99 protein-coding genes, 1 pseudogene and 1 riboswitch (2 of these 101 running past the window's edge) are annotated in these 115,343 nt (G+C 35.7%); of the genes and pseudogenes, 35 read left to right on the forward strand and 65 right to left on the reverse strand.

What is annotated here, in order from left to right; translation table 11 throughout:
* On the forward strand, positions 1-552 hold the 3' portion of the coding sequence (locus ACWPWS_RS23110; RefSeq protein WP_034691558.1) for a superoxide dismutase. Its footprint begins 45 nt before the window's first position; 552 of the gene's 597 nt are visible here — the last part of the coding sequence; the start codon falls outside the window, past its left edge; its stop codon occupies positions 550-552.
* Between the two features lie 70 nt (positions 553-622).
* Here the strand turns inward: ACWPWS_RS23110 and ACWPWS_RS23115 are convergent, their stop codons facing one another.
* Positions 623-1,042: a DUF6146 family protein gene (locus ACWPWS_RS23115; protein WP_454048053.1), complete on the reverse strand. Its 420-nt coding sequence runs from the start codon at positions 1,040-1,042 to the stop codon at positions 623-625.
* A gap of 52 nt (positions 1,043-1,094) precedes the next feature.
* Positions 1,095-2,285 (reverse strand): endonuclease/exonuclease/phosphatase family protein, encoded by a 1,191-nt coding sequence (locus tag ACWPWS_RS23120; protein WP_454048054.1) that lies wholly within the window; start codon positions 2,283-2,285, stop codon positions 1,095-1,097.
* A 247-nt stretch (positions 2,286-2,532) separates the two neighbouring features.
* On the opposite strand from ACWPWS_RS23120, the gene ACWPWS_RS23125 reads away from it, so the two are divergent.
* The 3 genes from ACWPWS_RS23125 (at position 2,533) to ACWPWS_RS23135 (ending at position 7,493) form a co-directional block, all read left to right on the forward strand.
* Positions 2,533-5,406 carry a carboxypeptidase regulatory-like domain-containing protein gene (locus ACWPWS_RS23125; protein WP_454048055.1) on the forward strand — a complete coding sequence of 958 codons (2,874 nt, stop codon included), beginning with the start codon at positions 2,533-2,535 and terminating at the stop codon, positions 5,404-5,406.
* 26 nt (positions 5,407-5,432) lie between these two features.
* Positions 5,433-6,839, forward strand: coding sequence for a DUF5689 domain-containing protein (locus ACWPWS_RS23130; RefSeq protein WP_454048056.1), 1,407 nt, complete (start codon positions 5,433-5,435; stop codon positions 6,837-6,839).
* Positions 6,840-6,986: 147 nt separating this feature from the next.
* Positions 6,987-7,493 (forward strand): DUF7336 domain-containing protein, encoded by a 507-nt coding sequence (locus ACWPWS_RS23135; RefSeq protein ID WP_454048057.1) that lies wholly within the window; start codon positions 6,987-6,989, stop codon positions 7,491-7,493.
* Positions 7,494-7,536: 43 nt separating this feature from the next.
* On the opposite strand, the gene ACWPWS_RS23140 is transcribed toward ACWPWS_RS23135, so the two are convergent.
* The 6 genes from ACWPWS_RS23140 to ACWPWS_RS23165 form a co-directional block, all read right to left on the reverse strand.
* Positions 7,537-8,088, reverse strand: coding sequence for an inclusion body family protein (locus ACWPWS_RS23140; protein ID WP_454048058.1), 552 nt, complete (start codon positions 8,086-8,088; stop codon positions 7,537-7,539).
* Positions 8,089-8,365: 277 nt separating this feature from the next.
* Positions 8,366-8,836, reverse strand: a complete 471-nt coding sequence (locus ACWPWS_RS23145; RefSeq protein ID WP_228377469.1) for a DUF6702 family protein — start codon at positions 8,834-8,836, stop codon at positions 8,366-8,368.
* 58 nt (positions 8,837-8,894) lie between these two features.
* A complete protein-coding gene (locus ACWPWS_RS23150) occupies positions 8,895-9,647 on the reverse strand; it encodes an LOG family protein (RefSeq protein ID WP_114819820.1) in 753 nt (250 codons plus the stop codon).
* A gap of 8 nt (positions 9,648-9,655) precedes the next feature.
* On the reverse strand, positions 9,656-10,369 hold the full coding sequence (locus ACWPWS_RS23155; RefSeq protein ID WP_209786281.1) for a nucleotidyltransferase family protein: 714 nt from the start codon (positions 10,367-10,369) through the stop codon (positions 9,656-9,658).
* A 90-nt stretch (positions 10,370-10,459) separates the two neighbouring features.
* On the reverse strand, positions 10,460-10,867 hold the full coding sequence (locus ACWPWS_RS23160; protein ID WP_454048059.1) for a RapZ C-terminal domain-containing protein: 408 nt from the start codon (positions 10,865-10,867) through the stop codon (positions 10,460-10,462).
* Positions 10,868-10,969: 102 nt separating this feature from the next.
* Positions 10,970-11,989, reverse strand: a complete 1,020-nt coding sequence (locus ACWPWS_RS23165) for an aminoglycoside phosphotransferase family protein (protein WP_454048060.1) — start codon at positions 11,987-11,989, stop codon at positions 10,970-10,972.
* 228 nt (positions 11,990-12,217) lie between these two features.
* On the opposite strand from ACWPWS_RS23165, the gene xrtF reads away from it, so the two are divergent.
* Positions 12,218-12,748, forward strand: coding sequence for an exosortase family protein XrtF (gene xrtF / locus ACWPWS_RS23170; RefSeq protein ID WP_454048061.1), 531 nt, complete (start codon positions 12,218-12,220; stop codon positions 12,746-12,748).
* The gene (locus ACWPWS_RS23175; protein ID WP_454048062.1) at positions 12,735-13,181 is read left to right on the forward strand and encodes an exosortase F system-associated membrane protein; all 447 of its coding nucleotides are present in this window, start codon (positions 12,735-12,737) and stop codon (positions 13,179-13,181) included. Before xrtF ends, ACWPWS_RS23175 begins: the two co-directional genes overlap by 14 nt.
* 38 nt (positions 13,182-13,219) lie before the next feature.
* Here the strand turns inward: ACWPWS_RS23175 and ACWPWS_RS23180 are convergent, their stop codons facing one another.
* The 19 genes from ACWPWS_RS23180 to ACWPWS_RS23270 all read right to left on the reverse strand — a co-directional run bounded on the left by ACWPWS_RS23180 (position 13,220) and on the right by ACWPWS_RS23270 (position 38,674).
* Entirely contained in the window at positions 13,220-14,218 is a 999-nt protein-coding gene (locus ACWPWS_RS23180) for a cation diffusion facilitator family transporter (protein WP_454048063.1), read from the reverse strand.
* Between the two features lie 56 nt (positions 14,219-14,274).
* Positions 14,275-15,267: an aspartate-semialdehyde dehydrogenase gene (locus ACWPWS_RS23185; RefSeq protein WP_454048064.1), complete on the reverse strand. Its 993-nt coding sequence runs from the start codon at positions 15,265-15,267 to the stop codon at positions 14,275-14,277.
* 67 nt (positions 15,268-15,334) lie between these two features.
* Positions 15,335-15,766, reverse strand: coding sequence for a hypothetical protein (locus ACWPWS_RS23190; protein WP_089692819.1), 432 nt, complete (start codon positions 15,764-15,766; stop codon positions 15,335-15,337).
* Positions 15,767-15,852: 86 nt separating this feature from the next.
* Complete coding sequence (locus ACWPWS_RS23195) at positions 15,853-18,435, reverse strand: TonB-dependent receptor (RefSeq protein WP_454048065.1); 2,583 nt, start codon at positions 18,433-18,435, stop codon at positions 15,853-15,855.
* 208 nt (positions 18,436-18,643) lie between these two features.
* Positions 18,644-19,504: a carboxylating nicotinate-nucleotide diphosphorylase gene (nadC, locus tag ACWPWS_RS23200; protein WP_454048066.1), complete on the reverse strand. Its 861-nt coding sequence runs from the start codon at positions 19,502-19,504 to the stop codon at positions 18,644-18,646.
* Positions 19,505-19,517: 13 nt separating this feature from the next.
* Entirely contained in the window at positions 19,518-21,089 is a 1,572-nt protein-coding gene (gene nadB, locus ACWPWS_RS23205) for an L-aspartate oxidase (RefSeq protein ID WP_209786273.1), read from the reverse strand.
* A gap of 31 nt (positions 21,090-21,120) precedes the next feature.
* Entirely contained in the window at positions 21,121-21,747 is a 627-nt protein-coding gene (locus ACWPWS_RS23210; protein ID WP_105683209.1) for an NAD(P)H-dependent oxidoreductase, read from the reverse strand.
* A 121-nt stretch (positions 21,748-21,868) separates the two neighbouring features.
* Entirely contained in the window at positions 21,869-24,127 is a 2,259-nt protein-coding gene (locus tag ACWPWS_RS23215; RefSeq protein ID WP_454048067.1) for a T9SS type B sorting domain-containing protein, read from the reverse strand.
* 164 nt (positions 24,128-24,291) lie between these two features.
* Positions 24,292-26,550, reverse strand: coding sequence for a T9SS type B sorting domain-containing protein (locus ACWPWS_RS23220; protein WP_454048068.1), 2,259 nt, complete (start codon positions 26,548-26,550; stop codon positions 24,292-24,294).
* A gap of 164 nt (positions 26,551-26,714) precedes the next feature.
* Complete coding sequence (gene rnhA / locus ACWPWS_RS23225) at positions 26,715-27,191, reverse strand: ribonuclease HI (protein ID WP_454048069.1); 477 nt, start codon at positions 27,189-27,191, stop codon at positions 26,715-26,717.
* Positions 27,192-27,259: 68 nt separating this feature from the next.
* Entirely contained in the window at positions 27,260-28,846 is a 1,587-nt protein-coding gene (dnaB, locus tag ACWPWS_RS23230; RefSeq protein WP_047380329.1) for a replicative DNA helicase, read from the reverse strand.
* A 162-nt stretch (positions 28,847-29,008) separates the two neighbouring features.
* Positions 29,009-31,156 carry a T9SS type B sorting domain-containing protein gene (locus tag ACWPWS_RS23235; RefSeq protein WP_209786269.1) on the reverse strand — a complete coding sequence of 716 codons (2,148 nt, stop codon included), beginning with the start codon at positions 31,154-31,156 and terminating at the stop codon, positions 29,009-29,011.
* A 99-nt stretch (positions 31,157-31,255) separates the two neighbouring features.
* The gene (locus ACWPWS_RS23240) at positions 31,256-33,328 is read right to left on the reverse strand and encodes a T9SS type B sorting domain-containing protein (protein WP_454048070.1); all 2,073 of its coding nucleotides are present in this window, start codon (positions 33,326-33,328) and stop codon (positions 31,256-31,258) included.
* Positions 33,329-33,496: 168 nt separating this feature from the next.
* Positions 33,497-34,102: a tetratricopeptide repeat protein gene (locus ACWPWS_RS23245; RefSeq protein WP_209786267.1), complete on the reverse strand. Its 606-nt coding sequence runs from the start codon at positions 34,100-34,102 to the stop codon at positions 33,497-33,499.
* A 303-nt stretch (positions 34,103-34,405) separates the two neighbouring features.
* Positions 34,406-35,641 (reverse strand): MFS transporter, encoded by a 1,236-nt coding sequence (locus ACWPWS_RS23250; RefSeq protein WP_454048071.1) that lies wholly within the window; start codon positions 35,639-35,641, stop codon positions 34,406-34,408.
* Between the two features lie 92 nt (positions 35,642-35,733).
* The gene (locus tag ACWPWS_RS23255) at positions 35,734-36,096 is read right to left on the reverse strand and encodes a hypothetical protein (RefSeq protein ID WP_034691515.1); all 363 of its coding nucleotides are present in this window, start codon (positions 36,094-36,096) and stop codon (positions 35,734-35,736) included.
* A gap of 69 nt (positions 36,097-36,165) precedes the next feature.
* Positions 36,166-37,665 (reverse strand): GH3 auxin-responsive promoter family protein, encoded by a 1,500-nt coding sequence (locus ACWPWS_RS23260; RefSeq protein ID WP_454048072.1) that lies wholly within the window; start codon positions 37,663-37,665, stop codon positions 36,166-36,168.
* Between the two features lie 135 nt (positions 37,666-37,800).
* On the reverse strand, positions 37,801-38,097 hold the full coding sequence (locus tag ACWPWS_RS23265; protein ID WP_454048073.1) for a hypothetical protein: 297 nt from the start codon (positions 38,095-38,097) through the stop codon (positions 37,801-37,803).
* A gap of 181 nt (positions 38,098-38,278) precedes the next feature.
* Positions 38,279-38,674, reverse strand: coding sequence for a hypothetical protein (locus tag ACWPWS_RS23270; protein ID WP_105683220.1), 396 nt, complete (start codon positions 38,672-38,674; stop codon positions 38,279-38,281).
* Positions 38,675-38,924: 250 nt separating this feature from the next.
* Between ACWPWS_RS23270 and mfd the strand changes: the two genes are divergently transcribed.
* From mfd to ACWPWS_RS23310, 8 genes are all read left to right on the forward strand, one after another.
* The gene (gene mfd / locus ACWPWS_RS23275; RefSeq protein WP_454048074.1) at positions 38,925-42,293 is read left to right on the forward strand and encodes a transcription-repair coupling factor; all 3,369 of its coding nucleotides are present in this window, start codon (positions 38,925-38,927) and stop codon (positions 42,291-42,293) included.
* 372 nt (positions 42,294-42,665) lie between these two features.
* Positions 42,666-43,484 carry a hypothetical protein gene (locus tag ACWPWS_RS23280; RefSeq protein WP_454048075.1) on the forward strand — a complete coding sequence of 273 codons (819 nt, stop codon included), beginning with the start codon at positions 42,666-42,668 and terminating at the stop codon, positions 43,482-43,484.
* 3 nt (positions 43,485-43,487) lie between these two features.
* Positions 43,488-44,309, forward strand: coding sequence for a hypothetical protein (locus tag ACWPWS_RS23285; protein WP_454048076.1), 822 nt, complete (start codon positions 43,488-43,490; stop codon positions 44,307-44,309).
* 7 nt (positions 44,310-44,316) lie between these two features.
* A complete protein-coding gene (locus tag ACWPWS_RS23290; RefSeq protein ID WP_209786260.1) occupies positions 44,317-45,054 on the forward strand; it encodes a hypothetical protein in 738 nt (245 codons plus the stop codon).
* A 152-nt stretch (positions 45,055-45,206) separates the two neighbouring features.
* On the forward strand, positions 45,207-46,082 hold the full coding sequence (locus ACWPWS_RS23295; protein ID WP_454048077.1) for a hypothetical protein: 876 nt from the start codon (positions 45,207-45,209) through the stop codon (positions 46,080-46,082).
* Positions 46,083-46,181: 99 nt separating this feature from the next.
* The gene (locus ACWPWS_RS23300; protein WP_209786258.1) at positions 46,182-47,114 is read left to right on the forward strand and encodes a hypothetical protein; all 933 of its coding nucleotides are present in this window, start codon (positions 46,182-46,184) and stop codon (positions 47,112-47,114) included.
* Positions 47,115-47,201: 87 nt separating this feature from the next.
* A complete protein-coding gene (pth, locus tag ACWPWS_RS23305; RefSeq protein ID WP_209786257.1) occupies positions 47,202-47,765 on the forward strand; it encodes an aminoacyl-tRNA hydrolase in 564 nt (187 codons plus the stop codon).
* A gap of 341 nt (positions 47,766-48,106) precedes the next feature.
* Positions 48,107-48,826, forward strand: coding sequence for a vWA domain-containing protein (locus ACWPWS_RS23310; protein ID WP_454048078.1), 720 nt, complete (start codon positions 48,107-48,109; stop codon positions 48,824-48,826).
* Positions 48,827-48,935: 109 nt separating this feature from the next.
* On the opposite strand, the gene ACWPWS_RS23315 is transcribed toward ACWPWS_RS23310, so the two are convergent.
* The 4 genes from ACWPWS_RS23315 to ACWPWS_RS23330 form a co-directional block, all read right to left on the reverse strand.
* Positions 48,936-49,571: a carbonic anhydrase gene (locus ACWPWS_RS23315; RefSeq protein ID WP_209786255.1), complete on the reverse strand. Its 636-nt coding sequence runs from the start codon at positions 49,569-49,571 to the stop codon at positions 48,936-48,938.
* Positions 49,572-49,622: 51 nt separating this feature from the next.
* The gene (locus ACWPWS_RS23320) at positions 49,623-51,215 is read right to left on the reverse strand and encodes a SulP family inorganic anion transporter (RefSeq protein ID WP_209786254.1); all 1,593 of its coding nucleotides are present in this window, start codon (positions 51,213-51,215) and stop codon (positions 49,623-49,625) included.
* A 145-nt stretch (positions 51,216-51,360) separates the two neighbouring features.
* Positions 51,361-51,660: a hypothetical protein gene (locus ACWPWS_RS23325; RefSeq protein ID WP_105683231.1), complete on the reverse strand. Its 300-nt coding sequence runs from the start codon at positions 51,658-51,660 to the stop codon at positions 51,361-51,363.
* A gap of 21 nt (positions 51,661-51,681) precedes the next feature.
* Positions 51,682-52,350, reverse strand: a complete 669-nt coding sequence (locus tag ACWPWS_RS23330; protein WP_209786253.1) for a carbonic anhydrase — start codon at positions 52,348-52,350, stop codon at positions 51,682-51,684.
* Between the two features lie 384 nt (positions 52,351-52,734).
* Between ACWPWS_RS23330 and ACWPWS_RS23335 the strand changes: the two genes are divergently transcribed.
* Together ACWPWS_RS23335 and ACWPWS_RS23340 are read left to right on the forward strand one after the other, a co-directional pair.
* Complete coding sequence (locus ACWPWS_RS23335) at positions 52,735-53,862, forward strand: helix-turn-helix domain-containing protein (RefSeq protein ID WP_454048079.1); 1,128 nt, start codon at positions 52,735-52,737, stop codon at positions 53,860-53,862.
* Positions 53,863-53,997: 135 nt separating this feature from the next.
* Positions 53,998-54,609: a DUF2306 domain-containing protein gene (locus ACWPWS_RS23340; RefSeq protein ID WP_454048080.1), complete on the forward strand. Its 612-nt coding sequence runs from the start codon at positions 53,998-54,000 to the stop codon at positions 54,607-54,609.
* Positions 54,610-54,617: 8 nt separating this feature from the next.
* On the opposite strand, the gene ACWPWS_RS23345 is transcribed toward ACWPWS_RS23340, so the two are convergent.
* The 4 genes from ACWPWS_RS23345 to ACWPWS_RS23360 all read right to left on the reverse strand — a co-directional run bounded on the left by ACWPWS_RS23345 (position 54,618) and on the right by ACWPWS_RS23360 (position 58,831).
* Positions 54,618-56,111, reverse strand: a complete 1,494-nt coding sequence (locus ACWPWS_RS23345; RefSeq protein WP_454048081.1) for a phosphoethanolamine transferase — start codon at positions 56,109-56,111, stop codon at positions 54,618-54,620.
* Between the two features lie 489 nt (positions 56,112-56,600).
* On the reverse strand, positions 56,601-57,155 hold the full coding sequence (locus ACWPWS_RS23350; protein WP_309511708.1) for a serine O-acetyltransferase: 555 nt from the start codon (positions 57,153-57,155) through the stop codon (positions 56,601-56,603).
* An 11-nt stretch (positions 57,156-57,166) separates the two neighbouring features.
* Positions 57,167-58,315 (reverse strand): glycosyltransferase, encoded by a 1,149-nt coding sequence (locus ACWPWS_RS23355; protein ID WP_309511707.1) that lies wholly within the window; start codon positions 58,313-58,315, stop codon positions 57,167-57,169.
* 39 nt (positions 58,316-58,354) lie between these two features.
* A complete protein-coding gene (locus tag ACWPWS_RS23360) occupies positions 58,355-58,831 on the reverse strand; it encodes an acyltransferase (RefSeq protein WP_245169794.1) in 477 nt (158 codons plus the stop codon).
* 146 nt (positions 58,832-58,977) lie between these two features.
* Between ACWPWS_RS23360 and ACWPWS_RS23365 the strand changes: the two genes are divergently transcribed.
* From ACWPWS_RS23365 to ACWPWS_RS23375, 3 genes are read left to right on the forward strand one after another with little or no spacing between them, the layout of a single operon-like run.
* Positions 58,978-59,949, forward strand: coding sequence for a 3-oxoacyl-ACP synthase III family protein (locus tag ACWPWS_RS23365; RefSeq protein ID WP_209786247.1), 972 nt, complete (start codon positions 58,978-58,980; stop codon positions 59,947-59,949).
* A gap of 28 nt (positions 59,950-59,977) precedes the next feature.
* The gene (locus ACWPWS_RS23370) at positions 59,978-60,211 is read left to right on the forward strand and encodes a phosphopantetheine-binding protein (protein ID WP_047380387.1); all 234 of its coding nucleotides are present in this window, start codon (positions 59,978-59,980) and stop codon (positions 60,209-60,211) included.
* Positions 60,211-60,969, forward strand: a complete 759-nt coding sequence (locus ACWPWS_RS23375) for an SDR family NAD(P)-dependent oxidoreductase (RefSeq protein WP_454048082.1) — start codon at positions 60,211-60,213, stop codon at positions 60,967-60,969. The genes ACWPWS_RS23370 and ACWPWS_RS23375 overlap by 1 nt, the downstream gene beginning before the upstream one ends.
* Position 60,970: 1 nt before the next feature.
* Here the strand turns inward: ACWPWS_RS23375 and ACWPWS_RS23380 are convergent, their stop codons facing one another.
* From ACWPWS_RS23380 to ACWPWS_RS23390, 3 genes are read right to left on the reverse strand one after another with little or no spacing between them, the layout of a single operon-like run.
* The gene (locus ACWPWS_RS23380) at positions 60,971-62,125 is read right to left on the reverse strand and encodes a glycosyltransferase (protein WP_454048083.1); all 1,155 of its coding nucleotides are present in this window, start codon (positions 62,123-62,125) and stop codon (positions 60,971-60,973) included.
* Complete coding sequence (locus tag ACWPWS_RS23385) at positions 62,125-62,964, reverse strand: glycosyltransferase family 2 protein (protein WP_454048084.1); 840 nt, start codon at positions 62,962-62,964, stop codon at positions 62,125-62,127. Before ACWPWS_RS23385 ends, ACWPWS_RS23380 begins: the two co-directional genes overlap by 1 nt.
* Positions 62,964-63,524 (reverse strand): acyltransferase, encoded by a 561-nt coding sequence (locus tag ACWPWS_RS23390; protein WP_454048085.1) that lies wholly within the window; start codon positions 63,522-63,524, stop codon positions 62,964-62,966. The genes ACWPWS_RS23385 and ACWPWS_RS23390 overlap by 1 nt, the downstream gene beginning before the upstream one ends.
* 147 nt (positions 63,525-63,671) lie before the next feature.
* On the opposite strand from ACWPWS_RS23390, the gene ACWPWS_RS23395 reads away from it, so the two are divergent.
* Entirely contained in the window at positions 63,672-64,706 is a 1,035-nt protein-coding gene (locus tag ACWPWS_RS23395) for an acyltransferase family protein (RefSeq protein ID WP_454048086.1), read from the forward strand.
* 46 nt (positions 64,707-64,752) lie between these two features.
* Here the strand turns inward: ACWPWS_RS23395 and ACWPWS_RS23400 are convergent, their stop codons facing one another.
* From ACWPWS_RS23400 to ACWPWS_RS23510, 23 genes and pseudogenes are all read right to left on the reverse strand, one after another.
* Positions 64,753-65,691 carry a glycosyltransferase family 2 protein gene (locus tag ACWPWS_RS23400; protein ID WP_454048087.1) on the reverse strand — a complete coding sequence of 313 codons (939 nt, stop codon included), beginning with the start codon at positions 65,689-65,691 and terminating at the stop codon, positions 64,753-64,755.
* An 8-nt stretch (positions 65,692-65,699) separates the two neighbouring features.
* Positions 65,700-66,698: pseudogene (locus ACWPWS_RS23405) on the reverse strand (acyltransferase family protein).
* A 35-nt stretch (positions 66,699-66,733) separates the two neighbouring features.
* Positions 66,734-67,558, reverse strand: a complete 825-nt coding sequence (locus tag ACWPWS_RS23410) for a glycosyltransferase family 2 protein (protein WP_454048088.1) — start codon at positions 67,556-67,558, stop codon at positions 66,734-66,736.
* An 84-nt stretch (positions 67,559-67,642) separates the two neighbouring features.
* The gene (gene gmd, locus ACWPWS_RS23415) at positions 67,643-68,716 is read right to left on the reverse strand and encodes a GDP-mannose 4,6-dehydratase (RefSeq protein ID WP_454048209.1); all 1,074 of its coding nucleotides are present in this window, start codon (positions 68,714-68,716) and stop codon (positions 67,643-67,645) included.
* Entirely contained in the window at positions 68,716-69,642 is a 927-nt protein-coding gene (locus ACWPWS_RS23420) for a GDP-L-fucose synthase family protein (RefSeq protein ID WP_209786239.1), read from the reverse strand. The genes gmd and ACWPWS_RS23420 overlap by 1 nt, the downstream gene beginning before the upstream one ends.
* Positions 69,626-70,657: a hypothetical protein gene (locus tag ACWPWS_RS23425; RefSeq protein WP_454048089.1), complete on the reverse strand. Its 1,032-nt coding sequence runs from the start codon at positions 70,655-70,657 to the stop codon at positions 69,626-69,628. The genes ACWPWS_RS23420 and ACWPWS_RS23425 overlap by 17 nt, the downstream gene beginning before the upstream one ends.
* A gap of 126 nt (positions 70,658-70,783) precedes the next feature.
* The gene (locus tag ACWPWS_RS23430) at positions 70,784-71,692 is read right to left on the reverse strand and encodes a glycosyltransferase family 2 protein (protein WP_454048090.1); all 909 of its coding nucleotides are present in this window, start codon (positions 71,690-71,692) and stop codon (positions 70,784-70,786) included.
* Positions 71,693-71,894: 202 nt separating this feature from the next.
* Complete coding sequence (locus tag ACWPWS_RS23435) at positions 71,895-72,563, reverse strand: NAD-dependent epimerase/dehydratase family protein (protein ID WP_454048091.1); 669 nt, start codon at positions 72,561-72,563, stop codon at positions 71,895-71,897.
* Positions 72,564-72,592: 29 nt separating this feature from the next.
* Complete coding sequence (locus tag ACWPWS_RS23440; protein WP_454048092.1) at positions 72,593-73,438, reverse strand: glycosyltransferase family 2 protein; 846 nt, start codon at positions 73,436-73,438, stop codon at positions 72,593-72,595.
* Entirely contained in the window at positions 73,431-74,555 is a 1,125-nt protein-coding gene (locus tag ACWPWS_RS23445) for a glycosyltransferase WbsX family protein (protein ID WP_454048093.1), read from the reverse strand. Before ACWPWS_RS23445 ends, ACWPWS_RS23440 begins: the two co-directional genes overlap by 8 nt.
* A complete protein-coding gene (locus ACWPWS_RS23450; protein WP_454048094.1) occupies positions 74,555-75,658 on the reverse strand; it encodes a glycosyltransferase WbsX family protein in 1,104 nt (367 codons plus the stop codon). Before ACWPWS_RS23450 ends, ACWPWS_RS23445 begins: the two co-directional genes overlap by 1 nt.
* Before the next feature lie 15 nt (positions 75,659-75,673).
* A complete protein-coding gene (locus ACWPWS_RS23455) occupies positions 75,674-77,179 on the reverse strand; it encodes a hypothetical protein (RefSeq protein ID WP_454048095.1) in 1,506 nt (501 codons plus the stop codon).
* A 3-nt stretch (positions 77,180-77,182) separates the two neighbouring features.
* Positions 77,183-78,283, reverse strand: coding sequence for a DegT/DnrJ/EryC1/StrS family aminotransferase (locus tag ACWPWS_RS23460; protein WP_454048096.1), 1,101 nt, complete (start codon positions 78,281-78,283; stop codon positions 77,183-77,185).
* Between the two features lie 3 nt (positions 78,284-78,286).
* Positions 78,287-79,219 (reverse strand): GNAT family N-acetyltransferase, encoded by a 933-nt coding sequence (locus ACWPWS_RS23465; protein WP_454048097.1) that lies wholly within the window; start codon positions 79,217-79,219, stop codon positions 78,287-78,289.
* Positions 79,209-79,694 carry an acyltransferase gene (locus tag ACWPWS_RS23470; RefSeq protein WP_454048098.1) on the reverse strand — a complete coding sequence of 162 codons (486 nt, stop codon included), beginning with the start codon at positions 79,692-79,694 and terminating at the stop codon, positions 79,209-79,211. The genes ACWPWS_RS23465 and ACWPWS_RS23470 overlap by 11 nt, the downstream gene beginning before the upstream one ends.
* Positions 79,681-80,610 (reverse strand): DegT/DnrJ/EryC1/StrS family aminotransferase, encoded by a 930-nt coding sequence (locus ACWPWS_RS23475; protein ID WP_454048099.1) that lies wholly within the window; start codon positions 80,608-80,610, stop codon positions 79,681-79,683. Before ACWPWS_RS23475 ends, ACWPWS_RS23470 begins: the two co-directional genes overlap by 14 nt.
* Complete coding sequence (locus ACWPWS_RS23480; protein ID WP_454048100.1) at positions 80,597-81,007, reverse strand: sugar 3,4-ketoisomerase; 411 nt, start codon at positions 81,005-81,007, stop codon at positions 80,597-80,599. Before ACWPWS_RS23480 ends, ACWPWS_RS23475 begins: the two co-directional genes overlap by 14 nt.
* Positions 81,008-81,050: 43 nt before the next feature.
* Entirely contained in the window at positions 81,051-82,310 is a 1,260-nt protein-coding gene (locus ACWPWS_RS23485; RefSeq protein ID WP_454048101.1) for an ABC transporter ATP-binding protein, read from the reverse strand.
* Between the two features lie 44 nt (positions 82,311-82,354).
* Complete coding sequence (locus ACWPWS_RS23490; RefSeq protein ID WP_209786227.1) at positions 82,355-83,203, reverse strand: ABC transporter permease; 849 nt, start codon at positions 83,201-83,203, stop codon at positions 82,355-82,357.
* A gap of 173 nt (positions 83,204-83,376) precedes the next feature.
* The gene (rfbA, locus tag ACWPWS_RS23495; RefSeq protein ID WP_309511699.1) at positions 83,377-84,240 is read right to left on the reverse strand and encodes a glucose-1-phosphate thymidylyltransferase RfbA; all 864 of its coding nucleotides are present in this window, start codon (positions 84,238-84,240) and stop codon (positions 83,377-83,379) included.
* 1 nt (position 84,241) lies between these two features.
* Entirely contained in the window at positions 84,242-84,703 is a 462-nt protein-coding gene (locus ACWPWS_RS23500) for a hypothetical protein (protein ID WP_454048102.1), read from the reverse strand.
* Position 84,704: 1 nt separating this feature from the next.
* Positions 84,705-85,784, reverse strand: a complete 1,080-nt coding sequence (gene rfbB, locus ACWPWS_RS23505; RefSeq protein ID WP_454048103.1) for a dTDP-glucose 4,6-dehydratase — start codon at positions 85,782-85,784, stop codon at positions 84,705-84,707.
* A gap of 4 nt (positions 85,785-85,788) precedes the next feature.
* Positions 85,789-87,102, reverse strand: coding sequence for a UDP-glucose dehydrogenase family protein (locus tag ACWPWS_RS23510; RefSeq protein ID WP_454048104.1), 1,314 nt, complete (start codon positions 87,100-87,102; stop codon positions 85,789-85,791).
* Between the two features lie 214 nt (positions 87,103-87,316).
* On the opposite strand from ACWPWS_RS23510, the gene rimP reads away from it, so the two are divergent.
* From rimP to pckA, 11 genes are all read left to right on the forward strand, one after another.
* On the forward strand, positions 87,317-87,784 hold the full coding sequence (gene rimP / locus ACWPWS_RS23515) for a ribosome assembly cofactor RimP (RefSeq protein ID WP_105683264.1): 468 nt from the start codon (positions 87,317-87,319) through the stop codon (positions 87,782-87,784).
* Between the two features lie 16 nt (positions 87,785-87,800).
* A complete protein-coding gene (gene nusA / locus ACWPWS_RS23520; RefSeq protein ID WP_105683265.1) occupies positions 87,801-89,036 on the forward strand; it encodes a transcription termination factor NusA in 1,236 nt (411 codons plus the stop codon).
* Between the two features lie 76 nt (positions 89,037-89,112).
* Positions 89,113-92,091 carry a translation initiation factor IF-2 gene (gene infB / locus ACWPWS_RS23525; RefSeq protein WP_454048105.1) on the forward strand — a complete coding sequence of 993 codons (2,979 nt, stop codon included), beginning with the start codon at positions 89,113-89,115 and terminating at the stop codon, positions 92,089-92,091.
* Positions 92,092-92,679: 588 nt separating this feature from the next.
* Positions 92,680-95,475, forward strand: coding sequence for a SusC/RagA family TonB-linked outer membrane protein (locus ACWPWS_RS23530; RefSeq protein WP_105683267.1), 2,796 nt, complete (start codon positions 92,680-92,682; stop codon positions 95,473-95,475).
* 12 nt (positions 95,476-95,487) lie between these two features.
* Positions 95,488-96,927, forward strand: a complete 1,440-nt coding sequence (locus ACWPWS_RS23535; protein WP_454048106.1) for a RagB/SusD family nutrient uptake outer membrane protein — start codon at positions 95,488-95,490, stop codon at positions 96,925-96,927.
* Between the two features lie 92 nt (positions 96,928-97,019).
* Complete coding sequence (locus tag ACWPWS_RS23540) at positions 97,020-98,957, forward strand: putative porin (protein WP_454048107.1); 1,938 nt, start codon at positions 97,020-97,022, stop codon at positions 98,955-98,957.
* A 12-nt stretch (positions 98,958-98,969) separates the two neighbouring features.
* Complete coding sequence (bshC, locus tag ACWPWS_RS23545; protein WP_454048108.1) at positions 98,970-100,556, forward strand: bacillithiol biosynthesis cysteine-adding enzyme BshC; 1,587 nt, start codon at positions 98,970-98,972, stop codon at positions 100,554-100,556.
* A 38-nt stretch (positions 100,557-100,594) separates the two neighbouring features.
* Positions 100,595-102,565, forward strand: coding sequence for a LysM peptidoglycan-binding domain-containing protein (locus ACWPWS_RS23550; RefSeq protein ID WP_454048109.1), 1,971 nt, complete (start codon positions 100,595-100,597; stop codon positions 102,563-102,565).
* 70 nt (positions 102,566-102,635) lie between these two features.
* Positions 102,636-103,511, forward strand: coding sequence for an ACP S-malonyltransferase (fabD, locus tag ACWPWS_RS23555; protein WP_209786217.1), 876 nt, complete (start codon positions 102,636-102,638; stop codon positions 103,509-103,511).
* A gap of 10 nt (positions 103,512-103,521) precedes the next feature.
* Positions 103,522-104,427 carry a GYDIA family GHMP kinase gene (locus ACWPWS_RS23560; protein ID WP_454048110.1) on the forward strand — a complete coding sequence of 302 codons (906 nt, stop codon included), beginning with the start codon at positions 103,522-103,524 and terminating at the stop codon, positions 104,425-104,427.
* A gap of 127 nt (positions 104,428-104,554) precedes the next feature.
* Complete coding sequence (pckA, locus tag ACWPWS_RS23565; protein WP_454048111.1) at positions 104,555-106,171, forward strand: phosphoenolpyruvate carboxykinase (ATP); 1,617 nt, start codon at positions 104,555-104,557, stop codon at positions 106,169-106,171.
* Positions 106,172-106,222: 51 nt separating this feature from the next.
* Here the strand turns inward: pckA and ACWPWS_RS23570 are convergent, their stop codons facing one another.
* Both ACWPWS_RS23570 and ACWPWS_RS23575 read right to left on the reverse strand, forming a co-directional pair.
* The gene (locus tag ACWPWS_RS23570; protein ID WP_454048112.1) at positions 106,223-106,660 is read right to left on the reverse strand and encodes a hypothetical protein; all 438 of its coding nucleotides are present in this window, start codon (positions 106,658-106,660) and stop codon (positions 106,223-106,225) included.
* A 71-nt stretch (positions 106,661-106,731) separates the two neighbouring features.
* The gene (locus ACWPWS_RS23575) at positions 106,732-107,139 is read right to left on the reverse strand and encodes a type II 3-dehydroquinate dehydratase (RefSeq protein WP_180565022.1); all 408 of its coding nucleotides are present in this window, start codon (positions 107,137-107,139) and stop codon (positions 106,732-106,734) included.
* 245 nt (positions 107,140-107,384) lie between these two features.
* A riboswitch (SAM riboswitch) is annotated at positions 107,385-107,483 on the forward strand.
* A gap of 83 nt (positions 107,484-107,566) precedes the next feature.
* Here ACWPWS_RS23575 and ACWPWS_RS23580 point away from each other — a divergent pair.
* Together ACWPWS_RS23580 and ACWPWS_RS23585 are read left to right on the forward strand one after the other, a co-directional pair.
* Positions 107,567-110,500 (forward strand): SusC/RagA family TonB-linked outer membrane protein, encoded by a 2,934-nt coding sequence (locus ACWPWS_RS23580; RefSeq protein ID WP_454048113.1) that lies wholly within the window; start codon positions 107,567-107,569, stop codon positions 110,498-110,500.
* A gap of 17 nt (positions 110,501-110,517) precedes the next feature.
* A complete protein-coding gene (locus ACWPWS_RS23585) occupies positions 110,518-112,011 on the forward strand; it encodes a RagB/SusD family nutrient uptake outer membrane protein (protein ID WP_454048114.1) in 1,494 nt (497 codons plus the stop codon).
* 194 nt (positions 112,012-112,205) lie between these two features.
* Here the strand turns inward: ACWPWS_RS23585 and ACWPWS_RS23590 are convergent, their stop codons facing one another.
* Both ACWPWS_RS23590 and ACWPWS_RS23595 read right to left on the reverse strand, forming a co-directional pair.
* On the reverse strand, positions 112,206-112,508 hold the full coding sequence (locus ACWPWS_RS23590; protein ID WP_454048115.1) for a hypothetical protein: 303 nt from the start codon (positions 112,506-112,508) through the stop codon (positions 112,206-112,208).
* 115 nt (positions 112,509-112,623) lie between these two features.
* Complete coding sequence (locus tag ACWPWS_RS23595) at positions 112,624-113,019, reverse strand: hypothetical protein (protein ID WP_454048116.1); 396 nt, start codon at positions 113,017-113,019, stop codon at positions 112,624-112,626.
* Between the two features lie 234 nt (positions 113,020-113,253).
* Between ACWPWS_RS23595 and ACWPWS_RS23600 the strand changes: the two genes are divergently transcribed.
* Positions 113,254-113,577, forward strand: coding sequence for a DUF6660 family protein (locus ACWPWS_RS23600; protein WP_454048117.1), 324 nt, complete (start codon positions 113,254-113,256; stop codon positions 113,575-113,577).
* A 146-nt stretch (positions 113,578-113,723) separates the two neighbouring features.
* Positions 113,724-115,343, forward strand: partial view of a CusA/CzcA family heavy metal efflux RND transporter gene (locus tag ACWPWS_RS23605; RefSeq protein ID WP_454048118.1) — the 5' portion only. Its footprint extends 2,742 nt past the window's final position; 1,620 of the gene's 4,362 nt are visible here — the first part of the coding sequence; its start codon is at positions 113,724-113,726; its stop codon lies beyond the right edge, outside the window.

A 115,343-nucleotide genomic window follows, 5' to 3' on the forward strand; every position in this document is an offset into this window, starting at 1 on the left:
GAGCCAACGATCGATGCAAGAACTATGGAAATCCACCATACAAAACACCACCAGGCATATATTGACAATTTAAATAAAGCAATTGAAGGAACTGAACTAGCAGGAAAAACGATTGAAGAAATCTGCCAGACAGGAACTGACAAACCAGCAGTAAGAAACAATGGTGGAGGTCACTTCAACCACTCTTTATTCTGGGAAATTTTAACTCCAGGAGGAAGCAAAGAGCCAGTAGGAAATGTAAAAGCTGCTATTGAAAACTATGGTGGTCTTGACAAATTCAAAACTGATTTTTCTGATGCTGCTAAAACAAGATTTGGTTCAGGATGGGCTTGGTTAGTAAAAAATGCTGACGGTTCTGTATCGGTTTCTTCTACACCTAATCAGGATAACCCATTAATGCCTGTAGCAGACGTTAAAGGAACACCTGTTTTAGGATTAGATGTTTGGGAGCATGCTTATTATTTAAACTACCAAAACAGAAGACCTGACTATGTTTCTGCATTTTTCGATGTAGTAAACTGGGATAAAGTAGAGGAATTATTCAATAAATAATTTTCAGCTATTATAAAAATGAAAAGGTTCAGAATTACTCTGAACCTTTTTTATTGGGAATTATGTATACTTACCTTAGGGCGTCACTTCCGGTTAACCCGTTCAACCTTAGTTTGTATTTCCAGTTGACATACACGAAAACCTGGTATAATTTATATTCAAACTTGATCCCGTAGTTTTCCTGAGGATCATAATCTATCCCGGATTCTATAATATTTCTATATCTGCCGGAATTATAATAGCCGTTCCATTCGTTGACCAAAAATGTATTTTTTGTCTTCAGATAAGATTCTGTATACTGACTGATGGGCTTAGCCACAGCGTTCAGAAAATAATCAAACTGAGTATCAATGACCGTAAGATCCCATTCACCGTCTTCGTTTTTAGAAGGCTTCATTTCATGTTGCTCTTTATCTTTCTTAGGGGTTTCCTGAGAAAAACAGCTGAAAGGGATCCACGCAATCATTATTAATAAAATAATATTTTTCATGATGTAGGTATTTACATAAAAAAAGCACTCCAATAAGAGTGCCTAACTTTTTTTATGGTTCTTTCTGAAGAACTACAAATGCCGGAAAGTGGTCACTGTAGCCTCCTGTAAACTGGTCTCCATTCCAGGATCTGAAAGGATATCCTTTATAATTTCCTTCTTTATTCACTAAATAAGCGGGTGCAAAAATCTCTGCCTTATATACAGAATATTCTTTTGTCACCTGATCTGAAATTACGTTTTTAGAAACGATGATCTGGTCAAACAGGTTAGGAGCATCCTGATACGCAAGAGAAGCAACTCCCTTTTTATATAAAGGATACATCAGGTTAAGATAAGGTGTTTCTTCACTTAAATCTTTAGGGCTTGCCTGAGCTTTCAGGTGGTTTTTTAAACTTGGGCTTACAGGATCATCATTAAAGTCACCCATCGCAAAAAGCTTTGTGGTTGGGTCTGCAGCTCTTACACTGTCCATCTGTTGTTTTAACAATGCAGCGGCTGCATTTCTTTTAGGTAAAGAAATCGCTTCACCACCTCTTCTTGAAGGCCAGTGGTTCATGAAAAATGCTACTTTTTCATTATCTAAAAACCCTGTTACTACAAGGATGTCTCTGGTATATTCTCTTTTTCCGTTGTCACCGTAAATTACCAGTTCTTTTTTTAATGAATTGGTAGGGGTGAACCTTCTTTTCTGGTAAATCAATGCCACATCAATTCCTCTGTAGTCGTAAGAATTGTAATGAATAATTCCGTAGTCATATTTCTTTAAAGCAGGTTCGTTCACAAGATCCTGAATGACCTGTCTGTTTTCAACCTCTATTAAGCCAACTACTGCCGGAGCTGTTTTGGTATATTGTGATCCCATTTCAGAAATCACCTTAGCTTCGTTAGCCAGTTTCGCTTTGTAAATTTTAGTTCCGTAGTTCTTGGCACTTTTCGGGGTAAATTCTTCAGATCCACTTTGTATTCTTACTGCTTTTTTACCTTTTAATGCACCATCGCTCCATGGCCCGTCATATTTTTCAGCTTCCAGAAACTGGATTGAATCCATAGGAATACTTCTGTGGAAAGCAGGGTTTTTTATGTCTTTGGTTCCGTCAATATAATCTGCTGAACGGATCGTGTCCCAAAGGTTTTCTACGTTTAAAAAACCTACGGTAGCTACTTTTCTCAGTTTTCCCTGTTGTTGTGAGAATGCCACGATCGAAATAAGAATGGCAAACAGACTCGAAAATCTCTTCATCTCTTTAGAGTTTTATTATTCTATTAATTACAAATTTACTTTTTTTTAATTCACTGCGTTTTAAATATTTGTAAATTTAAAAGCAGTAATTCGAACCTCTCTTTTATAATGATTCTTAAAAGATTGCAATGTTATGAAAAAATAATGTTAAAAAAGTTCTGAATTACAAAATTTGATTAAATTTGTGCCCCCAACTTTTAAACTGTTGAAAATTAACAAGAAAAGTATTTAAAAAATAAATATACTCATGATTAAAAAATTATCATTGATCTCTTTATTTACTTTGCTGCCTGCTTCATATTATTATGCGCAGACAACTGTGTTTGCGTATCTTAAGGATGCAGACGGTAAACCTGTTGAGCAAGCAAGTGTAGATTTAAAAGGAGCAGGAAATGATGCAAAGGCAGACAAAATCGGATATTTCCAATTTAAAGATTTGATGCCTGGACATTATCAGATTATGGTTACAAAACCCAATTTTGAAACTAAAATTTTTGAATTTGATGTAACCAGTGATGAGAAAAGAAAAGATCTTGGAGTAATTACTCTTTATTCTGCATTGAATGGTGCAGATCAAGGATTGGCTATCGTAGAAGATTCTGGAGAAAGTGATGGTGGTGGTGCTCAGCAAACCGCAACTGTAGGTTTGCTACAGTCTTCTCAGGATGTTTTCAACAGAATTGCAAGTTTCGATTTAGGACCATACTGGTTCCGCCCAAGAGGAATTGATAGCAGAACAGGGGAGAATATGATCAACGGGATTTCTATGGCCGCAGCAGATAATGGAGATGTAGACTTCAGTACCTGGGGAGGGTTGAACGAAATAACCCGTTACCCGGAAATTGCAGTGAACCATGCACCTTCAGAATATGCTTTCGGAGGAACTACCGGAGTATTTTATAAGAATACAAAAGCCAGTGAGTACAGAAAAGGAAGTCAGCTGACGTACTCTCTGACCAACAGAAACTATACCAACAGATTGTCTTACAGATTCTCTTCCGGAATGAATAAGAACGGATGGGCATTTACAGGAATGATTGCAAGAAGATGGGCACAGGAAGGGATTCAGGATGGTACCGCTTATGATGCATATAGTGGATATATTGGTATTGAGAAGAAATTCAGTGACAGCCATACCATGACTTTAAATGCCATTGGTTCTAAATATGCAAGAAGTTCTTCAAGTCCAAGTACTCAGGAAGTATATGACTTCAGAGGAGTTCATTACAATTCTTACTGGGGATGGCAAAACGGAGATAAAAGAAATGAAAGAGTAAAAAGAGGTTTCCAGCCCATGATCCAATTACAGGATTTCTGGAAAATTAATAAAAACTCTCAGCTATGGACATCTGTTTCTTATCAGTTTGGGAAAGAATACAGTTCGAGATTGGATTGGTACAGAGCGAATAACCCGTCTCCAACCTATTACCGTAATCTACCAAGTTATTGGTTAAATTATAAAGATCCGTCTCCGGAGCAGAGTGCCAACATCGGAATTACAAGAGACTGGTGGACGAATGATGACCAGTCACACACACAGATCAACTGGGATAATCTTTATAATGCCAACAGAAACGTAGAGTACAATGCGTTACTTGGCGGAAGAAGAGCTGCATATTATCTTGTAGATGATGTTAAAGATGACAAAGTATGGAATGTATCTACTCACTATACGTATAACTTCACCGATACTTCCCGTTTTATCTTAAACTTATCGTACCAGAACTACAGATCTGAACAGTACAGAGAAGTAAACGATCTTTTAGGTGCTGATTTTGCCCTGAATATGGATCCTTTTGCATCCAATACCACTGCAGGAAGTGTTTGGGGGAAATTCAATACAAGAGAAAGCGACACTGATGTTGCCAAAAGAGAAGGTGATAAAATCGGATACAGCTATATTTTCAGAAGACAGGAATTCAAAATAAACCCAGCTTTCAAATTCTCAACAGGAAAATTTGATGTTTTTATTTCCGGATTATTCGGGTATACAACAAACAGCAGAGAAGGATTGTTCCAGCATTATCTGTATGAGTCATCTTATGGAAAAGGAGCAGATCAAAACTTCTGGAATGCAGGTGTTAAAGGTCAGGTTACCTATAAAATTAACGGGAGAAACTTCCTGGTTTATAACGGAGCTTACTTCTCACAGTCTCCTTTCTTAAATGATATTTATTTTAATACAAGAGTAAGTGGTGTTACAACTCCTGGGATCAAAAATGTTGTTGTTGATGCCAACGATTTGAGTTATGTTATCTCTACTCCGATTGTTAAACTTAGACTGACAGGTTACCTTGTTAATACTCAAAACGAAACAAGTGTACAACGGTATTTCGCACAGGGAGTTAAACTCACAAACCTTACTGAGAGTGGTGATCAGGCTCCAATTCAGGATGGTGCTTTCATTACACAGGTATTGGCTGGAGCCAATAAGAGAAATATGGGTATTGAACTTGGTGCACAGGTGAAAGTAACTCCTACTTTAACTGCCAGTGGATTATTAAGTTTAGGACAATATACGTATACCAATAACCCTACTGTTTATTTTGCATCTGACGCGGTTGGAACATTCAGAGAGCTTGACGGAAACGGAAATATCGTGTCAAGATCTTATACCAACATGGGTGAAGCAACGCTTAAAAACTACAGACAAGGAGGTACACCTCAGGAGGCATATACGCTAGGTCTTCGTTACAGCCCTAATTACTGGTGGATAGGAGCAACATGGAACTATTTCGGGCACTCGTTCCTGGATCCGTCTCCAGTAACCAGAACAACAAGATTCTATACCAATCCTAATACACCGGGAGTACCTTATGACCAGGTAAACGATGAAGAACTTGCAAGAGTTCTTACGCCTACAAAACTGCCTTCAGCATTCTTCTTCAATGTAAACGCAGGGAAGTCATGGGTGATTGGTAAATATTATGTATTGGTATCTGCATCTGTTAATAACATCCTTAATAACAGAAATTATATTACTGGAGGATTTGAGCAGACCAGAAACGTTAACTATCTTGATTATGCAAGTGATTATGACAGCGGAAACATGGTATTCGCACCAAAGTATTGGTATAATCAAGGGAGATCTTATTTTGTTAACCTTCAATTCAGATTCTAAAAAACTAAAATTAAAAATCGAAAACAATGAAAAATATATATTTTAAAGCGGCGATCTTTAGTGCTATTTCAATGCTGTCATTCTCGTCTTGTGTAAAAACTGATGATTATGAGGTGCCGGAAATTAAATGTACCAACAAATTTGCAGCAGCTAATCACCCGTTAACTGATCTTGCTACTATTGCAAAAGCAAAACCAACGGAAGCCGATATCATTAAAGAAGATTATATCGTTGAAGCCTATGTTTCTTCAAGTGATGAATCAGGAAACATCTATAAAATGATGTTCCTTCAGGATAAGCCTGAAAACCCGACACAAGGGATTGAAATTGACATCGATGGTGGAAATCAGTATCTTGATTATCCTACCGGATCTTTAGTAAGAATTAACCTGAAAGGATTGATTGTTCAAGGTATTAACGGGAACATTAAAGTAGGTTCTTTTGATCCTAACTATCCTATCGGTAGAATCAACCCTAATAAAGTATCCAATTATATTGCAAGAGTTTGTGACGGACAAAAGGCTGTAGTAACTGCAATAAAGCCATTAGAGTTTAATTCTATCGCTGATGCTCTTAAAAATGGTGCTCACATCAATCAGCTTGTGAAAATTAAAAATGTTCAGTTCGAAGAACCTGAATTGACAAAAACTTTTGCTGATGAATCTGCTACAGGTGACCGTTATATTACTGATAAAAAAGCAGGTAGATTAGATCTTCGTTTCAGTAACTATGCAACTTTTGCGAAATCTCCGATCTCTCCTAAATATGCAAGAAGTGGTGAAATCGTTCTTCTTCTGAGCCGTTTTACCAGTTCAAGTAATGCAACAATTTTCACAGATCAGGCGTATATCAGAAATCTTGATGATATTAATTTCCCTAATGACAGATTCAATCCAGGTGAACCAGATGCTCCTTCTGCTTCTGCTGTAAACCTTTTCGCAGGTTCAGACTTTGAAAACTGGACAACTTTCTTATCAAGTGTAAATACTTTCGGTCTTAAGCCTTACGCTACACAAGGTGTGGGTCTGGGATATAACGGTACAAATTCACTTCAGATCAAAGGAACTCCTACAGCTAACGATTATGTATTTACCTCTGTGGCTGCTACAGGAATCCCAGCTGTACCAAAAAGAATTACAATGTATATCAAAGGTACTGCAACAGGAAAAACTCTTTCTTTCAACGTGTACAAAGCAGGTGGAGGTTTCTATGTGTTTAACTTAGGTACATTCTCTACAGGGGCTACTTTGGGAGTGGAAAGTGCTAACTCTTACACAGGATCTATCAATACAAGCGGACAGTGGAGATTAGTGGAGCTTACCCTTACAGGTATTACGGATATTAACACTACAGCCGGAAAAGATATGTTTGCGATCAAAACTGGAAATGGTGGAATCTATGATGTTCAGATTGATAACATCAAAATTGAGTAATACATTAGGATACAATATATTCTAATACATTTTATAAAAATCGGGTGGCTTCTAAAGTTGTCTGATTTTATTTTAATTTTAATAGTGATATTAAATCAATTAAGAATTTAATACTTTTATCTCTAAAAACAGAAACCATATTCAAAAATGGAATATTTCATTTACGCATTAAATCATACTTACACTGATGAAACCCATACAAATACCAAATTTCTGGGCGTTTCAAATTGCCTTGAGGATTTGGAGAAGTTAAAAGCAAAAGCCGTTCTTATGGCTGGATTCAGAGATTATCCCGATTGTTTTGTTACAGATTGCTATATTATAGATAAAATACATTGGAATGATGGGTTTGAGGAGGTAATTGGTGAAATAGGACGTGACTATATTGAAAAAGGTGATGAGATAGATGAGAACTGTATTTCAGTCAAAGAATTAGGTTTAAATGCTGTTTTCAGTGTCAGCCATTCCTATACAATCCATACTTTTTTAGATGATGAAAGATATATCGGAGTATTTTCAACGTTAGAAAAGGTGGAGAAAGCTATTGAAGAACTCAAAAATAAACCAGGTTTTAAAGATCATCAAGATGATTTTATTATCTGTGAACTGGATCTTGCAACCCTTTTATGGAGTAGCGGATTTGGTGGCGTTTAAAAAACAAAAACCACTGCTGATGCAGTGGTTTTTTTATTTCCTTTTATTTAACTGTAATTGTTGGATCCCAGTAAAAGTAGCCGAACAGAATCTGTTTGTTACTGTCATTCGGATCTAAAATATAAAGTCCAAACTGTACATAGAAATTCTCTTTTCCTGTAGCTTTCACTTTAGAGTCGATACTGGCAAAAGTAATATCAGCAGCAGCGGCAGGAAGACCATTTTGAGAATTCAAATTAGGTACTGCAGCTTGTCTTCTTTCAACAGAATTGTAGATAAAGCTGTTAAAAACCTGATCTCCGGACCAGTACTTAATATTGTAGATGATAACAGCATCGTCAGAATTCTGATAGATGGAAGTTCCTCTGAAGGAAACTGTATCTCCGGCTCTTGCGCTGAAATTCAGATCGGCAGAACCTTGTCCGGAAATTGCGTTGGCATTGGAAACAATCATATGCTGGCTGTTATGATCAATTCCTGTAGGACTATTAGGGTCTTTACTTGGGTTGGGATAAGTAGCTCTTACATAATCCGTGTCTATTACAATCAGGACATCTATTTCCTGACTGGATGATTTTTGTTGTACATCGTCCATGATATTTCGTTTTTAGTTTGGTGTTTTCTTACTCATGTGGCTTTTCAGATTTCGCCCCGTTATTTATGTGATTCCGGCTTCACCTTGGTGGTTGTAATTACAATACAAATGTACATTGTTGAAAATGAAAATATTAGAGTGGAAATGCTGAAATTTAAGATTAAGTATTTGTACTTAATTAATCTCCCCGAAGTGATTTTTTATGATACAAAAAAATACCCTGAAAAGTTCAACTTCTCAGGGTACCCATTTTATAATGGTTAAATCTAATTTTTGTTTAAAAAGAAACCTCGTTCACTTCTTTTCCTCTTTGGAAGTTCATTGTTTTCTGGCTGCCTTTATAGGCAATGTTCACCAGATTGATCTGCTTAGGAAAAGCGCTCAAAAGGATCGTATTTTTAATCTTTAAGGTATTGATATCTGAAACGCCTCCGGTTTCAAAATATACCCATACAGTTTCTCCGCTGACCTGACTTCCTGTGAAGGTAATCGTTTTAGGAGCTCCATTGACAAATACATCAAAATTATTGTTCACATATTTTTTTACCTCTGCTTCAAATCCTGCCGTATTTGGGTTGATTTTAATCGCGTCAGAGATATGGCTTGTATTCATTTTTGTGGTAAACTTCAATGTCTTGCTTCCATCAATATAGTCCACTTTGGTCATTGAAGAGAAAAAGTCTACATACATAAAACTCATTAACACAAAAAATGTTAAAATTCCTGATATATATAAAAGTTTTTTCATCTTAATTAATAGATTTACAATCATACTTGTTCATTATAAGTCACAAATAATATGCCAATTAAAAATTTACATTCACAGAATATTTATCATAAAAGGCTTTTATATGTGCTACGGCCTCATCAGCAGTGTCTACCACACGATAAAGATCAAGATCATCTTCAGCAATCATTCCTTCTTTTAACAGGGTTGCTTTAAACCAATCCAGTAATCCTCCCCAGAATTCACTTCCTACCAAAACGATTGGGAATTTTCCAATTTTGTTGGTTTGAATCAGGGTCATTGCTTCAGTCAGCTCATCCAGTGTCCCGAATCCTCCGGGCATTACTACGAAACCTTGAGAGTATTTTACAAACATTACTTTTCTCACGAAAAAGTAATCAAAATTCATGGAATAGGATTTATTAATATAAGGATTAAAGTGCTGTTCAAAAGGAAGATCAATATTAAGTCCGATAGATTTTCCTTTCGCATTGAAAGCTCCTTTATTTCCTGCCTCCATGATCCCCGGGCCGCCTCCGGTAATAATTCCGAAACCTAGTTTGGTGATCTTTTCAGCAATATCTACAGCCATTTCATAATATTTGTTCTCCGGTTTCAATCGGGCAGACCCAAATATAGAAACGCAAGGACCAATTTTAGCCAGTTTTTCATAGCCGTCAACAAATTCAGCCATGACCTTGAATACCATCCAACTGTCTTTGGTGATTGTTTCGTCCCAGGTTTTTTGTCTGAAACTGTTATGTAGTTTTGTTTCGTTACTATCAAGTTCTGGATTTACTAAACTTTCATCCCTAGTTCCATCAATTTCCATTGTAAAATTTATTTAAAATGTTTCTCGGCCTCTATTACGGAAGACGGTCTTCCAACATCAATAAGAATACTGTCATGTACAAAACCGTGTATATGTTCGGTCTGCATGAGGTCAAGATATTCTTCCATAACAGAAAATTTGCCTGTTCTTTTTATTTTTTTGAAGATGACAGGATTGATACAATGAATTCCACTGAAAGCAAGAGCCTTAAAACCTTTATTGAATTCTGCCAGCCTCTGTTCTCCGGTTTGTACATTCAGCCAGCCTCTCAAAACCATATCATCATTGAAAAGGAGTTTTCTCGAACTTTCCCTGTCCGAAACCGCTAAAGTAGCAAAATCTTTTATCTTTTTGTGGTATTCTACCAATGCATTGATATTCAGGTCTGTTAGAATATCAGCATTCAGGATTAAAAAATCTTCTCCGTGATCAAGGAATTTTCTTGCAAAAATCAAGCCGCCACCTGTTTCCAGAAGTTCATTGGTTTCATCAGAGATTTCAATCTTACATCCGAAATTATTGTTTTTATTTAAAAAATCAACAATCTGATCTCCAAAATGATGAATATTAATCACAAAGTCAGTGATTCCATAGCTTTTCAGGTATTTGATATTTCTTTCCAGAAGCGGAACTTCATTTACTTTTGCCAAAGCTTTCGGATGGTGATCTGTAAACGGTTTAAGTCTGGTGCCTTTTCCAGCTGCGAAGATTAGAGCTTTCATTTTTTATAATTATAAATGATAGTGGATGAATGATAAAACCTTACAATTAATAAATGACAATTAAATCATTTATCAATCATCGCTTACCATTTATTTATTCAGTTGGGGTTGTTCGTCATGATGAAGGGTTACCTGAGTTCCTTCAGGATATTTTTCTTTGATAAATTCGGCGATTTTTATAGCAGAATATACCGATCTGTGCTGCCCGCCAGTACACCCGAAATTGATCTGCAGGTGTTCAAAACCTCTTGCAAGATAGTCGTCGATATTGATGGAAACAAGAGATTTTATCAGTTCTAAAAACCTGGGCATTTCTGTTTTCGTTTCCAGATATTCCTGAACTCCAATGTCATTTCCGGTCTGGATTTTATATTCTTCAATTCTTCCGGGATTTAAAATTCCACGGCAGTCAAAAGCGAAACCTCCGCCATTTCCTGAATTGTCTTTAGGAATTCCTCCTTTCTTGTAAGAAAAACTGTGTATCTCGATGTTTAGCATATTTTTTATTTTTAAACCATTAAGGCTTATTTAGTTATGTTGAAGTCGCTTTGTGCTTTGCTCAAATATTTTCAATCTGTCAGTCTGAGCGGAGCCGAAGACTTATTTATTTATTATTTCTTCAATTTTTTGCTTTGCCTTCTCTGATGTCAGTTGCTGAATTACTTTTTGCAGTTCCGGATAATTGTTCATCTGTTCCCATGAGTCTGCAAACTGTGTTATATTCTGAATCCCTTTTTCAAGGCTGGCTATGAAATGGGGTTTTCTTTGAATCAGTCCTCTGAACCCGTAGGCTCCTAAAACCTGTAAAAATCTCATCATCTGAATCGGCATCACTGCATTTTTCAGCTGGATTCTTGTTTCAGGATCTTCGAACTGCTGAATATAAAATTCCAGCATTTCCTGTTTGAAATCTTCAGGAAAATTAGCTTTAGCCTGAAAAAGAAAAGAGATCACATCATACATTAACGGGCCTTTCATGGCTGACTGGTAATCGATGAAAGAGACTTGGCCCATTTCATTTACCATGATATTTCGTGCCTGGAAATCGCGGATCATAATTCCTTTAGGCTCAAGATTCTCAATGAGAACTGCAATTCTTTTGAATTCTTTCAGAAGAGCAGATTTGCTGTATTCAAGCTCCAGGAAATCGGCCACAAAGTTTTTAAAATAATAAAGATCATGAATCACGGGAAGTTCATCATAACTTTCATATTCAAAGGTTTTTGAAAAGTCAATTTTTCCCTGGGTCTGTACCTGCATTTTGAAAAGCTTTTCTAAAGTCTGCTGAACCAGGGATCTTACCGAAGAAGCTGTTTTTTCTTTTGCAATGATCTCAGAAAGCGTTTGCTGTCCCAGGAATTCCTGGATGTACATTTTTCTGTCATCAGAAATAGCAAGAATGGATGGGGTATTAAGTTTCAGGCCTGAGAATACTTCGGAATAATAAAGAAAACTTTCATTTTCCGGGATATTTTCATTGTACGTGATGATGTATTTTTCAGTACCGGCAGTGGCCAGAAAATTTACCCTCGCAGAGCCGCTTTGAGCTAATGTGACGAATTCGGAAGATTTTTTACCTAAATGGTTTTCAAAAAATCGTTTTGCGTTTTCAGAAGTCATAATATGGAAACAAATATACTAAATTAACATGAGTTGGAAATTATAGTTTAAAGAAGTGATGGATGAAAGCTGAAGAGTATGGGAGTGAAGCTTTAGAATGTTGATATTATTGAATGGTTTTGCGAAAAATTTTAAGTATTATATCCTAAATCCGTTGGGTTTTACTCCTGATTTTAACTTTCTTTATTCAAATTCAGGATATTACATGCTAATTTTTATCTTTGCAGTATGCTGAAAGACTTTAAACCTGTTTTAGGTATTTTATTGCGTTTTATTATTATTTACCTGGTGTTGCTTATCACCTATCAGTTCTACCTGAACAGTGGTAAAGATTCCGGGCTGGATTCTTTTTCAAGGATGATTGCCAATCAGGTGACTTCTCTGCAGAACGTTATTGGTTATCCCACGGAGCTTTATGATGATGTAAAGAACGAGCAGGTTTGGTTTTATGTAAAACACAATTATGTAACGAGAATGGTGGAGGGTTGTAATGCGATCTCTGTCATCATTTTATTTGTGTCTTTTGTTTTTGCTTTTTACAAAGGGGTGAAAACTTTTGTTTTTGTGGGAGTAGGATTAGTATTGTTATATATTATAAACCTTTTGAGAATTGTAGGATTAAATATCGTTATGTCTGATCATAAGGAATACGGAAAGATGTTTCATGATTTTATTTTCCCTGCTATTATTTACGGAAGTGTGGTAGTTCTTTGGTTGATCTGGATTAAATTTTTTGCTTTAAAACATGAAAATTCTTAGTTGGTTTCTGGTGATCGCAGGAGTTTGCGGATTGATAAGTGTAAGAGTTCTTGAGAATGCGGTTTTTTATGACCCGTTTTTAGGCTACTTTCATGAAGCCAATAAAAATATCGAATTCCCAGGATTTGAATGGGGAAGGCTTATTGCCGGACATGTGTTCAGGTTTATTTTAAACCTTCTTTTTTCCTGCCTGATTATCTATGGTTTATTTAAAAATAAGGAATGGACTTTACAGGGAGCGATCATGATCCTTGTGGTATTTGTTATTACACTGCCAATTTATCTGTACTGTATTTATGATAAGTTCGAAATAGGTTATCTTTTTTCTTTTTATATGAGAAGATTTGTGATCCAGCCTTTGATTATCCTGTTGATTGTTCCGATGTTTTATTACAGGAAACAAATGATCAGTAAAGAAACTGAAAATAGATAAGAAGGCGAAAAGTCATCGGTATTTCTTTATTTTCCCAGTTATTCTGTAGTATGTTTATCCACGCTGGTGATATTTTCCGGAGTCCATTCCACCCGTTTAATGAAATCTTTCTCCCGCACAGGACAGTCTTTGATCTGGCATACCGGGCATGAAATCGGTTTGCAATCATCCATATGAAAATTGAACTCAATACTGCGTTTCATGTTTTTAGCGAGAAGGATGATTACTTTTTCCATTTCGCCATGGGCATCACGCAGATCATAATACCATGGAAGGGTTATATGGGCATCAATATGCAGGGAAGATCCGAATTGTTGAATTTTCATATTGTGTACATCAATCCATTCTATTTGTCGATTCTCTTCAAGGATTCTAATGACCTGATTTAATATTTCAGGATCCTGTTCGTCCATAATACCGCTTAATGATTTTCGGACGATTTTGTAGCCTACAAATATGATATAAAGTCCAAAACTTAAGGCCACTACTGAATCGAGCCAATAGATTTTGGTGAAGTAAACAATAATTAAGCTGGCAACCACTCCAAGCGTTGTAATGGTGTCAGACTGAAGGTGTTTACCGGATGAAATGAGAACCAGAGAGTTTTCTTTTTCCCCTTTTTTAATAGAAATATATCCCAGGAGATAATTAATGACTGCAGTGGCTGCAATAATCCAGATTCCGAGATCAATTTTACTCAGCGTTTTTCCTACGATAAGACTGTGAATTCCTTCGTAGATAATCATAACACCGGCTATGGCAATCAAAGCTCCTTCAATTCCGGAAGTCACGAATTCTACTTTCCCATGGCCATACGGATGGTCATCATCTTTAGGTTTGGCTGCAAGATGAAGAGAATAAAGTCCCATGAATGCACTGATGACATTGACAATACTTTCCATAGCATCGGAAAAAACAGCGTCGGAATTGGTGAGTTTCCATGCTATAATTTTTCCGACAAAAAGGATGATTCCAAATGTAGCAATAAGCTTCTGGAATCCTATTTTCTCTTTATGGGTATTTTTCTGGGTATTCATACTGTGTTTGATAAAAAAAAGAATCTCAATTCTGAGACTCTTTTTATTTTGTTAGTTTATACTAAGTTGTTTGCTACAAGGTATTCTGCAATTTGTACAGCGTTTGTTGCTGCTCCTTTCCTCAGATTGTCTGCAACGATCCAGAGGTTGAGCGTTTTGGGCTGCGAAAGATCTCTTCTGATTCTTCCCACAAAGACCTCATCTTTTCCTTCTGAATACAGAGGCATAGGGTAGTGGTTGTTTTTTACATCATCCATTACAATGACTCCCGGAGTTTCAGCTAAGATTTTTCTTACTTCGTCCAGTTCAAATTCATTTTCGAATTCAATATTTACACTTTCAGAATGTCCTCCCTGAACCGGAACTCTTACAGCGGTTGCTGTCAGATTGAAGGTATCATCACCTAAAATTTTCTTAGGTTCCTTCATCAGTTTGATCTCTTCTTTGGTGTAATCATCATCAGCAAATACATCACAGTGTGGTAATGCATTTTTGAAAATCTGATAAGGATAGACTTTTTCAGTAGCATCATCTCCATTGATTTCACCGTTTAACTGGTCTACAGCAGCTTTACCTGTTCCTGTTACAGACTGGTAAGTAGAAACAATTACTCTTTTTAAATCAAATTTTTTGTTCAACGGCCCAAGAACCATTACCAATTGAATGGTAGAACAATTCGGATTTGCGATGATTTTATCTTCTTTTGTTAGCACATCAGCATTGATTTCCGGAACCACTAATTTTTTATCAGGATCCATTCTCCATGCAGAAGAATTGTCAATGACTGTTGTTCCAGCTTCTGCAAATAAAGGAGCGAATTCAAGAGAAGTAGAACCTCCAGCAGAGAAGATGGCAATATCCGGTTTGGCAGCTATAGCGTCCTTCATGCTTACAATCGTAAATTCCTTCTGTTTATACTTCACCTTCTTGCCTACAGATCTTTCGGATGCTACCGGGATTAATTCTGTTACAGGGAAGTTTCTCTCCTCCAAAACTTTAAGCATAACTTGTCCAACCATTCCTGTTGAACCTACTACAGCTACTTTCATTGATTTAATTAAAAATTTAAGATTAAACTATTTATAAATTATAACGCATATAATTTCTTTGTCTGTTTTAAGCCCCGAAGACTCTTGTCCAAGGGAATGCAAATGCAAATAAACCTACTGCAATCAGTCCCATAATCACTACTCCTAAAGAAATAGTATCATTTGATTTTACTTTTTTGTTGACGATCGTCATCAAAACTGCTGCAATAAGCATAGAGAATGGATGTTCAACATATTGGAATCTCAATGCTGCATTTTTCATTACTTCTCCCATGTTTAAACCTTTGCTAAAAGTTGTGATCAACATAATGATTCCCAATAAAAACTGAACGTGGAAGAAAATCATCGTGAAAAGAGTTGTTTTCTTCAGAAATTTGTTCACTTTTCCACTGAAACCAAACATGGTAGCTAAAAGTGCAATGATAAATAATGTTACCAAAAGAATTTCAAGATACCCGAAACCTTTGTGGGCATTAAGTAAAATGTTGTAAAAATCCATAATCCTATTTTTTTGTACACAAAGATAACAAAAATCCCGGCTCAAAGCCGGGATTGATATTTATAAAATCTAATATTGTGATATTATTAGAAGTTGAATGATAATGTTGCTGCCCAAGTAGTTCCGAAACCGAAATAAGCACGGTTACCAGTTGCAATACCATTGTACATTCTACCAGCTTCTTCATAAGTTTTCCCTTTGTCAGGATCATTGTTTGCTGTAATTTTATCTGTTCCGAAGATACTTGTTGCAGAATCAGAAATATAAATTTTATCAAACAAGTTATAAACGTTAGCTCCGATTGTGAAGTACTGAGCTTCGTTTTGTAATCTGATTTTGTAAGAGAAACCTACATCAAATAAGTTGAAATCAGGTAATTTCAATACTCCTCTGTCCTGAGCTGCAATATTGGTAAATGTTCCAGCGTCAATTGTAGAATAAAGTTTACCTACATATCTCCATGTTCCGAAGATGTTAAGATCTTTTACCGGTTTTACAGTAAGTCCTAATGATGCAGTCATCTGAGGGATACTGTTGTTACTTGAACCACCTACTTTTACTTTATCTAAGTATAATTCGTTTCCTGCTGATCCAGCTAAAGTAACAGGGTTGTTGTTGTCATCAAAAGAAGCTACACTAGCATTTCCTTTGTAATAGTAATCTCCCCAAGAGAACATTCCTTGAATTTCTAAGAAACGGTTTGGTTTGTATACTCCATCAAATTCTACACCTTGGTGAATTTCAGTGATACCATTGATTTCAGAATAACCTGTAGTCGTTGTACCGTCTGCTAAATTGAAAGTCTGACCTGTTTTTCTTAACCATCTGTCTTTCCACTGTGTTCTGTATACGTTAACATTTGCAGTGAATTTTGCAGATCTGAACCCATAACCAACTTCCGCAGAAGAAATCTTCTCGTTAGTTAGATAAGGATTAATAAGTTGCTGGTTACTTGGGTAAACAGTATTAAGGAATGGTTGTTTGCTGTAATAACCTAAGTTAGCAAAAACGTTATGTTGCTCATTAATGTTATAGTTAGCACCCCCTTTAATATTATATCCGAAAATATTTTTGAATCCTGTTTTCGTGTTGACGGTTTGACCTCTTAATGTGCTTCCGTCTACTACGTAGTTATCAATTCTCTGATACCCTTGGTTAGATACGGAACCTTGTAAGAATGCAGATAATTTATCTTTGGTATATTCTACCTGTGCAAATCCACTGTACCAAATAACTTCACCATCGTTGCTGTATCCTATCTGATCTTCAGCTGGAGCTAATTTTCCTCCGAAAGGATTCCAAGAAAGTTTTTTATAGTCATAAAGTGCATTTACGATTCTAGGTGCTGTGATGTTTTTGTTAGCTGCGTCTTTGTATCCTTTAGCTCCATAAAGATCTGTAAGAACCTGATAGTGGTAACCATAGTAATATCTGTCATCGGTACCGATTGAGAAATTCCAGTTATCGTTAACTTTGTGTTGGAAGTTTGCTAAGATACCATACCAGTTGTGAGAGTTGATATTTGATCTACGAACTAAAGTACTTCCTGCACCTGCAGTATTTAAGTTAACGGCTGCGTTAGCTGCAAAAATAGCATCATAGTTGAAGTGACCTGCTGTATCATAGAAATCGGTCATCCCTTTTCCTCCTACTTTACCTAAGTCTCCAGTTCCACCACCTCTACCGTTAGACATATATGCAACTGTACTTAACTTCGACTTTTCGCTCATCGTCCAGTCCCAGTTTAACATCATTACCGGCTTAGAATAGTAGTTTGCTCTGTTTGCTAAAGCAACTTTGTTTCCATTTTCATCAGTATAATATCCAAAATCTGAATTATATCTTCTATTAGGAGTTCCGTCATGATCTGGATTATAGTTGATATAATTTTGGATTGTTGGAGCAAAAGTTCTTTGATCGTGCCACTGAGGAGCAGAAGTGATTGAGAACTGTAAGTTATGTTTTTTATTGATCTCATAACCTAATGCAAAGAAATATGCATAAGATTCGTAATCCGTATTTTCAATATAAGTACCACCAGCTTGTCTGCTCATTAAGAATGATGCAGAAATACCATCCTTAGATTTTCCAGTATTATAGGCAAAAGATGTTTTTAAATAGTCATTGTTACCAACTCCTAATCTAATAACTCCTCCTCTTTTCATGTCTGCAGACTTGGTGATGAAGTTCATTGTACCTCCAACAGAAGCAATTGCTAATTTAGAAGAACCTAATCCCCTTTGAACCTGTAATGTACTTGTTACATCAGATAATCCAGTCCAGTTTGAGAAATAAACACTACCGCCTTCCATATCGTTTACAGGCATACCGTTTACCATTACTGCAATGTTTCTAGACTCAAATCCACGCATTACAATTTGAGAATCTCCGAAACCACCACCTCCTTTTGTAGCATATACGGAAGGTGTTGTGTTTAGTATTTCGACAAGTTCTTGGTTTCCTTGTCTTTCTAAAATCTGAGCAGCCTTAATAGTAGATACTGCTACCGGTGTCTTTCTATCTTTAGCGATATCCGTAACACCTCTTAAGATTACCTCCTCAATATCTTTGGACTTCTGTACCGTGTCCTGAACTTGTTGAGCGTAATAAACACTAGCTGTAGATAATGTAATAACCGCAGTTAGTATCGATTTGTTGATTAATTTCATAATCGTTAGTAATAATTAGATTTAATTTTCTGCAAAATTCGCAAAATTAAATTTAACTATTATTAACTCAATGTTAATTTTTAATCAGTCTTAATAATCTTAAAGTATTAAAAATCAATATTATGGCTAAAAATTGAATTTTTGTATGAAAAAAGTCATGTTATTGAATTTTTAACAAAGGGGGTGTGTTTTTGTTAAAAATTCAACGCTATTTCACTGCTTTGAGACTCAAATCTATATTATCTGCAGAGTGTGTAAGGGCTCCTACAGAGATGAATGTTACGCCTGTTGAGGCAATTTCCTTGAGCATATCCCGGGTAATTCCTCCGGAAGCTTCAGACTCACAAGCGCCATTGATCATTTTTACAGCCTGCTTCATTGTTTTTACATCCATATTATCAAGCATGATTCTGTCCACCTTTGCATTAATCGCTTCCTGAACTTCTTCCAGGTTTCTGGTTTCGACCTCTATTTTTAACTTTTTCTTGTTCTTTTTAACATAATCCTTTGCCATTGCTACAGCATTGGTGATGCTTCCGTTGTAATCAATATGATTATCTTTCAGCATGATCATGTCATAAAGACCATATCTGTGATTGGTTCCGCCGCCAATAGCTACCGCCCATTTTTCACACATTCTGAAGTTAGGTGTCGTTTTTCTTGTATCTAAAAGTTTTGTTTTTGTACCTACTAATCGGGAATCCCATTCATGGGTAAGGGTTGCGATACCGCTCATCCTCTGCATGCAGTTAAGAACAAATCTCTCCGTGGAAAGAATAGATCTTGCACTTCCTGTTACGATAAGGGCTACATCCCCGAATTTACAAGGAGTTCCATCTTTAATGAAAATTTCCACTTTCAGATTTTTGTCAAAAGTCTTGAAAATGATTTCTGCCAGTTCAACCCCTCCAAGAATACAGTCCTGTTTCACCAAAAGCTTAGCACTTTGTACAAGATCCTGCGGAATAGTAGATAGGGTAGAGTGGTCTCCATCCTGAATATCTTCCTCAAGCGCGTTTTTTATAAATGTCTTTAATGCTTTATCTGTTACGTATGCTGGTCTTTTCATTGTGTGATTTCTTTTAAACTAAATCTTTATTATAAAATGCTCCTTTATTCTCTGTCATTTCCATAGATTGGGTAATGATGAGATGTGCAACGGTTGTTAGGTTTCTTAATTCTGATAATTGTGGGGAAAGAATAGAGTAGTGGTAGATTTCATCCACCGCTGCAGCAATTTCCTGATGTTTTTGTAATGCCATATTCAGACGTCTGTTACTTCTTACAATACCTACCAGATCACTCATCATTTCCTGAAGCTGTTTTCTCAGATAGCTGACGATGACCATTTCGTCCATGATTTTCATTCCTTCTTCATTCCATTCCGGAACGGCTTTAAGATCATCAAAGTTGAAACTGTTTTCATTCAGAAGTTCTACTGTTTTCATGGCGGCATTGTGTCCGAAAACCAAACCTTCAAGCAGTGAGTTGGAAGCAAGTCTGTTGGCCCCGTGAAGTCCTGAGTTGGTACATTCTCCTACTGCAAAAAGATTTCTGATGGAAGACTGTCCGTCTCTGTCTACTTCAATTCCTCCCATTAAGTAGTGGCAGGCAGGTACAACAGGAATCAATTGAGTGAAAGGATCAATTCCTTCGTCTTTACATTTTTTATAAATATTCGGGAAATGTTCTAAGAATTTTTCATGATTCATTTCCTTACAATCTAAACCGACAAATTCGTCTCCTGTAATTTTCATTTCGGCATCGATGGCTCTTGCTACAATATCTCTTGATGCGAGTTCCTCACGTTCATCATATTTATGCATGAACTTTTCGCCCCTTTTGGTTCTTAATTTAGCTCCGTCTCCGCGAACAGCTTCTGAAATTAAAAATAACATTCCATCCATTTTGCTATATAAAGCAGTTGGGTGGAACTGATAATACTGCATATTGGAAACTTTTCCTTTGGCACGGGCTACGAAAGCAATTCCGTCTCCGGTAGCAATAGTAGGATTGGTTGTATTCTTATAAACATGTCCGGCTCCCCCAGTGGCAGCCAGTGTTATTTTAGACGTTATTTTTTTGATTGTTTTGGATTTCTCATCCAGAATATAAGCGCCATAGCAGTGGATGTCTCCTTCATTAAGTTCTTTTCCGGGAACATGGTGCTGTGTAATAATATCAATCACATAATGATGATCAAGAATTTCGATATTCGGGCTGTTATTAGCCGTTTGCAATAAAGCTCTTTCAATTTCAAAACCTGTGATATCTTTATGATGGACGATTCTGTTTTCGGTATGACCTCCTTCTCTTCCTAAAGCGAATTTACCATTCTTCATATCGAACTGTGCGCCCCATTCTACAATTTCTTTAAATCTTTTTGGAGCTTCCGTAACGACCATTTCTACAACATCGCGTTTGTTTTCCCCGTCTCCGGCTCGCATCGTGTCTTCAATATGTTTGCTGAAATTATCATTTTTAGAATCTGTAACTACTGCAAGACCGCCTTGAGCGTATTTTGTGTTGCTTTCGTCTTCATCAGATTTTGTTACAATAATGATTTTGGCATCAGGGAGCTGTTCAGAAACTTTAATGGCATAGGAAAGTCCGGAAATGCCGGAACCGATTACTAATACATCCGCTTTTATCATATGCTGGCTTTAGGTACAATCGTTTAAAATATTAAATAAATTTAAACAATTTTTCGTTTGGTTTTCTTACTTTTTTCATGTGTTGGAAATGATCTTCTTCAGAACGGTAGCCTAAAGCGAGGGTAACGGTTACTTTTTCTGTTTCAGGATTGATATTCAGAATTTCTTCTATAAGATCCTGACGGAAGCCTTCCATAGGACAAGAGTCTATGCTTTCAATAGCAGCGGCATACATAAGATTGGCCAATACTATATAAGACTGTTTTTCTGCCCAGTTGAAAATTTCATCGTGTGTTTTCTGATTAATATGCTGATTAATGCTATTTCTGAAAGGGTCCAGTTTTTCCATAGGAGTATCCCTTACTTCAGAGATATGATTAAAATACCCCCGGATATAGTTCTCTTCAATAATTTTCTTTGAAATAATGACAATAAGATGAGAACAGGTGGAAATCTGAGATGGATTATAGAAAGCCGGAATTAATTTCTGCTTCATTTCCTCACTCTCAACAATCACAATTTTATAGGGCTGAAGTCCCAGAGAACTGGCAGACAGCTTTCCTGACTCAAGAATGTTGTGAAGGGCTTCCTGAGGAATAATCTGATGGTTGAATTTTTTTACAGAATATCTTCTGCTTAAAGCTTCCAAATAATTCATAGCACAAATTTAAGAATTGAATATGAATAAAGAGTCTTTAAAATGAAATATCTCCTCCCTGTAAATGCAAAAAATCACCCCGACTGGCGGGGTGATTCTTTTGATGTGGCGGAAAGTGTAATTATTCTCTGTTTTTTACAACAATCCAGCCTGAGAATTTTATCGGAGTACTGTTTTTATTATTTTCATTCCATGAAACAGAATACCAGTAGTTTCCTGTAGGAACTTTTTTGCTTCCATTGGTAGTTCCTGCCCATTTGTAGCCGTTGGTTTTATCTGCCTGGAACATTTTATAGCCATATCTGTCGAAGATCGCTATTTCCAGATTTTGTTTATTGGCCAATGCTGAATAATCAACGAAATCATTGATTCCATCTTCATTAGGAGTAATGATATTGATCAGATTAGGAACGGTGATATTCACTTCAACAGGGATACAGTTGTAACCATCTCTTACGTATACTTTGGCTTCTCCTCTGGCAATATTGGTAAACACATTGGAATCCTGCCAGTTAATATTATCCATAGAATACTGGTAAGGAGGAGTTCCACCATTGGCATATACGGTCACCGTGCTTCCTGAAATGTCTACGGTGGTAATCACTGGATTATCGGAAGGATATACCGTCACTTTTTGTGTTGCGATACAATCTCCGGTTTTTAGTTTTACCCAGTACGTTCCTACTCCTACATTCTTAATAGATTGTGTAGTGGCTCCCGTGCTCCATTCATAGCTTTTAAATCCGGCTCCTGCATCTAATGTTGTGGTGTTTTCAATACAAATCGTCACATCATGTAAAGTTCTTGAGAAAACAGGAGGAATTACGGTTAACGTAACTTTAGCAATAGAATAACACCCGTTTGCCCCGAATACTTTAATATAAATAACTCCATTAGGTGCAATGTATGCTGCCGGAGTAGAAATTGCGTTAGTCCCGCTGATCGCATCAGTTAACGATGGATAATATTCTTTGGTAACTCCGCCCTGAGAAACTATAGCTCCTGTAAGATTAAAGGATGCCATAGAAGGGTTGGTTTCTATAAAGCAGGATTTTATTTCAACATCATTCACAACCACAACAGGGTAAATATTCAATGTAATTTTTGCTGTACTTACGCAGCCTTGAGGTGTGGTTACTTTTACATATATAGTTGCTGCTGCTGATGCATAGGCAGAAGGGTTTGTAATCTGGTTTGTTCCATTATTCAGATCAAATAAAGTAGGGTAGAATTCTTTGGTAACTCCGGCAACAGTTGTTACAGCCGCAGTATTAAGATCAAAAGTTGCTGTTCCGGCATTGTTGTTATTACATCCGGAAAGGCTGGCATCTGTTGCAGCAAATGGAGTAGGATTAAGCTGAATAACTCCATCACCATTATCACAAAGCGTAGAGGTAGGATCTTTTACAACCACCTTAATCGTAGTGTTTCCTGAATACTGGAAAGCTGAAGGATTGGCAATAGGGGTAGAACTTCCCAATACATAATAAGTGAAAATATAATTTCCGGGATTATTTACAAATTGAGAATTGTAAGAAGTAAGGTCTACCACACCGTTTCCTGTAGCAGGATTGGTACATACGAACGGAGTTAGGGTATTACTTAAAATGGGTACTTTATCTACAAATACTTTAACGTCTTTAATGGAATGTCTTGCGCTGGCTCCTCCGGTTGCTGCGGAAAAACCAAAATATCCCTGTGACATTCCTACTGCCCCTCCGGAAGGAGCAAAAGACTGATCTACGATAAGAACACCGTTTATTCTTACTTTGATGATCCAGTTTGTTGGGTTGGTAAGGTCTGTTTCTCCGTTTACTTCAACGTGTCTGTAAGTGTCCCCTACAAATGGCTGCGTAGCAATAAGGTCAGGAGAGTGGAAGGTACTTCCAGGAGTTGTATTGTATTCAATATTGTTTCCTGCTGTATTGTTGGTTCCGTAAAGAATGTGAACTTTACTCATCTGGCCTTCAGTAGTATTGTTGAAAATATCAAAACCAACCATAAGCCCGGAAGCATTGGCAGGAATACCCAGTCCACCTCCTGATACAAATCCTGTTGGTGGATTAGCAAGATACCAGAAGGTAAAACCATCTCCTTTTCCAAACTGCGTGGTTCCGTTTCCGTCAATTCTGAAATCGAATTCTACTTTCCATTTATCACAATAGCTTAACGTAATTGGGGTTGATAATTTTACAGCTCCGTATCTGCTGGTCTGATCGGTTGTAAGCCGTACAAAGTCTCCGCTTACTATGGCATCAGAGACAAGATCCCAGCCTGTTGTGTTTACTGGGTTTCCGGTAAGCTGATAGGTTTGTGAAAATAATCTTCCCGGCAAGCATAATAAGATAGTCAGTGCAAAAATGAGTATATCTTTTTTCATAGTGGATGGATTGTGATGTTATACTTAATCTTAGATATAAAATTGTTTTTTTTGAATGTTTGTATAGATCATAAAAAGCAATATCCGGTCTCAGATTCTGATGAGGCAGATCCTGCTCTTAATACCGAAACTACCCCAAATGAGGTAGTTTCTGATAGTAAAATTTATTCTCTGTTTTTAACCAATACCCAGCCTGAGTATTTAGTTTCAGTATTGTCTTTGTTGTTTTCGTTCCATGAAATGGTGTACCAATACGTTCCTGTAAGAACTTTTTTACCGGAAGCAGTTCCGTCCCAGGTAAAGTTTCTCATTTTTCCGGCTTCGTATAATTTGTTGCCATATCTGTCGTAGACGATGAATATCAGATTTTTCTTGTAAGCGAGTGCTGAATAGTCAATGAAATCATTTACATTATCACCATTTGGAGTGATTGCATTAACAAGGTTAGGTACTGTAATCTGAACTTCAACAGGTGTACAGTTGTAAAAATCCTTTACATAAACTCTTACTTCTCCTCTTGCTAAGCCTGTAAATATATTGCTGGGCTGCCAATTGACTCCATCAAGTGAATATTGGTATGGAGGAGTTCCTCCTGCTACATTTACTGTTATCGTATTGTTGTCAATATCAATGCTGGAGATCACAGGATTTGCAGATGCTTTTACGTTGACAATCTGCGTAGTGATACAGTTGCCTGTTTTAAGTTTTACCCAATAAGTACCTACTCCTACATCTTTAATGGAAGAGGTTGTTGCTCCTGTGCTCCATTCATAACCATCGAATCCGGGACCTGCATCAAGATCTGTTTTTTCACCAATACAAATGGTTTTGTCTTTCAGAACAGAAGATGGTACAGGGGGTAATACAATAAGGTTGATTTTAGCGATATTAAAACATCCGTTGGTATCAGTTACCTTTGCATATACGACAGTATTTGTAGATAAATACTGAAGAGGATTCATAATCTCATTGATTCCGTCTAAAGCATTGGCTATTGAGGTGTAATATTTCTTTGCGGCACCAGCTCCTAAAGTAGTAACATCTGCCGTTGTTAAATTAAAGATGGCACTCGTGATATTATTTTCAATGAAACATGACCTTAAGGTCGCTTCTTTCACTGGAGTATCAGGATAGAATGCAAGTGTAATTTTTGCTGAACCCGTACATCCCTGAGGCGTTGTTACTTTTATGTAAACGATACCAGGAGCTGATAAATAATTATCAGGATTTTGAATCTCATTAACATCAGCATTGAGGTCAGCTAAAGTTTTATAATATTTTTTTGTAACCCCGGGAACATTTGTGACAGCTGCAGTATTCAGATTGAAGGCGGCTGTTCCTATCTTGTTATTATTACAAACGGTAATTGTTTTGTCTTCTGCTTTGAAAGGGGCGAGAACCAGTAAAATTTTACCATCCGGGTTATCACAGAGCAATCCTGCATTATCTTTAATAACCACCGTAACCGTTGTGTTGGCATTGAACTGATAACTGGTAGGGTTGGCAATAGGTGTTGAGCTTCCCAGCGGATAATAGGTAAAGGTGTAATTTGATGTATTGTTGACAAATTGTGAATTGAAAGATGTCAGGTTTACAGACCCAAATCCCGTTGTGGGATTAGGACAAAACGATTGTGTTGCTGAATTCTGTAAAATAGGAACTTTATCCGTGTAAATTTTTACATTTTTAATAGAATGTCTTGATCTTGCCCCTCCTGTAGAAGCGGAAAAACCAAAATATCCTACCGTCATTGCGGCAGCGGTGCCTGAAGGAGCAAAAGGCTGATTGCAAATTACATTTCCATCTATTGTGATCTTGATAATCCAGCCGGTAGGAGAAGCGGGATCTACCTGCGCTGTTACTTCAACATGTTTAAAAGTTGTTCCCTGAAAAGGCTGTGTAGTATTCAGATCCGGTGAGTGAAAAGAACTTCCGGGAACATTGAAGAATTCTACGTTATTGTTGTCGGTTGTGTTTTGAACCTGTCCATAAGCAACATGAACCTTACTCATGGTAGCAGTGGTGGTATTGTTGTAAGTGTCAAGTCCTACGATAAGCCCTACAGCATTTTGAGATACTCCAAGACCAGAACCTAATACACTGGCAACGGGTGGGTTGGCAAGATACCAGAAGGCAATTCCGTCCCCGTTAGAAGTTTGGTTGGAGTCCATTCTGAAATCAAATTCCACTCTCCATTTGTCGCAATATTTTAAATTAATAGGGTCATTCAGCCTGATGGAGCCGGACTGGTTGTTGGTATCCGGAGTAAGCTGAATAAAATCTGTGTTTACCTGAGTAGGTGAAACCATCGTCCATCCGGTAGTGTTCACCGGGTTTCCAACAAGCTGATAAGTCTGGGCAAAGGACTTCCCGGCTATACAGAGTAAAAAAACAGATAAATACAATAATAGATTTTTATTCATGTAGATGGGACTTTTATTAAGGTGTAAAGATATTAAATCCCAAGTAAACAATATGTATTTAATGTTAATTTTGTTAAAAAATTTAATTATTTTTTAATAAATCTTGTTTCTTCTGTTGAAATGGTAAATATTGAGCAGTGCCTTTAGATTTGTTTTAATTAAGATTAAAATAGAGAATTACTATCAAGACTCTCGAAAGAAGTATCAATTTCGAGATCCGAAGAATTGGCTGCTGCCACAGCTAATTTGTCGCAAAGCTCATTCTCAAAGTGTCCTGCATGCCCTTTTATCCAATGCATTTTTGGGGTGTGCTTATTGTATAGCTCAACGAATTTTTTCCAGAGGTCAGGGTTCTTTACATTTTTCCAGCCTCTTTTGATCCATCCGGCAATCCAGTTTTGGTTGATGGCATCAGATACGTACTTGCTGTCAGTGTAGACATGGATTTCATTTTCTGTTGATTTCAGTTTTTCCAATGCCGTGATAACAGCCAGAAGTTCCATTCTGTTGTTCGTGGTTTTTCGAAAACCTTTTGAAAATGTTTTCTGGTAATTTTTTTCAGGAACGCGCATGAGAATTCCATATCCGCCTTTTCCCGGATTTCCGCTGCAAGCCCCGTCGGTATAAATTTCGATTCTCAAATCTGTTTTTTAAAAATTGATGTATTGACCGTAAAATTAAAATGAATTGATCTAAACTTTATTCTTCCTTAAAACGGGAAGTCATCATCATCATCAAAGTCATTCATTGATGAACCGGAAAGTTTTGAGCTGTCCGGAAGGTCAAATGCTGCCCCTGGCTGAATAGTTGTTTTGATCTTGTCAAAGCCACTTGGTTCTCCAAAGTTGGAAGGATATCCTCCTCCGGCTCCGTCCATTGCTGCTTCGATATCACCAAATTTTGCAAAATGTTTTAAGAAAGATAGTCGGACATCTGCCGTAGCACCATTCCTGTGCTTTGCAATAATCAGCTCGGCCTGGTTTTCAGTAGAAGTTTCCTGTCCTTCCTCATCATTATCCCAAACAGTAATTTTATAATATTCCGGTCTGAAGATGAAAGATACGATATCCGCATCCTGCTCAATCGCTCCGGATTCCCTCAGGTCAGAAAGCTGAGGTCTTTTTCCTGGACGGGCTTCCACACTTCTTGAAAGCTGGGAAAGAGCAATTACCGGAACGTTAAGTTCTTTTGCAATCGCTTTTAATGAACGTGAAATCATGGAGATCTCCTGTTCACGGTTTCCAACTCCTTTTCCGCCGCTGCTTCCTGCTGTCATCAGCTGAAGGTAGTCGACCATGATAATCCTTACTCCATGCTGCATTACCAGTCTTCGGCATTTTGCACGGAAGTCAAATATGGAAAGGGAAGGAGTTTCGTCAATATATAAAGGAGCATTTTCCAACTCAGATACATTAGAGAATAGTCTCTGCCATTCTTCATCATCCAAAGTTCCTTTTCTTAATTTCTCAGAAGAAATTCTTGTTTCAGAAGCAATCATTCTGGTGATCAGCTGTACAGATGCCATCTCGAGAGAGAAAAGAGCCATAGGAACTTTGTGTCCTACTGCAATATTTCTTGCCATGGAAAGAAGGAATGCCGTTTTCCCCATCGCGGGACGTGCAGCAATAATGATAAGGTCAGAGTTCTGCCAGCCACCGGTTTCTTTATCTACATCCCGAAATCCTGAAGGGACCCCTGAAAGTCCTTCCTTATCTTTTAAAGATTTAATCGTATCAATAGCCTGTTTTACCAATGAGTTGGCGGTATCGAATCCTTTTTTAATCGTTCCGTTGGTAATCTCAAAGAAAGACTGTTCAGCTTTATCCAAAAGTTCAAAAACATCGGTTGATTCTTTATAGGAAGAATCAATAACGTTGGCAGAAACATTGATAAGGCTTCTTAAAATATATTTTTCAAGAATCACACGTACATGGTATTCAATATGGGCAGATGAACTTACTCCCATCGTAAGGTCAATGATATAGTGATCACCACCTGCCTGGCTTAGCTTATCTTCTTTTTTTAATTCCTGAATAATGGTCATTAAGTCTACCGGATGGTTGCCTTCATAAAGTTTTAATATGATAGAAAAGATGACCTGATGTCTCGGATCATAAAATACTTCTGAGGTAAGAAGGTCAATGGAATGGTCAAGCCCTTTCTTATCAATCAAAAAAGTTCCGATAACAAGTCTTTCGAAATCCACTGCATTGGGAGGCATTTTTCCATCCGCAATAGACAATTCTTTTGCAAAGTTTCCGTGTGTCAGGGATGATAATGTTTCTTTCTGCGCCATGGTGCAAAGATAGTTTATTTAAAAAATAATAAAAAAATAGTATTCAACAAATTATTAGCAGTCTTTCGGAAAATGCTGTAAACAGGAGGTTGATCTTGTTGATAAAAAAAATCACCTCAGTCTGAGGTGATTTTTTCAAAAAGATTAAGTATAGCTTATTCTTTATTCTTTATTCTTTACCAATACCCATCCTGAATATTTGGTTTCGGTATTGTCTTTATTGTTTTCGTTCCATGAGATCGTGTACCAGTAGGTTCCGGTAAGAATTTTCTTACCAAAGGCTGTTCCGTCCCAAGAGAAGTTATTCATTCTATTGGCTTCATGAAGTTTGTTTCCATATCTGTCATATACAATGAAGACCAGGTTTTTCTTGTAAGCTAATGCTGAGTAGTCAATAACATCATTTACGTTGTCTCCGTTCGGAGTAATAGCGTTGATAAGATTAGGAACCGTCACAGTTACCTGGATAGGAGTACAGTTGTAAGTATCTTTTACATAGATTGTGTTCTCTCCTCTAGGAAGTCCTGTGAATATATTGGAATCCTGCCAGTTTACCCCATCTACAGAATACTTGTAAGGAGGAACTCCACCCGAAGCTGTTACAGTGATATTATTGTTGCTGATTTCTATTCCTGAGATCACAGGCTGAAGGCTTGCATGTACACGTACTTCCTGAAGGGTGAAACATTTTCCGGTCTGAAGTTTTACCCAATAAACACCCACACCTACGTTGTTGATAGCTTGTGTAGTTTCACCTGTGCTCCATTCGTAGCTTACAAATCCAGGTCCCGCATCCAAAGTGGTTTTGGCTTCCGCGCAAATCGTTTTATCCTTTAATACAGCTGATTTTACCGGAGGTAATACAATCAGTTCTATCTTGGCAATCGAATAACACAGCTTGTCATTATCTACTCTTGCATATACCGTTTTGCTTTCTGAAAGATAGTTTAATGCCATTACAATAGGGTTTGTCTGTGCTTGGGCATCAGCTATAGAAGTATAATATTTAATAATAGTTCCGGCAGGTGTTGGAACAGCTACTCCGATGTCTGCTTTAGAAAGGTCAAATGTTGAGCGGGTAACATCGTTATCAATATAACAGTTTTGTAGTACAGCGTCTTTCAATACAACCGTAGGGTAGAATAATAATCTGATCGTTGTGGTTGCAATACATCCGAAAGTAGAAACTACTTTTACGTATATCGTTGTTTCAGGAGAAGTATAGTTGGCAGGATCTGTTATTTCATTAATCTCTGCATTCATATCAGCAATAGTAGCATAATACTTAATGGTTGCACCACTACCTCCAAATACATTGGCTGTTGTTAAATTATATTTTGCAGTACCGGCTCCATAGTTGTTACAAGAGTATAAAGTGGCCGCATTGGCTGAAATACCCACGTTGACAAATTTAAATTTCCCTGTTATGAAACATCCGTTAATAGGATTGGTCGGATTATTAGGATCTTGGTATACAACTCGGTAATAGTATGTTGTAACCCCATCAACAGTTGCTACTGTAAGAGGGTTTTGTCCTGTAAGGGCATCGTTGGTTGTTTTATGATAAGTAACCTTGAAGTTAGGGCTGTTACCATTGATGATAGCTGCAGAAAGTGTTGTAAAATCAAACTGCGTAGGTAATGCACAAACCATCACCTGGTTCGGGTCAGTAGGAGTAGCTCCAGGAATTCCCGGCGCAATAAATGGGTTAGGGGAAAGAACCGGATCGTTAAATGCGGAACTTAAACTTGCCGTACCAGACCATTCTAAAGAGAAACCATTAACGGATCTACTGAAGTTGTCAATCACCAAATAATATGTTTGACCTGCCAGCACATCCATGTAAGGACTCCATTTCCCATTGTTCATACTGGATGTAACGCCAGGAGGGTTAGTAGGGAATACTGCGGGTGGAGCAAGAGTAAGATCCAGACCTGTGTCTCCCGGAGTACCGCTATAGTTACATCTTATAGGCTGTATGAAGACATGATCTGCATTCTGTAAAGAAGCACAACCGTTTGCTGTTGGCCCATAGACTGCAAAGTCATAATCATCACCTTGATCGTTAGGTTTTATTTTAAATGCCAGTGTTCCTGGTGAGGATACCGTGAAGGTATACCAAACGGTATATCTTTCATTGGTACCAAGACATCCTCCGTTTTGGTTAAGAATCTCTATGATATTTCCAGGTCCTGAAGGTGTGTAAGAAATGTCAGAGTTACCACAGATGGGAATTGCTGTGACACAGTCTGACTGTGAAAAGGCCATTTGCGTTATCAATAAAATAAAAAGAAGTAATATTTTTTTCATTGTTAAAACTATTTTTGTTAAACAAACTTGAAATCAATAAATTTTATCATTATTTGTAAAAGAAAAAGCCGCCAAAGCGGCTTTTTATATTGTTAAGAATTACTCTCTGTTTTTTACAACAATCCAACCTGAAAACTTGAAAGGAGTGTTCTTTTTGTCATTCTCATTCCATGTTACAGAATACCAGTAGGTACCGGTTGGGATTTTCTTGCCGGCAATTGTACCATCCCATTTGTAACCATTGGATTTGTCTCCCTGGTGGATTTTTGTTCCATATCTGTCAAAGATACTTAAAACCAGGCTTTGTTTATCTGCCATAGCAGAATAATCTACAACATCATTTACACCATCTCCGTTTGGAGTGATCATATTGATAAGGTTAGGAACTACTACGGTAACTTCAATAGGCTCGCAGTCATAAGCATCTTTTACATATACTTTATAAGTTCCTCTTGCTACATTGGAAAATGTATTAGAGGCTTGCCATAAAATTTTATCCATAGAGTACTGGTAATCCGGTGTTCCTCCTATCACATTGATTGTTAATGTAGTGTTGGAGATATCAACGTTGGTTACTACCGGTTGTTCAGAAGGATATACAGTTACCTTTTGAGTGGCAACACATTCTCCCGTTTTTAATTTTACCCAGTAAACACCCACTCCTACATCTTTGATAGACTGAGTTGTCGCTCCTGTGCTCCATTCGTAGCTTTTAAATCCAGGTCCGGCATCTAACGTTGTCGTATCTTCTACACAAATGATTTTGTCTTTCAGAACACTAGAGGTTACGGGAGCAATTACGGTTAAACCGATTTTTACCACTACAAAACATCCTCTGGTATCAGATACTCTTACGTAAACCAAACCACTTGGTGCAGTATAATTGGCATTTAAAATCTGGTTGGTTCCATCTATTGCATCTGTCAGTGAAGGGAAATATTTTTTAGTGATACCTGCTTGTGGTGTAATTACAGCAGCGTTATCAAGGTTGAATAAAGCAGTTGAAGGATTGGCTTCAAGAAAACATGATCTTAATTCTGCATCTTTTGCGATAATTGCCGGGTAGAACTTAAGGGTAATTTCTGCAATATCAGTACATCCGAATACAGAAGTTACTTTTACATATATTTTACCTTCTGCAGAAACAAACTGATAAATGTTTGTAATCTCATTGATTGAGTTATTCAGATCATATAAAGTATAATAATATTTTTTGGTTGCCGTAGGATCAGCAAAAACAGCTGCCGTAGTAAGGTCATACATTGCCGTACCTGCATTGTTGTTGTTACAGCTTGTTAGGGTAACGTCTGTAGCCGTTATGGTGCCATCTTTAAATTTAAATTTACCAGTCTGTCTACATTTGTTAATAGGGCTATTCGGATTCGTAGGGTCAGTATAGTTGATACTGTAGAAATACACTCCAACAGGAGTAACTGTTTGAGGCCCAACAAGAGGATTGTTACCTGTTAAAGCATCATTTTGGCTGGTATGATAGCTAATGCTGAAGTTAGGGTTGCCGTTCAGGATTCCTGCTGATAATGATGCGAAATCAAAAGTCGCCGGGTTTGAACATATCACAACTTCTCTTGGATCATTAGGATTAGCCCCCGGAACTCCCGGTGGGATGAATGGATGAGGTTGTATATTCGGATCTGTGAATGGAGAAGACAGAGTAGCTGTTCCGCCCCATGATAATTTAAATCCGTTAGCTGTTTCTCTGTGGTTATTTACAATCAGATAGTAAGTCTGGCCAGGCAATACATCAAGGTACTTCACCCATTTGTCTCCTGTTGCATCCTCGCTAAGGTCTGTTGAGGTCATGTTAAGACCTGTGTTTCCGCTTTGTCCTGAATAAGAACAACGGATTGGAGTTCCAAGATTACCACAAGATTTGTTAGGTCCATATACTCCAAAGTCATAATCATCTCCCTGATCATTAGGGATAATTTCAAAGGTAAGGGTTCCTGCTGTAGCTATGGTAAAAGAATACCATACAGAGTACTTTTCATCAGAAGTTAAACATCCGCCCAAATCTTCTGCAATGTCCCCGTGTCCGCCTGGTGTATATGAAATATCCGAGTTGCCACAGACTGCCATTGCAGTATTACAGTCTGATTGGGCAAATAAAATATGTGAAAATATGAGTAAGAAAACAAGTAATGTTTTTTTCATAAGAGTAGATTTTAAAAAGAAATATTAAAAGTTTTTTTTACTAAAAAAATGCTGTCTTTTACCTGATACAAAATAGTGATACGCTGATCATTAAATGAATTTTAAAGCTTTTATATCAAAAAAAACTGATCATCCGATGTATTCAGAAGATCATGCATTTTCTTACGGTTAATTTGTTCCTATCAACTGTTTTCCCCAGTTAGGTGAACTGGATGAGGGGTTTGATGTTTCAAATTCTTGGGCTGCTTTTTGATATAACTTTATTGCTTCTACCTTGTTTCCTTGTTTTTCAGCCATTTCAGCCTTTAAGAAGGAAAGTCTTGGGTTATTCTTTAAAGTTGTTTCGGCTTTATTCATGAAGCTTGTAACGGTCTTTAGTTCCTTTTGAGGATCTGCAGTTGTTTTTATTCTGATTTTCTGAAAATGAATAAGAGCAAGAAGAAGGTTTACTTCTCCGTTATTCTTTTCCGAAGCAAGTGCCTGCATTGCCAGCTTTCTTGCAGACTCATTAGGATCTCCAAGAGGGCTGTTAGGGCTGTTCTTTAACAGGAAATTTGTTTTAAGATATAATGCTGCTGCTGCATAGTAATTAGCCTGCCATTTTTCTGAAGTTTTAGCCTCTGAAAACTTAGAGAAAAGCATATCATAGTCGTTTTCTGTTTTAGCAGTATCGAACTGCAGAACAGTTTGTTGTAAGGTTTGATCTGAAAAAAATTGAGCATTCATCAGAGAACCTGCCATGAGAAAGCTCAAAAATAGTAAAAGTTTAGTCATAGGGGATATTTTATGAAGCAAATATAAAAAATTATTAACGTTAAATTAAAGATTTTGAGATATATTTAATGAAAGTAATATATTGGTTTTTAATATGGTATTTTATTCTTTCGGTTGAATTATATGGAGATCGTAAAGATATGAGTGGTTTTGATGAATATTTGTAGTTTAATTCTTTTATAAGGTTTTAAAAAATAGGTATAAAATAAAAATCAGAATAGAAAAACGTTCTATTCTGTTTTTAAGTATTTCGAATTCTGATTTTTTTTGTCTCAGATTTTAAATGAACTGATAAACAATAAATTAATATTGCATCTTTCTCAATTTAGGATTGGTGCTTCCTACAAGCAAAGCAATTAAAACAGTCATACAGCCACCAAATACAACGGAGCGTACAACCCCTAATAATTTGGCCATAAGTCCACTTTCGAATTGCCCCATTTCATTGCTGGACATAATGAAAATTGAATTCACACTCAGAACACGTCCTCTGATATGATCGGGTGTTTTCAACTGAACAATTGTACCTCGGATAACCACGGAAATTCCATCAAGCATACCACTCATCACCAGGAACATAAAAGACAGCCAGTATAATTTTGATAAGCCGAATCCAATGATGCATAGTCCGAATCCTGTAACAACGATAAGCAGTATTTTTCCCTGATTTTTTCGCAGAGGGACAATCGACAAAATAGTAATAATACACATGGAACCAATGTCTGACGCTGCATTCAATAAACCGAAGCCTTCAGCTCCTGAATTTAAAATATCTGTTGCAAATACAGGAATCATTGCCACCGCACCCCCGAAAAGTACCGCAAACATATCAAGACATAAAGCGCCCAGAATTTCTTTGGTTTTAAAAATATAAGAAATCCCTTCACGCATACTTTCCACTACATTCACCGTTTCCTTTTTATATTCTGAATACTGCTTATGGAGCTGCCAGAAAAATAATGAGGCAACAAATATTAATGCTAAAATAGCAACCAGAGTCCATTTTACGCCGATGAATCCAATAAGAACACCACCAATTGCGTGTCCGCAAACAGAAGAGATCAGGAAAGTGGCCTGGTTCAGTGTTACTGCATTCGGAAGGTTTTCCTTCTTTACAATTTTAGGAATCATAGAAGGAACGATAGGCCCGATAAAAGCCCTTGCTATTCCCGTAAAAAAGATAACTCCATAAATATAATACGTAATCTGATGACCGGTGAAATGCATTTCTACATCCAGAAAGGCCGGAATCAGCAGAAGCCCGATCAGGAAAATATAAGCATAATTGCAGATGAGAAGCAGTCTCTTTTTTTCATTCATATCAATAACATGTCCTGCATACAGCGCACAGCTTACAGCGGGAATAACCTCTGAAAGTCCGATAAGGCCAATTGAAAAAGGATCTTTTGTTAATTGATACACCCACCATCCTAATAAAGTGGCAAGCATTCTGAAAGCTAAAACAATAAAAAACCTCCCGGTGAGAAGATTTCTGAATTCAACATTTTGTAATGTTTGTAACGGGGTAAAGGAAATCATGAACAAAAATAGCCCTAAAAATTTATTTAAGGCTATTCATATGACAATTTCTGAAAGATATATTAAATATATCTCAAAAGATAAAATCTATTTTAGTCAGCTCTGGAAGAACTCAATACGATGGCCGCAACTCCTGCTGCACCAATGATAGTAGCTCCCGCAGCAATTCTTGCTTTTCTTCTGTCTTTTACAGCCGCTACATTTGATTTAGGAATAATTACTTCTGTACTGTCTTTTTTACCGGCTGTACCTACAAGATTTTCGCCAACGACATTTCTGAATAAGATGGTCTGTTTTGGAGAGCCGTCTCTCATAGTGACTTTATATACTTTTCCGGCTTCAAGATTAGAATAGTTGTTTTTTGAAATATCTTCGCTGTATTTTGTCGTAGCACAAGACGTAATAACAAATAAAGACGTTAGTAAAGATGATTTCAACAGTACAGATGCTTTCATTATTTTCTTTTAGTTTTTCAAATTTATAATTTTTTTCGAATATATGTTTTCGGAATTGAAAAAATATGATTAAAGTTTGTAAATTTCTAAGAGATTTGCAATCTTTCTGTCATTAGCCAATCTCGGAGTCTTATTTTGGCCTCCTAATTTTCCCTGAGATTTGGCATATTCATGAAAGGCATTTTTTTTAAGTCTCGTGATGTGTAGCTTCTGTAAAATATTTCCTGAAACCAAATCATCATAATAAGTATTCCTTGCCCGCAGCTGTTGATCCAGTTCCTCTCTGAATGCTTCCAAATGCTCCGGTTCTTTTTCAAATTCAATCAGCCATTCATGATAAGGAAGGCCTTCTGATGGATTTACCTGTGGGGCAAGATGAAATTCCGTAATCTGTGCCGGATATTTTTCAAGCGCAGCTTTCATGGCTTCTTCTATTTCAAAGGCAATCACATGTTCTCCAAATGCAGAAGTAAAATGTTTGGTTCTTCCACTTACCAAAACCCTGTACGGATCTTTGCTGATAAACCTTACCACATCTCCAATAGAATATGCCCATAATCCGGAATTGGTGGTCAAAATCAGTGCGTAATCTTTATGAAGTTCAATTTCTTTTAACGTTAATCTTCTCGCTCCTGGCTTACCATATTCTTCCAAAGGAATAAATTCATAGAAAATTCCATGATTGGTCAATAGCAGAAGTCCTTCTTTGGTATAGTCGTCCTGGAAGGCAAAAAAGCCCTCAGATGCCGGGAAAGTCTGAACAATATCTACTGTACCACCCAGTAATTCTTCCATTTTATCCCGATACGGTTCATAGTTGACTCCTCCGGTTACAATAAGCTGAAGATTAGGGAAAAGCTGTTTGATCTTTTTACCATGTTTTTCCGATAGTTTCTCAAAATACATAATCAGCCATGGCGGGATTCCAGAGATCAGAGTCATGTTTTCATGTTCTGTTTCCTCAATGATTTTGTCTACTTTGGATTCCCAGTCTTCCATAATGTTGGTTTCCCAGCTTGGAAGGCGGTTTTTTTGGAGGTAATTAGGAATGTGATGAGCTACAATGCCGGATAATCTTCCTGTTTTTATTCCGAATACCTCTTCAAGTTCCGGGCTGCCTTGTAGAAAAATCATTTTTCCGTTGACGAAATCAGCATTGTTTTTTTTGCTGATATAATGAAAAAGAGCGCTTTGAGCTCCTGCAATCTGAAATGGCATTCCTTCCTTGGATATTGGAATATATTTAGACCCTGAGGTTGTTCCCGAAGTTTTGGCAAAATATTCCGGAGTTTCTGTCCATAGAATATTGGATTGTCCTTTTTTTACCCTTTCAATATAAGGTTTCAGATCTTCATAGTCGGCTACAGGAACTCTGTCCTGAAATTCTTTTACAGAATGGATATTTTCAAAATCATGTTCACGCCCAAAAAGAGTCTTTTGAGCAGTGTTTACCAGGAAAATTAATAGGTTATCCTGATTTTTCTCAGCATTTTTTTTGAAATCCTCTGCTTTTTGGACATGTTTCTTTGCCCAGATCAACGCTGCATTTTTCTTGAAGAAGTTTAACATGGGTCAAATTTATAAATAAGTAGAGAATCTGGAATCATTTTTTATAAAGCTTCACATAAAAAAACCGATGGAACATGTTCCACCGGCTTTTCGAAATTTGATTATGAAAATAACAACTATATGTTAATGTTATGCTTATTTGTTGGCCTTATATCTTTTATCAGGCGTACCGTCTTTTTTCAGGTGTTTGTTTTCTTTATATCTCTTATCCGGTGTACCGTCTTTTTTCATTTTGGCCGCCGGTTGTGCAGGCTTCGCAGCTTTTGCATCCATTGCCGGTTTTGCCGCTTTTACTTCTGCTGGTTTAGCAGCTTTTGCAGTCGTTGCTTTTACAGGTGGATGAGCGGTAGCGCTTGTAGCGGGAGTAGCCTGCTGAGCAGTGGCAAGTCCTAATCCCAGGATCAAAGACATTGCAGATAAGAATTTTTTCATAAGAATTATTGTTTGTTTTTTGTTGAATAAAGATATACAAAAAGCAGGCTAGAATGTTGGGATTTTGAAACTTAACTAAAGTTTATTACAGCTTAAAAAAAAATTAAAAGGCTTCATTTACAATAAAAAAGCCTGCCTTCAAAGATGAAGACAGGCTTGCATAATATATAAATAGACAAATCTAACGTGTACAGTTGGCTGTCCACGTTTTGCCGTCTTTTGCAAATAATATTTTTAAGGTATTATTGTCAATTCTGATATAAGAGGTTGCTGTAGAACCAATCATCACCAAAGTATGGTCTCCTTCCTGATTGAATTCAATTCCATTAAGATCCGGAATACTGTTTGAGAAAGCGAAATTATACTTGGTACCGCTGGCGATTTTTGTTACAAATACACTTCCGTTATCGGTACTGATGCTGGTAGAGCCTCCGTCATTATAGGAAATCTTTCCTTTATAGGTTCCGGCAAAAAATTCATTGTTTACAGGGTCGTCATCTTTGCTGCACGACGAAAAAGATAATGCTGTGAATAATAACAGCATCATAACTCCTAAGATTTTAATTGCTTTTTTCATAATATCATTCTTAAATGTTTGGTTATACTTAAAATGCCAAACACTATGCCATGAGGAGAAACTTGAATTTTTTTAACAGGTTATTAAATAAAATTGTAAAAAATTAAGATTTCTGAGGTTAAGTCCTTCATTTTAAACCCTCAGTCTTTCAGTTTTTCCAAGGAAGAAAAAAATATCCGTACCTTTGTATATCATAAACGGTTTCGGAAAACTCCCGAAATCGCTTTTGTCGTTTATACCTTTACTATCTATGCAGTTAAAATCCATCAATGAAAAGTTCCTTCCAGACCTTATGCAGAAAGAGTTTGGGAAAGAAATTTTTACCCAGCTAGAAAACAATCAGCATATTGCTGTAAAAGGAAGTGCGGGATCTTCGGTTTCTATTTTTGTCGCTGAGCTTTTTTTGGTTCAGAAGAAAAATATTCTTTATCTGGTAGATGATAAAGAGGATGCATTGTATGCCAATACTGAGATGGAAGATCTTCTTGGTAAGGATAAAGTGCTGTATTTTCCTGCTACCCATCTTGAACCTTATCAGGTGGAAAAAACACAAAATGCCAATCTGGTTTTAAGAACCGAAGTGTTGAATAAAATCAATTCAGGAAGATCTCCGAAAGTGATTGTAGCATATGCCGGAGCCTTATCGGAAAAGGTTTTGAAAAAGGAAGATTTTAAAGCAATTTCTCATCATATAAAAGTGGGCGACCAGCTGGATTTTGATTTCGTGGATGAGCTGCTTAACCATTATCATTTCCAGCAGGCTGATTTCGTTTCTGAACCTGGTGAGTTTTCAGTAAGGGGAGGAATTGTAGATGTGTTTTCCTATTCACATGAAAAGCCTTATAGAATTACTTTCTTTGGTAATGAAGTGGAAAGTATTAAAACCTTCGATATCGAAACTCAGTTGTCAGTGGATAAAGTGAAGGATTTCCAATTGGTGTCCAATATGAACTTTTCAGTAACGGGAACCAGAGTGTCATTGCTGCAGCTATTGCCTGAAGAAAGTTTTGTGGTTACCAAAAACGGAATGGTGGGAATGCAGAAGATCAGAACATTCTACGAAAAATCTCTGGAGAAATATGATACATTAATTAAAGATATTGCGCACAGAACTCCACAGGAACTTTTTATTTCTGATCAGGAGTTTCTATTCGATTATAAAAAATTCAAAACGGTTGACTTTGGAGGGACAGTGATTGAAGGACTGAAAGAAATTACCGAAGTCAAAATGGAACAGCTTCCACAACCGTCTTTTCATAAAAACTTTGAACTGCTGATTGAAGATATTGAAGAAAAGCAGAATATCGGATTTGACACCTGGATTTCCTTTTCAACAGAAAAACAGAAGGAAAGACTGGAATCTATTTTTGAAGAACTTGAACATGAGCTCCCTTTTAAAAGTTTTAAATCTGAACTTCATGAAGGTTTTGTAGATAACGGCCATAAACTGATGGTTTATACTGATCACCAGATTTTTGACCGTTACCAGAGGTATAAAGCTAAAAATACTTTTGCAAAATCTGAACAGCTTACCCTGAAAGACCTTATGTCTTTGAAAATCGGGGATTATATCGCCCATATTGATCATGGAATCGGAAAATTTATGGGGCTTGTAAAAGTTAATAACGATGGTAAAATTCAGGAATGCTTTAAACTGACCTATAAAAATGGAGATTTATTATATGTAAGTATTCATTCTCTTCATAAGATTTCGAAGTATAACGGACCGGATGGAAGAGAAATTGTGTTGAGTAAACTCGGATCTCCAACCTGGAAATCTTTGAAACAGAAAACAAAGGCGAAGGTTAAACAGATTGCTTTTGATCTTATTCAGCTATACGCCCAGAGAAAGACGGCAAAAGGTTTTGCTTTTACACCAGATTCCTATCTGCAGAACGAATTGGAGGCTAGCTTTATTTATGAAGATACTCCAGATCAGGAAAAAGCGACCATAGATGTGAAAAAAGATATGGAAGCTGATACGGTTATGGACAGGCTGGTTTGTGGTGATGTAGGTTTCGGTAAAACGGAGGTTGCCATCCGTGCTGCATTTAAAGCGGCGACAGACGGGAAGCAGGTTGCGATATTGGTTCCCACGACTATTCTTGCTTTTCAGCATTACAGAAGTTTTAAAGAAAGACTTAAAGATTTTCCGGTAAATGTTGGTTATGTAAACAGATTCAGAACAGCTAAACAGAAATCAGAAACATTAAGTGCTCTGAAAGATGGAAAGGTGGATATTATTATCGGGACTCATCAATTAGTAAGCAGTTCTGTTAAATTTAAAGATTTGGGCTTGCTGATTATTGATGAAGAGCATAAGTTTGGAGTTTCAGTAAAGGATAAGCTTAAAACACTTAAAAGTAATGTAGATACGCTTACTCTTACGGCTACTCCTATTCCGAGGACTTTACAGTTCTCATTAATGGCTGCAAGGGATTTATCTGTTATCAAAACACCACCGCCCAACAGGCAGCCTGTAGATACGCAGTTGATAGGGTTTAATGAAGAAACTCTTCGAGATGCTGTTTCCTATGAACTTCAGAGAGATGGACAGGTTTATTTTATCAACAACAGAATTGAAAATCTCAAAGATATTGCGGGGCTTATCCAAAGGCTGGTACCTGATGCAAGAGTGATCACAGGACACGGGCAGATGGAAGGAAAACAACTGGAAAAGAATGTGCTTGATTTTATGGAAGGGAAATATGATGTTCTTGTCTCTACTACCATTGTAGAAAGTGGAGTGGACGTTCCGAATGCCAATACTATTTTTATCAATGATGCACAAAGGTTTGGTATGGCAGACCTGCATCAGATGAGAGGAAGAGTAGGGCGTAGCAACAGAAAAGCATTCTGTTATCTGATTACTCCTCCTTACGATATGATGACCTCAGATGCCAGAAAACGTCTGGAAGCCATTGAACAGTTTTCAGATTTGGGAAGCGGTTTCCAGATTGCGATGAAAGATCTTGAGATCCGTGGTGCCGGTGATCTTTTAGGTGCTGAGCAGAGTGGATTTATCAATGAAATGGGGTTTGAGACTTATCAGAAACTGATGCAGGAAGCTTTAGAAGAACTGAAAGATGATGCTGATTTTGAAAGCCTTTTTGAAAATGAAGAAGACAGGCAGAAACTTTTCAAATCTGTGAAGGATGTTAATATCGATACAGATCTAGAGTTGATGTTACCGGATTCATATATTTCTAATACAGAAGAAAGGCTGTTGTTATATCAGAAAATTGCAGAGATTAATAATGAGGCGGATCTTCATCAGTTTGAACTGGAATTGATTGACCGTTTCGGAGCATTGCCAAAAGAAGCGGTCAACCTTTTGAAGAGTGTTTCTCTGAAATGGCTTGCTGCTGATATTGGTTTTGAGAAAATTGTTATGAAAAACGGAGTGTTTTTAGGGTACTTTCCGGGAAATCCTCAGGATAAGTTTTATCAGACCGACCGATTCAGGCATATCATTAATTATCTGACCCGAAATCCCGCTGAAGCACAGCTCAAAGAGAAGTCAGGAAAAGAAGGTAACCAACTGATGATGAGAAAGGAAAGGGTTAAAAATGTAGATGAGGTTAATCTATTGCTTAAAGCTATCATTGAACATAATTAAATTTTATTTTTTATTTGTTGGAAATAAGATGATAAAAGTTGTGAAAAACGTATAAGAATATTAATTTTTATACGTTTTTTTTGTGATTATTATCATGTTTTTATTTTGTAATATTCCTGTTACAGAGAATTAAGGGCCTTTTTAGGGGCTTGAAATCACTTTCTGATGAGTAAATAAATCTTGTAAACGCCCGTACAGTAAGGGTTTGAGACGTTAATCTCTTTTTTTTAATTGTGAAAAGTGGAGTTATGTAGAAATAATTCTACTTTTGTGTGTGATTAATTCTATTCCGTAATGTGTTTATTTCTATAGGTTTACCGATGTATAACTGGAATTTTTTGGACTTCATTGTTTACCTTTGCAGTCCTTATTATGAAAAAAATTATATATTGCTGCGCGGCTGGACTTCTTTCATTCTACGCCAACGCACAGGTGGGAATAGGTACTACGAAGCCGAAATCTGTTCTTGATGTGAACGGAAAAACCACCTTAAGAAAAGAACTTAGAGTAGGCGGGACTTCAACTCAGGCTGGAAATGCCGGGTTAAACGGCCAGGTTTTGGTTTCTCAGGGTGAGGGCTTGCCTCCTGTGTGGAAATCTTTGAATGTTTCCTTTATGGAAGAGGGACAGTATAAACTGATCAATTCTTATCTGTCATCGGATCAATTAGGGGTTACCTCTATTTCCAATGGGGTTGCCGGGGATAATATCTATACAAGCAAAGTGGGAGATAATGTCACTGATGCAGCTAAAGGTAACTGGAAAAAGATTGATGGTCTTAAAAATACGTTTACAATCAAAAACGGAAAAAACAGGATCACTTATCAGTTTCAGACAGGTATTGAAATGAAAGCACAGTCATCTACCACCATAGAAAGTGTAAGATTTGCCTGCGGTGTTTTCAGAAACGGTTTATTGGTGGCTGTACGTCCGGATAGAATCGCTACGAATAACAACAGTGGAAAAAATGGTATTCAGGACTATATCTTTACCCTCAATTATACAGAACAGAATGTCCCTGTAGGGGTTCATAATATTGAAATTGCATGCCGCAAGATCGATGCTTCAAATTCCACTTCAGAATTTTCAATCGGAAGTAATGTACAGTCTTCAAGTGGAGTATCCAGCTCGTTTACTTTGGAATCTACCATGAAAATGGATGTTATCGAATACGTGAGCTATAAAAACTAACTAATGATGAAAAAACTATTATCAACACTGCTTTGTAGCATAGGACTTTTGGCAACAGCTCAGGTAGGAATAAAAACAGACACCCCAAAAGCACAGCTTGATGTAAACGGAGATGTCAACTTCAGAAATAAGATGGGTATTTTTAATGCCACAGATAACACCGTATTTCAGGGAAATAATGATCAGCTTTTGGTTTCCAGGGGTGAGGGTTTTGCTCCCATCTGGAAATCCCTTCGTATTCCTGAATATGAACCGAATAAATTTTATCTGATCTACAACAACTCCTTTTCAGATAAAGTAGGAGTTACATTTACCTCTTCAGAAGATTCTACGGTAGGTTTCGCTTCAAGAGGGGCAACTTTTACTAAGGGAAAAGAACTTAACAGTCTTCCGGGTTTTAAAAAAATTACGAACCTTTCAAAGACGATCAGTGTATTCAGTACTCAAAGTAAGGCTTACTTCCAGTTCGAAACAGTGGTTCAGGCTGACTTTGGAGCAGTAGGAGCAGTAGATACTTCAATAGATTATGCTTGTGGTATTTTTGTAGATGGTAAACTGGTGAACCTGAGACAAAGGAATTTAAAGGCAATTACCAGTACATACCCGTTTCTTACCCATACTCAGATCGGGATTGTAGATAATCTTGCTAAAGGAGATCATACGGTAGACGTTGCCTGTACAAGATTGGGTTCTTACGGAGCTTCCGGCAATAAACTTTCGATAGGAATTAATGGATATACTAACATTAATGACTTTATTGCCCAGTCTTCTCTAAAAGTTGATGTATATGAAGTTCCAGAAGTGTTTAACACAATTATAAACTAAGCAGGTCATGAAAAAAATACTATTTGTAACATCACTTCTTTTAGCTGTTATAGTAACTGCACAAGTGGGAATTAATACTCCTAATCCAACGAATATGCTGGATGTAAACGGAGATCTGAATATTGGAAAAGAATTAAGAACAGGAGGTACTGATATACTGAAAGGATCTGCCGGAACAGCAGGTGATATCCTGCATAATAATGCAGATTTAAACACCAATGACTGGAAAGCGATAAAAATTGCTGACGGACAGGGAAGTATGTCTGTATTTTCAATAAATACGGTTTCAGACAAGACCGGAGTTAGCTTTTCAGGAAATAATGGTTCAACTAACCCTTACGGTGATGGAGATCCACTGAATACGAATTGGTCTGTACTTACAGGAACAATGGATACTTTCTCTGTGACCAATCAAACGAATAAAGCTACTTTTTCGTTTCAGACAACAGTACAGAAAACAGGCTCCAATTCTGCAAGTTTTGCTTGTGGGGTATTTGTAGACGATGTGTTGAGAGCCGTAAGAACTGATGTATTGCTTGGAGATCCAGGAGCATATAAAATTTTCAATCTTAATGCAACACTCACGAATCTTATGCCTAAAAATGATTATAAAGTTAAAGTTGCATGCACAAAAAGAGCTATTTCTGGATCAACACTTGGAGTAGGAACTGCGGTGAATACTACCTTCCTCAATAGCGATATGTCACAGTCTGTTTTGACAACATCTATATTGCAGCCTTATTAATTTTCATCATAATACAATAATAGGAAATCTAAAAACGTTATGTTTTTAGATTTTTTTTGTTTATTAACTCTATTTCTTGTGAATTTGTTCAGATAAAGTGAAGTGTATTATCGAAAATTGAATTATATTTGGACAAGCTAAAAAAATTCTATATGGTAAAAAACTATTTTTTAAAAATGTTTGCCGGTATTGCTTTTCTTGGGCTGCTGACAGCATGTAATACTACTTCAGATCCTACAGAATCTATCCCGAATCCGGATGATGGACCACCTCCTAAAAGGGTTTTAGCAAAGGTGAGCTCGAATAATATATCTCAGGAAGACTATGTTACAACAGCTGTAACCGGAGATCTGCAGACCGCGGTGTCTAAAGATGAATCTTTTGCCGGAAGTGCTTATTACACAGGAACGGTAACGTATACTAACAAAAATATCACTAAAATTAAATTTGTAAGCTCAGCAACATCCAGTCTTGTTTATGAATTTAATATTGTTCCTGATGCTACAGGTAAAAAGATTTATAATGCAACATCTACCACAACGGGAGCAACTCCTTCCGCTTCAGTGGTGAGTGATTATGCTTTTACCTATGACCCGGTTACCAATAGACTTACCAAGATTCTTGAGAAGAGAAAAGAAGCAGGAATAAGTGCTTATAATAAATTTATCAACTATGCTTTTGTGTATAGCGGAGAAAATGTAATTCAGGTAGTTTGTTCCAAAGGATTATTGGATATCAACGGAAACCCAAATATGGGTACAGCCGTGATAAGTAAGTATAGCTTTCAGAACTATGACGCTCAGAAAAGTCCGTACTCCACACTTCCAACAGCTTATTTCATCACACGAAGTCTGATCAATCCGGCTCAGTTCTATAAAATATCTCCGAATAACCCTACTTCAATGTTTATAGAATTACCGGCACCAGCCACTCCTGTTAATACAGCGCAAAGCTATTCTTATGATAATCAAGGGTATGTGGTTGTTGAGAAAAATCAAAATTTAACTTTTACCTATAAAAATTTATAGGAGAAATATAGTTATTAATCTTACCAGAATATAAATAATAATACAATTTTTAGGCAAAAAAAAATTATATTTGTCAAAAAAATAATCAATTACAAGGAAATGAAACAAATTTTCTATTTTATTTTACTGATCGCAGGTTTCTCCTCAATACATTCTTGCAAGGACATGCTGGATGAGGACGGAAATCCATTGCTGGATCTTAACAATACAGGAGGACTAAGCGGTCCCAGAGCATTATACAGAGAAATTACAGATAAAGATACGATCGCAGAATATCACTACAGCGGACTTCTTGTGACTAAAGTACTCACAGACAGTGCTTCCATCACTGATATTATGTACAGTGGTGATAAAATCAGCCAGATTAATTTCAACGGTTTCCTGGATCTTGACGGAAACGGTAAGCTGGATAAAGACAGTGTATCGTACACTCAATTATTCACTTATGCTAATAACAATAAGCTTCAGCTGATTTCTGAAAGCCGTTCAACCTTCAGAAGACCTCCGCCTGTAATACCAGGAGGCCCTTTAGGACCACAGACGTTACTGAAAAAAGAGAAAACTGCTTATCAGGTTAAGTACAGTACTGCTACAGGAAAGCTTGATTCAATCATTATGAAGAACGGACCAGATGTTCCGGGAGCTCCACTTAATTTCACAGATTACTCTAAAACAGCTTATACTTATGTTGGAGACAATGTATCTAAAGTGGTAAGAAACTACGGAACAATGACAGGAGGAGTATTTGGTGCTGTTACTGGAAAATATAGCTACGAGTACTATGCATATGATGATCAGGTAAGCCCATTCACCTTGTTGCCACATGTATATAAAATCTCAAGATTGTTATCTACAGTAATCAACGATAAAGAAAGCCTTATCTTATCTCCAAACAACCCTAAGAGATGGTCTGTAACAGATCTTACACCACCTATTCCAACTCCGGTTGTTAAGAGTACCAATTACGTTTATGATCCTCAGACTTATATGACAAAAGGATATGGCGTTAATTACATCTATAAACCACAATAGAAGAATTTTTTTAACAATATTCAAACTCAATCTTTCCTAAGATTGAGTTTTTTATTTTTTATCCCTTAATTTTGCAAAAAATTTCTGATGAAATATTTAATTGTCGGGCTTGGTAATAAAGGCTCAGAATATGAAAATACACGACATAATATAGGCTTTAAAGTAGCTGAAAAAATAGCTGAAACTCTCGAAGTATCATTCAATACCTCCAATTTTGGCTGGCTGGCAGAAGGAAAGCACAAGGGCAGAAAAGTTTTTGTTCTTAAACCGGATACTTACATGAACCTTTCTGGTAATGCAGTGAAATACTGGATGCAGAAGGAAAATATTCCCTTGGAAAATGTGCTGATCGTGACAGATGATCTGGCTTTGCCTTTCGGAACTTTAAGAATGAAAGGAAAGGGCTCTGATGCAGGTCATAACGGACTTAAAAATATCAATGAAGTATTGCAGACCCAGAACTATGCAAGGCTGCGTTTTGGCATCTCTGCTGATTTTTCTGCCGGAAGACAGGTAGATTATGTATTAGGAACATGGAATGAAGAGGAATCAGAAAAACTTACAGAAAGAATTGAAACCTTTGCTAAGGCCAGTCTTTCCTTTGTATTTGCTGGATTGAATAATACAATGTCTGCATTTAACGGGAAATAATTTCTAATTAGGATAAAGAAGTTCTGAAATTAAAATACAGTTTATCATATTGAATGACTGCCTTATTATTGAGGCAGTCATTTATTTATATTTTCAAAATACACATGGGTTAAAACCTATTCGCTTTAAGAAGTATTGCAGATATTAAATTATTGATTATTATTGTGTAATGAATTCACAGGTGAGAAATATTGGAATTAAAATATAATATTTACAGGAAATATAAAAAACAAATGAAGTATTTTTTTATCCTATTTTTTGTAACTCTCTTAAGTTGTAACCAGACTGAAAATAAAAACGAAGAGAAAAGAAACGATTCATCACAGCAAAATATAGTTTTGATGATAGATAGATCAATATCGATGTATTCGATAGATTTTAAGCCCAGCAGATCAGAAGCAATTTTGAATGTTTTAAGAAATGTAGTGTCTGCTAAAAAAGAGAATCAGGCTTTTTCGATTGTAGTTTTTGCGGGAGACTCTTATCTCATCTGTCCTGTTACAAAAGACAAACAAAAATTGCTTACAACTATTGATAAAATTACAAAAGAAATAACTCCTTTCGGGCCATTGAAGGGCGGAACCAATTTTTCACATGCATTATTAAATGCATTATATTCCTTAGAAGGACAAGAAGGAGAAAACTCAATTCTTTTGTTTTCCGACGGAACAACGACCATAGATTCTTATCCTATCAGTTTGCCTGTGAACGAAGCGGTAAAAAATAATATTACAATTAATTCTATTGTGATTACCCCAAAAGATTTTGCTGTTTCTCCGGTATTTATGGATGTAAAGGGCAATCTAAAATTTGAAAAAATGAAATCAGTAAAAGTTGATACAATGAAAGCCAAAGAAATTCCTGGTAAGACAGGTGGAATTTTTAAAGTATTTTACACTCAAAAAGATCTTGAACAATTTGATTTAAGAAAAGCGATGATTCATTCAAATAATGGATCGATAGTAAAAGTAAATCCTGCTAAAACAGACGCTGAAAAACTGAAATTGATCTACTTGGAAATCAAAAAGAAGAATGACAGTATTAGGAATCTGCATAAATAGAGCTGTATTATAAAAGCTTATTAACTGATCAAAACAATAAAAAATAAATGCCACCGAATTTCGATGGCATTTTCTGTAAATTATAATTGAAATTTAATGAAGTTACTTCTTATAACCAGGTTACTGCACCTGTCTCAACATCATAATTTGCTCCAACAATTTTAATTTTACCCTCTGCTTCAAGATTTTTAAGTGTTGAACTTTGCTTACGGATATCTTCAATCGCACTTTTTACGTTTTGATGATTAAGCCTTTCCAGAAGTGAGCTGTTTTTTGATGAACGTTCTTCGTTCTCTTCAATGATGTCATTGATGATAGGGTTGAAATGATTGATAAGGTGGTTCAGGTTATCCATTCCCAGCCCTTCAATTTGTGCCGCATCAAGACCTCCTTTCAAAGCTCCGCATTTCGTGTGTCCTAATACTACGATAAGCTTAGAACCGGCAACGTTACAACCGAATTCCATAGATCCTAAAATGTCTTGATTAACAAAATTACCAGCAATTCTAATACTGAATACATCTCCTAATCCCTGATCAAAGATAAGCTCTGCAGAAGTACGGCTGTCTATACAGCTTAAAACTACTGCAAAAGGCCATTGTCCCTCACGTGTTGCATTCACTTGCTCAAGAAGGTCTCTGTTTGCCTTAAGGTTATTTACAAATCTCAGGTTTCCTTCTTTTAAGAATTCTAATGCTTTCTCAGGAGTAATAGTTGACTGTGTTTCGTATGTATGTGCTTTCATATTTTTATTGTTTTCGAATTTAAAGTTAAAAAAATTAATTAATTGTAGAGATTACATAGCTCTTTTATGTGTAACTAAAATGTGAGAGTCTTCACTTCTTTCGTAATCTCTGTATGAAGTTTTAAACCCTATCAGTTCTACATTGATGTCTTGTTCCTTGGCACGGATATTGGCAAAGTCCTGAATCATTTCCAATACATCGGTTGCAATGTAGGATGTGCTTTTTGCATCTATGATTACTGTAGAGTTGGGTTTTATATTTTTAAGTGTTTTTTTGATGGCTGCCTTATTTAAAAATGATACTTCTTCAGCCAGCTTGATATTGATCCCATCAGCGTCATCCAGCCTTTCTCTGCTTAAATAGTAAGCTCTTTTCATATTTCCCTGAAGGATATAGAAAACGGAGATGGTAAGACCAATTCCTACCCCTTTTAACAGGTCTGTTGCCACTACGGCTACCACGGTTGCTACAAACGGTATAAACTGGAATTTTCCCAGGTGCCAGAAATGTTTGAATGTAGCTGGCTTTGCCAATTTATATCCCACTAAAATTAATACCGCAGCTAATGTTGCTAATGGAATTAAATTTAAAATAACAGGAATTGAAAGCACACAGATCAATAAAAAGACTCCATGAATAATAGAGGAAATTTTAGAGGTTGCTCCGGCATTGGCATTGGCAGAACTTCTTACCACTACAGAAGTCATCGGAAGACCACCAATAAATGAACTGATAAGGTTTCCTATTCCCTGAGCTTTAAGTTCAAGATTGGTATCTGTAATTCTTCTCTGTCTGTCTAAACGGTCCGAAGCTTCAATACAAAGTAACGTTTCAATAGAAGCTACAATGGCAATTGTTGCTCCTACAATCCATACTTTAGGATTGGTAAAACCATTCAAGTCCGGAGTGGTGATCAGATTTTTAAAATCATCAAAAGTCTGCGGAACCGGTAAAGAAACCAAATGCTGGGTTTCGATAGCCAGAGAACTTCCGGACATCTTAAAGAGTTGATTCAAAAGGATACTTACAATTACTGCCACCAATGCTCCCGGAAGCATTTTCATCCTTTTCAGTACGTGGATTTTGTCCCATGCAATAAGGATGGCTACAGAAACTAAAGTAATAACAATGGCTCCCGGATGAATAGCTCCGAATAATTCTGTAAAATATCCGAAATTCAGGCCGTTATCAAAAATAGATTCGTGACCTTCATAATCTTTATCAAATCCTAAAGCGTGCGGAATCTGTTTTAAAATAATAATGATTCCTATGGCCGCCAGCATTCCTTCAATAACGTTATTCGGGAAATAGTTGGAAATACTTCCGGCTCTTACAAACCCTAAAACCAATTGAATAAGTCCTGCAATAATTCCTGCACACAGAAAGAGTTCAAATGCGCCAAGATCTGTTATTGCTGTTAAAACGATAGCTGTGAGACCCGCTGCAGGTCCTGATACTGAAATATTTGAATTACTGATTGTTCCTACTACCAGGCCGCCTACGATACCGGAAATAATACCGGATAATGGGGGAGCACCTGATGCTAAAGCAATTCCTAAACACAACGGAAGTGCTACTAAAAATACCACGAGTCCTGAAGGAAAATTTTCCTTGATTCCTCCTATTAATGATGTCTTTTTCATAATGTGAAGCTGTAAGGTATAACCGGCTTATCTGTTTTTAGATAAGTCAATTATAAAAAGTTGAAAAAAATAATTTTTAAAGTACATGCGTATCCGATATCAAAAATGATATGGAAATAGTATCAAAAAAATCTAACTATAGGAGTTACGCTTCCGGAGGAGGAGAAAATATAGTAAGTAAAGGGGAAAGATGAAAAGAATCATCAATCAGAATAAAAGACACGCCCTGAACATCAGGTTCAGAAAACTTCAGATAATCGAAAACATCTAAAGGTTTCGGAATGGTCTTTTCGTAAACAATGAATGAGGATGGGTGAGAATGTGGCTCTTCTTCATTGATTATTATATTCGTTCTCGCAATATCCCAGCCTGCAACTGCAGCAATGCCTGGCAGCGCTGTGAAATTGAGAAAAAACGTTAATACAATAATACTCCAGAATTTCATTTTACCTTCTTTTTAGAAAAACTATTTGGTCTTTCTGCTCATTACCCAATCAGAACCTGTAAGATTGTAGATCTTTTGGATGTCTTTCAAGATTTTCTCAAAATCAATCTCCAGATCAATGATTTTACCTGTTCTAAGGTCAAATACCCACCCGTGAACAATAGGATACTCTTCTAAAATGTATCTTTCCTGTACACAGGCCATTTTGATCACGTTGATGCACTGCTCCTGAACATTAAGTTCTACAAGTCTGTCATAACGCTTGTTTTCGTCCTGAATAGAATCCAGCTCTGCCTGATGCAGTCTGTAAACATCACGGATGGTTCTCAGCCATGGATTTAATAATCCAAGATCCTGAGGAGTCATCGCTGCTTTTACACCTCCGCAATTGTAATGCCCGCAAACAACAATGTGTTTTACTTTCAAATGTTCTACAGCATACTGAATAACGGCTGTGGAACTCATATCCAAAGTATTAACAACATTGGCAATGTTTCTGTAAACAAATACTTCTCCAGGTTTTGCTCCCATCAACTCTTCTGCGGTTGCTCTGCTATCTGAACATCCAATATACAGATAATCCGGATGCTGAGTTTTTGCAAGTTCATGGAAGAAATTTGGATCTTCTGCTAACTTTGACTCTACCCATTTTTTATTGTTTTCGAAAATAACCTCGTACGATTGTGACATAATTTTAAATTTTAAAAGTTTATAATTATTTATTTCGTTTAAATTATTTTCAAAATCAATAGACTAAATCAATAATTATGCAAAAATATACTTTTTGTTAAAAAGTCAAACACTTTTAACAAAGTTTAATAGTAAAATATGCTTAAAATCATATCTGATATTCCTATATACTTTGCTTTACACATATTGATATCTATAAGGTAATCCAAACGTTTAAAAAACTAGGATAAAATTACGAAGTATAAATTAAAATTTGAGATTTGTGAATTAAAATATTCTTAATTATTTATCGGTTCATGGATGTAATGGATTTGAGTTTAAAAAAAATCATCGAAATATATCAGAAAATGAATAATTTAAAGGTCTGATAAATCTATTCATTGAATGTCTGATTTTGGATTGCAATCTTTACCATCCTTATTTTACCTGGCAGGAGTTTTTATTGCCTGTTTTTCTTCTCTTTTGATTCTGGGGAAACGCAAAAAAATAATGGCAGATTATGTACTGGCAGTTTGGTTTTTGATGATAGGAATACATCTTATATTATTTATGCTGTTTTTTTCCGGCAGCTATGTGAAGTATCCTTATTTTCTTGGTTTTGAAGTGATCTTTCCCTTTATTCACGGGCCAATGCTGTATGTATATGTTCTGTGTGTAACAGGAAGAAATCCTGGTATGAAGACAGCGTTGCTGCATGGTATTCCTGTTCTGATGATCTGTATATTGTTATCTCAATTTCTGATGATGTCTCCCTGGGATAGGCTTGCTTCTTATCAGAACGGGAATAACGGGTACAAATCATTAAGTAAGGTCATCAAATATCTTATGATCTTATCAGGAATTGTATATGTTGTTTTAAGCCTTCTTGCTGTCAGGAAATATTCGAAAGGAATATCCAGCCAATACTCAAATACTGAGAAAATTAATCTGAACTGGTTGTATTATCTTATTGCAGGTATCGCTTTCATATGGATTGCTGTCATTATTAGAAATGATATTCTTATTTTTTCCATCGTTGTTCTATTTATTGTAATGGCGGCGTACTTTGGAATCAGTCGGGTGGGGATTTTGGATCTGCCTGTTGGTATTGATATGACAGAGGATAAGGAAGAGGATCATGAAATGGTAAAATATCAGAAAAATTCTCCGGGTGATGAGGCTATACAATCTATTTATGAAAAGCTCGTGTATAAAATGGAACACGAAAAACTCTACAAAGACCCGGAACTTAATCTGAACAATATTGCCAAAGTATTAGAGGTTCACCCTAATGTATTGTCTCAGGTCATTAATTCTATGGAGCAGAAAAATTTTTATGATTATATCAACAGGCAGCGTATTGAAGAATTTAAACGGACTGTAGTACTTCAGGAAAATCAAAAATATACGATTCTTTCATTGGCTTTTGAATGTGGATTCAATTCCAAAACTTCTTTCAACAGAAATTTTAAAAAATACATGAATTGCTCACCTACAGAATTTTTAAAAAGCCAAAGCATTCATATGGAATGATTTATTGTTGATATTTCTGGTTGTTGATTGGTAAGTGATTTATTATTAATGATTTATAAATAGGTTCCACCTTTCATTTTGGAACATTTGGCACTTTTATAATGCTCATTTTTACAGAAAATTAAATTGACAACTATGAAAAAGTTACTGTTTGTAATAATGGGTATTTTGGCATTACTTATCGGATTATATCCTTTTATTTACGCTTTTGTAGAACATAAATATACCTTTCTGGGTTCAAAATCATCAGAAGTTCTCCATAATGTTATCTGGAAATCCGCCTTTTTCTCTCATATTATTTTTGGTGGGCTGGCACTTTTTATTGGCTGGTCTCAGTTTGGGAAATCATTCCGTAATAAAAATATCAGGGTGCATCGCATCATTGGGAAGCTCTATGTGATTGCAGTGGTTATTAGTGCTGTTTCGGCTGTTTATATGGGCTTTTATGCTAATGGCGGATTAATTTCGTCGGCAGGGTTCATCAGTTTGGGATTAATCTGGCTGATGACTACTCTTGCAGCGGTTATACAGATCAGAAAAGGGATTATCAGTAAACATCAGCAATTCATGACCTATAGTTATGCCTGCACCTTTGCTGCAGTAACACTGAGGCTATGGTATCCTCTGCTGACAAAGATTACTGGAGATCCTGAAAGCTCTTACATTGCAGTAGCATGGCTGTGTTGGGTTCCTAATTTGTTAATTGCTTATTGGGCTAACAGAAAAATGACACAGATAAAAGTTTAAATGCCTACTTACTCGTCCAATTGATTATACTCCATACTCTTCATCTCTAAGTTCAAATACTTATTTCCTTCATTTTTATAGTGTTGAGGAGCTTCCAACCCCATATATTTCATGATCAGAGGGTAGATGTAAGTGGTTTGTGTCTGTTGGGGTTCATGTCCGGTAATTCTGTAGTTTGCCGGAACTTTGTCTCCAAACCATACAAAAAACGGAACCTGAGTAGATTCTTTAGAGTCTACGTGCAATAATTTGTCTCCTTGTATTTTAAGGCCATGATCTGAAGCATAAATTACCACAGAATTAGTGTTTTTCAGCGTTTTGAAAATATTGTTGAAAACATAATCCGTGTATTTGATAGAGCTGTCATAGCAGTTAAGATCTCCGGAATTCCAGTTGGGAGGAAGTCTGTTACATGGGTTTGGATGGCTTCCCATAATGTGAAGAACTACAAATTTATTCTCTTTCTTCTGTATGGCATTTTTGAGTTCAGGAACAATTACTTCATCGTAGCCGTTTACCCATTTTTTATTTTTAGACATGGAAGCTATGGCTGTAATTCCTTTTGCACTTGCCTGTGTACTGAGCCAGAAAGAATTGTACCCGCTCTGATTGGCAAGATTGATGATATTGTAGGAAAGTTTATCATAACGATATCTGAATTCATCCGGATGAATGCTGGATAACATTAATGGAACACTCAGGTTTGTAATTCCTGCAGGAGAAACAGCATGATCAAAAATCATCATGTTTTCAGCCTGTTGATCTGTATAAGGAGTTGTTTTTTTAGAATAGCCATACAGGGACATGTTTTGCTTTCTTTCTGATTCCCCGATGATAAGAATTACATTTTCTATTCCAGGCTGTATTTTTTTGATATTGAAAACCGGAATATTCTTTTTTATTTCATTAATATCTCTCTGTATATTCAACGCGGTATTGAAATCAGATAAATGATAATATACATTCTTGATCATCCTGCCTCCACCTTTATTGCTTACATAGGTGTGTTTAAGGTGATATCCGAAGGGTAAAATAAGCCACAGTAATGCAATAATGATAAATTTAGCATCAAACTTGACCACATTTGTTTTTAGGTAATTCACCGAGTACACTACCATTCCCAGAAAAACGAAAAACAAGATGACCGGAAGAATAAACATATAAGACATGCTCATGGCTTCATCCGGATTAGACTCAAGAATACTGATGGCCATTCCTACATTAAATCCGGAATGATAAATAAGAAAACAGGATACTGAGATCAGAAAGTTAATGCTTAGCAATAAACAGAGAATACCCGCAATGACAGTTGTATATTTATTCTTAAAAAGAAGTGCATTGAATACCAGAAACGAAGAAAACATAATTCCATACTCAAAAATATTCCGGATACTGTCTGTTTTTTCAGCCCCAAAGAGATTATCAAAGATGTAAGGGAATGAAATCAAAAAACCCGTTAGGTATATTATAATGAGAAGAATAGGAACTATTTTTTTGAACATGGTTGTAGGTGTCTGGGCTGTTAGGATAAATTTTATATCATCTACCTCTTAGAGTTTCCGGAAGAGCCTGCCGAATATCAGAATCATGGAGTGCATGAAAAGAATTACTATCAGATAATAATTCCCAAATGTTATAGATATTGCATCAACTCAACAAAGAAACTTTTGAAGATAAATTGTTGTAGTTTAAAGCGGTATGTCTTTTCCCGCTTTATAGAGTTGATTGCGTAGGTAGGAATGGGGACACTTGGGTCATATTTTTTTTCATCAAAAATTATTTTAAAAAATTAATAATAAGTTTGGGTTGTGTTTTTAATATTAAGCGATTAGTGGTATTGAAGGATAGGTGTCATCAAAAATAAAATGTAATATTTTATTTAAAATTGATGATTGTGTTGTTGTTCTATAACCAAACAATACATTTTTTTCAAATGTACAGGAAATTACCGATAAATGCAAGTAGAATTTTTACTATAACTATTGGATTTACTATACTTTACGGTTGATGTAATCCTTTGTTGCATCTGCTGTAGGGATAATTTTGGCGGGATTTCCAATCACAACAGAGTGGGAGGGAACATCAAAGTTGACATAAGAATTAGGAACAATCAATACATTATTTCCGATAGTGATTCCTCCTACAATAACGGCATTGGTGCCAATCCATACTTCATCGCCAATAACCGGATACCCTTCATTTTTTCCACGGTTCTGCTGACCTATGGTGACTCCATGAGCAATATTGCAGTTTTTTCCGATAACTGTTTTGGGATTAATGACAAGGCTTCCAAAATGTCCCAAATAAAAACCTTCGCCGATCTGGGTCTCAGGATAAATCTGAAAACCATATTTTATCTGATAATGTCTTAGTACAATTTTCCAGAAAATATTCAAAAAAGGAATTTTCTGATATTTCTGAGCCTTTCTCAGGATATAGACAAAATGAAGATTCGGATGAATACATTTTTTCCAGATCTGAAAAGTTGAAAGCCATTTTCCGCTTTCCCGGTAAAAATCTTTTTGAATGATAGAATAATCGGCCATTGTAAATGTTTTTATACTTCGTCAATTATTTTCTGAAGGTGTTCTACAGATTTTTCCAAAACAAATGGAAGCTCAGTTTCTGAGACCTGCTTTTTGTATTCTTCAGTTATATTTTTATCCGTAAGAAACTTTTTCATTCCTTCATATATTCCTTCTTCGGAATTGGGGGTGATATTTCCCAGCTTTCCATCCTGAAGAAGATCCCTGATGCCGGAAATATCTGTAGCAGAAATAGGTTTATTGAGGATAAGCGCTTCTGCTATAATCGTAGGAAATCCCTCGTGTCGTGAAGACATAATGTAAAAATCTGCCTTTTTCATATAAGGATACGGATTACTGCTGAAGCCAAGCATTTTGGCCGTATTTTGAAGCCCTAAGGTATCAAGTTGGTTTTGAATAGTATCAAAGTCGTATCCGTCACCAATGATCAGGAGTTGGTGTTGAAGCCCTTCATCAATCAGTTTTTTATGAACATTAAGCAATCTGTCATATCCTTTCTGCGGATATACAGTTCCTACCGTTACAAAAGTAGGAAGATCACTGTTAAAAGGATAGTCATTAACTTCAATATCTGCCTTTCTTAACGTATCATTTTTGTCAATCGGATTAAAGATCTTAATCACGGATGCTTTTTCTGCTTCGTTTTTAGCCAGCTCATACATTCCTTCCTGAAGTTTGTTGGAAATAACGAGTATTCTGTCAAACTTGAAAAACTGTCTGATGACTTCCGGAGTGTACCCTTTTAAATTGAAAATATCATTCTGTACCCAGATAATCTTTTTCGAATCTTTTTGAGGACTGGAGAGAATTTCCTGGTGCATCGCATGGATGGCAGCAATCTCTACATCGTATTTTTTATTCTTTAAAACAAATTTATAAAGTAGGGAAGGAAACCAAAGAAACATTTTCTGATAAAGCACCCTGTACGCTTTTACAGGAATATCCTGCAGCCTGTTGGTTGTTATCATTTCTCCTTTTGTCAAATAGTACAGGGTCACCCATGACGGAACCTCTTTAATATAGAGTCCCGAATAGAGATTAAGTAAAAGGTCGACTTCATATTTATCAGGAGGAAGATTTTTCAAAAAGTTGATTAATACTTTCTCAGCACCACCATGACGTAATGAACCTATACGAATGAGGAGTTTTTTCTTTTTCAATTTGCTTTTTTTCTTTTTTATGATTTGGCAAGATTAAATTTATTTAATTTTTCTTGCTTTTTTATACTTGTGAGGAAGATTTTCTTTGATATAAGCATCCAGCTTTTTCCGGTCTTTCTCCAGTTCACGGGGATATTCCGGGTTGTTTTTAAGAACAATATCACCATAATCCTCAATAGTACACAGAAATTGTGCCGGGTTTCCGATGAAGACCGTATTGTCAGGCATAGACTGTGATAATACAGAGTTGGCGCCCAAAATACAGTTGTTTCCAATCTGAACATCCTGCATAATTACACAATTAAGTCCAATAGTGCAGTTGTTTCCAATTTTTATTCTTCCTAATATTCTTGCGTCTTCATAGCCTGGAAGTCTTCTGAGCAAGGTGGTTGTTCCACCGTGATTTACAAACCTTACATCACCGGCAATATTTACGTTATCACCAATTTCGATAAGGTAAGGTTCCGTTCCGAAATACACTTTATCAGGCATGTTAAAGTTTTTTCCTACTTTCATCCCTTTATATTTAGCCACTTCAAGGCTGCCCCTGTTCAAAAAAGTATGGTAGAGGGAGTCTATTTTTAATAGGATTCTGAATATAAAAATCATCACAAGTGTAAATTTGTTTTCGTTACTTTTGCAAAGAAAGAGAATTTATTAATATGATGAAAATTTCAAAAATAGAATATTATCTGCCTCAGCAGGTGTTAACTAACGAGGACCTTGAGAAACAGTTCCCTGAATGGAGCTCCGAACGTATCCAGGAGAAAGTAGGTATTTCCCAACGCCATATTTCTTCTGACAGCGAAACCGTACTGGATATGGCTGTACAATCTTCAGAAAAAATTTTTGAAAACTATGACAGAAACAAAGTAGATTTTATTTTGTTCTGTACCCAAAGTCCGGAATATTTCCTTCCTACAACGGCCTGTATTTTGCAGGACAGATTGGGGCTTAGAAAAAATATCGGAGCTATAGATTTTAACCTTGGCTGCTCAGGATTTGTGTATGGACTGGCTTTTGCAAAAGGATTAATTTCCGCAGGCATTGCAAAGAGTATTCTCCTGGTAACTTCAGAGACGTATACCAAACACATTCACCCTGATGATAAAGGAAACCGCAGCATATTCGGGGATGCCTCTGCTTCTGCAATTATTGAAAAATCAGAAGGCAATGATTATCAGTTCTGCCTGGGAACAGATGGAAGTGGTGCAGAAAATCTTATCGTGAAGAAAGGAGCTTTCAAAAAAGATTTTGAACTGAATCCTGAACATGAATTCAGCCCTGAAAATATTTATATGAATGGCCCTGAAATTTTTAATTTTACGATTGAAAATATCCCCGGGCTGGTAAAAGAAACACTGGAAGTGAATGGAATGACGATGGATGATATTGACCATTTTGTTTTCCATCAGGCCAATTCTTTTATGTTGAATTATTTAAGAAAGAAAACAAAAATTCCGGCAGAAAAGTTCTATATTGATATGGAAAAAACCGGGAATACGGTTTCTGCAACCATTCCTATTGCTCTTAAAAATATGATGGATAAGGGAATGCTGAAAGAAGGGGATAAGGTTTTAATGGCAGGGTTTGGAGTAGGATACTCATGGGGAGCCACTATTATTGAAATATAACAGAACAAAACATTTAAAATTATAAAATATGAAAACATCCGTTTTTTTAGAAAAACTACAGGAGGAATTGGAAGAAGATGAAACATTAACCACTGAAACGAATTTAAAATCTTTGGAAAGCTACGATTCTATCAGCTTGCTTTCTGTTATTGCATTTGTAGACGAAAACTTCAGCAAAAAAATTGATACTAAGCATTTTAAAGATATTGAAACCGTTTCAGACCTGATGAATGTTATAGGAAAAGAAAATTTTGAAGATTAATGGATGCTTTCTCATTAAAAAATAAAATTATTCTCATTACAGGCGCTTCTTCCGGGATCGGGAGAAGCTGTTCTGTAGAATGCAGCAAAAGTGGTGCTGATCTTATTCTCTTGGGAAGAAACCATGAGGAACTGATGAAAACAGTGTCTATGCTGAATCCTGAAACAAAATTTGAAACCATCACTGAAGATATTACCCAATCTGAAAACCTTGAAGCCATCATTGCGGATAAAGTTTCAGTATTAGGTAAAATAGCAGGATTTATACATTGCGCCGGTATTGAGAAAACATTACCACTAAAGAAACATAACCCTCAGCTTTATCAGGATATATTTGCTGTCAACGTCATTGCAGGACTTGAAATTGCTAAAATTTTATCTTTAAAAAAATATAAGGATGAGACCTCAAGTTTTGTATTTATTTCTTCCGTTGCAGGAATGATAGGAGAGGCAGGGAAGGCTGCCTATTCTGCCAGCAAAGGAGCTGTGATTTCCGGAGCCCGTTCTTTGGCTATGGAACTATCAAGAAGTAATATTCGGGTTAACAGCATAAGCCCGGCGATGGTCAATACTCCAATTTTAGAGAAAATGTTTGAAAATATCGGAGAAGAAGCTTCATCAGAAATCATAAAAAAGCATCCGCTGGGAATAGGTGAGCCTAAAGATGTAGCGAATGCCTGTATATTTTTACTGTCTGATGCCTCAAGATGGGTCACAGGAACTAACCTTGTGATTGACGGAGGATATTCTGCACAATAATTTATTTTTTGAGCAGCGTTTCTATAATATTTTCTACACTGTCAAATATTTTCTTGTTATCAAACTGACTTTCAATAGTTTTAAGGTTCTCTTTAATGTGCGAGACAAGGCTGGGATTGGTAAGGAATGTTTTCATCGCTGAATACATTTCATCTGTCTCATAATTGATGAGGTATCCTGTTTCCCGGTCTTTGATCATAAGGCCTACATCTCCCACTTCTGTTGCAATAATTGGCTTCTGAAGGATTAAAGCTTCAGCAATTACCAGTGGCCATGCTTCAGATTCAGAAGAAAGGATAAAATAATCCGCCTTTTTAATATAAGGATAAGGATTCATCTGATTTCCCATTAAAATAAATGTCTTTTCAACATTATTTTTGGCTGCCTGTGCTTTGAGGTTGTTCATTTCATCGCCATCACCAATGACAATGATGCTGTGATGAAACCCTTCATTGATAAGCTTCGTATGAGCGTCAATAAGTTTGTGATATCCTTTTCTTGAATGAAGTCTTCCGATAGAAGCAAAAACAGGTCCTTCAGGAAAATTTTCAAGCTTTTCTTCCGCCTTACGTTTGATTTCTTCGATAGGGATAGGATTGATGATAACGCTCTCAGCAGGATAATTGAGATTCGGGTAATACTGATGCATCATATCCTTTATTTTATGAGAGCAGTATACCATATGGTCAAATTGTGGAAAGCTCTTTAAAATGTTCGGTACTAAAGGCTGAAATTTTGGGACGTTAATTTCAGAGTGAAACCATCCTATTTTTTTTGAATTCTTATGGGTTGAGTTTAGAATGGCATCATAATCCCTGTAATCCATCCCGATCTCAATATCAAAAGTATCATTAATAAGACGGTCTGCAATGGCAGGAGAATTTTCCAGTTTTCTTAGCTTTATTCTTCTTTTAACGAGCTGAAGTTTCTGTAAAAGAGAATTATTGGAAAAATCTTCTTTTCCGTCGGTTAGGTATACTTTTCTGATATGTTTCGGAAGTTCATCACGCAGTTTCCCCTGGTTGAGAGTCAAACATACTGTCATTTCAAATTTGTCAGGATTAAGATTATTGAGAAGTCCCAGCAATACTTTTTCTACACCTCCCATTTCCATGGAACGATGCCTGAACAAAATTTTTATTTTTTTTTCTAACATTATCCGAAGATTGATTGTAACGTAATTTTTATTTTTTTCATGATACGGAAAGGCAGCTGATGCTGATACTGCAATAGTCCAAATATTTCATCTGAACCTGTATACTGATCAGGAACTTTCTCTCCATTGATGGTGGTAAGTCCTCTGCGTTTCATCGTATTGAAAATCACCTGGGCAAAATACTCATGGGATTTCTTTTTATTGTCATTCTGAGAAATTCCGCCCTGATGGGTTCTGTAAAGATAGTTGGTTTCATTAATAAACTGAACGTTCCCTTTTTCATACATTTTAAGATATAAATCCTGATCTTCTCCTATTTTTAAATTAGGATTCATTTTTTCAGTCTGTTCATAAACTGCTTTTCTGAAAGTTACAAAATGAGCAATCTGAATCGGGAAGTTAAAAAAATAAGGATCCCTGTTCGGTACCTGCATGGCTGACCTGAACGGAGCTATAGGCTTCAGATTCTGATCACATGTCATAAACCTTGAATAGGTAAGGACCGTATTTTTTTTAGCCTGAAAAATCTCCATACATTTTTGAATAGCCGTAGGGGAAATGGCATCATCCGGATCCACAAAACCACAGATTTCTCCTTCAGCAAGTTCAATCAGTTTACTTTTTGTAACTCCTACACCGGAATTTTTTTCATTTTCAAAAAATTTAAATCTTTTGTCATTTGAAATCATTTCCCGGATCATTATTTTCTCATTTTCAGAAGAGGCATCGTCTAAAATTACAGCTTCCCAGTTTGTATAGGTCTGTTGAAGGATACTTTCCAAACAGTCTTTAAAAAAAATGGCGTTGTTGTAATGTGCAATAAGAATAGAAAACTTCATTACCGTTCCTTGAGTATTAAATCCTGATGATTGATAACAGTGGTATTAGACGGAATATCTTTATGAATGGTACATCCGGCTCCAATGATACAGTTGTCTCCAATAGTAACCCCTTTTAAGATGGTCACATTACTTCCAAGCCAGCAGTTACTTCCTATTTTGATGGGAGCGGTGGTAAATTCTGAGGAGAGAAGTTTGAATTCCGGCTGAGTCTGGTAAGCATGGTTGTGGTCATACAGTTTCACTCCTTCTCCGAATAATGTATTGTCTCCTATTGAAATTCTGTCGAGACAATTGATGGAGCAGAAATTGTTCATAAAAAAATTATTCCCGATTTCTAACGTGGCATTTTGCTGCACAAGAATATGTACATAGTTTCTGAAACTAACGGAATTTCCAATAGTAATATTTTTTAGATTTTCGTGCAGAACAAAATGATTACTGATCCCAAGTTTTATCCCTTTAAAAGAAACATTGGGGTGTTTTTTAAGACGAGAAATCTGGCCTTTTCGTTGAATTTTTGCTAAAATTTCATCAAGCATACCTGAATTTATTTTCACATTTGTAGTTTACAAATATAATTTGTTTTATATAATTATAAGAATAAATCTTATTTTTGTGCCTTTAAATTAATACTTTATATCAAATAAAATAGCCTTCAGCGTTGAGGTTGTCCGGTTTTGATAAAGGAAAGCATTTTGTGTTCTGTGAAGATAAGTCAGATTACATTTACCAGGTTTATTGCCGCCATGGCAATTGTTATTTCTCATTTCAATAAAGATCTGTTTTTATATAAGATAGATTATATTTCCAATCTTTTTTTGAGGGCGAATGTTGGAGTAAGCTATTTCTTTATTCTTTCAGGATTTATCATGATCATTGCTTATCATAAAAAAGATAAAATTGATTACCTGGAATTTTACAAAAACAGGTTTGCCAGGATTTATCCGCTTTATATGCTGGGGCTTCTGCTGTATTTTATGACGAGATACGAGATGTTTGATTGGTATAAACTGGTTTTATATGGATTGGGCATTCAGAGCTGGATCCCGGGAGAGGCAATGATCCTTAATTTTCCGGGATGGTCTATTTCCGTAGAGTTCTTCTTTTATTTGCTTTTTCCGTTTTTGTACAATTATTTTTATGCTAAGAAAAATAAAATGATCTGGGTATTTGCGATCGGCCTCTGGTTGATCACTCAGGTATTTTCTAATCTTTATCCTGTGTATGGAGCTTATGAAGGGCCACATACAAAAAGTCATGAGTTTCTGTACTATTTTCCTTTCTGGCATCTTAATGAGTTCCTGATCGGAAATCTTGCGGGGATATTTTTCGTGAGAAATTACAAACAAAAAAATTACGATGGTCAGGTGATCGCAGTCTTTTTACTGATTCTTGTGTCTCTGATGTTTGTTCCGCTTTTTTACCACAACGGGTTGATGGCTTTGCTTTTTGTCCCTGCCATTCTTTTCATTTCGGCTAATAACGGAAGAGTCAGTAAGTTCTTTTCGCTAAAGCCTCTGGAATATCTGGGAGAAATAAGTTATGGAATATACATCACCCATATTCCTGTTCTTTATCTTGTGAGAGCGTTTTTAAAATGGCAGGAATATACGTTCAGTATTGATATTGTATTTGTGATTTATATTATTGTTATGCTTTTCAGTTCGGCCGTTTTTTACCAGTTTATTGAAAAACCAATGCGTGATCTTCTAAGGAAAATCCATTTTGCTAAACGATAACAATTTTAAAAATAGTTTAAACTAGACGTTTAGTTTGCTTCTGTCGTTAGAACAAATCGTTTCTAAAATTAATATTATACAGCCCTGAACGTATACTTTTATAATCTGTAAACAGATACTTCGTAATCATTCCCCATTTTTTGAGAAGAGGAGCATTGGCGATCTGGAAACTTCTGTATACTCTTTTGATGTGAAGTTTAATCTCTTCAGGAATGGTATTTTCATTTTCTGCCCAATAATTGACCTCTTTCCACAATACAACCCTTGTTGAGGCTGGTTTTACTTCTCCGGAATCTACTTTGGTAATTCTGTTATTCTCATGAACACCTCTCACCGCTACCGCTTTGTCAAGAATTCCCGGATACAGATTCAGATAGTAGGAAAGCCTGAATAAAAATTCCGTGTCCTGATGAAGCTTTAGATGGGTTTTGAAAAAATATTCCATATTTTGTAAAGAACTTTTACGGATCGTTAACGCATCAATGCTGAAAAGCCCGAAAGTTCCTCTCATATTAAGCTGTCCCGGAAAGACATCTTTAGGAGAATGTTCTTTATAAACTGTAGTCAGGCGGTCTCCAAAAACTTTATAATACTGTTCTTTTGCCTTTTCAGAATAATAATGAACGCCTATGGCACCATATACGCCATCTACTTCATGATTGGGAAAAAGTTTTTTTTCTGCATCAAAACGGTTGGGAAGATAATAATCATCGGCATCAAGGAAAGCAATAAAATCTCCTTCTGCTTTTTCCATCCCAAGGTTTCTGCTGGCACCTGCCCCGTGATTTCCTTTGTCCGGATGCTGATAGAGCTTTACCCTGTCATATTTTTCAGCGAGTTCCCGGCAAACCTGCAATGCATTGTCCGGTGATTGGTCTTCTACCAATACCACTTCATATACCTCTTCGAACTGAAGTGCAGATTCTACAGCCTGAGCAACATACTTTTCGGCATTGTAGACGGGAATGATGACTGAAATTTTCATTTTTTCGATTATGCTTTTAATTTAATTTTCAAATAATGGGTAACTTTTTTCTCAACAAAATAATACAGAAGGGAAGCTACCATAATAACTAAAACAATTTTGAGAAGAAAAAAAGGAATGTTTAAATAGCCTTCTACTTTGAATCTTTTGAGAACAATCTCCACGAATGGATGAGACAGGTATAATGAATAGGAAATATCACCCAGAAATATTAATAATCTATTTCCTTTCCAATGGAAAACATAATCAAAGGTAAGGAAAGAAAAGACAAAGGTGGATATAATGGCTAACTTTATCCAGGTATTATCTATTGGAATAATATTAAGCAATACAAGTATAAATGATACTATTCCTATTACAGAAATTATGGCTGCCCAATTCTTTGGAACTGAATATTTGTTCAGTAAAAGTGCAAAAAGTATTCCCACAACAAAATAAAGATTCAGTGAGTGGGTTACCATTTTCAGATAAGGGCTGTCAAAATGGATAATATAGCCTAAAATTGAAGTGAGGATGAAAAATCCTACAATGAACTAATACCTCTTTTCTTTAAAAAATAACGAGAGTCCAAATATGAGATAAAAGAACATTTCAAAATTTAAAGACCAGCCTAAGAAAAGAACCGGAAATTCTTTCTTGGTCGGAAGAAATAATAAAGAATGGATTAATTCATAAAGGCCTGCTCCATGAAAATATAGAAAGAAACTGCCTCCCGGTATCATGGCTACAAATGTCAAAAGATAATACAATGGAACAATTCTGATCACTCTTCTTTTGTAAAATAAAGTAATCTGCTGAAAAGTATCCTTGCTGAAATTTATTTTTTGAGTGGTGAAAGCCATGATAAATCCACTGATAATAAAGAATACGGGAACACCGATGCTTCCTTTTTTAAATAGAAGGTCACCAAGATTCAGCCCTGGTAAGTTGATGGTATCCCGAAAGTGAAAGCAACATACCAATAATGCTGAAATCCCTCTTAGTATCTGGAGGTTGTTAAGTTTCATAGCAGAAGAAAAATAATCCTATCCTTTAAATTTTTTTAAAGATATTTATAGTTTTTAAATACCCCTATTCGATATAAAAATTTTAATAATCTTGATTTTTTCAATTTATTTATTTTGTCTAAAGAATTTTGTGCACTAAAATATAAATTAATTTTATCGATTAATTCTTCCGTCTGGAATTCAGAAAAATGAAAATTTTCTACCAGTATTTTTCTTCTTTCTTCCTTTCTTAAAGATTGTGATTTTGGATCAGAGCTTATACCATCTTTATAAAATCGGGATATGGTGTGTTCTATAGGTCTATAAGTACAATTATACTTAAAAATAGAAATCAAAAACCATTTCCAATCCGAACAAATTTTCAGGTTTTCATCATAGAGACCTACTTTTTCAAAAGCACTTTTTTTAATGAATGTACTGGGATGCCAAATAGTTTCTGCAATAAAATCTAAGAATGAGATGTTTTTTTTGGTGGGTCTAAGAACATCTTTATTATCTTCATCTATAACTAAATCTCCAGAAATAATATCATCTGTATGCAGTAGTGGAGTTACTTTTTCTACAACTGATTCATTTATCAGTTCGTCTCCGCTATTTAGGAAAAGAAGATATTCTCCGGTAGATTTTTCAATTCCTTTGTTCATCGCATGATAAATTCCCTTATCTGGTTCACTTACCCAATAGTTTATTCTGGAGTTATTTTTTTCTATGAGTTCTTTACTTCCGTCTGAGCTTCCACCGTCAATTACGATATATTCAAAATCTTTATTGGTTTGGCCAAATACACTATTGAAGGTTTTTTGTAAACCATTTCGGTCATTAAAGTTTATCGTTATGATTGTAAGGGATTTGTTAAGCATATTTTTTGAGTGATTTTTTGGTAAATATCTGCCTGTTTATTGCAAAAAAATGATGTTGTATAATAGAAAATGATTTTAAAAAGATCATATTATTTTCAAATCATTTTCTACCATTTCTTTACAAAGAGCTTTTACGGTGTATTGTGGCTTCCAACCGAGAATGGTTTTTGCTTTTGTGGGGTCACCAATTAGGAGATCAACTTCTGTAGGACGATAATAATTAGGATCTATTTTTACAACAGTTTTACCTACTGGCAATTGATAATCTGGATTATTACAACGAAGCACTCTGGCAATTTCATTTTCCTGACTGCCTTCAAAAACAAGTTCTATTCCTGCTTCTTCAAAAGCCATAATCAGAAAATCTCTTACCATAGTAGTTTCTCCTGTCGCTAAAACAAAATCTTCTGGCTTATCCTGCTGCAGCATTCTCCACATTCCTTCTACATAATCTTTGGCATGTCCCCAATCTCTTTTAGCATCCAGATTTCCCAGATATAAACAATCTTGTTTGTTTTTTGCTATGTTAGCTACTGCCATGGTTATTTTCCGGGTAACAAAAGTTTCACCTCTTCTAGGCGATTCATGATTGAATAAAATACCATTGCAGGCAAACATTCCGTATGCTTCCCTATAATTTTTTGTTATCCAAAAACCATAAATTTTTGCGGCACCATAGGGAGAACGAGGGTAGAAGGGAGAGTTTTCATCATAAAAACCTTTTTCATTTTTATTGGATGGAAGTCCGCCATATAATTCTGAGGTAGAGGCTTGGTAAATTTTCGTCTTATGGGTTAGTCCTAAAATCCTGATTGCTTCTAATAAACGCAGTGTACCTAAACCATCTACATTGGCAACATATTCGGGCATATCAAAACTTACTTTCACATGGCTCATTGCCCCCAGATTGTAGATCTCGTCTGGTTGTACTTCTTGTATAATTCTGATGATATTGGTAGAATCTGTAAGGTCTCCATAGTGTAATTTGAAATTTACATTATGTTCATGTTGATCTAGGTATAAATGATCAATTCTTTGAGTATTAAAAGAGGAGGCTCTTCGCTTTACACCATGAACTTCGTAGCCTTTTTCTAAAAGCAGTTCGGCAAGATAAGAACCATCTTGTCCCGTAATTCCTGTAATAAGTGCTTTTTTCATCATTTGTTTAAAAATTTTTCTTGATAAACTTGTTTTATTCCTTCTTCTAAAGATATGTTAGGAGACCATCCCATAGAATTAATTTTAGAGGAGTCCATTAATTTTCTAGGTGTGCCATTGGGCTTTTCCGTATCCCAAACTATATTTCCTTCATATTGGGTAATATCTTTAATCTGCATGGCCAGTTCTAATATAGAGATTTCCCTGGATGAACCTATATTTACATGACCGCTATCATTATAATTATTCATTAAAAATACACATGCCTTTGCAAGATCATCTACATGTAAAAATTCTCTGAAAGGGCTGCCGTCTCCCCATAAAACCACTTCTTTTACATTGTTTTGCTGGGCTTCAAAAAACTTTCTGAGCATAGCAGGTAAAACATGGGAATTATGTAAGTCGTAGTTATCATTAGGGCCATAAAGATTGGTTGGCATTGCCGAAATGAAATTGCAATCATATTGAGTTCTGTATGCATCGCACATTTTTATTCCTGCAATTTTTGCTATGGCATAAGGCTCATTGGTTTCTTCTAAAAATCCACTTAATAAGTATTCTTCTTTTAGAGGTTGAGGAGCAAGTTTGGGATATATACAACTAGAGCCTAAAAAAAGTAATTTTTTTACTCCCTGTAAATAACTTTGATGGATTACATTAGACTCAATCATAAGATTTTCGTAAAGGAAATCTGCACGATAGGTATTGTTGGCAAGAATACCTCCTACTTTGGCTGCAGCAAGAAAGACATATTCCGGTTTTTCAGATTCAAAAAATGCTTGTACTTTTTTTTGATCTGTAAGGTCTAATTCGTCGGAAGTTTTAGTAACAATATTGTTAAATCCATTTGAAATTAAGTTTCTCAAAATGGCACTTCCAACCATACCTCGATGTCCTGCAATATATATTTTAGAGTTTTGGTTCATAATTGTAGTTGTAACGGATTTTATAATAAATTATTTTTAATAAATTATTGAAGTTTGATTTCAAAATTTGAGAGAACGGTTTGCTTTTTTGAGGTATAGCATTTTTCAAAATTATATATTTACAATCTATTTTCGAGATTCTTTCAATGTCATTATCAATGGTTTTCTGATAATAATTTTGATAGAGTTTTTTCAAAGAACTTGAACTTTCCAGAGAGTATCTGTTATAGTATTTTGCCAGAGTTTCGGGATTCTTATATTTAAAATTGGAAAAATGATAAAATACTAAAGGGGATTTGTCCGGCATAATGTACTTATTGTCTTCTGTTGATACTAATCCTATTCTTTCATGCAAATTCCATGGAGCGGCATTGTATCCCATTTTATTGAGAATTTTTACACTTTTGAAAAAAACAGGCGTAAAGTTCATCCAGATTTGATCTACAAACAGACCTTTTTCCGGCTGATTATAGCAAAGAGATAATAATCTTTCTTCCCACCAATCGAGAAGTTTTTTGACATCTTCAGAATTGCCCCTTAATCCAATAAACCCCAGATTATATATGCCAAAATTAAGAAAAGTATTTTCTACGGGTTTGTAGCCATCTAAGGGAATAGAACTCAGGATATGAGGGGTTAGCAAAATATCTTTATTATTATCAAATTCTGCATTTAATATAGATAATTGATCAAATATCTCAATATCCGGATCGAAGTAATATATAAATTCTGTATTTAGATTTTGTGCCAATAAGTACTTGAAAAATGATGCTTTTACAGAGGTGTTAAATTCTATAATGTCATATTTCATCCATAATTCATCAAAATTCTTTATTCCAATATCTTTCATTTCTACAATTTCACATTGGAAAGAATCATAATCTATTTCACTGGATTTTTCATCGCATAATCCTATTACAAATTTGAAATTTTCACCATATTTATTAACAGAATTTTTTAGAACTTTAGCTTGTGCTAAATAGTTATTGGAGCAGATTGTGAAAGCTATATTCATAGGATTTTGGAAGTAAAAGTTGTTGAAATGTCTTAATATATTGTAAAAAATAATTTACTTTCTGGATAGTGATATTTTTTTCTGTTTTTAATCTGGTATTACTTTGTAAAATTTCTGGATTGAAATTTATTTCTTAAGCTTCCTTATGAAGCGGAATATTTTTTTAGACAAATGTAATAACCCCAGATCTTCAATTATTTTTTTAAGAGACAAAAACATTTTAAAAGTTCTTGATTCTTTTAGATTTCTTATTTCAATTGTTAATTCATTCAGTTTGTTATAGTTAGTATCTAAGTGCCTTAAAAGCAATTTCTTGAAATCAGAATTTGAAATTACCTTTTCAGCTTCATTATAGAAAAGCATCTGATATACAATCATATGTTTTCTATCTCGGGACATACTCCTTGCATGTTTTCTATACAACGCCAGAGGAGCGTCTAAAAAAATGAAATTGATGTTTTTTTGTGCAATTTGAATCCAGAAAAGCCAGTCTTCTTTTGCTTTTAGATTTTCATTAAAACGAATATTTTCAAAAAGAGATTTTGGGAAAAAACCACAATGAATAGGAATAGTGAATGTAAAATCCCATTGATATAGGATAGATTCAAAATTCAGCAAATCCTGAGATAACTTGCAAAAAGGAGGTAATAATTTTTGTTTATCTGAATCGTCAAACAAACAAAAATTTGACACCACTATTGCTTCTTTTTCTTGTATCAAATTTAAAGAATCTGAAAACTTAGTGTTAACTAAGATATCATCTGAATCTAAAAACTGAATATAATCTCCGGTTATGATTTCCAGACCTGCATTTCTTGCAGAAGATAACCCTCCGTTTTCTTTGTAAAGATATCTGAAACGGCTATCTTTTTGGGTCCATTTGTCTGCTGCTTCAGCCGTATTATCAGGAGATCCGTCATTAACGATAATGCATTCCCAGTTTTCATACGTTTGATCAAGAACAGATTGCAGAGATTCATCCAAAAAGCGCGCTTGATTATAACAGGGAACGATTACAGATATTTTGGGATTCATTTTCATTTTTATTCAATAAATTTATTGTGTTTTACTTTTCAGTTGATCATTAAGATTACAGCTTTTTAAATTTTTTCTGCCATACTTTAATAATATTACCTGAAATTTTCTGTTCGAAGGTACAAAATTATTTTTTCCGGGAATTTGGAATAGAATACTTTTGGATATGCCATTGAATAGATTTTTTTTGCTGCATAATATGTTACAAGTATGATGAATAAAGCTTTTTCAGGTATTCATCAGCGGAAAGGCCTCTGAAAAAATCTTCTGTCAAACTGTCAAATTCTATATTGTAAAAAGAACCTTCATTTACACTTTCACAATCCGCATTTTTGGCAAGATGATTCTCCAGCTGTGATAAAATTTCATGCAATGAATACTGATAAGGATAAGCCAGATTGACAATTTTATTGTTGAGAGTTTCTATATGTTTTGAAACAAATAAAGCAATATCATCCGTACCGATAAGTATTCTTCTTGCATTGCTGTGAATGGTGAGTTTATTTTCAGATAAAATTGAGTTTTTAAGAAAATTGATCAGTGTATTGGGATTTCCTCCACGGCCTACTGCATTACCAACTCTGAAAATAACAAAGCTTGAACACTGTTCAGCAATTTGTTTTTCAATAGCAAGTTTATGCATCACATAAGGACTTTCAGTTTTGCTTGGATCGTAGATACTACACGTAGAAAAATAGATCAGCTTTTTATCCGGATATTGGCTAATAACCGATTTCAGCAGGGATATTTCTCTTTCAAATTCCGCAGGATTTTTTTCCAGTGAATTGGAAACTCCTGATGCAAAAAAAATAACATCCTCTTTATCATAAAACCTTAAGGCATTTGCCAGAATTCCATTACCAATAATCATATGCTTCTAGTCTAATTAAGATGTTAGTTTTAAAGGTTTTTAAAGATTTTAAAAAGTCCAAGTTTATTACCCAGTTTTGCCCATCTTGAATTTTTTACATGATTCAGTTTGTTGAGAGCGTGTTCGTATTTGTTTTTGGGAACATAGCTTTGAAGAAAAAGATCTTCAACACTGGTGTTTCTTCTTTCTGCCATTTTTATAAGAGCTACCCAGTGCCAGAACAGTGCTTTTTCAGAATTTTTAGTTGTAGAGATACCACTATCATGGATTCTGTATAAATATAGATCTTCATCAATGTATTTCACTGGTGCTATTTCACACATTTTCATATACCAGTCTTTATCTTCTGCTATTTTTAAGAAAGGGTCAATACCAGATGTTTTCTCGTATATTTTCTTTTTAAAAGTGACAAAATGTGAAATCTCTCCATTGAAATTATAATAAGACTGATCCAGTTCTGTAATTTGTTTTGCTTTATGAACAGATTGAGGATTGAGATATTCATCACAAAAAACAAAATTTGAATATACCAAACCTGCTTCGGGATTTTCAGAATGTGCTTTTAAAACCAATTCCAGCGCATGTCTTGTTAATGCATCATCAGGATCTAAAAAACCACATATTTCTGATTCAGCAAGTTCTATTAATCTCCTTTTTGTATATCCGATTCCTCTGTTTTGGTCATTCTGATTGATTTTAACCCGCTGGTCATCTCCGATTATTTTTTTTATAGCATCAAGAGAATCGTCAGTGGAACCATCATCCAGGATTACAGCTTCCCAGTCTGTTTCAGTCTGAGCCACTAAGCTTTGATAACATTTTTCAAAAAAATGTCCATTATTATAGTTGGCGATAAGTAGGCTGAATTTACTCATTTCGGCTATGTTTATTCAGAATTTTCTTTAATGCATTTAAATAACCGAAACCATTTTTTCTATCTGGTTCCAAAATATTTCCTTCTGCCCATTCGTTCCAGGATTTAACAATTAAAAACTGTTCCGGATAGTCTTTTTTATCCTCAAGATATTTTACTGCCTTTTCTACTTGTAGTTCGAATAATTCCGGAGAATTGTTAGCCAATATAATACCTCTGTAGCCGCTTCTCGGAGTATTGTCCCAATTAGGCAGGATGCATGGATAGGTAGGAACGTTGCTTTCTTCAAACTTTAAGTCATTAACTACCGCCTGGGCATCCTGAATTCTGACTTTGGGCTGTTCTTTTTTCTTAATCCCGATTAATCCTTTTATTCTGTTTTTATAATATTGGGAATGGGAGATGTACTCTTTTTTGTCAATATGAGGAATCCAGGCTTTCAGAAAAGCATTAGAAATCTTACTGTCATATCCCATAGATTTAAAATCGAGATCATCACGGAGTTTATTGGATGCCATAACATACAAACCATCAAATCCGTTTTCTTTTGCAAGCTCTCTGAATTTTAAAATATAGTTAGGGTCACCATCATGTAAATGATTGGAATCATAGATAATCAATAGAGGTTTATTGTCTACCTTTATATACCTTTCATCTTTGAAGAAAGGAAGAAGATATTCGAAATGCGCAATTAAATCCTGTTCACTCGGATAAACCTGTTCAGCAAGTATCTTCTCTGATAATCCGTGCCATATTCCTGACCATGTTTCATTGGCCCAGCAGAAACAAAACGGGAAATCTGGCTTTCCGGATTTCAATACATCATTAGCAACACGTTCCAACAATTGTTTCCCATTACCAAACCAGTAATGGTAGTAGATAAATCCATGTACTCCATAGTCTTTAGCCATCTGAGCCTGCTGTTCTCTTACTTCAGGAACACGCAGGTCATAATATCCCAAATCTCCAGGGTAGATAGGCTGTTCATGCCCTTCAAATAATGGTTGGGCTTTTCCTACATTCGTCCATTCTGTAAAACCTTTTCCCCACCATTCGTCATTTTCGGGAACGGGATGGTATTGAGGGAGGTAGAACGCAAGGGGTTTTATTTTTTTCATTATTGATTTAAGAATAAATTTTTAACTGATTCCAGATATTGTGTTCCAAACTTTTGATCAGGCTCTAAGTGGTTGCCTTCTGCCCATTCATTCCATGCATTAATAAAAATGAAATTCTCGTCTTCTGAATAAGGAGTAAAATCAGATTTAATCTTTGAGAGCCAGTCTCCAAAATGCTCAGGTGTAGAATCTTCAAGTATCAAGGTAGGATTTGTACCTCTCCTAGATGTATTATCCCATCCTGGTACGAGAGAAGGATACAGCTTAAAATCAAAATGTTTCTGCTGAGTTAAACTTTCTCCCATCCATTTATATGGAATTGTATTGTATCTGTTCTCTGTATCAGTGAAAACATTCTTCAACCTATTGACAAGACCTTTCTTGTTGTTTTTATTTTTCTCCCTAATCTCCTGAAAAACACTTTTTCTGCGTATTCCAAAAGGTTCGAAATCAATTGCAGCATCAAAACCTTCTACTAATTCATCCCATCCTTTTTGATATGAAAATACCATATGACATATATAGAGCTCCAAGCCAACAGCTTTTGCTTTCTCCCGCCAACACTTGATTGTATCCTGTACATTTGGTAAAATGTTGGGTTTGTAAATAACAATAATAGGCTTGTTATTTACTCTGATATATCTTTGATCCATGAAAATAGGAAGTAAAAAATCAATATGATCTTCATCATCCTGAACAGAGTATTTTTGTTCAATCAATACTTCCTGGTCATTGCCATCCCAACGTCTTGTCCAGTTTTCATTGGCCCAGCAAAACATAAAAGGGAGATCTTCTTTTGGATTTTTTAATTTTCTGTCAATAGGTTCGTTCATTAATCTTTTACCATTAAACCAATAATGGTAATAGCAAAAGCCATAGATTCCATATTGTTTAGCAAGAAGTTCTTGTGCAACTCTTGCTTCTTCTAGTCTTAAGTCGTAAAACCCCAGATCCGAGGGAAGATGTGGCTGATAATGGTTTTCAAACAGTGGTTTCGCCTTGGTAACGTTAGTCCATTCTGTAAAACCTTTTCCCCACCATTCATCATTTTCCTGGAACGGATGGAATTGTGGTAAATGTATGGCGATTGGTCTTATTTTCATATCTATGTGCTTAAATTATTTATTAAATAAATACTTGATCGTCTGTTTCCAAGGTAAAATTTCTACCCAAGAGGGATTATCAAAAGATAGTGCTATGACTTTCAATTTTGAAAAAAATCCTAGCCGGTTCGTATACGAGTAATGATTGGTTGGCTTTGATTCGATAACGGATACCAACTCTTCATCTCTTCCATCCACATACTTTTCTTCATTTTCATTAGAGATAGTGCGGATATTATGTTGTTTGTTTTTGCAAGAATCTTTAATCTTCGCTAGTTTTAAATTCCATCCTTGTGAGGAATAATTTTCCTGTAAATATGTTAATTGTAATTTACTAATAAGGTTATTGTATCTTTCATCTGTGATCATCCTATCCACTTCAAGTTCCCAGCTTTTCAGGTCTTTTGGATAGAATATTCCTTTTTCCTTATTATCATCAAAAACCTTATAGACGCTTGCCGGATTATAATGCAATACAAAAGGAACTCCTGCCATTGCCGGTTCCAGAAGTGATGTGAAAGAAGGAATAGGGAAGCCTTCTAAGTATAAATCTGCATTTTCAATATATTGATTAATATCTCTTGTAGGATGAATGAAAATTAATCGTTCATGCTGGTAGATTTTTCTATTAGGATTATTTGATGCAATACCCACGATAGTAAAGATAACATGGTCAAATTTTCTTACAATTTTTAATGCTTCCTGATAGAAATTATAATCCTGATTGGGTTCATACTTCGATTCTCTGCTAATTGAAATAATATTGAATGTATTTTTCTCCGTCTTTTTTAGTGAATATGACTCATCTACAGGGATTGGCAAAAAGAACTGATCTTGTACAGGAATATTTCTGTTTTTAGAATCTTTTAAAATATTTGATTCTCTTATCTGAAGCAAAAAATCTGTAACAGGTGCTCCTAACCAATAAGTATGCTCAGCATGATTGAGAAAAAAGACAGGGCTTTTTATTTTTTTTGAAGAAAAGATCATTGATGGGATCACATCATGGGGATGGATATGCAGGACAATTCTGCTGAAATGATTTTTCTTTAAAGTATCTACTATTTTTTGTGCCTTTTGAATAATACTTAGTTTTTGATCGTAAACAAATAAGTTATTATTGATTTTATACTGATAAGATTCTGCTATTTCAGAAACCTCCTGAAAATTTTGCCAGTTACTCATCAGATAATGTTTACTTGTTTTATCATTTTCCATCCAGCTGAAGATAAGCTTTGAATGTCCTCCGATACTACTGATTTCAGAAAAAAGATGTAATGTTGTGTCTTGTGTGTGGGTGTGGTTTTCTTGATGATCAAAATCTAAGCTTGTAAGGGCTATTTTTCTGATTATTGATTCAAAACAATTGGAAGTGTAATAACCAGGAAAATTATACCATGCAGAATATGAGATTTTCTCTATATACATCAAACAATCATTATACTTCTTTTCACTAAAAAGAAGTTTTGCGATCTTTAATGTTTTAAGGAAATATTTCTTATTCTCTAAAAGTCTTGACATGGACTAAAACTTATTTATAATCTCAATAATTGTATTTATTTCTTCAGCTTCCATTACAGGTGAAATAGGAAGACTCAATACTTCAGCATGTATCTTTTCACTGATTGGGAAGGACATATCATTCCAATCTTTGTAGGCCTCTTGTTGATGAGGAGGAATAGGGTAGTGAATTAAAGTCTGCACTCCATTTTCTGTAAGATAAGACTGCAGCTCCTCTCTTCTTTCGGAGCGGATAACAAATACATGCCATACGTGTTCATTTTCATCAGCGGGATATTCTGGAAGAATAACTGCCGGATTTTTTATTTCGTCAATAAAACGTTTTGCAATCTCTCTTCTGATATTATTTTCGTGGTCAATATATTTTAATTTAATATCCAAAACTGCGGCCTGAATTTCATCAAGTCTGGAATTTAATCCTTTATCTATGTTTACATATTTTTGATTGGAACCATAATTAGCCACAGCTCTGATAGCTTTCATTAAGTCATCATCATTGGTAGTTACAGCACCTGCATCTCCTAAAGCGCCTAGATTTTTACCCGGATAAAAGCTGAAGCCAGCTGCATCACCAAGGTTTCCTGATTTTATTCCATTCCATTCTGCTCCGATTGCCTGAGCATTATCTTCTATAATTTTAAGGTTATGCTTTCTTGCAATTTCTTTAAGTGAATCAGAGAATACAATTCTACCCTGGAGATGTACAATAAGAATACCTTTGGTTTTTGAAGTTATTTTTTCTTCAATTTTAGAGATATCAATATTATACGTATTAATTTCCGGTTCTACCAAAACTGGAATTAAACCATTATCTGAAATAGCTAAAATAGAAGCAATGTAAGTATTGGAAGGAACGATAATTTCATCTCCGATATTCATGACTCCTAATTCTATATAGGCTCTCAAAATGAGTCTTAAAGCATCCAGTCCATTGGCAACACCAATAGAATGTTTAGATCCGATATAATCTGAAAGATTTTTTTCGAAGTTTGAAAGCTGGCTGCCCATAAGATACCATCCGGAACGGAAGACTTCTAAAAGTTTGGCTTCTATTTCGTTTTGATATTGTAAGTTTATCTTTTGTAAATCAAGAAATTTAATCATAGTTTAAAGTTTAATTGAATAAAAATCTAAGGTAATTCCTCTTGCTCCCATGTTTTCTTTCTGCTGAATTAGCCCTTCATTTAAATATTTGCCCTGGTTTTCTGTGGAAATTCCGAAACTGTAATATTTTCGGTCATTGAATTTTTCCAAAAGAAAATGATTGATAAAATCCAATGCTCCTGTTTTCCTTCCTTCTGATGAGGCTGCCATATATTGGGTATGAATGGTATTTCCAAAATCAAAAATAACAATACCAGCCAAAATCCTGCCATCCTGCCTGGCTTCGAAAAGTCTTATGTTTTCTGGAAATTTTTCTTTTAACAGCGTGATTTCTTCTATTGTATGTACCGGTTTTGTATCAAATTTCTGAAGAACAGCGGAAAGTAAGCTCCAGTATTCTTCGAAGTTTGTATTTTCTGTGACTGCTACATTATTTTCTTTACACTTTCTTACCAATTGTCTTTTTGTTTCTGAAAATCGGATAGGGTGTGAAAGATCGATAACAGATGAAATGTCTCTTCTGAAAAGATGGGCATCATTACGAAAAAGTGCATACAGATCTTCTTCAGCAGGATATTTATGAAAAATATGGGGAACTGCTTTGTATATTATTTCATTGAAAGCAAGGTCAAAATAGTATTTCTTTATTTCAGTAAAAATTTCCAGTACTTCACTGGCCTTTACAGTATGAGATAGAATTAAAGCCCCAAAAGTTAATCCACCATGGGAAATAATCTGTTTTTCGGATTCACTCGCAGGAAGTACAGCTGCAATCTTATTATTTTTAAAAATAAGAAGAGAATGGTCTTTAAATCGATCTGAATGGTACTCCATAAAATCTCTGGCAAAAAAGAAAAGACCGTTTTTTGATATTGAGATAAAAGAATTCCAAATTTCTTTATGAGAATTATCGTATCGGATTATTTCAAATTCCATCTGGTGATAGTGTTTTTATAAGTTTTGCTGGATTTCCTCCAATCATGGAATAATCCGGAAAACTTTTATTGACAAAGCTATTTGCTGCTACAACGCAAAAGTTTCCTAATTGTACGCCTGGCATAACGACTACATTGGCTCCAATCCAGCTATGATCTCCAATTTGTACTTCTCCTGAAATAAGAGGGAATATTTTTTGCATTTCTTCGCTTGCATTAGGTCCGGAATCAGTCATAATATTTACATTTTGTGCAATAGAAACATGTTTACCTATTGTAAGTTTTCTACTAAATCCGTTAAGAATACTGAACATCCCAACATAAGATGATTCCCCAATTTCAAGTTGATGCTTTTCAGAACCATAAATACTGCATTGTTTTGCAATTTTTACATGATTTGCAATTTTTACATTATTTATTGATGTAGTAGGGTCAATAATGACATTTTCCCCAATTGAAATATTACTTATTTTCATAGACAAAGTATTCTATAAGGTTAACAATATAATCCATTTCAAAAAAATCTAAATTTTGATGAACAGGTATGAAAAATACATCTTTACCATAAAATATACTGCATTCGATTCCATTTTGCTGAAGAAATGCTTTTAAACCATATAGATCTGTACCATTATTTTCAAACATACAAACGGAAGGAGTTTCATATTCAGTATAATCAAAGAATGATTTGAAACCGATTTTTCTTAACTTTGAAGCTAAATATTGATTATTTGTTTTTCTTTGAGTAATAATATTTTCAATATTTTTCAAATAATATAGACATATTTTCTCTAAGTAATTTCGATATGGCTGGTCAGATTTTAATTTATAGTTATTACTAAACCTCAGTATTCCACCAAATTGTACTGGAAAGAACTTTGGAATACTATAAATGGTAAAGTCTCCATATTTGCCTATCTGATGTTGCGAATTGTTTGATAGCATACTCATAGCACAATCCTCAATGATAGGAATATTATAGCTTTTTAATGTTTCCATATCAGGATAAACTTTTCCAAACTCGTGGATAACAAAAATTAATTTCGTTTTATCTGTTTTTTCCCTTGACCAATGACAAAATTTTTCAATTTCTTTAGTTACGCAACTACTTATATAAAAATTAGAAGTTGTAGTTATTATAAGGACTTCGTCATCCTTTTCAAGATTATAGAAACTTAAAGCTTGGTTTATTGCTTCCTTACCGCTCAAAAAGAATTCATGCGATTCTCCAAAAAATGAGTAATACCTTTTTAATAATTCTTCATCAGGAGAGTGATCGTCTTTTATAATGGAATCATTTTTTCCTAAGTCAGATGTTCTGAAAGGACTAATGAAAAAAGACGGCTGTCTGAAGTTTTCAGGATTTATGATCTGGCCTTTATAAAAGATCATTTCTTAATTTTTTGAAATCCTCATAATTTCTAAAATAATCTTCCTCGTCATAAAGCTCAGATGCTAGGCATAATAATACAGCATTGTGACTGAATTTTATATCTCTCCAGATTAGTTTAGGAATAAATAAGCCTTGATTGGGACTATCCAACACGAAGACCTTTTTATCTCCGTTTTTATCCTCCGTATTAAACGTAATTGTTCCCGCTACAGCAACAATTAATTGTTGAAGATTTTTATGAGCATGTCCTCCACGACTTACATCTTGTGGAGTATAATAGGTCCAGTATACTCTTTTAATGTTAAAGGGTACATCTTTTTGAGCTTCGGAAATAGTAATATATCCAAGTTCAGGTGAGCCTATTTTATTTAAATTTATTATTTGAGGGCCTGTCATAAAGCTATTTTTGATAAGATAATAAAATAAATATTAAAGACAATTATGGTGTTTGTACTTTGTATTCAAAGAATGGTCTGGTGATTCCTGGATAGATGTGCATCATTTTTCCAACTTTTACATTTTCTACTTCAAATCCAATAAATTCGTCAATTCCGTATAAAAGTATTTTTTGATCCTTTCCAAAGTAAAGCCTGAAATAATAGTTTCCAGCATTTAAAAGACCTGCAGGGATATCAAATTCTATGGTATATTCACCTACTTTTGAATCATTGTTCTCAGAAACAAATTTTCCAACATGGAAAATTACCAATTCTTCATAATTTTTTAATTCAAATGTTGCGTCAAGCATTATATCCGGGCAGTAGTTTTGGAAAACCAATTTTACACGAATCCCAGAGTCAATATCAATAAGCTTTCCATTGATTGGCGAAACGGAAAATTCTTTTATACGGATATTTTCATTACCCAAAGCTTCATCTAAATTACCATTATAGAAGTAAGAGCTTGCTCTTGCACTACTTTTTTGATATTCTATGATTGTATTTAGAATATCCCCCTGGTAATCGATTTTTCCTTGATTTAAAAGAATTCCTTTTGAACATAATTCTTTAACAGCAGTCATGTTATGACTTACGAAAAGGATAGTCCTACCTTCTCCTCTCGTTACATCATTCATTTTACCGAGACATTTTTTCTGAAATTCTGCATCTCCCACTGCCAATACTTCGTCTACAATAAGAATTTCAGATTCTAAGTGAGCCGCCACTGCAAACGCAAGACGGACATACATTCCTGAAGAATATCTTTTAACAGGAGTATCTATATATCTTTCAACACCTGAAAAATCTACAATCTCGTCAAACTTCCTTTTGATCTCCTTTCTTGTCATTCCTAAAATAGCACCGTTAAGGAAGACATTTTCACGTCCAGTCATTTCAGGGTGGAACCCTGTTCCTACCTCAAGTAAGGATGCAATTCTTCCATGGTTGTATATTTTTCCGGTAGTAGGCTTTGTAACTTTACTTAAAACCTTTAATAAGGTTGATTTTCCTGCTCCATTTCTTCCAATAATTCCAACAGCATCTCCCTGTTCGATTTCAAAATTAATGTCGCGAAGAGACCATACATACTCAGATAATCCTTTTGTTGTTCTGTCATTGGTTTCACCAATTTTCAGATAAGGATCTTCCTTTCCTCTTATTTTATACCAGAATCTGTTGAGATCATGGGAAAGAGTTCCTGTACCCACCTGTCCCAGACGGTATTGTTTTGATATATTTTCTGCTTTTAAAGACAGCATATTCTTAAATGATTTAAAATTAATAAAAAGGTTACTAGTAAAATCTATACGGTGTCCATAAAGGTTTTTTCCACCTTATTGAAGACAACAATTCCTATCACTAAAAGGATCAGAATAATAATTGTGCTTATTCCAAGCATAGCAGGGGAGAAGTCTCCTACACCAATCCATGCATATTTAAAGCATTCAAAAATACCCGTTAAAGGATTATAATAGGCCAGTTTTTTAAAAAATCCAGGGAGTGATGAGACAGGGTATATTACTGGAGTTGCATACATATATAAGCTTACCCCAAATCCTAACAGCATTGCCAAATCTTTATATTTTGTCGTAAGGGAAGAAAATATCATTCCCATTCCTAATGCAAAAAGAGCCATTAAGAATATAAGGAATGGAGTTGCAAGAATCCATACATTAGGATGAACTTCTCCTTTATAGTAATAATAGGCCCATACAATGATGAATAAAACATACTGTACTCCAAACCTCATAAGGTTGGAAAGGACAATCGATAAAGGAGTAACCAGTCTTGGAAAATAGACTTTTCCAAAAATTCCGGCATTCCCTGTAAAAGTAGAAGATGTTGCTACTAATGAAGAAGAAAAATAATTCCAAAGGGTAACACCTGCCAGATAAAAAAGAAGAGGCGGAGCTCCATCTGTAGGCAATTTGGCAATTCTTCCAAAAATAACCAGATATACGATGGTTGTTAAGATGGGATTGATAAAAAACCAGATCGGTCCTAAAATAGTCTGCTTAAAACTGGACACAAAATCTCTTTTTACAAACATATAAACAAGATCTTTGTATCTCCAGACTTCTTTTAGCTTTAAGTCAAATAACGAATGATCAGCATCAATCGTTTCAGTCCACTTCTGTTGTGGTTCATTCATCTGTGTAAGTTTTTGCAAATTTATAATAATTAATTCTTACCGTATCTCTTAGTTTATGAATTTTCATTGTCAATAAAACTAAAAATCAACAACTAATATATTGATATTTGACGGTATGAACAAAAACTATTGGCCATAAAGCCAATAGTGTGCAAATTTTATAAACTATATTGTTATTTTTCTATAAGCTGTTTCAGGTATTCACCATAACCGCTTTTTCCGTATTTAGTAGCTGTTTTCAGAAGTTTTTCTTCATCAATGAATTTGTTTCTGAAGGCAATTTCTTCAATACACCCGATCTTGAATCCCTGTCTTTTTTCAATAACACTTACAAATTCTGAAGCATCATGAAGAGAATCGAATGTTCCGGTATCCAGCCATGCCGTACCTCTGTCCAGAACAGCTACTTCAAGCTTTTCGTTATTTAAATAAACATTATTGACATCGGTAATTTCCAGTTCTCCTCTTGCGGAAGGTTGGATGTTTTTGGCAATTTCCACTACTGTATTATCATAGAAATATAAACCAGGAACGGCATAATTTGATTTAGGCTTTAAAGGCTTTTCTTCAATAGAAACAGCTTTAAGATCTTTGTCAAATTCTACAACCCCATATCTTTCCGGATCTGCAACATGGTAAGCGAAAACAACACCTCCCTCAGGATTGGTTTTATTCTTAAGCAACGTTCCCATTTCCGAACCGTAGAAAATATTATCACCCAATACCAGTGCAGCGGGATCATTACCAATAAACTGTTCGCCCAGAATAAAAGCTTGTGCTAAACCGTCCGGGCTAGGCTGTACTACATATTCTATATTACATCCGATTTGGGAACCGTCACCCAAAAGTTTGATAAAACCTGCCTGGTCATGTGGAGTAGTGATGATGAGAATATCCTTTATTCCTGCTAAAAGTAATGTGGAAAGAGGATAGTAGATCATGGGTTTGTCGTAAACAGGCATCAGCTGTTTGCTTACTGCGATTGTTAGAGGGTAAAGTCTTGTTCCGGAACCTCCGGCTAATATTATTCCTTTCATTTTATTGTGTGGATTTTTCTTTTAAAATCTTATTGACTTCATGGCTGATTTCATTGTCCAGATTATGAATTATAATATCTGAGGAAAATATATAATTGCTGGATTTCAAATTTGGATTTTCATCATAAAATTGAATCAAATTCATCAGATTCTTTTCAGTCAAATTCATGAAATCAAAATAGAGTTTATCTTTTCTTGAATAATTATGTCTTATTCTATCAAGGATGATTTTCTTTTCTTCTGTATTTAAAATTTCGAAATTTTTACCATTTTCATGCTGCATAGACTTTCTGAACAATAGTAAGTTGGCTGTTTTCATCAATGAGTCATTATATCCACTCACTTCAATAAGCTTATCAATAAGTTTCTTTTGGGTTTCAGTGGGATATTTGGTCTGAATGACAGATTGCGAATACAACAAAGCTGAGAAAATCACGAAAAATATAAATAAGTACTTTTTCATTTTACGAATATTGCTTTTCGTAATACTTTTGGTAATCTCCGCTGGTTACATTTTCAAGCCATTCTTTGTTTTCAAGATACCAGTCGATGGTTTTTCCTAAACCTTCTTCGAAAGTTACCGATGGTTTCCAGCCTAAATCTTTATTTAATTTTGTGGCGTCAATGGCGTAACGTTTATCATGGCCTGGTCTGTCTTTTACAAAAGTGATCAGTTTCTCAGAATAGCCTTCCGGTCTTTCCAGTTTGGCATCCATTTGTTTGATCAGTTCTTTTACAAGATCAATATTCTGCCATTCATTGAATCCTCCGATGTTATAAGTTTCACCCGTTTTAGCTTCTTTAAAAATCTGATGAATGGCTTTGGCATGGTCGATTACAAATAACCAGTCTCTGGTGTACTTTCCGTCACCATAAATAGGAAGCGGTTTTTCGTTGATAATATTAGAAATACAAAGTGGAATCAGCTTTTCAGGGAAATGATTCGGGCCGTAGTTGTTAGAACAGTTCGATACGATGAATGGCATTCCATAGGTATTTCCATACGCTCTTACCAGATGGTCTGAAGCAGCTTTTGAAGCGGAATACGGAGATTGAGGGTCATAGGATGTCGTTTCTAAAAAGAAACCTGTTTCCCCTAAACTTCCATATACTTCATCTGTAGAAATGTGATAAAAAAGGTTGTTTCTTTTTTCATCCGGGAATCTGCCATGAGTATGATCAGGATTTAATGTCCAGAACTCTTTACAAAGATTAAGAAGATTAGCTGTTCCGTTTACATTGGTATTGATAAATGCCATTGGATCGGTAATACTTCTGTCTACGTGGCTTTCTGCAGCTAAATGTACAACGGCATCAGGGTTGTATTTTTCAAAAACTTTTCGGAGTTCTTCGGGTTTTGTAATATCTGCTTTTTCGAAAACATAATTGGGTTCATCTTCAATGTCCTTTAAGTTTTCCAGATTTCCGGCGTAGGTAAGAGCATCGAGATTGATGATCTTAGTATCCGGATTGTTTTTTACAAATTCTCTTACAACGTGGGAGCCGATAAATCCGGCACCTCCTGTAATGATAATGTTTTTCATTTATTTATTTTGAGATGGTCTTTCTTCCTATACTTTTATAATGGAATCCGTTTTGTTCAGGGATTTCCAAGGGATACATATTTCTGCCGTCAAAAATGACTTTGTTTTTCATTTTTTTAGCCATAAGCTCAAAATTAGGATTTTTGAATTCAGGCCATTCTGTAGCAATAAATAATGCATCTGCATTTTCCAGTGCATCATACATTCCTTTGGCATATTGTATTTTATTGCCTAGAAGTTTTTGCACATTGCTTTCTGCTACGGCATCATACGCTATAATCTCTGCTCCTTTCTCCAGCAGAAGCGCGATATTGTCTAAAGACGAAGCTTCTCTGATGTCGTCTGTGTTTGCTTTGAAGGCGAGTCCCCACATGGCAATTTTCTTCCCTTCAATATTTCCACCGAAATATTTTTCAATTTCAGAGACTAATATTACTTTCTGGGTTGTATTTACTTTTTCCGTAGCTTCAAGAATCCGGAAATTAAAATCTTCCTGCTTTCCGGATTTTATAAGAGCTTTTACATCTTTAGGGAAACAGCTTCCGCCATATCCGATTCCCGGGAATAAGAATCTGTGCCCGATTCTGTCATCACTACCCATTCCCAGTCTTACCTTGTCTACATCAGCGCCTACTTTTTCACAGTAGTTGGCAATCTCATTCATAAAGGTGATTTTTACCGCTAAAAATGAATTCGCTGCATATTTGGTAAGTTCTGAAGACTTCTCATCCATAAAGATAATAGGAATTCCGGTATTGGTGAAAGGCTGATATATTTTAGACATGATATCTTTTGCTCTTTCTGAGCTGGCACCTACAACGACCCTTGAGGGATTCATGGAGTCTTCAACGGCAAAGCCTTCTCTTAAGAATTCAGGATTTGAAACGACATCAAAAGGAATGTCTGTTTTGGAAGAGATCGTTTCTCTTACCCTGTCTGCGGTTCCTACAGGAACAGTACTTTTATTTACAATGACTTTGTACTCAGTCATCAGATCACCAATATTATGAGCTACCTGAAGTATATAAGATAAATCTGCAGATCCGTCTTCACCCGGAGGGGTTGGCAGTGCAAGATATATTACTTCGCTTTTGTCTAAAGCTTCTTTAAGGTTGGTAGTGAAAAATAATCTTTCAGACTGGATGTTTCTTAAAAACATTTCTTCAAGGTTCGGCTCATAGATGGGAACAATGCCGTTTTTCATACCTTCTACTTTTTTTTCATCAATATCAACACAGTATACTGAATTGCCAAGTTCTGCCAGAGTAGTTCCTGTAACTAATCCCACATAACCTGTTCCTACAATCGTTATATTCAAAATGTTTGTTTTAAAATTCTAAAGACAAAAGTAATAAAAATCCTCTGACATATTCTTTTAATTTATTGTAAATGAATCTGGCGCTATTTACTTGATACTTAAGATAATTTTGTGTTTTTAGAAAAAAAGCTTATATTTGCAATGGATTTACGGAAAAAATGGGAAGGCTTCGGAAGAAAGCCTTTTTTCGTACTGTAAATCAAGATAAAAATATATGGAGTTTAGAAAAAGAATTGAAGAATTATTAAATGAATTCCTTGAGACCAGAAAAGATCTGTTTCTTATTGATCTTAAAATTTCTGCAGGGGATGATATTACAGTGATTTTGGATGGTGATAACGGAGTTTCTTTGCAGGATTGTCTTGATGCAAGCCGCGCAATTGAATTTAATATGGATCGTGAAGAGCATGACTTTAGCCTTCAGGTGATGTCTGCAGGACTGAGCGAGCCATTATCCACACCAAGACAATTCGGTAAAAATATTGGAAGAGAAATTGAGGTAATGCTGGAAGATTCTTCTAAAATTGAAGGAGAATTGTCAAAAGTAGATGATGAGAAGATCACACTTGTTTTACGTTACCGCAAGCCGAAAGATATCGGAAAAGGAAAAGTAGATGTGGAGGAAGAGAAAGAGATTTCTTATCCTGAGATCAAAAAAGCATTAGTAGTAATTAAATTTTAAAAAGAAAAAAGAATAGATGGATAATATAGCGTTGATTGAATCCTTTGGTGATTTTAAAGACGAAAAGGGGATCAGTAAAATTGATCTTATGGCAATTATTGAAGATTCACTGAAGACTCTTTTAAGAAAGAGATTTGATTCAGATGATCATTTTGATGTGATTGTAAACCCGGATAAAGGAGATTTTCAGATATTTTTAAATAAAACAATTGTAGAGGACGAAATGTCTGAAGATGATGATTTGGAAATTGAAATTTCTGAAGCTAAGAAGATTGACCCTACATTCGAAGTAGGTGAGGACTTTACAATGGAAATTCCTGTTGCGCAATTGGGAAGAAGAAATATTCTTACCCTTAAGCAGATTCTGGCTACAAAACTTCAGGAGCATAATAATGCAATGCTGTACGAACAGTTTAGAGATAAAATTGGGGAAATTGTTGTAGGGGAAATCCACCATATCCGTCACAAGCATGTGATTTTGTTGGATGATGAAGGAAATGAATTTATTTTACCAAAAGAAAACCAGATCCCATCCGATTTCTTTAAAAAGGGTGAGAATATCAGAGCTATTGTTGAAACAGTAGATTTTAAAGGTTCTAAACCACAGATTATTATTTCCAGAACTGCACCTAAATTCCTTGAGAAGTTATTAGAGCTGGAAATTCCTGAGATCCAGGACGGAACAATTATGCTGAAAAAGGTAGTAAGAATTCCTGGTGAAAAGGCGAAGATTGCAGTAGATGCTTATGATGACAGAATTGATCCGGTAGGAGCTTGTGTTGGGGTAAAAGGATCCAGAATTCATGGTGTTGTAAGAGAGTTGAGAAATGAAAACATCGATGTTATTCAGTGGTCTAAAAACCCTGAGATTTTAGTGAAGAGAGCATTAGGAAATGTTACCATCAATAAAATTGACATCAATGAGGAACAAAACTATGCACTAGTATATACTCCTGTTGAAGAGATTTCTAAAGTAATTGGAAAACAAGGACAGAATATCAGACTGGCTTCTTGGTTGTCAGGATATGAGATTGATGTGTACAGAGAGTCCAGCGAGGATGATGATGTTGAATTGAGAGAATTTAACGACGATATCGAGCAGTGGATTTTGGATGAGTTTAAGAAAGTAGGACTTACAACTGCAAAATCAGTATTGGATAAAGAAACTGAGAGTCTTTTAAATATGGTTGACCTTGAAGAAGAAACAATCGAAGAGGTTAAACGTATTCTGAGAGAAGAATTTGAAGATTAAGATTTTAAATAAATTTTAATAAACAGTAAAAAAGAAATACTTTAATTTTAAAAATTAAAAACAGTAAATAATATAAATGCCAAAAATTAGATTAAATAAAGCGGTTAAGGAATTCAATATTTCGATGTCCAGATTAGTAGAGTTTTTACAATCAAAGGGTATCGAAGTTGAAAGCAATCCTAACGCTCAATTGGAAGAATCGGCATATTCTGCATTGGAGGCTGAGTTTGCTAAAGACGGCGAACAAAGAAAGGCTTCCCATGAGGTGGTGATCACTAAAGTTCCGGAAGAAAAACTGGAAATTGAAGAAAAGAAAACCCCTGAAGTGATAAGAGCTAAAGCAAATAAACCAGAAACTAGAATTTTAGGTAAAATAGAGTTAGAACCTAAGAAGCCTGAAGTTGAAGAAGCTCCTGCGGCTCCTGTGGCTCCTGTTGCAGCACCGGTTGAAGAAAAGAAAGAAGAAATCGTGAAAGAAGAACAACAGCCGGAAGTTAAAGCAGTACCTGAAAAGCAGGAATTTAAAGTTTTGGATAAAATTGATTTGTCTCAAATAGAATCTAGAAACAGACCTGTGAAAAAAGACAAGCCAAAAATGGAGGAGAAAAAAGAAGAAGTTAAACCTGTGGAACCTGTAAAAGAAACTCCAAAACCAGTAGTTGTAGAGGAGAAAAAAGTGGAAACTCCAAAAGTAGAGGCTGAGCCTGAATCTCAGGAACCACAGAAAATTGAGACAGTATATCAGAAACTTGATGGTCCTAAGATCGTTGGGGAAAAGATAGACTTAACTCAGTTTGCGCCGAAGCCAGGTGCCGGAGCAAAAAAGAAAAGAAAGAGAATTGAAAAGCCTGGTGGCCAGAATAACCAACAAGGCCAGGGGAATAATCAAAACTCAGGAAATAATAATAACAATAACCAAGGTGGTCAAGGCCAAGGAAACCGTCCGCAAGGTCAGGGTGGACAAGGTGGAAACCGCCAGGGTCAGGGTGGTCAAGGAAACCGTCCGCAAGGTCAGGGTGGCCAGGGTGGAAACCGTTTTGGAAATAACCAGGGTGGTGGAAACCGTCAGGGTCAAGGTGGTGGTGGCTTCAAAAAAGGAGGCCAGAACAACAGACCTGGACAAAGAGTTATGCCAGTTGAGCTGACTGACGAGCAAGTTAAAAACCAGATCAAAGAAACATTAGAAAAACTTACTAATAAAGGAGGGAAATCTAAATCTGCAAAACACAGAAAAGACAAAAGAACTTTCCGTAGAGAGCAGGATGAGCGTCAGCAGGAGCTTGAAGCACAAGACAGAACTCTTAAAGTAACAGAATTCATCACAGTAGGTGAATTGGCAAGTTTGATGAATGTTTCTCCAACTGAAGTAATCTCTGCTTGTTTCTCATTAGGAGTAATGGTTACCATGAACCAGAGACTTGAAGCTGATACCTTATTATTAGTAGCAGATGAATTTGGTTATAAAATTGAATTCTCGGATGCTGATCTTGAAGATACAGATTCAGAAGAAGAAGTGGATACTGAAGAAAGCCTATTGCAAAGAGCTCCTGTAGTTACTGTAATGGGACACGTTGACCACGGTAAGACTTCATTATTGGACTACGTGAGAAAAACCAACGTAATTGCTGGGGAATCAGGAGGAATTACACAGCACATTGGTGCTTATAATGTGAAACTGGAAAACGGTCAGAGAATTACCTTCTTAGATACACCTGGTCACGAAGCCTTTACAGCGATGAGAGCAAGAGGTGCACAGATCACGGATATTGCAATTATTGTAATTGCTGCCGATGATGATGTGATGCCACAGACGAAAGAAGCTATTGCTCACGCTCAGGCTGCTCAGGTTCCAATGATTATTGCAATCAATAAAGTTGATAAACCGAACGCAAACCCTGATAACATTCGTCAACAGCTTTCAGGCTTAAACCCTCCGGTTTTAGTAGAAGAATGGGGTGGTAATGTTCAGGCGCAGGAGATTTCGGCTAAATTTGGTAACAATGTAGATGTATTGTTAGAGAAAGTTTTACTACAGGCTGAAATGCTTGAGTTGAAAGCAAACCCTGAACGTGCAGCAAATGGAGTTGTTATTGAAGCATCTTTAGATAAAGGTAGAGGTTATGTAGCAACAATGTTGGTGCAAACCGGAACTTTAAGAGTGGGTGATTATGTAGTAGCAGGTAAAAATCACGGTAAAGTAAAAGCTTTGCTTGATGAAAGAGGTAAAAACCTTAATGAAGCAGGACCATCTATTCCGGCAACGATCTTAGGATTGGACGGAGCACCTACTGCAGGTGATAAGTTCCGAGTATATGCTGATGAAAGTGAAGGTAAGGCTATTGCCAACAAGAGAGAACAGTTACAGAGAGAATTGTCAATCAGAACCAAGAAACATACAACACTTGAGGAATTAGGTAGACGTATTGCTTTAGGAGAATTCAAAGAATTGAATATTATCCTGAAAGGAGACGTGGATGGTTCTGTAGAAGCTCTTTCCGATCAGTTACAAAGATTGTCAACAGAGGAAATCAGTGTGAAAATTCTTCACTCAGGGGTTGGACAGATCACTGAATCTGATATCAACCTAGCGGCAGCGTCAGATGCTATTATCATTGGATTCAATGTGAGGGCAGGTGCTAATGCAAAAGAACTTGCAGACCGTGAAGAAATTGAGATCAGAACATATTCTGTAATCTATAAAGCCATTGATGAGGTAAAAGAAGCAATGGAAGGAATGCTTTCGCCGGAAATTCAGGAGCAGGTAATTGGTAATGTTGAAATCCGTGAAGTATTCAAAATTTCTAAAGTGGGAACAATTGCAGGTTGTATGGTTCTTACCGGAAAAGTAACAAGACAATCCAAAGTACGTCTATTAAGAGATGGTATTGTTAAATTCGACGGAGAGCTTGAAAGCTTAAAACGTTTCAAAGATGATGTGAAGGAAGTAACAAAAGGTTACGAATGTGGACTGAACCTTAAAGGATATAATGATATTGAAATAGGTGACATTCTTGAAGTATACGAAGAAGTAGCTGTTAAGAAAAAACTTAAATAATATCTTAGTATAATAGATAAAAGTGCCATCTCATGAGATGGCACTTTTTTTATGTCTTTTATGAAGGTGTCAAGTATTTTATTAGTCTTATTTCTTGTATTGATTAATTTTTTTCAGTTAGAGTATTTGGGTATCTTTATATCCTGACATATGATTTTTTGTGTAACCCATTGGCTGTACGTAGGGAATTTTGATGCTTTTAGGTAAGGTTTTTTAAAATTGATCTTATCAGCATTATGGAAAAAAGATGGTTTGGTGATAATTGGTTGAGATTGTGAATGAAATATGGGGATTTTCTTCTTTTTATATGTAAATATGTTCTTAAAAGCTAAATTTATTCAATATTTTAGTTTAGAATGGTTATAAATAAAAAAATATCAATTTATGAATTAGATATTTAAAGTGTTTGTTTTTATATTTTGTTTGAATTTTAAGCTTTTTTGTCCTTTTAAAATTGCGATATATTTATAATTTAAGCTGTAATCACTGTTTGTTGTTAAAAATATCTCATTTTATGTAAGTTAAAAATTTGCTAGTGTTAATATTTATTAACATATTTGTTGCTAAAATATATTAAAATTTGTTAATATGAATGTTAAATTATGTGTATTGAGTGCAGGAGTTATGTTCTTTTTAGGACAATCCGCTTTTGCGCAAACAACTAAAAAAGATACAGCAAATACTAAAGTAATTGATGAGATTGTTGTAGTTGGGGTACAAAAAAAGAAAAAAGAAGAAGTTACCCAAGCTGTTTCTGTAGTATCTGGTGAAGAATTAACTAGAATGTCAGCTTCAAGTACAGGTATTACAAACATGCTTCAAGGTAAGATGTCAGGTTTGCAGGTGTCTACGAACTCTGGTAAGCCAGGAGAACCAGGATCAATTAGAATTAGAGGAGCTATTAACGTTTCTTCTACTTTAGGAGCATCTGATCCATTATTTGTGGTTGATGGTGTTTACATGACTCAACGTCAGTTTAACTCGATCCCTCCAACAGATATTGAAAGTGTTACAGAATTGAAAGATGCAGCTTCTACAGCTGTATATGGAGCTAGAGCAGCAAACGGGGTTATCGTAGTTACCACTAAAAGAGGTAAGTTAGGAAAACCTGCCATTACATATGATACAAGATTTGGTTTTGCTTATAAGCCAAAAGATATCAACTTCAAAATGATGAATACTGCACAAAAGATTCAGTTTGAAGATGAGATGTCTACTATTGGAATTAATCCAAACCCACTTTATACAGAGCAGGAAAAAGCTCAGTTGCTAGCACAAGATCATGATTGGTCAAAAGAAATTTTAAGAAACTCAAGCATTCAATACCACAACTTATCTGTAAGAGGTGGAGGAGATAAAAACTCATATTATGCTTCTATCGGTTATGATTCTGACTCAGGGATCCTACAAGAATTAGAGGGTTTCAAAAGATATAATGCAAGATTTAACTTCGACCAGAAGATTACTGATAAAATGAAGTTAGGTTTTGATTTTGGTATCGTAAATGTTAAGACCCAGGATCAGCGTTTTTCATATAACGCATTAAGCCCATTCTATTCAGTATATTCATTGAATCCATATGAGCCAATTTATAATCCAAATGGTTCATTTAACCCTACAACAAACTCTATTAACCCAATTGACCTTAGAAGAAATGAGGTGACAACAGATTGGAGAACTAGATTGTCAGGGCAGGTATTTGGTACATACGAATTCTTTAAAGGATTATCATTTAAATCTACTTTCGGTACGATCTATGACCTTAGAAAAAACAAATATGTTGTAAGAAAAGGTTCAGATATTGCTAAAGTATATGGATATCCGGATGGAAGTATCAGAGATACTAGATCAGATTTCTGGACATATGTATTTAACAACAGATTCGACTTTACAAGATCTTTTGGACAACATAAAGTATCTGCAGTTGCTGCATTTGAATATAGCCAGGAACAATTCGGTAGTTTATCCGGTACAAAAAGAGTTATGCTAGGACCAGATATTACTGACGTAGGTTCTGCAGCTACTCCATTTGCTGTTACAGGTAATACAACTACAACAAACTACGTGAGTTTATTAGGAGTTGTTGACTATAACTACGCTAATAGATATATCGTATCAGGATCCATCAGACGAGATGGAAACTCAAGATTAGGAGAAGGTAATAAATATGGTAACTTCTGGTCTGCTTCAGCAGCATGGAATTTAGCAAAAGAATCTTTCTTTGATGTACCTTTCTTCAATGATGTTAAATTCAGATATAGTATTGGTACAACAGGTAATATCTCTGCTCTTGCTGATTACCAAAACCTTATTTCTATTGTATCTGGTGACTATGGTTTAGATCCTACATCAGGTCCTTCTAATAACGTAGGAAATAAAAACCTTAAATGGGAATCTAAAACATCTCAAAACTTAGGGGTTGACTTTGTAATGTGGAATAACAGAGTTAAACTAAGTGCGGAAGTATTTAAGGATGACAGAAAAGATTTCCTTTATGCAATTCCAAGTACTCAATATGAAGGTGGAGGATATTTATTCTCGAGTGTTACTAACGCCGGAAATATTGAAATCAAAGGTTTCGAATCTGAATTGAATATTGATATCATCAGAAGTAAAGATATCGACTGGTCTGTAAGAGGAAATATTTCAATGCTTAAATATAACGTGAAGAGCTTGTATGGAACTAACACTCAGCTTAGTTTAGACGGTTACACATTTATGAGCATCGGAAATGAGCCAACAGTATTTAAAATGGTTAAAAGTGCAGGGGTAGATCCTACTAATGGAGATGCATTGTACTACAAACTTGATGGTTCTATCACCAATGTATATAGCTCAGGTGATGCTCAGTTCTTACCAGGAAAATCTACGTTACCAAGTGCTTATGGAGGTTTTGGAACAACTTTCAGATATAAAGGATTTGACTTAAATGCAGATTTCTCTTTCCAGACAGGAGGATATAGCTACAATATTGTAGGACAAAACCTTGTTGACTTCTCTGCTTATAACCAAAACTTAAGCACAGATGCATTTAACTACTGGAAAAACCCAGGTGATAAGGATGTATTGCCAAAACCTAACGTAAATGGTCTTCAAACAACAGATCAATTCTTACAAAAAACAGATTTCGTAAGACTAAGATCAGTAGAAATTGGATATACATTTGATAAGAAATTCTTAGGTGAGAAACTTCCTGTAAACAGTATCAGAGTATACGGTTCTGGTCAGAACTTAGCGCTTTGGACTAACTTTACAGGGGATCCAGAAATCGCTGTAGCTTCTGAAACTCAGATTAACAATGGAGCATTTATTCCAGGAGCTTTAAGCTTATACAACTATCCAAATACAAGAACATTCCTAATGGGAGTGCAAGTTAACTTCTAATTCAATTTTATCATGAAAAAAAATATAGTAAGAATAGTATTATTTGCATCACTTGCTTTCACTGCAACATCTTGTACGGATGATTTAAGTGTACAGCCAAATGATAGACTGATTGTAGATAACTATTATACAACTGAAGGAGATTTCAGAAGAGGTGTTGATTATGCTTATGATGCATTCAAAGCAGGAGGGTACTATGCTGGAGATAATAGCCAATTAATTATTCCAGATATTCTTTCAGATAACTTAATTCAGAATCCTCAGGGAAGAAGATCTAATAATGATGGTTACAACTTAAACTTTGCTGGAAACGTAGGAGAGATTACTTCTGTGTATGGAGCAGGTTATGCTGTGGCAGCTAGAGCTAATGCAGTTCTTGATAAGATTAATAACTTACCTGCAGGAGCATTCAGAACCAATATCGAAGCTGAAGCAAGAGGTCTTCGTGCAATTACTCACTTTGATATTGTTAGAAGATATTGTAAAATACCTACTCAGTCTGCTGATGCGGGAACTTCAATGGGTATTGCATATGTAGATAAATTTGATCCGTTTTTAATAACTACAAGAAGCTTGAACGTAAATCAGGTTTATGACAGAATTCTTGGAGATTTACTTTTTGCTGAACAAAACATTACGCAATCAGCAAATGTTGGTAAACTGACAAAAGCTGCTGTACAAGGTATGTTATCAAGAGTATATCTATATAAAGGTGACTATGATAATGCAATTCTTTGGGGACAAAAAGCTATCGCTTTGAAACCAAGTGTAGGAGCAATCGGAACTTTCAAAAATATCTGGAACGATACTTCTACTGATGGAGTATTATTCAAAGTATTGAACTCAAGTATTGAAAACATTAAAACAGGTTCTGCTTATAATCAGACTGTAGGAGGTCAGATTAAGTCAGAATATGTTGTTGACTATGATCTATATACTAAATTCGCAGATACAGATATCAGAAAATCTTCTTATATTATAACTTCTCCTTTTAATGGTAAGAACTATAATAACGTAATTAAATACAAACAAGCTACAGATAAGCCAATTGAAGCTGTTGATGTTAAGTATTTAAGAACTTCAGAAGTACTTTTAAATGTTGCTGAAGCAATGTATAAGAAAGGAAATGAAGCTGGAGCTCTAGGATTATTAAATACATTAAGAGCTCAAAGATATTCTGGTTTTGTTCCAGGAACAGAATCTGGTCAAGCTCTTTGGAATGAAATTATGTTACAGAGAAGATTAGAGTTAGCATTTGAAACAGATAGATTCTTTACATTAAAGAGACTTGCTCTGCCTATTCAAAGATCTAACTTCGGTCCGGAATCTAATGGAGCAGGAAACCCTGCGACTGTTTTGTCGCTTCCTGTTGCAAGTCATAAGTGGCAATTACCAATTCCTCAAGGGGCAATTGATAACAATCCACAGATTCAGCAAAACCCTGGTTATTAATCATAGAATAATCATTCAATATAGAACCCCTGCTCAAAGCAGGGGTTTTTTATGTTCTTTTATTTCTTATTTTTGCTGTACAATAATGAATAATGAAGTACATCCTTTTCATACTCTTCTCTTTAGGTTTTATAGCCAAGGCTCAGGTTGTTAATAAAGCAGACGCTAAGCCTCAACCCAAGAAAGAAGACACCCTTGTGATTGATTCCGGGAAGAAAGATTCCCTGAAAATTTTCAAACCTACCATTAATGATTACCAGTATCAGACTCAGTTTTCCGAAAAGAAAGTTTTTGATACGGTAATGACTTTTGATAAAACGTATATCTTTTCACAACAAAATAATAAAGATAACTTTGGAAGAGTACAGCCTGCCAATATTGGCTCTGGATTTAACCCTCTTGTATTCGAAGTGAATGCTGAGGAAAACCTTTCCTTATTGCCATCCAATAAATCGTATATGATTATTGGAGCAAATGATGTGAAATATTACGATGTAAAAACACCTACCGCTACCTTTGTTTATCACAATGCCATGCGAAACGGAGCCGCTCTAAGATCTACCTACACCCAGAACATCGGGAAAAGATTCAATTTTGCCCTTGAATACATGGGACTTCGTTCTCAGGGACTTTACAGAAACTCATTGTCAGCAAATAATAATACCCTTTTCTCAGGACACTACGTTTCAAAAAGTGGTAATTATGAGCTCTTTGCTCACTATCTTCACCAGAATGTAAACAATCAGGAAAGTGGTGGTATTACAGAGGATAACCTGTTTATGAATGGGGATAGTAATTATAGCAACAGGCAAAACGCACAGGTAAATCTGGCCTCTTCAAGCTCGCAGTTTTCTTACAGAAGATACTATCTGAGTCATCAGTTTACGCCTTTCAACTCCAGGAAATTTCCTTTCAGCATAAGACATATTATTTCTCATCAGGGGAATAAATATTATTATAACCAAACTGGATTGGAGTCTTATTGGTATGATGATCCTACGGATTTAGTGAATGGGTTTCCACTGACAACCAAAAAATACTCTGAAAACTTCAGTAATACAGTAAGCTTGATTTTTAATAATGAAAAATTCAAACTGGATGCTGGGGTACGCTATCAGATGATCAAATTAGGGATAAGAGACGTTGTTGCCCTTAATGGAGTGCCTTTCCCTGGTGAGCTAAAAGAAAACAGAATTGGAGCTGTAGGAAACCTGCAGGTAAAGCTTTGGGATAAAATCCAACTGAACTCATTTCTTGAATTTTCAAACGGAAGCCAGTTTAAAAGTTACCTTAAAACAACCAATAATCTGAAGTTTGAACCTATCAAAGATTATTTCGTTAATGCAAAAGTGAACTTCCAGAGTGCATACCCTTCATTCAATTACTTACTGAATACTTCCATTTACAATAATTTCAATTACTACCTTGAAAATGCAAAGAACCAATCTGTAATGGAAGTGGGAGGAAGTATTAATCTAAAATGGTTTAAAACAGAAATCTTTGCCAATTATTTCAGAATTGACAACTATACTTATTTTGACAGTAACGGAAGTCCTAAGCAAAGTAATAATTCAGTGAATATCTCTCAGATTGGAGGAGACGCTACTTTCAGCTTCAACAAATTCCATCTGAATACAAGAGTGCATTTCCAGAATACTTTAACAAACAAAGAACTGCTTCCTATGCCAGGCTTTATTGGGAGGGCCAACTTCTTCTATCAGACACAGGCTTTCAAAAAAGCAGCAGAAATTCAGGCAGGAGTTAAAGTATACTATTTTTCTAAATTTGCATCAAGAGATTACTTCCCTGTTCTTAACGAATATATCCTTCCTAACGCCAATTCATTTTCAATTGGAGGACAGCCTATCGCCGATATCTATATTAATATGAAAGTGAAAAAAATGTTCTTTTTCATAGAAGGTCAGCAGATAGGAACTGTTATTTCCAATAACAAAGCATATGCATTTCCACATTATCCAGTGTATGATTTCAGATTGAATATTGGAATTGTGTGGTATTTGTTCAACTAAAAACTATACAGGTTGAAAACAATTAATAAAATATCATTTAACGATATAGAAAGCATTCCTCAGCTGGTAAAAGATTTTTTAAATCAAAAAATTGAGGGTTTTGAAAATAATACATTTTCCCTGGATCATTTCAGACAGCAGATTCATCTGAAAAAAGATTCTTTTACAGCAGAGAAAAGGAGCGTTTTATCGGATGTGTTCGAAGGCCAGCTTGCCAGCCTTTCTCTTTCTTCAAAGCAAAGAGAAAATATTGAGAATACTAAGCTGCCCAATACGTTCACCATTACAACAGGACATCAGCTGAATTTATTTTCAGGGCCTGTGTTCTTTGTGTATAAAATTCTTCAGACGATCAAGACATGCAGCTATCTGAAAGAGAACTTCCCGGACTTTAACTTTGTTCCGGTGTATTGGATGGCTTCAGAGGATCATGATTTTGCTGAGATCAACCATTTTAAAACCGAAAATAATTATTACGAAACCAACGAGAAATCCGGAGGTCCGGTAGGTCGAATTGAAATCAGTGATACCTATTTTATTTCGGAATTTGAAAAAGAATTTAAAGATTCTATTTTCGGAACTGAGCTGATCTTAATGATGAAAGAAGCTTACAAGACAGGAAATACTTTAACGGAAGCTATTAAGATTCTTGTTAACCGTCTTTTTTCAGAATTCGGGCTTTTGATTGTAGATGGAGATTCTAAGGAGCTTAAAGAGCAGATGAAGGCTATTTTTAAAGATGAGCTTCTGAACTTCAGCTTACAAAAAACAGCTAAAGATAAAGTAGATTTTCTGACAGAGAAATATGGAAAGGTTCAGGTGAATCCTCGTGAAATTAACCTTTTCTACCTTTCTGATACCAGAGACAGAATTGAATATAACGGACAGAACTATATCATTGTAGATAAAGCAATTCAGTTTACAGAAGAGGAGATCCTGACTGAATTGGAAAATCATCCTGAAAAATTCAGTCCCAATGCATTAATGCGCCCGGTGTACCAGGAAAATGTATTGCCAAACCTGGCTTATATCGGTGGAAATGCCGAAATCATGTACTGGCTGGAACTGAAAGACTATTTCTCAAAAATTACGATTCCTTTCCCTATTCTGATTCCAAGAAACTCTATGCTTTTCCTGAAGGAGAAAATAGTAGGGAAAATTGAGAAACTGGATCTTAAAATAGACGACTTTTTTCAGAACTTCACGGTACTTACCAATCAGAAGATTTTAAAAGATAACCCTATTTTGCAGCTGCTGGAAGAAAAAGAAGAATTGCTGATCCGTAATTTTTCGGAGTTGAAAGGAGCTGCTGAAACTACTGAGAGATCTTTTGGAAATATGGTGAAGGCAGAAGAGGTACGGCAATTAAAATCATTTAAAAGAATGAAAAAGCGCCTGCTTCATGCTGAAAAAATAAAACAGAATGAATTGCTGGAAAGACTTGAAAATCTGTTTTTAGATGTTCATCCTGCTAAAACATGGCAGGAAAGAGTATATAACTTTAGTGTATTCTTTTCAGATTATGGATATTCATGGCTTGAAAATTGTTTGGAAGAAATGGTGGTTGATGATTCCAAATTAATAATTGTTGCCATTTAATTTTAAAGAAGTATTTTTGTAAATTATAATTATCGAATATGATAAAGAGGTTTTTTATTCTATCCAGTTTATGTATGGTTTTGGGAGTTTCAGCCCAGAAATCACATACGGTTGTGCAAGGTGATAATCCTTACAACATTGCCAAAAAGTATGGAATGACTGTAGATGAATTGCTGAAGCTAAACCCAAAACATAAAGATGGCAAATTGGCTATCGGAGATGTTTTAACAATAAAATCAGATAAAGCAGCCACTCCGGCTGTGACAAAAACAGCTCCAGCAGAAAAAGTAACTTCAATTACAAGTACTTCTTCTCTAGGTAAAATTGTTTTACTGCCAAAGCAAACCATCTATGGTATTACAAAACAATACAGAATTTCCGAAACTGATTTAAGAAAATTGAATCCTGAGCTGGATTCTCACATGAAAATCGGAGACGAGATTACTTTACCTCTTGCAAGCATAAAAAAATATGGCGGAGAGCAACAGGCTGTAACAGGCGAAAAACATGCTGAACCTGCCGTAGAAAAAAGCATAACCACCATTACACCTACCACTGTTACCACTGCTGTAGAAGGAGAGTCTTATGTGATTCAGTCTAAAGATAATTATTACAGAATTACAAAGCAGTTTGGCATCAGCCAGCAGGATCTTTTTGCTTTAAATCCAGGATTGGAAGAAAAAGGACTTAAGCCTGGGGATACCATCAAAATAAAAACATCCACTACAAATAATACCAACACCGACACGCCTACTGAACCTTCAAATCCAAAAGCAAAAATGGATTCCGGGAACGAAAAATCAACAACTGCTTCCAATGTTGTAGCAGGTGATGATTATGTTACCTATACAGTTCAACAGGGAGATACAGTATTCTCTATCGTTAATAAATTCGGTGTTTCCATAGATGAACTTATTGCTCTGAACCCAGATCTTTCACATGGCTTGAAAACCGGAATGGTTCTAAAGATTAAGAAGCAGGATGCTGCTTATGTGAAGAAAAACGGTGATGCTTTAAGTGTTATCCTAATGCTTCCTTTCGGGTACAGTACAAATGAAACCCAATACAGAGCAATGGCCCTTGACTTTTTGACAGGAGCTAAGCTTGCCATCGAAAGAAATGCAAGAGGTGGACAAAAACTGGATATTAAAGTAGTAGACTCAGGAAATGAAGCTTCATTTAAAAATTCTTTGACGCAGATTAATCCGGATAATACAGATCTTATTATCGGTCCTTTCTTCAAATCCAATGTAATTGATGTTCTTGATTTTACAAAAAATCAGAAAATTCCGGTAGTAGCACCATTTGCCAATACTCCGGAACTCTATAACTACAGCAATCTTATTATCGTAGAAACGAACAATCAGACTTATGCTGACAAGATTGTAGAAGAAGTAAAAGGTACCTATTCAGATCAGAAAATATATATCGTGGCAGATTCTAAAAAAGAAAATGCCAACTACATCAAAGCAGGGCTTGAAAAAGCGGTGAAAAATCCTAATATCATTATTGTGAATTCTCCGGCAGATATTCAGCCTGACCAGAATATGATGACAGGACAATCTGCTCCGGTTATTGCTATTTTAGCGAATGATGATAATGCAGCAGGAGATGCTTTTGCCAGCAGAATAATCGCCGTTTCTAAAGAAGTACAGGGAGTAAAAGCCTTCAGTATGTTCTATTCTCCTGTTTTTGAAAAGAAAGTAGATGAGCTGAGCCAGGCAAGTCTGGTGTATCTGATGGATAGAAAGATTAATACTGACGGTAATTTTGAAAAAGAAATTCTGGCTGCCTATAAAAGCAAATACTGCAAAACTCCACCAAAATATGCTATCGTAGGTTTTGATGTTGTCAACGACATGTTAACCAGAGAAAATAAAAAAGGAGAGATATTTAAACAGATGAATAAAGTTCAGACTCAGCTTGCTACAAAATTTGAGTTTGTAAAATCTAAAGCTAATGGTGCTTATGTAAATACTGGTTATAGAGTAATCAGGTTAGTACCTTAAATGATTTATACCTGTTTAAAAGAATATTGTTAACATTATAGTTATATTTGCATAATATTTAATTCAATACATGAAAGCACTTGTATTTCCAGGGCAGGGTTCTCAGTTCGTAGGAATGGGAAAAGAATTGTATGATTCTAGAAAAGATATTAAAGATCTGATGGAATCTGCCAATGAAATTTTAGGTTTCGACATTCTTTCCATGATGTTCAGCGGAACGGATGAGGATCTTAAGAAAACAGAGGTTACCCAGCCTTCAATATTTATACATTCAGTAGCCGCATTAAAAGCCGTAAATGGTCTTGGCGCTGAAATGGTAGCAGGACACTCTTTAGGAGAGTTTTCGGCTTTAGTTGCCAACGGAGTTTTATCTTTTGATGACGGTTTGAAATTAGTTTCTGAAAGAGCAAAAGCTATGCAGGAAGCTTGTGATGCAAATCCAAGTTCTATGGCAGCGATCTTAGGATTAGAGGATGCTAAGGTTGAAGAGATTTGTGCACAGATCAGCGGAATTGTTGTTCCTGCAAATTATAACTGTCCGGGACAATTGGTAATCTCAGGAGAAACACTTGCTGTAGAAGAAGCTTGTGTAAAGCTGAAAGAAGCAGGAGCTAAAAGAGCATTACTGTTACCGGTAAACGGAGCTTTCCACTCACCATTAATGCAGCCTGCACAGGAAAGACTGGCAGCAGCTATTGAAAAAACAAAATTCAGAAAAGCAACCATTCCTGTATACCAGAATATCACTACAACAGCGGTAACAAATCCTGATGAGATCAAACAAAATCTGATCGCTCAGCTTACCGGTCCTGTAAAATGGACACAATCTGTTCAGAACATGATTAAAGACGGTGCCTCTAATTTCGTAGAAGTAGGACCGGGAAAAACCCTTCAGGGATTGATCAAGAAAATTGACGGATCCGTAGAATCTGCTTCTGCAATCTAATTCAAAAAATATGAACGCGATATTTTCACCGGGCAAGCTTATGCTTACTTCAGAATATTTCGCAATCGATGGAGCTCTTGTCTTAGCGGTACCTACCAAGCTGGGACAAGAGTTTTTTTTTGAAGAAACAGATGATAAAAAATCTCTGATTATCTGGGAGGCTTATCATCAGAATACACTATGGTTGAAAGCTGTTATTGATTATAAAACATGGCAGATCTTAGAAACCAACATTCCATCAAGCGCTGAATTTATTACCAAAACCTTGAAAAATGTTCAGCAGCTTTCTCATCAGAAATTCAAGACTGATCTTACCTATCATTTAAAAACAAACCTTCAGTTTCCACCAGACTATGGACTTGGGAGCAGTTCTACCCTTATGAATAACCTTTCAGAATGGGCCGGAATAGACCCGTTTTATCTTAATACAATAAGTTTAGGAGGCAGTGGATACGATATTGCGGTGGCGAAAGAAAAGGCTGCCGTTCTTTTCCAAAGTAAACCTGAAATAAAATATGAAAAGGTTAACTTCAATCCTTCTTTTAAAAATGAATTGATTTTTATTCACTTAAATCAGAAACAGGATAGCAGAGAAGGAATCAATTTTTACAAGTCAAAAAAGAAGTCTCCGGAATTGGTTAATGAATTTTCTGATCTTACAAAAAAAATATTGTTATGTAATGAATTGGAAAATTTTTCTGAATTAATGATGATTCATGAACATAAAATTGCTAATTTTCTTGAAATTTCCACAGTTAAAGAGAAGCTGTTCTCAGATTGCCCTTCTTTTGTCAAAAGTTTAGGGGCATGGGGCGGAGATTTTGTAATGAGTGCCAAATTTGGGGACTATAAGAACTATTTTTGGGAGAAAGGTTTTCCTTCGGTTTTCGAATGGGAAAATATAATTGATTTGTAATCAGCTGATTACAATCCTGTTTTTTTATTTGCCATTCTGACTTATATCAGTATATTTAAACCACCTTTAACAAATAATTAATATTATTTTTGTTGAAGTCAATAAAGAAATAGAAAATATAAGTAAAATGAAAAACACTAAAATCATCCAGGATTTAGAGAAATTGGGGATTAAAGGAAACTATGAAGTAGTGTATAATCCTTCTTATGAAGAATTATACCAGGCTGAAGTTTCTTCTGAAAATCAGGGATTTGAGAAAGCTGAACTTACGGAATCTGGCGCGGTGTCAGTAAAAACAGGAATTTTCACAGGTCGTTCACCTAAAGACAGATATATTGTTCAGGATGATGTTACAAGAGATACAATTTTCTGGGATGGTAAAGTAAACTTACCTACTACTGCAGAAATTTTCGGTTCTTGTAAAGAACTAGTGCTGAACCAGCTTGCTGAATCTAAAAAGATCTATGTAGTAGATACATTCTGCGGAACGAATGCAGACACGAGACTTAAAGTAAGATTTATCGTTGAAGTAGCATGGCAGGCGCATTTTGTTACTAATATGTTTATCCGCCCTTCTCACTATGAGCTTGAAAACTTTGGAGAGCCTGATTTCACAGTAATCAACGGTTCTAAAACAATAAACCCTAACTGGGAAGCTCAAGGATTGAATTCTGAAAACTTCATTATGTTCAACCTTACTGAAAAACTACAGATCATCGGAGGTACGTGGTACGGAGGTGAAATGAAAAAAGGGATGTTCGCAATGATGAACTATTATCTTCCATTAAAAGGTATGGCTTCAATGCACTGTTCTGCTAACGTAGGAGAAAAGGGTGATGTAGCTTTATTCTTTGGTCTTTCGGGTACAGGAAAAACGACTCTGTCTGCGGATCCGAAAAGATATCTTATTGGTGATGACGAGCATGGTTGGGATAACAACGGAGTATTTAACTATGAAGGTGGATGCTACGCTAAAGTTATCGACTTATCTGAAGAAAAAGAACCGGATATCTTTGCTACTATTAAAAGAGATGCACTTCTTGAAAACGTTGTTGTGAACAATGGAGTAGCAGATTATACAGACGGATCAATCACTGAGAATACAAGAGTTTCTTATCCAATTTATCATATCAACAAAATTGTATTGCCTTCTAAAGCAGGTCATGCGAAGAAGATTGTTTATCTTTCAGCAGATGCATTCGGAGTACTTCCTCCGGTTTCCATCTTGAATGAAGATCAGGCTCAATACCACTTCCTTTGCGGTTATACATCAAAACTAGCTGGAACAGAAAGAGGAATTACAGAACCTCAGCCATCTTTCTCACCTGCATTTGGTGAAGCATTCCTTACATTACACCCAACAATGTATTCTAAAACATTGATCGGTAAAATGCAGGAGCACGGAGCTAAAGCTTATTTGGTAAATACAGGTTGGAATGGTACAGGAAAGAGAATTTCTCTGAAAGATACAAGAGCAATCATTGATGCAATCATTGACGGATCTATCGATAACGCTCCTAAAACTCAGGTTCCAATCATGAATCTTGAGATTCCTACTGAATTGCCAAACGTTTCTACAGGTATTTTAGATCCTAGAGATACATATGAAAGCGCTTCAGAATGGGAAGAAAAAGCAAAAGATCTTGCTTCAAGATATATCAAAAACTTTGAGCAGTATTGTGATACTGAAGAAGGTAAGAAATTAGTTGCTTCAGGACCTCAGTTACAGGAACAGACTATCTAATAGCTCTCTATAAACATAAAAAAAAGCCTCATCACAGATGAGGCTTTTTTATTAATATTTTTGACAGTTTTCAATCAATTCATCCTGTTCATCAAGTTTTAAGACTGTTGATTTGATTGATTCTTCAGTTAAATGTTTTATGATCATAAAATGTTTTGCAGAAAAATAAGATTCTTCGTCCAATATCTTATCTAAATACTTTGGAGTAGTGAAAGTCATCCAATATTTTGTTTTGTCAGAAAATTCAATGGTTACCTCTACAGCATCAGATTCAATATTTTCTATTGGATCATCTATGTTAACAGAAATTATTTCAGGTTCATTGTTTAAAGTAAAATAAAAATCAGAATACCATCTCAGTCTTCCTTCGTCATTCCAGATTCTTATATTTTCATCATTTATTTCTTCAACGATATAGGATTTTCTTTTCGTTAATTGCCCGGAATATATGCCAATGCTTTTACAGTAAATCTTATCCTTTATCTTCATAAATTATTCTCTTTGTATACATAATTATCTGTGAGAATCTGTGCTATTTGTGGGAAAATATAGACTGAAAATTACTTCAGGCTCAATAAAGCCAATCTGTACCCATCCATTCCAAAGCCGGATAAAACAGCATCTGTGTTCGCTGCCGTCACAGATTTCTGACGGAACTCTTCTCTTTTGTATATATTGCTGATATGTACTTCTACTTTTGGCTTGCGGATATTCTTTAAACAATCAGCGATAGCATAAGAATAATGGGTAAATGCTCCCGGGTTAATCACTACTGCATCAAAATCATCCTCCTGAAGTCTGTTGATAAGCTCACCCTCAATATTGGACTGATAATATTGTATTTCATGAGACTGAAACTCGGATTTTAAATTTTCCAAATAACTTTCCATGGAAACATTTCCATAAATTTCCGGTTCCCGGGTGCCCAAAAGATTGAGATTAGGCCCATTTATAATCAAAACTTTCATACTATAAAATTAAAAAGTTTTTTCAATTAATAATACAAAAATTAAGGTGTTCTCAAATATTTGTTTCATTGAATTATTAATAATGATATTTATCATGTTTGAATAAATGATAACGGCTACAACTCCTTATTGTAATGAGTTTTATTAAAATTTTATGTTAATTATTAAAAATTTATCATGAAAAATGAATAAGTCTACTTGTTTTGTAGACTAAAAGTTTTTAGCTTTGCAAACATATTTCGATCGGCTTATAAAGAAAGATGGAGGGAACTGACCCCGTGAAGTCTTAACAACCTACCCATTGGGCAAGGTGTTACGTTCAGCCTTTTAAGGAAAAATAAGCATTTGGTTTATCGTATTTATCGATGCCCTTTGCTGACTTTTCTGCAAAGGGCTAAATTTTAATATATGATAAATAAAATTGATTATGATTAGTAAAACTTTATTTAATTCTAAAGCTTGGATACCTCCGGTTGCTGCTTTTTTTCTGGGAATTACCAGTGTAAATGCACAGACTTCCAGGCCGAAAAAAGATAGCCTTCATGAAAAAGAGATTGATGAAGTAGTAGTGGTAGCTTACGGAAAAGCGAAAAGAAATAGCTATACCGGTTCCGTAGCTACAATTTCCAGTGATAAAATCAATAGCAGACCTGTAACGAATATTACGAAAGCATTAGAAGGACAGGTTGCAGGGATTCAGACTACCAGCGCATCAGGCCAGCCAGGTGCTGTTTCCACTATCCGAATCAGAGGAATTGGTTCAATAAGTGCTTCCAGTGATCCGTTATATGTAGTGGACGGAATTCCTTTTGATGGAAATCTGAACTCTATCAGTCCCAGCGATATTGAATCTATAAGCGTTCTGAAAGATGCTACAGCAAGTGCTTTGTATGGTTCAAGAGGAGCAAATGGGATCATCATCATTACTACAAAATCAGGTAAAAAAGGGGAAGCAAAAGTTAATTTTAATATCAGTCAGGGATTCTCCGGAAGAGCCGTTAAAGACTATGAACAGGTAAATACAGATCAGTATTTTCAACTGTACTGGGAAGCATTGAGAAATGGATATCAATCCGGGAAAGTTTCTTCTCAGCAGGCAGCTCAGATGGCAACAGACAACCTTATTTCTTCACTGGGGATTAATCCATATGGGACAGCTTATCCAAAACCTGTAGGTACAGATGGAAAGCTATTACCTGGTGCATCACCACTTTGGAATGATGACTGGAGAGATATCTTGCAGAGAGTGGCTTCAAGAAATCAGGTGGATCTTGATATCAGCGGAGGAAGTGAGAAAAGTAATTATTTCTTCTCTCTGGGGTATCTGGATGATAAAGGAATGGCTATTGAATCAGGATATAAAAGATATAATACCCGATTGAAAATCAATTCTGAAGTAAAAAAATGGCTGAATGTTGGGGTGAACTTAAGTTATACAAACAGTATTCAGCAGGCACCTACTTCTTCGGATTCCAAGGCCAGTAACATCATCAATGCGGCAAGATTTATTCCTTCATTCTATCCTTATTATGAAAGAAATGCTGACGGAACTTATATTTTGGATGCTGATGGAAACCCGGTTTATGATTTTGGAAAATACAGACCCACGAATGCGCTTCAGAATCAAAATGCCGCAGCAACCTTGCCATTAGACAAAAACGAAAATAAAGAGGACAACTTTTCAGGGAAAGGATTCATGGAATTTACTTTCTTGCCGGAGCTAAAATTCAAGACGAGTTTCTCTGTTGATTTGGTGAATTACAACGGACATTATTATTCAAATCCATTATTGGGGCAAGGCGCAGAGATTGGAGGATCTGTGACGAAAACCAATACCAGAACGCTTTCTTATACAACCAGTAATATTCTGACGTATGATAAAAAGTTTGGAAAACATCATGTAAATGCATTGGCAGGTCACGAATTCTATAAATATGATTATCAGACGATTTCCGGAACAAGAAGTCAGTTCTCACTGCCTTACTATTATGAGCCGGATGCCGCTTCTTTACTGGGAAGTTTCAGCGGAAACAGTAATAAATTGAGTTTATTGAGTTTCCTTGGAAAAGTAGAGTATGATTACAACAATACCTATTTCTTATCTGCATCAGGAAGGGCAGACAGCTCTTCGAGATTTGCAAAAGATAACAGATGGGGAAGATTCTGGTCAGTAGGAGGTTCATGGAAAATTTCAAACGAAGAATTTGTCAAAAGTCTGAATATCTTCAATCAATTGACATTGCGTGCCAGCTATGGAGGACAAGGAAATGATAAACTGCTTAGACCAAACGGACAGCCGCTTTATTATGCTTATCAGGAGTTGTACAGATTTATCAGTCTTGGTGGAGAACCGGGAACAACACTGGAAAAAACGTCTACCAATAATGTGAAATGGGAAACCAACCTTAATTTAAATGTAGGATTGGAATTCGCGATTCTGAATAACAGGATTAAAGGAAATATCGAATATTTTAAAAGAAAAAGTCAGGACCTTTTGTTTAATATGCCTGTAGCGCCATCATTGGGAATCAGTGATTATCCGGCGAATATCGGAACCATTCAGAATACAGGATTTGAATTTTCATTATTCACAACACCCATTAAGAATGATAATTTCCAATGGAATGTAGATGTGAATCTGAGTACTTTAAACAATAAGGTAACGAAATTACCCGGAGGTTCTCTTGTGGTAGGAACTAAGCTGTTGACAGTAGGAGGTTCGGTATATGACTTCTTTATTCCGGAGTGGGCTGGAGTTGATCCAAGCAATGGAAAGCCTTTGTGGAAAACAGTTGCTACCGATGCAAGCGGAAATTCAGTAGAAGGAACGACTTCGGAATATTCAAAAGCCACAAAGTTGTTACAAGGTTCAGCCTTGCCTAAACTGACAGGAGGAATCAGTACCAGTATCACCTATAAGAATTTTGATTTTTCAGGATTACTGACATTCAAAATCGGAGGGAAAATTTTAGACACCGACTATACTTCCATCATGCATAACGGAAGTGCGGGAGGACGTGCGTGGAGCGCTGAAATGCTAAACAGATGGACTCCGGAAAATCCTTATACAGATGTTCCTGGATTAAGTACAACAACGAATAACTGGACCTCAACATCTTCAAGATTTCTTTACTCCGGAACGTATGCAAGACTTAAAAATGTAAGCTTAGGATATACTCTTCCTGAGGATTATTTTGAGAAAATAGGACTTAAGAAATTCAGAATTTATATCCAGGCAGAAAATCTTCTGACCTTCTATAAACATAAGGGAATGGATCCTGAACAGGCTTTGGACGGAACAACATATTACAGATATCCGGCAATGAGAACAATTACATTTGGTCTTCAGGCAACTCTTTAACCTTTAAAATTGAAACAATGAAACAATTAAAATATATATCATTTGCGCTCATCGGATTTTTGTCACTGTCAAGCTGTGAAAGTGAGCTAGATACAGCTCCGACTGATCAGGCTAGCAGTGTAGAGGTTTTCAAAACAGCTGAAAGTGCAGAAACTGTAGTAAATGGTACGTGGGCAAAATTTAATAACGACGGAACAACGTATGCCAATATCGGGTATTCCACAGTTTTAAGAGCCAGTGATGCGATGGGAAGCGATGTGGCTGTATTGACTAATAAATATGGTTTTGCTTCAACCTATGCATTTACTGAAATGGTAAACAGTACAGCAAGCAGACCTTTATTTATCTGGACGATGTTGTATTCTACCATTAATAATATGAATAATGTGATCACAAGAATTGATGGAACGGAAGGCAGCCAGGAGAAAAAGAATCAGGTGAAAGGTCAGGCAAAAGCATTACGTGCTTTCTGTTATCTGAATTTGGCAAGCTTTTATCAGTTCAGCTACCTGAAAGATAAGTCGGCTTTGACAGCTCCAATTTATACTGAGCCATCCACAACAACTACAGTAGGGAAGAAGAGAGCAAGTCTTGAAGAAATTTATACTTTGATTAAAAGTGATCTTACTGATGCAGATAACCTGTTGAAAACTTATACGAGAAATAACAAAGATAAGATCAACCGTGCCGTAGTGAATGGACTTTTGGCCAGAACTTACCTGAATACCGGTGAGTGGAGTAAAGCTTCAGCATCTGCAAAAATTGCAAGAGAAGGTTTTCCACTGATGGCTCCGGAAAAATACAAAGATGGCTTCAATGATATCAATAATGCAGAATGGATTTGGGGACACGGGCAGACGCAGGAACAGTCTGACGCAAGTTATGCTTTCCATTATCTGGATGTGTCTTCATCAGGAAGTTATTATTACAGCTTTATGGCGGATCCTTACTTTAAAGATCTTTTTGATAGTAATGATATCAGATACCAGTTGTTTTCATGGGACGGGCAGAAAGGAAGAGAAGGATTGCTGAGGTATGCTAAGTTTAAATTTAAACCAACCCTTATTGCAGATATCGTTTATATGAGAGCTGCTGAAATGTATCTTATTGAAGCTGAAGCTGAAGCCAGAACTGGAAATGTCTCTCAGGCGGTAGCTGTTCTGAATCAGCTGAAATCTGCCAGAAATGCCAATCTTTACGCTGGATCATTATCACAGAATGCGGTAGTAGATGCAGTTCTTATCGAAAGAAGAAAAGAATTATTTGGAGAAGGATTTTCCCTTTCAGATATTATCAGAACACAAGGAACGGTAGTAAGAAAACCATTCGTAGATGCTGATGGTAAACCTATAAAAGTTCAGATCACTACACCGGAAGGTACCGTGAAAACAGTAGATGGTAAAGGGCATTCTGTTCTTGATTTCCCGGATAAATCTGCTTTTGTGCCTAACAGTAACTATTATTTATTCAGTATTCCGCAAAGAGAATCTGAAAATAACCCGAATTTATAAGAGGGCATACTTATAATTAGATTTGATTTTTAGCCACTGCTTTTGCGGTGGCTTTTTTTATTTTAAAATAAAAGATAGTTTAAGTATAAATAATAAAAACCACCCTTACTAAAGAGTGGTTTATGTTTTTTAATAGAATGGAGATTTTATATTTAAAAGTTAAGTTTATCTATCTGTTATTAAGGGGGTATTGTTTATTTTTTTAATAACCATTGGTTGGTGAGAGCTGGTTTCCATCCTTTAATTTTTCCTATCTTAACAGAGTCTTCTTTTGAAAAAATATAACAATCAAAATACATAATACTGTCACCTTTTATAATATAGCATTGATTACTATTTGAGAATTTTCGGAAATAAAATTGCTTTTTAATACTATTCAAAACAAAATCTGAATTTCTAATACTGATTCCATCATCTTTGGAATCAGTATGTATATTTAAATATAGGGATCCACCTTTTATTCGAGAAATATCATATATCTTTCCTTTCATTTCCATAGGAAAATAATCGGATTTCATTTCATCAGTGAATGAGGTTGAATGATTATAAATTATAATACTAATAAACAATAATACGAAAACTATGTATTTGATATTCTTCATTATATTCGGATTAATCCATATGTTTTTCTGATCTGTAATACACCAAAGAATCAAAAGTCTTTAAGAACTTTTTAAATTTTTCACTTTTTATACGATCAAAATTTTCCTTTTCCCCAATGAAGAAACGATACTGTACAGATAAGAGCCTTTTGTTGGTTTTAATTTTAATCTTATGCGGTAGGTAAATGGAATGTGCCCTTTCCCCAATTTTTGTAGTGTTGTCAATCAGGTAGAGCTGATTCTTCTCAAAACTTTCTTTTAAAATAATCCAATCCTGCTCTGTAAGTTTGAATCGGAGGGTATCTGAAGTATCCGGTTCTGTATATAATAGGGTATTATAAATATCCGTGCCTTTAAGAGTTGACAGGTTTCTGTTTTCTGTTTCAATGGAAATGTCCTTGGCCAATACTTCTTTTTGTTCACAGGATGATATGATGAAGCAAAGGCAAGCTGTGAAAAATATTTTTGATGTGAACAGACTCATTCAGATTAATAGAGGTATTGGAACTAGTAGTTTTGTGAAATACAAAGCTAACAAATAATAATTGGAATGGTATTTTATTAGTTTTGATAAGAATAATAATCTATAAAACAACCAAAGCTTTTACCCATTTTAGAAAAAATCTCTACCTTTGTAACAATGAAACTCTTAAGATGGATACTTGCATTTTATTTCATGGCGTTATCATTGATGCCATGTGAAGACACGTCCCATCCGTTGAATTCAGGAGATAATAAGATCTCATTAAGTATTCATGGCGTTCATTCTACAGAAAAAGGAGATATCTGTTCTCCACTGTGTGCATGCAGCTGCTGTCAGATGACGGTTTCAGCATTTAAAATGGATCCTTTATTGGAGATTCCTGAGCAGATTCCTGCTTACTTTTCGAAGAAGATCTTATTTCACAAAAACGACTTTGCTTACCAGATTTACGACCCTATCTGGCAGCCTCCTAAAATTTAATTTTTATTGACTTTTAGAAAGTTATGCTTTCTAATATTTAACTGTGCTTGAAACTTTGCAATACCATTGCAGAGGTTTTCAGGATATTTTTGCTGCAGTATTTTATGCTGTGTGCATTCATTTTCAATAAAAATTACCTAAAAATCGTGTTAGATAAAATCATAAAATTCAGTATTAAAAATAAGGTGATCATTGGGTTGATGACCCTCGTACTGATCATCTGGGGAACGTGGAGTGCCACCAGATTGCCAATAGATGCTGTGCCGGATATCACCAACAATCAGGTGCAGATCATTACCGTATGTCCTACATTGGCGGGACAGGAAGTAGAACAGCTGGTTACCTTTCCCATTGAGCAAAGCATTGCCAATGTTCCAGATATTCAGGAGACAAGAAGTATTTCAAGATTCGGGCTCTCTGTGATTACAGTGGTGTTCAAAGAAAATGTAGATGTGTACTTTGCGAGACAGCTCATTAATGAACAGCTGAAAAATGCAGTGGAAGAAATTCCAAAAGGAGTAGGAACTCCTGAGCTGGCCCCTGTAAGTACAGGTCTTGGAGAAGTATATCAGTATATTCTTCACCCTAAAAAAGGAAGCGAAAAGAAATACAATGCTAAAGAACTCCGAACTATGCAGGACTGGATCGTTCGAAGACAGCTGAACGGAACACCAGGTGTTGCAGAAATCAACAGTTTTGGAGGAGAATTAAAACAATATGAAGTGGCTATTGATCCCAATCGTTTAAAAGCAATGGGAACAAGTATTACTGAAATATTTACAGCGCTTGAAAAAAACAATCAGAATACAGGAGGAGCTTATATTGATAAAAAGCCCAATGCTTATTTTATCCGTGGGATAGGGTTAGTAACCTCCCTTGAAGACATCAAAAACATAGCAGTTAAAAATGAAACAGGAAGTGTTCCGATCTTTATCAAAGACGTTGCTGATGTTCGTTTAGGAAGTGCCGTTCGTTACGGTGCATTAACCTATGACGGAAAAGTAGATGCCGTAGGTGGAGTAGTGATGATGCTGAAAGGAGCGAACAGTAATGAAGTGGTAAACAATATCAAAGCAAAGATTCCTACCATTCAGAAATCTCTTCCCAATGATGTTATTATAGAACCATTTCTGGATAGGACAGACCTTGTAGACAGAGCCATCAATACTGTACAGAAAAACCTTGTTGAAGGAGCACTGATCGTTATTTTCGTACTTGTAATTTTCCTTGGAAATCTTAGAGCAGGGCTTATCGTGGCTTCTGCTATTCCGCTTTCCTTATTGTTTGCGCTGGGAATGATGAATGTTTTTGGAGTAAGTGCCAACCTGATGAGTCTTGGGGCAATAGATTTCGGATTGATTGTGGATGGTGCGGTAATTATTGTAGAAGCCACCTTGCATCATTTAGGAGTGAGGAAATCTGCCCGTGCATTAACGCAGTCTGAGATGGATGAAGAAGTATTTCTTTCTGCATCAAAGATCAGAAGCAGTGCAGCCTTCGGGGAAATCATTATTCTTATCGTATACATCCCGATTCTTACTTTGGCCGGTGTGGAAGGGAAAATGTTTACTCCAATGGCAAAAACAGTAGGATTTGCCATTTTAGGAGCTTTAATTTTATCTCTGACCTACATTCCAATGATGAGCGCCCTGTTTTTATCTAAGAAAATATCTCACAAAGAAACGTTCTCTGATAAAATGATGAATAGCCTGCAAAAGATTTATCAGCCATTATTGCAAAAATCAATAAAAGTAAAATATGCAATG

It is taken from the genome of Chryseobacterium sp. Marseille-Q8038 (assembly GCF_965111995.1).

What these genes read in the sequence shown, in the direction of transcription:
- ACWPWS_RS23210 (WP_105683209.1), bottom strand. Translation starts at nt 21,747, where the DNA reads ATGAATTATTTGGAAGCTTTAAGCAGAAGATATTCTGTAAAAAAATTC.
- ACWPWS_RS23280 (WP_454048075.1), top strand. Translation starts at nt 42,666, where the DNA reads ATGAAAAAAATTATATATTGCTGCGCGGCTGGACTTCTTTCATTCTAC.
- ACWPWS_RS23145 (WP_228377469.1), bottom strand. Translation starts at nt 8,836, where the DNA reads ATGAAAAAACTTTTATATATATCAGGAATTTTAACATTTTTTGTGTTA.
- fabD (WP_209786217.1), top strand. Translation starts at nt 102,636, where the DNA reads ATGAAAGCACTTGTATTTCCAGGGCAGGGTTCTCAGTTCGTAGGAATG.
- ACWPWS_RS23490 (WP_209786227.1), bottom strand. Translation starts at nt 83,203, where the DNA reads ATGAATGAACCACAACAGAAGTGGACTGAAACGATTGATGCTGATCAT.
- ACWPWS_RS23250 (WP_454048071.1), bottom strand. Translation starts at nt 35,641, where the DNA reads ATGATTTCCTTTACCCCGTTACAAACATTACAAAATGTTGAATTCAGA.
- ACWPWS_RS23590 (WP_454048115.1), bottom strand. Translation starts at nt 112,508, where the DNA reads ATGGAAATGAAAGGAAAGATATATGATATTTCTCGAATAAAAGGTGGA.
- ACWPWS_RS23160 (WP_454048059.1), bottom strand. Translation starts at nt 10,867, where the DNA reads ATGCTAAACATCGAGATACACAGTTTTTCTTACAAGAAAGGAGGAATT.
- ACWPWS_RS23185 (WP_454048064.1), bottom strand. Translation starts at nt 15,267, where the DNA reads ATGAAAGTAGCTGTAGTAGGTTCAACAGGAATGGTTGGACAAGTTATG.
- ACWPWS_RS23440 (WP_454048092.1), bottom strand. Translation starts at nt 73,438, where the DNA reads ATGAGTAAATTCAGCCTACTTATCGCCAACTATAATAATGGACATTTT.
- ACWPWS_RS23385 (WP_454048084.1), bottom strand. Translation starts at nt 62,964, where the DNA reads ATGAAGTTTTCTATTCTTATTGCACATTACAACAACGCCATTTTTTTT.
- gmd (WP_454048209.1), bottom strand. Translation starts at nt 68,716, where the DNA reads ATGAAAAAAGCACTTATTACAGGAATTACGGGACAAGATGGTTCTTAT.
- ACWPWS_RS23475 (WP_454048099.1), bottom strand. Translation starts at nt 80,610, where the DNA reads ATGATCTTTTATAAAGGCCAGATCATAAATCCTGAAAACTTCAGACAG.
- xrtF (WP_454048061.1), top strand. Translation starts at nt 12,218, where the DNA reads ATGCTGAAAGACTTTAAACCTGTTTTAGGTATTTTATTGCGTTTTATT.
- ACWPWS_RS23470 (WP_454048098.1), bottom strand. Translation starts at nt 79,694, where the DNA reads ATGAAAATAAGTAATATTTCAATTGGGGAAAATGTCATTATTGACCCT.
- ACWPWS_RS23265 (WP_454048073.1), bottom strand. Translation starts at nt 38,097, where the DNA reads ATGAAAAAATTCTTATCTGCAATGTCTTTGATCCTGGGATTAGGACTT.
- ACWPWS_RS23320 (WP_209786254.1), bottom strand. Translation starts at nt 51,215, where the DNA reads ATGAAAAAGACATCATTAATAGGAGGAATCAAGGAAAATTTTCCTTCA.
- pckA (WP_454048111.1), top strand. Translation starts at nt 104,555, where the DNA reads ATGAAAAACACTAAAATCATCCAGGATTTAGAGAAATTGGGGATTAAA.
- ACWPWS_RS23140 (WP_454048058.1), bottom strand. Translation starts at nt 8,088, where the DNA reads ATGGACGATGTACAACAAAAATCATCCAGTCAGGAAATAGATGTCCTG.
- ACWPWS_RS23310 (WP_454048078.1), top strand. Translation starts at nt 48,107, where the DNA reads ATGATAGATAGATCAATATCGATGTATTCGATAGATTTTAAGCCCAGC.
- ACWPWS_RS23455 (WP_454048095.1), bottom strand. Translation starts at nt 77,179, where the DNA reads ATGTCAAGACTTTTAGAGAATAAGAAATATTTCCTTAAAACATTAAAG.
- ACWPWS_RS23150 (WP_114819820.1), bottom strand. Translation starts at nt 9,647, where the DNA reads ATGGAAATTGATGGAACTAGGGATGAAAGTTTAGTAAATCCAGAACTT.
- ACWPWS_RS23260 (WP_454048072.1), bottom strand. Translation starts at nt 37,665, where the DNA reads ATGTTAAACTTCTTCAAGAAAAATGCAGCGTTGATCTGGGCAAAGAAA.
- nusA (WP_105683265.1), top strand. Translation starts at nt 87,801, where the DNA reads ATGGATAATATAGCGTTGATTGAATCCTTTGGTGATTTTAAAGACGAA.
- ACWPWS_RS23570 (WP_454048112.1), bottom strand. Translation starts at nt 106,660, where the DNA reads ATGAAGATAAAGGATAAGATTTACTGTAAAAGCATTGGCATATATTCC.
- ACWPWS_RS23445 (WP_454048093.1), bottom strand. Translation starts at nt 74,555, where the DNA reads ATGAAAAAAATAAAACCCCTTGCGTTCTACCTCCCTCAATACCATCCC.
- ACWPWS_RS23550 (WP_454048109.1), top strand. Translation starts at nt 100,595, where the DNA reads ATGATAAAGAGGTTTTTTATTCTATCCAGTTTATGTATGGTTTTGGGA.
- ACWPWS_RS23420 (WP_209786239.1), bottom strand. Translation starts at nt 69,642, where the DNA reads ATGAACCAAAACTCTAAAATATATATTGCAGGACATCGAGGTATGGTT.
- ACWPWS_RS23130 (WP_454048056.1), top strand. Translation starts at nt 5,433, where the DNA reads ATGAAAAATATATATTTTAAAGCGGCGATCTTTAGTGCTATTTCAATG.
- ACWPWS_RS23255 (WP_034691515.1), bottom strand. Translation starts at nt 36,096, where the DNA reads ATGAAAGCATCTGTACTGTTGAAATCATCTTTACTAACGTCTTTATTT.
- ACWPWS_RS23485 (WP_454048101.1), bottom strand. Translation starts at nt 82,310, where the DNA reads ATGCTGTCTTTAAAAGCAGAAAATATATCAAAACAATACCGTCTGGGA.
- nadB (WP_209786273.1), bottom strand. Translation starts at nt 21,089, where the DNA reads ATGATAAAAGCGGATGTATTAGTAATCGGTTCCGGCATTTCCGGACTT.
- ACWPWS_RS23435 (WP_454048091.1), bottom strand. Translation starts at nt 72,563, where the DNA reads ATGATTATTGGTAATGGAATTCTGGCAAATGCCTTAAGGTTTTATGAT.
- ACWPWS_RS23465 (WP_454048097.1), bottom strand. Translation starts at nt 79,219, where the DNA reads ATGGAATTTGAAATAATCCGATACGATAATTCTCATAAAGAAATTTGG.
- ACWPWS_RS23450 (WP_454048094.1), bottom strand. Translation starts at nt 75,658, where the DNA reads ATGAAAATAAGACCAATCGCCATACATTTACCACAATTCCATCCGTTC.
- ACWPWS_RS23350 (WP_309511708.1), bottom strand. Translation starts at nt 57,155, where the DNA reads ATGGCCGATTATTCTATCATTCAAAAAGATTTTTACCGGGAAAGCGGA.
- ACWPWS_RS23540 (WP_454048107.1), top strand. Translation starts at nt 97,020, where the DNA reads ATGAAGTACATCCTTTTCATACTCTTCTCTTTAGGTTTTATAGCCAAG.
- ACWPWS_RS23115 (WP_454048053.1), bottom strand. Translation starts at nt 1,042, where the DNA reads ATGAAAAATATTATTTTATTAATAATGATTGCGTGGATCCCTTTCAGC.
- ACWPWS_RS23325 (WP_105683231.1), bottom strand. Translation starts at nt 51,660, where the DNA reads ATGAAATTCTGGAGTATTATTGTATTAACGTTTTTTCTCAATTTCACA.
- ACWPWS_RS23335 (WP_454048079.1), top strand. Translation starts at nt 52,735, where the DNA reads ATGTCTGATTTTGGATTGCAATCTTTACCATCCTTATTTTACCTGGCA.
- ACWPWS_RS23425 (WP_454048089.1), bottom strand. Translation starts at nt 70,657, where the DNA reads ATGAATATAGCTTTCACAATCTGCTCCAATAACTATTTAGCACAAGCT.
- ACWPWS_RS23370 (WP_047380387.1), top strand. Translation starts at nt 59,978, where the DNA reads ATGAAAACATCCGTTTTTTTAGAAAAACTACAGGAGGAATTGGAAGAA.
- infB (WP_454048105.1), top strand. Translation starts at nt 89,113, where the DNA reads ATGCCAAAAATTAGATTAAATAAAGCGGTTAAGGAATTCAATATTTCG.
- ACWPWS_RS23215 (WP_454048067.1), bottom strand. Translation starts at nt 24,127, where the DNA reads ATGAAAAAAGATATACTCATTTTTGCACTGACTATCTTATTATGCTTG.
- rfbA (WP_309511699.1), bottom strand. Translation starts at nt 84,240, where the DNA reads ATGAAAGGAATAATATTAGCCGGAGGTTCCGGAACAAGACTTTACCCT.
- mfd (WP_454048074.1), top strand. Translation starts at nt 38,925, where the DNA reads ATGCAGTTAAAATCCATCAATGAAAAGTTCCTTCCAGACCTTATGCAG.
- ACWPWS_RS23220 (WP_454048068.1), bottom strand. Translation starts at nt 26,550, where the DNA reads ATGAATAAAAATCTATTATTGTATTTATCTGTTTTTTTACTCTGTATA.
- ACWPWS_RS23240 (WP_454048070.1), bottom strand. Translation starts at nt 33,328, where the DNA reads ATGAAAAAAACATTACTTGTTTTCTTACTCATATTTTCACATATTTTA.
- rfbB (WP_454048103.1), bottom strand. Translation starts at nt 85,784, where the DNA reads ATGAAAAACATTATCATTACAGGAGGTGCCGGATTTATCGGCTCCCAC.
- ACWPWS_RS23295 (WP_454048077.1), top strand. Translation starts at nt 45,207, where the DNA reads ATGGTAAAAAACTATTTTTTAAAAATGTTTGCCGGTATTGCTTTTCTT.
- ACWPWS_RS23290 (WP_209786260.1), top strand. Translation starts at nt 44,317, where the DNA reads ATGAAAAAAATACTATTTGTAACATCACTTCTTTTAGCTGTTATAGTA.
- ACWPWS_RS23500 (WP_454048102.1), bottom strand. Translation starts at nt 84,703, where the DNA reads ATGAAAAAGTACTTATTTATATTTTTCGTGATTTTCTCAGCTTTGTTG.
- ACWPWS_RS23340 (WP_454048080.1), top strand. Translation starts at nt 53,998, where the DNA reads ATGAAAAAGTTACTGTTTGTAATAATGGGTATTTTGGCATTACTTATC.
- rimP (WP_105683264.1), top strand. Translation starts at nt 87,317, where the DNA reads ATGGAGTTTAGAAAAAGAATTGAAGAATTATTAAATGAATTCCTTGAG.
- ACWPWS_RS23460 (WP_454048096.1), bottom strand. Translation starts at nt 78,283, where the DNA reads ATGATTAAATTTCTTGATTTACAAAAGATAAACTTACAATATCAAAAC.
- ACWPWS_RS23175 (WP_454048062.1), top strand. Translation starts at nt 12,735, where the DNA reads ATGAAAATTCTTAGTTGGTTTCTGGTGATCGCAGGAGTTTGCGGATTG.
- pth (WP_209786257.1), top strand. Translation starts at nt 47,202, where the DNA reads ATGAAATATTTAATTGTCGGGCTTGGTAATAAAGGCTCAGAATATGAA.
- ACWPWS_RS23180 (WP_454048063.1), bottom strand. Translation starts at nt 14,218, where the DNA reads ATGAATACCCAGAAAAATACCCATAAAGAGAAAATAGGATTCCAGAAG.
- ACWPWS_RS23580 (WP_454048113.1), top strand. Translation starts at nt 107,567, where the DNA reads ATGATTAGTAAAACTTTATTTAATTCTAAAGCTTGGATACCTCCGGTT.
- ACWPWS_RS23400 (WP_454048087.1), bottom strand. Translation starts at nt 65,691, where the DNA reads ATGAAAATTTCAGTCATCATTCCCGTCTACAATGCCGAAAAGTATGTT.
- ACWPWS_RS23285 (WP_454048076.1), top strand. Translation starts at nt 43,488, where the DNA reads ATGATGAAAAAACTATTATCAACACTGCTTTGTAGCATAGGACTTTTG.
- nadC (WP_454048066.1), bottom strand. Translation starts at nt 19,504, where the DNA reads ATGAAAAGACCAGCATACGTAACAGATAAAGCATTAAAGACATTTATA.
- ACWPWS_RS23300 (WP_209786258.1), top strand. Translation starts at nt 46,182, where the DNA reads ATGAAACAAATTTTCTATTTTATTTTACTGATCGCAGGTTTCTCCTCA.
- ACWPWS_RS23125 (WP_454048055.1), top strand. Translation starts at nt 2,533, where the DNA reads ATGATTAAAAAATTATCATTGATCTCTTTATTTACTTTGCTGCCTGCT.
- ACWPWS_RS23135 (WP_454048057.1), top strand. Translation starts at nt 6,987, where the DNA reads ATGGAATATTTCATTTACGCATTAAATCATACTTACACTGATGAAACC.
- ACWPWS_RS23155 (WP_209786281.1), bottom strand. Translation starts at nt 10,369, where the DNA reads ATGAAAGCTCTAATCTTCGCAGCTGGAAAAGGCACCAGACTTAAACCG.
- ACWPWS_RS23360 (WP_245169794.1), bottom strand. Translation starts at nt 58,831, where the DNA reads ATGAAAGTAGGAAAAAACTTTAACATGCCTGATAAAGTGTATTTCGGA.
- ACWPWS_RS23165 (WP_454048060.1), bottom strand. Translation starts at nt 11,989, where the DNA reads ATGACTTCTGAAAACGCAAAACGATTTTTTGAAAACCATTTAGGTAAA.
- ACWPWS_RS23530 (WP_105683267.1), top strand. Translation starts at nt 92,680, where the DNA reads ATGAATGTTAAATTATGTGTATTGAGTGCAGGAGTTATGTTCTTTTTA.
- ACWPWS_RS23480 (WP_454048100.1), bottom strand. Translation starts at nt 81,007, where the DNA reads ATGACAGGCCCTCAAATAATAAATTTAAATAAAATAGGCTCACCTGAA.
- ACWPWS_RS23585 (WP_454048114.1), top strand. Translation starts at nt 110,518, where the DNA reads ATGAAACAATTAAAATATATATCATTTGCGCTCATCGGATTTTTGTCA.
- ACWPWS_RS23315 (WP_209786255.1), bottom strand. Translation starts at nt 49,571, where the DNA reads ATGAAAGCACATACATACGAAACACAGTCAACTATTACTCCTGAGAAA.
- ACWPWS_RS23190 (WP_089692819.1), bottom strand. Translation starts at nt 15,766, where the DNA reads ATGGATTTTTACAACATTTTACTTAATGCCCACAAAGGTTTCGGGTAT.
- ACWPWS_RS23575 (WP_180565022.1), bottom strand. Translation starts at nt 107,139, where the DNA reads ATGAAAGTTTTGATTATAAATGGGCCTAATCTCAATCTTTTGGGCACC.
- ACWPWS_RS23380 (WP_454048083.1), bottom strand. Translation starts at nt 62,125, where the DNA reads ATGTTAGAAAAAAAAATAAAAATTTTGTTCAGGCATCGTTCCATGGAA.
- ACWPWS_RS23410 (WP_454048088.1), bottom strand. Translation starts at nt 67,558, where the DNA reads ATGCTTAACAAATCCCTTACAATCATAACGATAAACTTTAATGACCGA.
- ACWPWS_RS23120 (WP_454048054.1), bottom strand. Translation starts at nt 2,285, where the DNA reads ATGAAGAGATTTTCGAGTCTGTTTGCCATTCTTATTTCGATCGTGGCA.
- ACWPWS_RS23365 (WP_209786247.1), top strand. Translation starts at nt 58,978, where the DNA reads ATGATGAAAATTTCAAAAATAGAATATTATCTGCCTCAGCAGGTGTTA.
- ACWPWS_RS23600 (WP_454048117.1), top strand. Translation starts at nt 113,254, where the DNA reads ATGAAACTCTTAAGATGGATACTTGCATTTTATTTCATGGCGTTATCA.
- ACWPWS_RS23330 (WP_209786253.1), bottom strand. Translation starts at nt 52,350, where the DNA reads ATGTCACAATCGTACGAGGTTATTTTCGAAAACAATAAAAAATGGGTA.
- ACWPWS_RS23345 (WP_454048081.1), bottom strand. Translation starts at nt 56,111, where the DNA reads ATGTTCAAAAAAATAGTTCCTATTCTTCTCATTATAATATACCTAACG.
- ACWPWS_RS23245 (WP_209786267.1), bottom strand. Translation starts at nt 34,102, where the DNA reads ATGACTAAACTTTTACTATTTTTGAGCTTTCTCATGGCAGGTTCTCTG.
- ACWPWS_RS23375 (WP_454048082.1), top strand. Translation starts at nt 60,211, where the DNA reads ATGGATGCTTTCTCATTAAAAAATAAAATTATTCTCATTACAGGCGCT.
- ACWPWS_RS23270 (WP_105683220.1), bottom strand. Translation starts at nt 38,674, where the DNA reads ATGAAAAAAGCAATTAAAATCTTAGGAGTTATGATGCTGTTATTATTC.
- ACWPWS_RS23560 (WP_454048110.1), top strand. Translation starts at nt 103,522, where the DNA reads ATGAACGCGATATTTTCACCGGGCAAGCTTATGCTTACTTCAGAATAT.
- ACWPWS_RS23430 (WP_454048090.1), bottom strand. Translation starts at nt 71,692, where the DNA reads ATGAATCCCAAAATATCTGTAATCGTTCCCTGTTATAATCAAGCGCGC.
- ACWPWS_RS23535 (WP_454048106.1), top strand. Translation starts at nt 95,488, where the DNA reads ATGAAAAAAAATATAGTAAGAATAGTATTATTTGCATCACTTGCTTTC.
- ACWPWS_RS23195 (WP_454048065.1), bottom strand. Translation starts at nt 18,435, where the DNA reads ATGAAATTAATCAACAAATCGATACTAACTGCGGTTATTACATTATCT.
- dnaB (WP_047380329.1), bottom strand. Translation starts at nt 28,846, where the DNA reads ATGGCGCAGAAAGAAACATTATCATCCCTGACACACGGAAACTTTGCA.
- ACWPWS_RS23235 (WP_209786269.1), bottom strand. Translation starts at nt 31,156, where the DNA reads ATGAAAAAAATATTACTTCTTTTTATTTTATTGATAACGCAAATGGCC.